Origin of the sequence: Peribacillus sp. YIM B13472, assembly GCF_042788005.1 — a bacterium.
GTDB classification, from domain to species: domain Bacteria; phylum Bacillota; class Bacilli; order Bacillales; family DSM-1321; genus Peribacillus; species Peribacillus simplex_E.
Genome location: NZ_JBHZPG010000008.1, coordinates 1 through 115343, shown reverse-complemented (window position 1 = coordinate 115343; position 115343 = coordinate 1). Strand labels below are relative to the sequence as shown.

General features: G+C 42.9%; 111 protein-coding genes, 1 riboswitch and 3 other annotated features (1 of these 115 running past the window's edge). Of the genes, 85 read left to right on the top strand and 26 right to left on the bottom strand.

The genetic code is table 11. The features are described 5' to 3' along the window. A protein-coding gene (locus ACFX4I_RS08980; RefSeq protein ID WP_377420110.1) for an aminopeptidase crosses the window boundary here: on the bottom strand, positions 1–978 show its 5' portion. 135 nt of this gene lie to the left of the window's left edge; the window shows 978 of its 1113 coding nt (coding positions 1–978); it begins with the start codon at positions 976–978; the stop codon falls past the left edge of the window. Between the two features lie 228 nt (positions 979–1206). Between ACFX4I_RS08980 and ACFX4I_RS08975 the strand changes: the two genes are divergently transcribed. The 5 genes from ACFX4I_RS08975 to ccpA all read left to right on the top strand — a co-directional run bounded on the left by ACFX4I_RS08975 (position 1207) and on the right by ccpA (position 5789). After that, positions 1207–1716, top strand: coding sequence for a DUF948 domain-containing protein (locus ACFX4I_RS08975; RefSeq protein ID WP_076364648.1), 510 nt, complete (start codon positions 1207–1209; stop codon positions 1714–1716). A 48-nt stretch (positions 1717–1764) separates the two neighbouring features. Next, complete coding sequence (locus tag ACFX4I_RS08970; protein WP_230304134.1) at positions 1765–2337, top strand: YtxH domain-containing protein; 573 nt, start codon at positions 1765–1767, stop codon at positions 2335–2337. 129 nt (positions 2338–2466) lie between these two features. Continuing rightward, positions 2467–2793 (top strand): bacillithiol system redox-active protein YtxJ, encoded by a 327-nt coding sequence (gene ytxJ / locus ACFX4I_RS08965; protein WP_214791005.1) that lies wholly within the window; start codon positions 2467–2469, stop codon positions 2791–2793. 531 nt (positions 2794–3324) lie between these two features. Then, complete coding sequence (locus tag ACFX4I_RS08960) at positions 3325–4401, top strand: bifunctional 3-deoxy-7-phosphoheptulonate synthase/chorismate mutase (RefSeq protein WP_230304135.1); 1077 nt, start codon at positions 3325–3327, stop codon at positions 4399–4401. 383 nt (positions 4402–4784) lie between these two features. After that, positions 4785–5789 carry a catabolite control protein A gene (ccpA, locus tag ACFX4I_RS08955; protein WP_214791003.1) on the top strand — a complete coding sequence of 335 codons (1005 nt, stop codon included), beginning with the start codon at positions 4785–4787 and terminating at the stop codon, positions 5787–5789. A gap of 84 nt (positions 5790–5873) precedes the next feature. Here the strand turns inward: ccpA and ACFX4I_RS08950 are convergent, their stop codons facing one another. From ACFX4I_RS08950 to ACFX4I_RS08940, 3 genes are read right to left on the bottom strand one after another with little or no spacing between them, the layout of a single operon-like run. Next, positions 5874–7055, bottom strand: coding sequence for an acetoin utilization protein AcuC (locus tag ACFX4I_RS08950; RefSeq protein ID WP_230304136.1), 1182 nt, complete (start codon positions 7053–7055; stop codon positions 5874–5876). Next, complete coding sequence (locus ACFX4I_RS08945; RefSeq protein WP_076364661.1) at positions 7048–7698, bottom strand: acetoin utilization AcuB family protein; 651 nt, start codon at positions 7696–7698, stop codon at positions 7048–7050. Before ACFX4I_RS08945 ends, ACFX4I_RS08950 begins: the two co-directional genes overlap by 8 nt. A gap of 26 nt (positions 7699–7724) precedes the next feature. Then, positions 7725–8357, bottom strand: coding sequence for a GNAT family N-acetyltransferase (locus tag ACFX4I_RS08940; protein WP_283932038.1), 633 nt, complete (start codon positions 8355–8357; stop codon positions 7725–7727). 344 nt (positions 8358–8701) lie between these two features. Here ACFX4I_RS08940 and acsA point away from each other — a divergent pair, with 344 nt between their 5' ends. After that, positions 8702–10420 (top strand): acetate--CoA ligase, encoded by a 1719-nt coding sequence (acsA, locus tag ACFX4I_RS08935; RefSeq protein WP_230304096.1) that lies wholly within the window; start codon positions 8702–8704, stop codon positions 10418–10420. A 133-nt stretch (positions 10421–10553) separates the two neighbouring features. Here acsA and ACFX4I_RS08930 read toward each other — a convergent pair whose 3' ends face one another. Then, positions 10554–13571, bottom strand: coding sequence for a transglycosylase domain-containing protein (locus ACFX4I_RS08930; RefSeq protein ID WP_377420105.1), 3018 nt, complete (start codon positions 13569–13571; stop codon positions 10554–10556). Between the two features lie 149 nt (positions 13572–13720). Beyond that, positions 13721–13937 (top strand) — a binding site (T-box leader). A 67-nt stretch (positions 13938–14004) separates the two neighbouring features. Between ACFX4I_RS08930 and tyrS the strand changes: the two genes are divergently transcribed. Further along, positions 14005–15261, top strand: a complete 1257-nt coding sequence (gene tyrS / locus ACFX4I_RS08925; protein ID WP_377392029.1) for a tyrosine--tRNA ligase — start codon at positions 14005–14007, stop codon at positions 15259–15261. Between the two features lie 98 nt (positions 15262–15359). Here the strand turns inward: tyrS and rpsD are convergent, their stop codons facing one another. Both rpsD and ACFX4I_RS08915 read right to left on the bottom strand, forming a co-directional pair. After that, the gene (gene rpsD / locus ACFX4I_RS08920) at positions 15360–15962 is read right to left on the bottom strand and encodes a 30S ribosomal protein S4 (RefSeq protein ID WP_063232686.1); all 603 of its coding nucleotides are present in this window, start codon (positions 15960–15962) and stop codon (positions 15360–15362) included. A 534-nt stretch (positions 15963–16496) separates the two neighbouring features. Continuing rightward, positions 16497–16976: a GAF domain-containing protein gene (locus tag ACFX4I_RS08915; protein WP_230301847.1), complete on the bottom strand. Its 480-nt coding sequence runs from the start codon at positions 16974–16976 to the stop codon at positions 16497–16499. Between the two features lie 154 nt (positions 16977–17130). On the opposite strand from ACFX4I_RS08915, the gene refZ reads away from it, so the two are divergent. Beyond that, positions 17131–17787 (top strand): forespore capture DNA-binding protein RefZ, encoded by a 657-nt coding sequence (refZ, locus tag ACFX4I_RS08910; protein ID WP_283932035.1) that lies wholly within the window; start codon positions 17131–17133, stop codon positions 17785–17787. Between the two features lies 1 nt (position 17788). On the opposite strand, the gene hisJ is transcribed toward refZ, so the two are convergent. Further along, the gene (hisJ, locus tag ACFX4I_RS08905; protein ID WP_377420103.1) at positions 17789–18592 is read right to left on the bottom strand and encodes a histidinol-phosphatase HisJ; all 804 of its coding nucleotides are present in this window, start codon (positions 18590–18592) and stop codon (positions 17789–17791) included. 166 nt (positions 18593–18758) lie between these two features. On the opposite strand from hisJ, the gene ezrA reads away from it, so the two are divergent. The 7 genes from ezrA (at position 18759) to rarD (ending at position 27812) form a co-directional block, all read left to right on the top strand. Continuing rightward, positions 18759–20453, top strand: a complete 1695-nt coding sequence (gene ezrA, locus ACFX4I_RS08900; protein ID WP_377420101.1) for a septation ring formation regulator EzrA — start codon at positions 18759–18761, stop codon at positions 20451–20453. 230 nt (positions 20454–20683) lie between these two features. Then, a complete protein-coding gene (locus ACFX4I_RS08895) occupies positions 20684–21832 on the top strand; it encodes a cysteine desulfurase family protein (protein ID WP_377420099.1) in 1149 nt (382 codons plus the stop codon). After that, the gene (gene thiI / locus ACFX4I_RS08890) at positions 21829–23040 is read left to right on the top strand and encodes a tRNA uracil 4-sulfurtransferase ThiI (protein ID WP_377420097.1); all 1212 of its coding nucleotides are present in this window, start codon (positions 21829–21831) and stop codon (positions 23038–23040) included. The genes ACFX4I_RS08895 and thiI overlap by 4 nt, the downstream gene beginning before the upstream one ends. A gap of 82 nt (positions 23041–23122) precedes the next feature. After that, on the top strand, positions 23123–23329 hold the full coding sequence (locus ACFX4I_RS08885; RefSeq protein WP_034309203.1) for an alpha/beta-type small acid-soluble spore protein: 207 nt from the start codon (positions 23123–23125) through the stop codon (positions 23327–23329). A 134-nt stretch (positions 23330–23463) separates the two neighbouring features. Continuing rightward, the gene (gene mbcS / locus ACFX4I_RS08880) at positions 23464–25047 is read left to right on the top strand and encodes an acyl-CoA synthetase MbcS (RefSeq protein ID WP_230301853.1); all 1584 of its coding nucleotides are present in this window, start codon (positions 23464–23466) and stop codon (positions 25045–25047) included. Between the two features lie 153 nt (positions 25048–25200). Beyond that, positions 25201–26802 (top strand): amidohydrolase, encoded by a 1602-nt coding sequence (locus ACFX4I_RS08875; RefSeq protein WP_377420095.1) that lies wholly within the window; start codon positions 25201–25203, stop codon positions 26800–26802. Positions 26803–26882: 80 nt separating this feature from the next. Then, on the top strand, positions 26883–27812 hold the full coding sequence (gene rarD, locus ACFX4I_RS08870; RefSeq protein WP_230301855.1) for an EamA family transporter RarD: 930 nt from the start codon (positions 26883–26885) through the stop codon (positions 27810–27812). 92 nt (positions 27813–27904) lie between these two features. Here the strand turns inward: rarD and ACFX4I_RS08865 are convergent, their stop codons facing one another. Beyond that, a complete protein-coding gene (locus ACFX4I_RS08865; RefSeq protein WP_230301856.1) occupies positions 27905–28732 on the bottom strand; it encodes a protein-glutamine gamma-glutamyltransferase in 828 nt (275 codons plus the stop codon). 56 nt (positions 28733–28788) lie between these two features. On the opposite strand from ACFX4I_RS08865, the gene ACFX4I_RS08860 reads away from it, so the two are divergent. From ACFX4I_RS08860 to ACFX4I_RS08835, 6 genes are all read left to right on the top strand, one after another. Further along, positions 28789–28965, top strand: a complete 177-nt coding sequence (locus ACFX4I_RS08860; RefSeq protein WP_377420093.1) for a hypothetical protein — start codon at positions 28789–28791, stop codon at positions 28963–28965. Between the two features lie 70 nt (positions 28966–29035). Further along, positions 29036–29145: riboswitch (TPP riboswitch) on the top strand. 153 nt (positions 29146–29298) lie between these two features. Continuing rightward, complete coding sequence (locus tag ACFX4I_RS08855) at positions 29299–30285, top strand: ABC transporter substrate-binding protein (protein WP_377420198.1); 987 nt, start codon at positions 29299–29301, stop codon at positions 30283–30285. A gap of 11 nt (positions 30286–30296) precedes the next feature. After that, on the top strand, positions 30297–30581 hold the full coding sequence (locus tag ACFX4I_RS08850) for a thiamine-binding protein (protein WP_034309193.1): 285 nt from the start codon (positions 30297–30299) through the stop codon (positions 30579–30581). After that, positions 30578–31360: an ABC transporter permease gene (locus tag ACFX4I_RS08845; protein WP_230301859.1), complete on the top strand. Its 783-nt coding sequence runs from the start codon at positions 30578–30580 to the stop codon at positions 31358–31360. The genes ACFX4I_RS08850 and ACFX4I_RS08845 overlap by 4 nt, the downstream gene beginning before the upstream one ends. Then, positions 31344–32087 (top strand): ABC transporter ATP-binding protein, encoded by a 744-nt coding sequence (locus ACFX4I_RS08840; RefSeq protein WP_230301860.1) that lies wholly within the window; start codon positions 31344–31346, stop codon positions 32085–32087. Before ACFX4I_RS08845 ends, ACFX4I_RS08840 begins: the two co-directional genes overlap by 17 nt. 15 nt (positions 32088–32102) lie before the next feature. Then, positions 32103–32873 (top strand): TatD family hydrolase, encoded by a 771-nt coding sequence (locus ACFX4I_RS08835; protein WP_230301861.1) that lies wholly within the window; start codon positions 32103–32105, stop codon positions 32871–32873. 35 nt (positions 32874–32908) lie between these two features. On the opposite strand, the gene ACFX4I_RS08830 is transcribed toward ACFX4I_RS08835, so the two are convergent. Then, entirely contained in the window at positions 32909–33709 is an 801-nt protein-coding gene (locus tag ACFX4I_RS08830; protein WP_230301894.1) for an NAD kinase, read from the bottom strand. A gap of 320 nt (positions 33710–34029) precedes the next feature. On the opposite strand from ACFX4I_RS08830, the gene ACFX4I_RS08825 reads away from it, so the two are divergent. The 6 genes from ACFX4I_RS08825 (at position 34030) to tpx (ending at position 38020) form a co-directional block, all read left to right on the top strand. Next, positions 34030–34188: a hypothetical protein gene (locus ACFX4I_RS08825; protein WP_377420090.1), complete on the top strand. Its 159-nt coding sequence runs from the start codon at positions 34030–34032 to the stop codon at positions 34186–34188. 338 nt (positions 34189–34526) lie between these two features. Beyond that, a complete protein-coding gene (gene sppA, locus ACFX4I_RS08820) occupies positions 34527–35528 on the top strand; it encodes a signal peptide peptidase SppA (protein WP_309518626.1) in 1002 nt (333 codons plus the stop codon). A gap of 12 nt (positions 35529–35540) precedes the next feature. Further along, the gene (locus ACFX4I_RS08815; RefSeq protein WP_228467486.1) at positions 35541–36080 is read left to right on the top strand and encodes an RDD family protein; all 540 of its coding nucleotides are present in this window, start codon (positions 35541–35543) and stop codon (positions 36078–36080) included. A 100-nt stretch (positions 36081–36180) separates the two neighbouring features. Then, positions 36181–36873: a DUF2953 domain-containing protein gene (locus ACFX4I_RS08810; protein ID WP_377420088.1), complete on the top strand. Its 693-nt coding sequence runs from the start codon at positions 36181–36183 to the stop codon at positions 36871–36873. 15 nt (positions 36874–36888) lie between these two features. After that, the gene (ytfJ, locus tag ACFX4I_RS08805; protein ID WP_230301865.1) at positions 36889–37347 is read left to right on the top strand and encodes a GerW family sporulation protein; all 459 of its coding nucleotides are present in this window, start codon (positions 36889–36891) and stop codon (positions 37345–37347) included. Positions 37348–37519: 172 nt separating this feature from the next. Continuing rightward, the gene (gene tpx / locus ACFX4I_RS08800; RefSeq protein ID WP_034309176.1) at positions 37520–38020 is read left to right on the top strand and encodes a thiol peroxidase; all 501 of its coding nucleotides are present in this window, start codon (positions 37520–37522) and stop codon (positions 38018–38020) included. A gap of 168 nt (positions 38021–38188) precedes the next feature. On the opposite strand, the gene ACFX4I_RS08795 is transcribed toward tpx, so the two are convergent. After that, positions 38189–38506 (bottom strand): hypothetical protein, encoded by a 318-nt coding sequence (locus tag ACFX4I_RS08795; protein WP_230301866.1) that lies wholly within the window; start codon positions 38504–38506, stop codon positions 38189–38191. Between the two features lie 354 nt (positions 38507–38860). Between ACFX4I_RS08795 and ACFX4I_RS08790 the strand changes: the two genes are divergently transcribed. From ACFX4I_RS08790 to ACFX4I_RS08775, 4 genes are all read left to right on the top strand, one after another. After that, on the top strand, positions 38861–39847 hold the full coding sequence (locus ACFX4I_RS08790) for a class I SAM-dependent methyltransferase (protein WP_309518629.1): 987 nt from the start codon (positions 38861–38863) through the stop codon (positions 39845–39847). 176 nt (positions 39848–40023) lie between these two features. Next, positions 40024–41229: an acetate kinase gene (locus ACFX4I_RS08785; RefSeq protein WP_377420085.1), complete on the top strand. Its 1206-nt coding sequence runs from the start codon at positions 40024–40026 to the stop codon at positions 41227–41229. A 210-nt stretch (positions 41230–41439) separates the two neighbouring features. Then, entirely contained in the window at positions 41440–42282 is an 843-nt protein-coding gene (locus tag ACFX4I_RS08780; protein ID WP_377420083.1) for an EcsC family protein, read from the top strand. Next, the gene (locus tag ACFX4I_RS08775) at positions 42279–42791 is read left to right on the top strand and encodes a MogA/MoaB family molybdenum cofactor biosynthesis protein (protein WP_230301870.1); all 513 of its coding nucleotides are present in this window, start codon (positions 42279–42281) and stop codon (positions 42789–42791) included. The genes ACFX4I_RS08780 and ACFX4I_RS08775 overlap by 4 nt, the downstream gene beginning before the upstream one ends. A 58-nt stretch (positions 42792–42849) precedes the next feature. Here the strand turns inward: ACFX4I_RS08775 and ACFX4I_RS08770 are convergent, their stop codons facing one another. Next, positions 42850–43164, bottom strand: coding sequence for a hypothetical protein (locus tag ACFX4I_RS08770; protein WP_230301871.1), 315 nt, complete (start codon positions 43162–43164; stop codon positions 42850–42852). A gap of 213 nt (positions 43165–43377) precedes the next feature. Between ACFX4I_RS08770 and ACFX4I_RS08765 the strand changes: the two genes are divergently transcribed. Beyond that, positions 43378–44583, top strand: a complete 1206-nt coding sequence (locus ACFX4I_RS08765; RefSeq protein WP_230301872.1) for an argininosuccinate synthase — start codon at positions 43378–43380, stop codon at positions 44581–44583. Continuing rightward, a complete protein-coding gene (argH, locus tag ACFX4I_RS08760; protein ID WP_230301873.1) occupies positions 44580–45959 on the top strand; it encodes an argininosuccinate lyase in 1380 nt (459 codons plus the stop codon). The genes ACFX4I_RS08765 and argH overlap by 4 nt, the downstream gene beginning before the upstream one ends. Positions 45960–46014: 55 nt before the next feature. Here argH and ACFX4I_RS08755 read toward each other — a convergent pair whose 3' ends face one another. Together ACFX4I_RS08755 and ACFX4I_RS08750 are read right to left on the bottom strand one after the other, a co-directional pair. Next, positions 46015–46449, bottom strand: coding sequence for a universal stress protein (locus tag ACFX4I_RS08755; protein WP_214791049.1), 435 nt, complete (start codon positions 46447–46449; stop codon positions 46015–46017). Between the two features lie 474 nt (positions 46450–46923). Beyond that, complete coding sequence (locus tag ACFX4I_RS08750) at positions 46924–48021, bottom strand: M24 family metallopeptidase (RefSeq protein ID WP_377420080.1); 1098 nt, start codon at positions 48019–48021, stop codon at positions 46924–46926. A gap of 119 nt (positions 48022–48140) precedes the next feature. Here ACFX4I_RS08750 and ACFX4I_RS08745 point away from each other — a divergent pair, with 119 nt between their 5' ends. From ACFX4I_RS08745 to ACFX4I_RS08735, 3 genes are all read left to right on the top strand, one after another. Next, complete coding sequence (locus ACFX4I_RS08745) at positions 48141–48821, top strand: metal-dependent hydrolase (protein ID WP_377420078.1); 681 nt, start codon at positions 48141–48143, stop codon at positions 48819–48821. Between the two features lie 142 nt (positions 48822–48963). After that, positions 48964–49188, top strand: coding sequence for a hypothetical protein (locus ACFX4I_RS08740; protein ID WP_230301877.1), 225 nt, complete (start codon positions 48964–48966; stop codon positions 49186–49188). Between the two features lie 71 nt (positions 49189–49259). Next, entirely contained in the window at positions 49260–50579 is a 1320-nt protein-coding gene (locus ACFX4I_RS08735; protein ID WP_137018167.1) for a DRTGG domain-containing protein, read from the top strand. Between the two features lie 27 nt (positions 50580–50606). On the opposite strand, the gene ACFX4I_RS08730 is transcribed toward ACFX4I_RS08735, so the two are convergent. Continuing rightward, entirely contained in the window at positions 50607–50909 is a 303-nt protein-coding gene (locus tag ACFX4I_RS08730; protein WP_076364735.1) for a YtpI family protein, read from the bottom strand. A 168-nt stretch (positions 50910–51077) separates the two neighbouring features. On the opposite strand from ACFX4I_RS08730, the gene ACFX4I_RS08725 reads away from it, so the two are divergent. Beyond that, complete coding sequence (locus tag ACFX4I_RS08725; RefSeq protein WP_377420076.1) at positions 51078–52016, top strand: DHH family phosphoesterase; 939 nt, start codon at positions 51078–51080, stop codon at positions 52014–52016. A 56-nt stretch (positions 52017–52072) separates the two neighbouring features. Here the strand turns inward: ACFX4I_RS08725 and ytrI are convergent, their stop codons facing one another. After that, the gene (gene ytrI / locus ACFX4I_RS08720) at positions 52073–52576 is read right to left on the bottom strand and encodes a sporulation membrane protein YtrI (RefSeq protein WP_377420074.1); all 504 of its coding nucleotides are present in this window, start codon (positions 52574–52576) and stop codon (positions 52073–52075) included. Next, positions 52573–52908, bottom strand: coding sequence for a sporulation membrane protein YtrH (gene ytrH, locus ACFX4I_RS08715; protein WP_098369973.1), 336 nt, complete (start codon positions 52906–52908; stop codon positions 52573–52575). Before ytrH ends, ytrI begins: the two co-directional genes overlap by 4 nt. A gap of 182 nt (positions 52909–53090) precedes the next feature. On the opposite strand from ytrH, the gene dnaE reads away from it, so the two are divergent. The 10 genes from dnaE (at position 53091) to aceA (ending at position 67250) form a co-directional block, all read left to right on the top strand. After that, a complete protein-coding gene (gene dnaE / locus ACFX4I_RS08710; RefSeq protein WP_377420072.1) occupies positions 53091–56450 on the top strand; it encodes a DNA polymerase III subunit alpha in 3360 nt (1119 codons plus the stop codon). A gap of 112 nt (positions 56451–56562) precedes the next feature. Next, positions 56563–57804: an NADP-dependent malic enzyme gene (gene ystJ / locus ACFX4I_RS08705; RefSeq protein WP_377420070.1), complete on the top strand. Its 1242-nt coding sequence runs from the start codon at positions 56563–56565 to the stop codon at positions 57802–57804. A gap of 5 nt (positions 57805–57809) precedes the next feature. Further along, the gene (locus ACFX4I_RS08700) at positions 57810–58439 is read left to right on the top strand and encodes a FadR/GntR family transcriptional regulator (protein WP_230301882.1); all 630 of its coding nucleotides are present in this window, start codon (positions 57810–57812) and stop codon (positions 58437–58439) included. Between the two features lie 90 nt (positions 58440–58529). Continuing rightward, positions 58530–59393: an acetyl-CoA carboxylase, carboxyltransferase subunit beta gene (gene accD / locus ACFX4I_RS08695; RefSeq protein WP_230301883.1), complete on the top strand. Its 864-nt coding sequence runs from the start codon at positions 58530–58532 to the stop codon at positions 59391–59393. After that, entirely contained in the window at positions 59390–60388 is a 999-nt protein-coding gene (gene accA, locus ACFX4I_RS08690) for an acetyl-CoA carboxylase carboxyl transferase subunit alpha (protein WP_377420068.1), read from the top strand. Before accD ends, accA begins: the two co-directional genes overlap by 4 nt. Before the next feature lie 279 nt (positions 60389–60667). Further along, the gene (pfkA, locus tag ACFX4I_RS08685; protein ID WP_377420066.1) at positions 60668–61627 is read left to right on the top strand and encodes a 6-phosphofructokinase; all 960 of its coding nucleotides are present in this window, start codon (positions 60668–60670) and stop codon (positions 61625–61627) included. 96 nt (positions 61628–61723) lie between these two features. Beyond that, positions 61724–63484, top strand: a complete 1761-nt coding sequence (gene pyk / locus ACFX4I_RS08680) for a pyruvate kinase (protein ID WP_377420064.1) — start codon at positions 61724–61726, stop codon at positions 63482–63484. Between the two features lie 81 nt (positions 63485–63565). Further along, positions 63566–63958 (top strand): FxsA family protein, encoded by a 393-nt coding sequence (locus ACFX4I_RS08675; protein ID WP_230301887.1) that lies wholly within the window; start codon positions 63566–63568, stop codon positions 63956–63958. Positions 63959–64335: 377 nt separating this feature from the next. Continuing rightward, positions 64336–65928, top strand: coding sequence for a malate synthase A (gene aceB / locus ACFX4I_RS08670; protein WP_377420062.1), 1593 nt, complete (start codon positions 64336–64338; stop codon positions 65926–65928). Positions 65929–65966: 38 nt separating this feature from the next. Continuing rightward, positions 65967–67250 carry an isocitrate lyase gene (gene aceA / locus ACFX4I_RS08665; protein ID WP_377420060.1) on the top strand — a complete coding sequence of 428 codons (1284 nt, stop codon included), beginning with the start codon at positions 65967–65969 and terminating at the stop codon, positions 67248–67250. 87 nt (positions 67251–67337) lie between these two features. On the opposite strand, the gene ytvI is transcribed toward aceA, so the two are convergent. Next, positions 67338–68462: a sporulation integral membrane protein YtvI gene (gene ytvI, locus ACFX4I_RS08660; protein ID WP_377420058.1), complete on the bottom strand. Its 1125-nt coding sequence runs from the start codon at positions 68460–68462 to the stop codon at positions 67338–67340. A gap of 193 nt (positions 68463–68655) precedes the next feature. On the opposite strand from ytvI, the gene ACFX4I_RS08655 reads away from it, so the two are divergent. From ACFX4I_RS08655 to ACFX4I_RS08530, 26 genes are all read left to right on the top strand, one after another. Beyond that, the gene (locus tag ACFX4I_RS08655) at positions 68656–69117 is read left to right on the top strand and encodes a DUF441 domain-containing protein (protein ID WP_034309113.1); all 462 of its coding nucleotides are present in this window, start codon (positions 68656–68658) and stop codon (positions 69115–69117) included. A 538-nt stretch (positions 69118–69655) separates the two neighbouring features. Continuing rightward, positions 69656–70771 carry a citrate synthase gene (gene citZ / locus ACFX4I_RS08650; protein WP_230301890.1) on the top strand — a complete coding sequence of 372 codons (1116 nt, stop codon included), beginning with the start codon at positions 69656–69658 and terminating at the stop codon, positions 70769–70771. Positions 70772–70866: 95 nt separating this feature from the next. After that, complete coding sequence (gene icd / locus ACFX4I_RS08645; protein ID WP_377420056.1) at positions 70867–72183, top strand: NADP-dependent isocitrate dehydrogenase; 1317 nt, start codon at positions 70867–70869, stop codon at positions 72181–72183. A 122-nt stretch (positions 72184–72305) separates the two neighbouring features. Beyond that, complete coding sequence (mdh, locus tag ACFX4I_RS08640) at positions 72306–73241, top strand: malate dehydrogenase (RefSeq protein WP_377420054.1); 936 nt, start codon at positions 72306–72308, stop codon at positions 73239–73241. A 240-nt stretch (positions 73242–73481) separates the two neighbouring features. Then, complete coding sequence (locus ACFX4I_RS08635) at positions 73482–74201, top strand: response regulator transcription factor (RefSeq protein ID WP_230301893.1); 720 nt, start codon at positions 73482–73484, stop codon at positions 74199–74201. After that, positions 74198–75976, top strand: a complete 1779-nt coding sequence (gene pnpS / locus ACFX4I_RS08630) for a two-component system histidine kinase PnpS (protein ID WP_283932029.1) — start codon at positions 74198–74200, stop codon at positions 75974–75976. Before ACFX4I_RS08635 ends, pnpS begins: the two co-directional genes overlap by 4 nt. Before the next feature lie 252 nt (positions 75977–76228). Beyond that, positions 76229–77263, top strand: coding sequence for an FtsH protease activity modulator HflK (gene hflK, locus ACFX4I_RS08625; RefSeq protein ID WP_230303456.1), 1035 nt, complete (start codon positions 76229–76231; stop codon positions 77261–77263). Continuing rightward, a complete protein-coding gene (hflC, locus tag ACFX4I_RS08620; RefSeq protein WP_230303443.1) occupies positions 77260–78192 on the top strand; it encodes a protease modulator HflC in 933 nt (310 codons plus the stop codon). The genes hflK and hflC overlap by 4 nt, the downstream gene beginning before the upstream one ends. Before the next feature lie 127 nt (positions 78193–78319). Beyond that, positions 78320–80944, top strand: a complete 2625-nt coding sequence (gene polA / locus ACFX4I_RS08615) for a DNA polymerase I (RefSeq protein ID WP_377420052.1) — start codon at positions 78320–78322, stop codon at positions 80942–80944. Positions 80945–80963: 19 nt separating this feature from the next. Beyond that, positions 80964–81794, top strand: a complete 831-nt coding sequence (gene mutM, locus ACFX4I_RS08610) for a DNA-formamidopyrimidine glycosylase (protein ID WP_377420050.1) — start codon at positions 80964–80966, stop codon at positions 81792–81794. 80 nt (positions 81795–81874) lie between these two features. After that, positions 81875–82507: a sporulation membrane protein YtaF gene (gene ytaF / locus ACFX4I_RS08605; protein ID WP_352919269.1), complete on the top strand. Its 633-nt coding sequence runs from the start codon at positions 81875–81877 to the stop codon at positions 82505–82507. A 23-nt stretch (positions 82508–82530) separates the two neighbouring features. After that, positions 82531–83130, top strand: a complete 600-nt coding sequence (coaE, locus tag ACFX4I_RS08600) for a dephospho-CoA kinase (RefSeq protein ID WP_098369993.1) — start codon at positions 82531–82533, stop codon at positions 83128–83130. A 160-nt stretch (positions 83131–83290) separates the two neighbouring features. After that, positions 83291–84328, top strand: coding sequence for a glyceraldehyde-3-phosphate dehydrogenase (locus ACFX4I_RS08595; RefSeq protein ID WP_377420048.1), 1038 nt, complete (start codon positions 83291–83293; stop codon positions 84326–84328). A gap of 360 nt (positions 84329–84688) precedes the next feature. Next, a complete protein-coding gene (speD, locus tag ACFX4I_RS08590; protein WP_034311443.1) occupies positions 84689–85069 on the top strand; it encodes an adenosylmethionine decarboxylase in 381 nt (126 codons plus the stop codon). Between the two features lie 269 nt (positions 85070–85338). After that, a complete protein-coding gene (nrdR, locus tag ACFX4I_RS08585) occupies positions 85339–85800 on the top strand; it encodes a transcriptional regulator NrdR (RefSeq protein ID WP_057911467.1) in 462 nt (153 codons plus the stop codon). A gap of 64 nt (positions 85801–85864) precedes the next feature. Further along, positions 85865–87277, top strand: a complete 1413-nt coding sequence (locus tag ACFX4I_RS08580; protein ID WP_377420046.1) for a replication initiation and membrane attachment family protein — start codon at positions 85865–85867, stop codon at positions 87275–87277. Then, positions 87264–88202, top strand: a complete 939-nt coding sequence (gene dnaI / locus ACFX4I_RS08575; RefSeq protein WP_230303450.1) for a primosomal protein DnaI — start codon at positions 87264–87266, stop codon at positions 88200–88202. Before ACFX4I_RS08580 ends, dnaI begins: the two co-directional genes overlap by 14 nt. 120 nt (positions 88203–88322) lie before the next feature. After that, the gene (gene ytxC, locus ACFX4I_RS08570; RefSeq protein WP_283932027.1) at positions 88323–89183 is read left to right on the top strand and encodes a sporulation protein YtxC; all 861 of its coding nucleotides are present in this window, start codon (positions 88323–88325) and stop codon (positions 89181–89183) included. A gap of 389 nt (positions 89184–89572) precedes the next feature. Further along, entirely contained in the window at positions 89573–91504 is a 1932-nt protein-coding gene (gene thrS / locus ACFX4I_RS08565; protein ID WP_377420044.1) for a threonine--tRNA ligase, read from the top strand. A gap of 104 nt (positions 91505–91608) precedes the next feature. Continuing rightward, the gene (locus ACFX4I_RS08560; RefSeq protein ID WP_377420042.1) at positions 91609–91779 is read left to right on the top strand and encodes a hypothetical protein; all 171 of its coding nucleotides are present in this window, start codon (positions 91609–91611) and stop codon (positions 91777–91779) included. A 53-nt stretch (positions 91780–91832) separates the two neighbouring features. Continuing rightward, the gene (locus ACFX4I_RS08555; RefSeq protein WP_377420040.1) at positions 91833–92390 is read left to right on the top strand and encodes a GNAT family N-acetyltransferase; all 558 of its coding nucleotides are present in this window, start codon (positions 91833–91835) and stop codon (positions 92388–92390) included. Between the two features lie 65 nt (positions 92391–92455). After that, positions 92456–92592: a sequence feature (ribosomal protein L20 leader region), on the top strand. 98 nt (positions 92593–92690) lie between these two features. After that, positions 92691–93191, top strand: a complete 501-nt coding sequence (gene infC, locus ACFX4I_RS08550) for a translation initiation factor IF-3 (RefSeq protein WP_214790899.1) — start codon at positions 92691–92693, stop codon at positions 93189–93191. A gap of 34 nt (positions 93192–93225) precedes the next feature. Next, complete coding sequence (gene rpmI, locus ACFX4I_RS08545) at positions 93226–93426, top strand: 50S ribosomal protein L35 (protein WP_034309070.1); 201 nt, start codon at positions 93226–93228, stop codon at positions 93424–93426. Positions 93427–93461: 35 nt separating this feature from the next. Then, positions 93462–93821, top strand: coding sequence for a 50S ribosomal protein L20 (gene rplT, locus ACFX4I_RS08540; RefSeq protein ID WP_034309067.1), 360 nt, complete (start codon positions 93462–93464; stop codon positions 93819–93821). Between the two features lie 68 nt (positions 93822–93889). Then, entirely contained in the window at positions 93890–94165 is a 276-nt protein-coding gene (locus ACFX4I_RS08535) for a DUF1294 domain-containing protein (RefSeq protein ID WP_076364796.1), read from the top strand. Positions 94166–94225: 60 nt separating this feature from the next. Then, on the top strand, positions 94226–94795 hold the full coding sequence (locus ACFX4I_RS08530) for a TVP38/TMEM64 family protein (protein WP_264639161.1): 570 nt from the start codon (positions 94226–94228) through the stop codon (positions 94793–94795). A 51-nt stretch (positions 94796–94846) separates the two neighbouring features. Here the strand turns inward: ACFX4I_RS08530 and ACFX4I_RS08525 are convergent, their stop codons facing one another. After that, on the bottom strand, positions 94847–95227 hold the full coding sequence (locus tag ACFX4I_RS08525) for a sigma-w pathway protein ysdB (protein ID WP_230303454.1): 381 nt from the start codon (positions 95225–95227) through the stop codon (positions 94847–94849). 109 nt (positions 95228–95336) lie between these two features. Here ACFX4I_RS08525 and ACFX4I_RS08520 point away from each other — a divergent pair, with 109 nt between their 5' ends. Both ACFX4I_RS08520 and ACFX4I_RS08515 read left to right on the top strand, forming a co-directional pair. Beyond that, on the top strand, positions 95337–95825 hold the full coding sequence (locus tag ACFX4I_RS08520) for a dUTP diphosphatase (RefSeq protein ID WP_377420038.1): 489 nt from the start codon (positions 95337–95339) through the stop codon (positions 95823–95825). A gap of 71 nt (positions 95826–95896) precedes the next feature. Next, positions 95897–96982 (top strand): M42 family metallopeptidase, encoded by a 1086-nt coding sequence (locus tag ACFX4I_RS08515; RefSeq protein WP_377420036.1) that lies wholly within the window; start codon positions 95897–95899, stop codon positions 96980–96982. Positions 96983–97042: 60 nt separating this feature from the next. Here ACFX4I_RS08515 and ACFX4I_RS08510 read toward each other — a convergent pair whose 3' ends face one another. The 4 genes from ACFX4I_RS08510 to ACFX4I_RS08495 form a co-directional block, all read right to left on the bottom strand. Further along, positions 97043–97747: a LutC/YkgG family protein gene (locus tag ACFX4I_RS08510; protein WP_230301769.1), complete on the bottom strand. Its 705-nt coding sequence runs from the start codon at positions 97745–97747 to the stop codon at positions 97043–97045. After that, entirely contained in the window at positions 97741–99171 is a 1431-nt protein-coding gene (locus ACFX4I_RS08505) for a LutB/LldF family L-lactate oxidation iron-sulfur protein (RefSeq protein WP_230301765.1), read from the bottom strand. The genes ACFX4I_RS08510 and ACFX4I_RS08505 overlap by 7 nt, the downstream gene beginning before the upstream one ends. Positions 99172–99194: 23 nt before the next feature. After that, positions 99195–99911: a (Fe-S)-binding protein gene (locus tag ACFX4I_RS08500; protein ID WP_283932025.1), complete on the bottom strand. Its 717-nt coding sequence runs from the start codon at positions 99909–99911 to the stop codon at positions 99195–99197. Positions 99912–100090: 179 nt separating this feature from the next. Continuing rightward, positions 100091–100822, bottom strand: a complete 732-nt coding sequence (locus ACFX4I_RS08495; protein ID WP_377420034.1) for a FadR/GntR family transcriptional regulator — start codon at positions 100820–100822, stop codon at positions 100091–100093. Positions 100823–101077: 255 nt separating this feature from the next. Here ACFX4I_RS08495 and ACFX4I_RS08490 point away from each other — a divergent pair, with 255 nt between their 5' ends. The 7 genes from ACFX4I_RS08490 (at position 101078) to ACFX4I_RS08460 (ending at position 109718) form a co-directional block, all read left to right on the top strand. After that, positions 101078–102766 (top strand): L-lactate permease, encoded by a 1689-nt coding sequence (locus ACFX4I_RS08490; RefSeq protein ID WP_309518641.1) that lies wholly within the window; start codon positions 101078–101080, stop codon positions 102764–102766. A 73-nt stretch (positions 102767–102839) separates the two neighbouring features. Beyond that, positions 102840–103952, top strand: coding sequence for a PucR family transcriptional regulator (locus tag ACFX4I_RS08485; protein WP_377420032.1), 1113 nt, complete (start codon positions 102840–102842; stop codon positions 103950–103952). 119 nt (positions 103953–104071) lie between these two features. After that, on the top strand, positions 104072–105484 hold the full coding sequence (gene glcD, locus ACFX4I_RS08480) for a glycolate oxidase subunit GlcD (RefSeq protein ID WP_377420030.1): 1413 nt from the start codon (positions 104072–104074) through the stop codon (positions 105482–105484). Continuing rightward, entirely contained in the window at positions 105481–106806 is a 1326-nt protein-coding gene (locus ACFX4I_RS08475; RefSeq protein ID WP_377420028.1) for a (Fe-S)-binding protein, read from the top strand. The genes glcD and ACFX4I_RS08475 overlap by 4 nt, the downstream gene beginning before the upstream one ends. A 235-nt stretch (positions 106807–107041) precedes the next feature. Next, positions 107042–107971 (top strand): YsnF/AvaK domain-containing protein, encoded by a 930-nt coding sequence (locus ACFX4I_RS08470; RefSeq protein WP_377420026.1) that lies wholly within the window; start codon positions 107042–107044, stop codon positions 107969–107971. Positions 107972–108139: 168 nt separating this feature from the next. After that, the gene (locus ACFX4I_RS08465) at positions 108140–108943 is read left to right on the top strand and encodes a YflT domain-containing protein (protein WP_230301758.1); all 804 of its coding nucleotides are present in this window, start codon (positions 108140–108142) and stop codon (positions 108941–108943) included. 391 nt (positions 108944–109334) lie between these two features. Beyond that, a complete protein-coding gene (locus ACFX4I_RS08460) occupies positions 109335–109718 on the top strand; it encodes a general stress protein (protein WP_230301757.1) in 384 nt (127 codons plus the stop codon). 16 nt (positions 109719–109734) lie between these two features. On the opposite strand, the gene sspI is transcribed toward ACFX4I_RS08460, so the two are convergent. Then, the gene (sspI, locus tag ACFX4I_RS08455) at positions 109735–109944 is read right to left on the bottom strand and encodes a small acid-soluble spore protein SspI (protein ID WP_076364828.1); all 210 of its coding nucleotides are present in this window, start codon (positions 109942–109944) and stop codon (positions 109735–109737) included. 122 nt (positions 109945–110066) lie between these two features. Here sspI and ACFX4I_RS08450 point away from each other — a divergent pair, with 122 nt between their 5' ends. The 3 genes from ACFX4I_RS08450 to pheT all read left to right on the top strand — a co-directional run bounded on the left by ACFX4I_RS08450 (position 110067) and on the right by pheT (position 114653). Continuing rightward, positions 110067–110825, top strand: coding sequence for a TrmH family RNA methyltransferase (locus tag ACFX4I_RS08450; RefSeq protein ID WP_377420024.1), 759 nt, complete (start codon positions 110067–110069; stop codon positions 110823–110825). A gap of 44 nt (positions 110826–110869) precedes the next feature. Then, positions 110870–111111 (top strand) — a binding site (T-box leader). 58 nt (positions 111112–111169) lie between these two features. Then, positions 111170–112210, top strand: coding sequence for a phenylalanine--tRNA ligase subunit alpha (pheS, locus tag ACFX4I_RS08445; protein WP_377420022.1), 1041 nt, complete (start codon positions 111170–111172; stop codon positions 112208–112210). A 28-nt stretch (positions 112211–112238) separates the two neighbouring features. After that, positions 112239–114653 (top strand): phenylalanine--tRNA ligase subunit beta, encoded by a 2415-nt coding sequence (gene pheT, locus ACFX4I_RS08440; protein WP_230301755.1) that lies wholly within the window; start codon positions 112239–112241, stop codon positions 114651–114653. Here the strand turns inward: pheT and ACFX4I_RS08435 are convergent. Then, positions 114619–114873 carry a hypothetical protein gene (locus tag ACFX4I_RS08435; RefSeq protein WP_377420020.1) on the bottom strand — a complete coding sequence of 85 codons (255 nt, stop codon included), beginning with the start codon at positions 114871–114873 and terminating at the stop codon, positions 114619–114621. The genes pheT and ACFX4I_RS08435 overlap by 35 nt on opposite strands. 179 nt (positions 114874–115052) lie before the next feature. Continuing rightward, positions 115053–115262 (bottom strand): hypothetical protein, encoded by a 210-nt coding sequence (locus ACFX4I_RS08430; RefSeq protein ID WP_377420018.1) that lies wholly within the window; start codon positions 115260–115262, stop codon positions 115053–115055. Positions 115263–115343: the final 81 nt, after the last annotated feature.

Below are 115343 nucleotides of genomic sequence, written 5' to 3'. Positions count from 1 at the left end.
AATGTCTGAATGGTTTCCGTTAAAGGCATCATCATAGCATTGACCGGGAGTGAAATGAAAACTTCCATCAATTTTTTCATCAAAGAGGATATCTTGCATCGGGTGTAGAATATAAGGATTTACACCAATTGCAAATTCACCGACATATCGTGCGCCTTCATCAGTATCAAAAATTTTGTTGATGCGTTCCGTATCATTGGCAACCGCTTCAACGATTTTTCCATCCTTGAATGTCAACTTCACGTTTTCAAAAGTAAAACCCTGATAAGGGGACGGAGTATTATACGAAATCACTCCATTGATGGAATCTTTAACCGGAGCCGTATATACTTCACCGTCAGGAATGTTCAGCTCACCCGCACATTTGATGGCTTTAATGTCTTTGATGGAGAAGGTTAGGTCCGTACCGGGCCCAGTTAAGCGGACCTTATCCGTTTTATCCATCAATTCAACAAGATTGTCCATGGCTTTGCTCATTTTGCCATAGTCAAGGTTGCAGACTTCGAAATAAAAGTCTTCGAATGCTTCTGTGCTCATTTTGGCTAATTGGGCCATTGAATTTGTCGGGTAGCGAAGTACGACCCATTTTGTTTTTGGCACGCGGATATTTCTATGTACTTTACCGACTGTCTGTCCATGAATCGCCATCTTCTCTGAAGGGACATCGGATTGTTCATTGATATTATCCCCGGCACGAAGCCCGATATAAGCGTCCATCTGTTTCATTACGTTTGATTCAAACTCACCCATCAACTTGTACTGTTCTTCTTTGGCACCCATCAGCAAGGCACGATCCACTTGGTGATCCTTTAAAAGGACGAATGGGTAACCACCTGCTGCATAGGCTTCATTCACAAGTGCGTTAACAAGCTCACGCTGCAATCCGAAGTTTTCGATCAAGATTCTTTCACCTTTTTGAAGCTTCACGGAATAATTGATTAAGTTTTTGGCCAATGTACCAATTCTGGGATCTTTCATAAAAAATACCTCCATTGTTAAAATCGACTTATCTTTTCTATCATACCCGATTTCCTGCCATAAGTGTCACCCATGAATTTCACGGAGGAACTGGATGCAGACAACAATATTTCCAGATTAGGGTTTGATAGGGTATATTGAAAAAATAAATAAGTTTATAATAATAGGGAAGGGGTAATTAATATCTAACAGCAATTAAATAAGTCGATTTTTTTCGGAGGTGTTCCAATGGAGATTATTTTATACGTAAGTGCTGCTGTTGCAGCGATAGCTTTTTTGGTACTTGTTATTTTCCTAACAAAGGTACTGACATCACTTCAAACTACCCTGGACAGTGTGGCCCGGACGCTGACAGGACTAGAGAGCCAAATGCAGGGCATCACGCTCGAAACTACTCAGTTATTACATAAAACGAATACGTTGGCTGAAGATTTGCAGCAAAAGTCGGAAAACCTGAACACGGTGGTGGATGCCGTGAAGGATGTTGGCACATCCATCTCTAGCTTCAATTCTTCCATCCAAAAGGTTTCCCATAAAGTGCAGGCAGAGATTGATAATAATCAAGAACGAATCTCACAAATTGTACAATGGAGCAATGTAGCCATGGAAATCAGGGACAAGTGGAAGGCAAGAAGCAAACAGGCTGCCCCGACCCCAACCGAAAGGGCGGAGTTAGAAAGGGAAGCGCTTGAAACAGATAACCTGCCTAAAAAAAGGTTTTTACGTTCTAGATCTTAAAATCTAGTTAAATAAAAAATGAACTGAAAATTGAAAGGGGAATGTATTATGACTCAAAAAGAATTTGCGGCAAAGGACTATCAGAAATCTTATGAGGACGAACGCGACTCGATCAATTCGAAGGACTTTATGATTGGCGCCTTGATCGGCGGGATGATCGGAGCGGCTACAGCTTTGTTCATGGCCCCGAAAACAGGCAAGGAATTAAGGAATGACTTCAATGAACAAGCTAAAAACATTTCAGAGAAAACAGAAAGATTAAGACAAACGGCAATGGAAAAAGGAACAGTCCTTGCTGATACTGCAAAAGAAAAAACAAGCTCCGTCACGGAAATCGTTTCCAATAAATCTTCAAATATCGTCAATAAAGTGAAAAGCCTAAAAACGGGAAAAGAAAACGGGGACGCGGCTGATGATACAACGAATTCCAGCAATAAGGATATAGATGTAACCGGAACTTCCGATTCTCCTATCGTATCCGTCGAAACGAACTTTGCTAACGGCAATGACTCGGAAAATAATCCTGCAGATCCTACAAGCGGAAACAAGAATGCGGCAAAATTAAAACTTGATGAAGCGAAAAAGGCATTTGATGAAACAGAGAATAATCTAAAGAAATAAACTCCTTGGATTCCTTTAATGGGGATGAATAGGCATAAAGGGAAGAAGAATAAGGCGATGAAGTGCTTTGATGGCTTCATCGCCTTTTTGATGGTAAAATTTATATGGATAAGGAAAGGAGACTGTTTTATGGTCATGAGCAAAATCGAAACAGAAGAACAATTCAATGAGCTTCTAAAAGAGGATACATTCCTGCTTTTCAAGCATAGTGTAACATGCCCGGTCAGTGCTGAAGCATTTGAACAATATGAGAGGTACATCTTGGAGAACGAACAACTTAAAACGGCCTATTTAGCCGTTCAGGAAGCTCGACCACTATCCAATTATGTGGCAGAAACATTTGATGTCAAACATCAATCACCTCAGGCCATCCTGTTTAAAAGTGGAAAACCTGCCTGGAATGAATCTCATTGGCGGATTACATATGATTCATTGAGCAAGGCCATTACTGAATGAATGAATGAAGGCCGGATCCCTTTAGTAAGGGGTCCGGCCTTTTATTATTCCATCTGGTAGCCATGGGAATTATAGACGGTCTCCAGGGGAAACCTTTTCTTTAAAGGCCCTTCCTGTTCATTTAGCTTCAGGCGTTCTGGATGGCTCCAGGGCAAGTGGCAGCGATTTAATCATGGAGTCCAATGCTCTAGAGATAAAATTTCAATTAAATTATAGCTTTCTTGTTCTATTTCCAATATAATTCCTACAATGGATTGTTCCAATATTCAGTCTAAATCGTTTTTCTTGCATGTATAACACCTGATTTTATGTATTTATAACTTTAATGCTTAAAAGCGTTTAATTATTAAAGAAAAATATAGTGACATTTATGGGTACTTCATTTATAATTGATTTAATCATACATGAAATATTCTAAATTTTTCATTGATAAAACAATCGGGGTGGATGTTCGAGGATCCAGAAGGGATTTTTTTAGTTTGAGTCCGCTGAACCGATTTCTATTTTAAAAAACGAAGGGATGGATTTGTAATGAGCAACAAAGAGCTTGATGGACTTCGTAATCAACTGGATGATGTGAACCTTCAGTTATTACATCTTATTAATCAACGTGCTGAACTTGTACAGGAAATTGGTCGCGTTAAAGAAAAACAAGGTGTAAACCGTTACGATCCGGTCCGTGAAAGAACGATGCTGGATCTTATCGAAGCCAATAATCAAGGACCGCTTGATCTTGGTTCGATTAAACATATTTTCAAAGAAATCTTTAAATTGGGCTTGGAGCTGCAAAAAGATGATCAGAAGAAAACGCTTCTTGTATCAAGAAAACAAAAGGCTGAAGACACTATCATCGACATTAAGGGTGAATTGGTAGGTAACGGGATCCCTAGCTTCGTTTTCGGACCATGTGCCGTTGAATCTTATGAACAAACAGCTGCGGTGGCGGAAGTCATTAAAGCTAAAGGTCTGAAATTGATGCGCGGCGGTGCATTTAAGCCACGTACATCTCCATATGACTTCCAAGGGCTTGGTTTGGAAGGTTTACAAATACTTAAACGTGTTGCTGATGAATACGGCTTGGCTGTCATCAGTGAAATCGTGAGTGCCAACGATATTGAAGCTGCGATCGATCATATCGATGTCATCCAAATCGGGGCGCGCAACATGCAAAACTTCGACTTGCTAAAAGCTGCAGGTGCTGTAAATAAACCAGTTCTTTTAAAACGTGGACTGGCTGCAACGATTGAAGAGTTCATTCATGCAGCGGAATACATCATGTCACAGGGCAATGGCAACATCATCCTTTGTGAACGCGGTATCCGTACTTACGAAAAAGCAACAAGGAATACACTTGATATCTCTGCTGTACCGATTTTAAAACAAGAAACTCATTTACCGGTCATGGTTGATGTAACGCATTCAACTGGACGTCGTGATCTCCTGCTTCCTACGGCTAAAGCGGCACTTGCTATCGGTGCTGACGGTGTTATGGCTGAAGTGCATCCAGATCCTTCCGTTGCTTTATCTGATTCTGCCCAGCAAATGGACTTCAAACAATTTGATGAATTCTACAATGAAATTAAACGTTTGAACTGGGTAACTGTATAAGCTAAGAAAGCCTTTAAATGATCTACTTACGGCCCTTACCAACTTGGCAAGGGCTTTTTTTAATGGTAAAATACTAGTTTTTGCAGAAAAAGCTTCGAAATAAGCACTATTGGATTGCAGGAAAGATTCGACTATCGTATGATAAATAACAAGAATGAGAACTGTTCGGAAGATTGAGTCATACATAAAGTGATATCTATGTGAATTTTATACTTGAATAGGGTATTGAATATTTGACTGAGAAGAGAGTAGGACTGCATTTTTTGTTAGGCAGATCGTTCCTAAAATAATCTTCCTTATAGAGAATAACGCATAAAAGATTTTTTTTTCGAAATAATTCGGGTCTTTTATGGGGAAAATGAAAGAAATGGAGGAATGGATGAATGAATAATATAACCATTTATGATGTGGCGCGTGAGGCGAATGTTTCCATGGCCACCGTTTCCCGAGTAGTTAACGGGAATCCAAATGTAAAGCCTGCAACAAGGAAGAAAGTTTCCGATGTGATTGAGAAGTTAGGGTACCGTCCCAATGCAGTGGCAAGGGGACTTGCCTCAAAGAAAACGACTACAGTCGGGGTCATCATCCCGGATATCTCGAGCATCTTTTTTGCCGAATTGGCACGGGGCATAGAAGATATAGCCACAATGTATAAATACAATATCATTCTTAGCAGTTCTGATGAGAATATAGATAAGGAATTCCATTTGCTGAATACGATGCTTGGAAAACAAGTGGATGGTATCGTGTTCATGGGCGGCAACATCTCTGATGAACATGTCAAAGAGTTTAAGAATTCACCGGTTCCAATCGTTCTGGCAGGTTCGGTGGATGAAAGCGGGCAAGTTCCATCGGTTAATATTGATTATGAGGCGGCGGCATTCGACGCAGTGACATTCTTTGCTGAAAAAGGCCACAAGCATATCGCTTTTGTAAGCGGAAACCCTTCCGCGCTGATTAATGAAATGAAATTGGCTGGTTATAAACGAGGATTGAAAGAAGCTGGTCTTTCATTTGATGAAAGTTATATTGTTGAAGGTGATTATACATATGATTCAGGAATTGAATCTTTTGAAAAGTACTTGGAAGTTGAAGACAGACCGACGGCATTCATCGCCGGTGCTGATGAAATGGCACTTGGAATTGTCCATGCCGCACAGGACAAAGGGTATAATGTGCCGGAAGACTTTGAAGTGATCAGCTTCGATAATACGAGATTGACATTGATGGTGCGTCCGCAAATCACGACGATCGTTCAACCTTTATATGACATTGGTGCGGTTGCGATGAGGCTTCTTACAAAGTTGATGAATAAAGAACAAGTGGAGGAAGGTCTTGAAAAAGTGATCCTTCCGCATCGGATTGAAAACCGTCAATCAACGAAATGAACTTGTTTGGAGAGTGTCCCGGAGGGCACTCTCTTTTTGTTTCCCAACCCGAACAAAAAAGATCGTTTTTCAACGATCCTTTGGTTAACTTTGTTCATTGCTTTTCGAAGTTTGCTTGGAAGACCTGATGGGATAAAGGACCTTTTCAAGCGTCAGGGCATTCTTCTCGGTAATTTCAGGCTTCCTCGGAATGGGTTCGTATATATCCTCCATATCATCCCATTCATTCGGCAGGGTGACGGGGGACTCAGGCTGCCAGCAATCGAGCCATTCCTTTGATAGGGGACCTGATATATCATTGTTCGTCATTTCAAGCCAGACCCTCGCCCAAGCCCTCGGGACGACGCGCCATATATCATATCCGCCGCCGCCTACTGCAATCCACCGTCCTTCGCAAAACTTATGGGCCATTTCGTGGGCCAACTTTGGTATTTCCCTATAAATCTTCATGGTGGCAGATAAATGGGTGAGCGGATCGTAATAATGGGAATCGGCCCCGTTTTGCGTTAATATGACATCCGGTTTGAAGAATTCAATGACCTCCTTAAAGGAAGCCCTATAGCATTCGAGCCAGGATTCATCTTCAGTGAACGCATCGACCGGGATGTTGAATGAATAGCCGTAGCCTTTTCCCTGGCCCCGCTCGTTAATATTGCCGGTGCCGGGAAATAAGTAGCGCCCCGTTTCATGAATGGATAGGGTGCATACATCCGGATCATCATAAAATGACCATTGGACTCCGTCACCATGATGTGCATCGGTATCGACATACAAGACACGTGCCCCATATTTTTTTTGCAGGTATTTAATCGCGACCGAACTATCATTGTAAATGCAAAAGCCCGAGGCTTTTCCGCGGAAACCGTGATGCAGGCCCCCGCCAAGATTAAGTGCGTGCAGGGACTGACCGGTCATGACGGCATCCACAGCCGTCAAGGTACCGCCTACAAGCAAGGCACTCGCTTCGTGCATCTTGGGGAAGATAGGGGTGTCCTCTGTTCCTAGCCCATAATTTACTGCCTTTTCAGGGGGGAGCTTTCCCTGGCCTGCTAATTTGACAGCGTTTACATAGTGGTGATCATGGATCAATTCCAATTCTTCATCGGTAGCCATTCTTGGCTTGATAATTTGATCATCATTGATGGCATGGTGTTTTTTTAATAAATCAAGCGTGAGTTTAAGCCGTTTTTGATTGAATGGATGTTCATCGTTGAATTTATAGGTAAGGAGTTCATCCGAATAGACGAAAAGGGATGTATCATTCATGTGAAATCCCCGGTAGACTAGGCCATAAAACGGTATAGCCTTCTTTCTTCAAATCCTCCACCACCATAAATGGATTCATCGTCTGTACACGAATTACAAGAATTTTATAATCGGTTCCATTTTTTTCAGGATAAACAAGGGTGCTCAGGATATTCGAATTGCGCCTTTTGAAAATATGGGCAATATCATGAAGGGAACCTGCCTTATCCGGGATTCTGATTTCGATTTGGGAACCGGGCTGATTGACTCCAGTCAACTCAACGTATGAATGAAGTAAATCGGAACCGGTTATGATGCCCACTAACTTCCTTCCCTTTACGATTGGAAGGCAGCTGATATTGTTATCACAGAAAACAGCCCCGATTTCTTCCACGAAATCCAGCGGGTGCCCCGTGATTATTTCTGTTTTCATGATGCTTGATAATGGTTTTTGTAAATCATTTTTGTATTCTGCGGTACGGAATATAGAAGGGGCAGCATCCCGAATATCACGGTCGCTGACTAATCCCACAAGTTGATAGCTGTCATCGACAATGGGTATATGGCGAATTCGCTTCTCCTTGATGATCATGACAGCGCTATGGATTGTATCCGTTGGAGTGAGGGTGATAATATCCTCATTCATTATTGTTTCTACAATCATTTTCCTTCCTCCTCTTACTCGCCTCTTTAATACATAAACCGATTCATAAAACGCAATTGGTCGAACTTCTGGATGGATTCCGGCGGGACTCTTTTGCCAATACGGGCCATCAGGCAGTTGGCCGGGTGGGAACTGATTTCAGGATCATCTGTTGCAAAGTAGACCAAGCCACCCGCACTCATCATTTTTTCCATGACCTTGCGATAGTCCCAAATATTCAGACCTGTCCCTTTCAAATCCCAATGCCAATAGTATTCAGTGGTGATGATGATGAAGTCCTCAACCGAATCGTCTTCCATGGAAAGGCGGATTAGGTTCTTCCCGACGGAGGCACCCCGGTATTTAGGGATGACCTCGATTGCACCAAGCTCAATCAAGTTCTCCATCTTAATTTCCGACCAGCGCTCCAAGGGATCGGGATATAAGTAAGTTACATAACCCACGATCGTTTCATTTTCACGGGCGATAAAGATCCTGCCCTCAGGTAAGTCTGCAATCTCTATTAACGCTTTATGCTGCAAAGCAGGAGGGCGAAAGGCGACCAAGTCTTCATGAAACTCATAAGCGGACATTTTTTCGCCGTTCAACGGCCCTTCGATGATGAGCGTCCCGCTTAATGTCTGCAGTTCCTTAGTATAAAAGGTCTTATTATATTCCATTCTTTCACCACCCTTGTTATGTTGTAATCTTACACTCTAGCATTCTGGAGTATAAGAAGCGTTGCTTTTAAAAACTGACCGAATGGAAAGCTTAAATAAATTATACATAAAAACAAGGGGTATAATTTAGAAAGTTCAACACATATATGAATCTTTTGTTACAGTGCTTCTTCTTTCCCAGCCATCAACATGAATTCACCTTAAATATAACATACTTGTAATTTTCCAAATTCAGCAAGATGATTTTCCCTAATATGGAAGTGCTTAATATTTTAAAAATTGAGAAAATTGTCTTCATATACTATAATAAAAATATAGAGCCGAATAAAGGGGGAGTTTGTCGTATGAATGTGAAAGCGTTGCCAGTAGTGGAAGGTAATTTTAATTTAAAGAATTATGATGAAAAATACAAGAAGTTTGACTGGTCCGAGACGGAAAAGGAATTCTCCTGGTCTGAAACCGGTAAAGTGAATCTTGCACATGAAGCAATTGACCGCCATGCCGAAACATACAAAAAGAATAAAGTAGCCCTTTATTACAAAGACGATAAAAGAAATGAAAAGTATACATTCAAGGAAATGAAAGATTATACGAATCAAGCGGCCAATGTGTTCAAGAACATTGCCAATGTTGAAAAAGGTGATCGTGTTTTCATCTTCATGCCTCGCTCCCCGGAGCTTTATTTTGCATTGTTGGGTGCGATTAAAACGGGAGCGGTCGTAGGGCCGTTGTTCGAAGCCTTCATGGAAGGCGCAATAAGGGATCGTCTTGAAGATAGTGAGGCAAGTGTGATTGTGACGACACCTGAACTTTTGCCGCGCGTCCCAGTGGATGAGCTGCCCCATTTAAAGCATATTTTCTTGGTGGGGGAACATATAAAAGAAGAAGGAAAGTACCATCACTTCAATAAAAAATTAAAAGAAGCAGACAAAAAATTCGAAATTGAATGGGTGGATCGGAATGACGGTCTGATTCTTCACTATACCTCCGGTTCCACAGGCAAACCAAAAGGAGTGCTTCACGTTCATAATGCGATGATCCAGCATTATCAAACGGCAAGATGGGTCCTTGATTTGCAGGATGAGGACGTGTATTGGTGCACAGCGGACCCTGGATGGGTGACAGGGACGTCTTACGGGATCTTTGGACCTTGGTTGACAGGGACCTCGAATGTCATTGTAGGCGGGCGGTTCAAGCCTGAATCCTGGTACAAGACCTTGGAAGACTTTGGTGTCACGGTATGGTATAGTGCCCCGACGGCCTTCAGGATGCTGATGGGCGCAGGTGACGAAATCGTTAAGCGGTTCGATTTAAGCACTCTCCGCCATATTTTAAGTGTCGGTGAACCGTTGAACCCGGAAGTGGTGCGCTGGGGAATGAAGGTATTCAATCATCGTATCCATGATACATGGTGGATGACGGAGACCGGAGCTCAGGTCATCTGCAATTATCCTTGCTTGGAAATCAAACCGGGTTCGATGGGTAAACCGATTCCTGGTGTGCAAGCGGCAATAGTGGATGATCAAGGCAACGAGCTTCCGCCGCATAGAATGGGGAACCTTGCCATCAAGAAAGGCTGGCCTTCGATGATGAAGACCGTCTGGAAGAATGAAGCGAAATATGAATCTTACTTTATGCCAGGTGATTGGTATGTGTCCGGTGATTCCGCATATATGGATGAAGATGGTTATTTCTGGTTCCAAGGCCGTGTTGATGATGTCATCATGACGGCAGGGGAGAGAGTCGGACCTTTCGAAGTGGAAAGCAAGTTGGTCGAGCATCCAGCCGTAGCTGAAGCGGGGGTCATCGGTAAGCCGGATCCGGTTCGGGGGGAAATTATCAAAGCGTTTATCGCCCTTCGTGACGGATACGATGCAAACGATGAGTTGATAGAGGAAATTCGTACATTTGTAAAGCATGGTCTAGCAGCACATGCGGCACCTCGTGAAATTGAATTCAGGGATAAACTTCCTAAAACAAGAAGCGGTAAAATCATGCGCCGTGTCCTGAAAGCTTGGGAACTTGATTTGCCAACTGGTGACTTATCATCGATGGAGGATTGAGAAACTGAGTCATGATGATTATTGAGAAGGAAAAAGGCATCCATTGTCACTTTAATGGATGCCTTTTTTCGAGATTATAAGAAAACAGGCTGTCGGGTTACCCCGACAGCCTGTTTTAGTTCAAAAAAGAGTGTCATTCTTCCTCTTCTTCAGCTTTATCCGTGTCTTGCTCTTTATCATTGACAGTGTCTTGCTCTTTATCATTGACTGTGTCTTGATCTTTGTCGGTCTCTTGATTTTCTTTATCAGTATTTTCTTTGTTTTGACCTTTGTCTTGAGCTGGCTCTTTATTTTTATCTATATCCGTTTCTTTTTCTGTTTCTTTATCTGCTTCTTTATCTGTTTCATTGTCTGAACCGTTCTCTTCTTTTGTGTCTGGTTTTTTATCTTCGCTAGCTATTTTATCTTTTCCGCGATCATCTTTATTTTTTGAGGAATCTTCTTTTGAACCAGTCTTCTTAGCGCCGCTTTCAACACGTTTAGAAGGGGCTGATTCTTTACCGACTATGTCTACGGCCGTTACATAATAGGAACCGCCTGAGCCGACTTTGTAAACAAGACTCCCACCAGCATTGATGCTCGCCACTTTTTTGCCGTCCTTATAGACACGATAACCGACGACATCTCCTTCATGATGCAGGCCCCATGTAATCTTATCGTTACTGATCGTTATGGATAGGGGATCTGGTGCTTTGCCATTATCATTCAACTTCGCTTTCGCCCCGACGACATTTCCTGATTTTCCGCCTCCAGGAATCACGGATCCCGGGTCATCGACATATTTCAGTCCGATATCTGCAAAGGAATCGGGATTCAACATGAACCCGCCGCTTGTGAATTCGCCAGGCGTTTGCGGAAGGGCTGCGTAGCGTTTGCTGCCGACTGATACATATTGTCCATCTATGAAACTATCATCCGCCTTTGATGGAGCATATTTGGCGATGAATAAATCTGATTTTACAAGACCTGCCTTTTGGCATGCACTTGAAGGCAGCAGTCCTGAAACGCCACAGAAGGAGCGGCTGACAATTCCGCCCGGCATTTCAAATCGCTTATCGGGGTCGATGAGTTTAGGATCGACTTTGTATGCGGCATTGATCAGATCTGCCCAATAATACATATTACGTTTATTATATTCCAGACCATTATAGGTCCCTTGCAAGGATTTCGGTGTGTCATATCCGAGCCATGTACCGAATGATACATTCGGGTTGGTTGCGACGAACCAAGCGTCCCAATAGTTTTGGGAAGTTCCGGTCTTACCTGCCCAATCACTTGAGAAAGCAAGGCGGTTCCTGACCGAAGCGGCCGTCCCGCTGTTTACGACATCACGCATCATATCAAGCGTTAAGTAAGCAGCTTGCGGAGAGAATACTTCCACTGGTTTCGCTTTATGCTCATAGATGACCTTGCCATCTTTCGATACGATTTTATCGATCATATAAGCATCGACGAATTCCCCTGAATTGGCAAATGTGCCAAATGCATTGACGTTCTCTTCAACGGTTACACCTTTTGACATAGCTCCCAGTGACATGGCTGCATTAGAGTAATCTTCTTTCGTCACTGTGGTGAAGCCCATTTTTTCCAAATAGGAAGCTGGACCTTGGTTGATTATTTTCATGTAAAAGAGCGCTGCCGGGATATTATAGGAATTCTTCAGTGCCTCACGGGCTGTCGTTACTCCCGTATAGCTTCCGCCGCCATAGTTTCCTGGACGCCACATTTTTCCTGCTGGAATGGATATGGGTACGTTGGCCGATACGCTTCCAGGTGAGATCTTTCCTAACTCGATTCCCGGGCCATATACGAGCAGCGGCTTCATCGTTGATCCGTTCGATCGCAGTGATGCGGTTGCATGGTTCGTCTGTTCCCGCTTGAAATCACGGCCACCTACGAAACTGATGATTTTTCCTGTTTTATTTTCGATTAGAATGGCCCCGGCTTCAACGGGCTCACCCGCTTTATCGTATCCGTAATTCGGATAGTTTTTCGTTACTTCCTGCATTTTGTCATAAATCTTTTTATTGACTGTCGTATAAATCTGATAGCCGTTTTGACGCAGCTTACGATCAGCAAGTGCTACATATTGTTCTTTTAAATCATCATTCTCTAAATCTTTCTCTTCATATCCATCGTCTTTTGCGAGACTGACAGATAGGATTTCAATGGAGCGTTTTTCAATTTCATAGGTGAGCCATGGATATTTCTCGGATGGCATCTCCGTTTTACCGATAAAGTCTTTTGTTATGTCGTATGTTCTTGCTTTATCATATTCTTCTTTTGTTATGTATCCGTTACTATACATCCGCTTTAAAACGGTTTTCATCCGGTTGATGCCGGGTTCTTGATTTTCTTTCAGTTTTCCTTGCTGAGTATATGGTGTATAACCGAAAGGGCTTTGCGGCAATCCAGCAATAAAAGCGGATTGGGGCAGAGTCAGATCTTTGGCCTCCACGCCAAAAATACCTTCAGCAGCCGACTCGACTCCAGCGATGTTCCGACCGGAAGAATTTCGACCCAACGTGGAGACGTTTAGGTAGGTTTCCAAAATCTCTTCCTTTTCAAAGAACTTTTCGACCCGGAGCGCAAGAAGGATTTCTTTTGCTTTCCGGTCAAATGATACTTCGTTGGTGAGGACCTGGTTTTTAATGAGCTGCTGTGTTAAGGTGCTTCCTCCCGATTGGACGCTTGCATTCGAAAATTCCTGGTAAACGGCACGCAGGATGGCTTTCGGGACAACTCCGTCATGCTCATAAAAATATTCATCCTCTGTAGCGATGACTGCATTTTTAAGATACTCGGAAACTTTATCGATGGACACTTCCTCACGCTCAAGGTCACTCTTAAGCTTGCCCAAGTATACGTCATCAGCAAAGTATACTTCAGAGGTCTCTTCATAATTGTAAATGTCTTTTTTTAAATCTTCTTTTGTGCGTACCGGTTCATCTTTGACGAGGGCAGCGAAATAGCCGGCTCCGACGCCGCCGGCGAATGAGAATCCTAGAACCCCGACAATAATGAGGATCAGCGTTAAATTCCAAATGACTTGGTATGTAACCCGCGCGTTCTTATGTGTTTTTTCATTTTGAAAAAAATGGGTCAACTGCTTCCATAATGCTTGAAATCTATCTTTTTGATTACTATTCATCGTATCATACCCCCTGAAATCACATATATTATAGCATATAACAGGTAGGGGAAAGGGCATCTTTCTTATTTTTCTAGAATCTGTAAGGGTGATGTTGACAAGGATTCTTATGTATGATAAAAGTTTATTAACAATAATAAAATGATTAAATGATCGCGATGATAGGACCCAGTAGTCAGACTATCCCTGTTTCAGAGAGCCGGTGGTTAGTGGAAATCGGTACAAATGGTATGATGAATTACTTCCTTGAGCATTTGCTGTGAAATGATTAGTAGCAGGAAACGGTTGACGGCCGTTATTCGTCTTGAGCGGAGGGCATATTATGTCCTCAAGTTGGGTGGTACCGCGAATTCATTCGTCCCTTCATATTTTATGAAGGGGCGTTTTTGTGTGCTTTTTGCGGTTTTTTTCTAAGATGGAGGAGGAATATTTAATGGAATTGCTTAAAGACCTCGAGTGGAGAGGGATTATTTATCAACAAACGGATGAAGAGGGTTTTAAGGACCTTTTAGAAAAAGAGAAAATTTCTTTATACTGTGGTGTCGATCCAACTGCGGATAGTATGCACATCGGACATCTATTGCCATTCTTGACATTGCGCCGTTTCCAGCAGCACGGTCATCGTCCACTTGTGCTAGTAGGCGGTGCGACAGGACTTATTGGTGATCCAAGCGGTAAAAAAGAGGAACGCCAGCTGCAAACGCTGGAAAAAGTGCTTTATAATGCAGACTGCATAAAAGGGCAGCTATCCCACATCTTTGAATTCGACGGTGAAAATGGTGCGGTCATGGTCAATAACTATGACTGGATAGGTAAAATCGATATGGTTACGTTCCTGCGTGATTACGGGAAATACATCGGCATTAACTACATGCTGGCAAAAGATACCGTTGCTTCCCGCTTGGATACGGGAATTTCCTTTACTGAATTTGCGTACACGATTTTACAAGGAATTGATTTCGGTCATTTATACAGCAATTACGACTGTAAATTACAAATTGGCGGCAGTGATCAATGGGGCAACATTACGACCGGTCTTGAAATGATCAGGAAATCCAATGATGAGAATGCTAAAGCATTCGGTATGACGATCCCGCTCGTAACGAAAGCGGATGGAACGAAATTCGGTAAAACGGAAGGCGGAGCGATTTGGCTTGACCCAGAAAAGACGACTCCGTATGAATTTTACCAATTCTGGATCAATACAGCCGATGCTGATGTTGTGAAATACCTGAAATTCTTCACATTCCTATCTCGTGAGGCGATTGAAGAGTTAGAGCAATCCGTACAGTCCGAACCGCATTTACGTAAAGCGCAAAAAGCTTTAGGGGAAGAAATGACCCGTTTGATTCATGGTCAGGAAGCTCTTGACCAAGCAATCAAAATCTCTGCCGCCCTATTCAGCGGTGAGGTGAAGAATTTAAGTGCAGCGGAAATCAAATTGGGCTTTAAAGATGTCCCTAGCTTTGAACGTGAAAGCAAGGAAGATATCGGTTTGGTCGATTTAATCGTTGAAGCGAAAATTTCGCCATCAAAGCGTCAAGCCCGTGAAGATATTCAGAATGGGGCAATCTCCATAAATGGGGAGAAAGTGACGGATCTGCAATATGTAGTGACGGAAGCAGCCAAGATTGAAGGGGAGTTCATTCTCGTTCGTCGTGGCAAGAAGAAATACACATTAGTGAAATGATTGTTCAAGGCCCGGCTGAATCCCAGCCGGGCTTTGTCATGCAAGGGTGTTTAGGTGCAAAAAAAACCCCCATCCAAGGATGGGGGTTTTTGAAGTTATTAACGAGAGTAGAACTCAACGATAAGAGCTTCGTTAATTTCAGCAGGCAATTCAGAACGTTCTGGTAAACGAGTGAAAGTACCTTCTAATTTCTCAGCATCGAAAGTAAGGAAATCAGGAACGAAGTTAGTTGCTTCAACTGATTCTTTGATGATTGAGAAGTTACGTGATTTTTCACGAACTGCGATAGTTTGTCCAAGAGACACTTTGTAAGATGGAATGTCTACGCGGCTTCCGTCTACAGTGATGTGACCGTGGTTAACAAGTTGACGTGCTTGACGACGTGTACGAGCTAAACCAAGACGGTAAACTAGGTTGTCAAGACGTGATTCAAGAAGAATCATGAAGTTTTCACCATGAACACCTTTAAGTTTGCCAGCGCGGTCGAACATTGAACGGAATTGACGTTCAGTGATTCCGTACATGTGACGAAGTTTTTGTTTCTCTTGCAGTTGCATTCCGTATTCAGAAATTTTTCTGCGTTGGTTAGGACCATGTTGTCCTGGAGCATAAGGGCGTTTTTCTAATTCTTTACCAGTACCTGTTAGGGAAATTCCTAAACGACGGGATAGTTTCCAGCTTGGGCCAGTATAACGAGCCATAGGATGACTCCTCCTTTAAATGTTTTTATTTTGGTAAAATAAAAACCGTGTGAATGTACGATCATGACCATTTTGTTTTCATGTACCTTCGCCCTAGCAGCAGAGAGTTACGAGATACACCTCTGTATTGAGGAACAAAATGAGAACATAAAGGCTGTCACATAGGCTGCAATATTTTACACAAGGAGTATTGTATAATATTCTGCTCAATGAGTCAAGGCCAGTTGTGATTTATTAAGGAATAGATAAAGAGAAGCACAGCAGGAAAATTCAATATATTAAAAAAATGCAATTTATAGAGAGGTTTTTTCCATTGTAAGCGTTATGAGATAATGAATCCAAAAATCATGGATGGTTTGAGACATTTCCTGGTGCCTATGTCATGGGGTGATTCAATCCTGTTTCTTTGCTGAAAATGTCAAAAGGGTCGATGAGGGGTTTTATATTGCGGAAATTCAGGAAAGGACAGGGTGCATGTACAACGGGTCCTGTAATGGAAAAGGGAGCAGGCAAGGTTTGCCGCTCCCTTTTATTTTATAGATGATTGGAAAGGATTTCAGCGAATTTCTCCAGTCCTTGCTGATCCATTTCGTCAAAACGGTCCGTTATCGGGCTGTCGATATCGAGGACACCGAGCAATTTGCCGTCCTTCATGAGCGGTATGACAATTTCAGATCTTGATGCCGCATCGCAGGCGATATGTCCAGGGAATTGATGGACATCCTCTACGCGCAGGGTTTTTTCAGTTGCAGCTGAAGTCCCGCATACGCCCTTGCCCATTGGAATGCGGACACAGGCTGGAAGACCTTGAAAGGGTCCTAGAATTAATTGGCCTTCTTCATATAAATAAAAGCCTACCCAGTTAATCTCATCGAGAAACAGATTAAGTAAAGCTGCCGCATTGCTTAAATTGGCTATCCGGTTCGTTTCATCTTCGATTAAGGCAAGTAGTTGTTTTTGGACCAGTTCATAGTTTTTTTCTTTTTTTCCTTGATACATTTCGACATTAAACAAAAGCGTTCACCTGTCTTCCGCATATTTTTACAGCACTATCTAATCATGATGCTTTATTGTTGGGAAATTGTCGAGAACTTACTAAAGGATTCAGGCTCTTTCGTGAAGAAGTAGTTCACAAGACTTGTCTCAAAGAAAGCGAGGGATTGCCTGAATGAATCGCCAGACGCCAACGAAACAAGCCATTGTGGAAGCTGCATTGCATTTATTTCATTTAAAAGGCTATCATGCTACATCCATACGGGATATTGCGAATAAAGCGAAAGTGAACGCTGCAAATATTGCCTACTATTTCAAGAATAAGCAGGGGTTGCTGGAATTCTGTTTCATTTCCTATTTAGAAGAGTATATCCTGGTCCTTGAGAAGAACATGACATTGCTCGAACTTAAAGGCCCGCAGCATTGCTTGATGAATCTTGTAAAGGATATTCTCGCTTTCCAGAGGGAAAACTTCCTTGCTGCACGGTTCATATATGGGGAATCTTCACTCGATTCCAATTTAAACCGCGAAATTCATTCGACTTATTTTACTAAGGAAAAGTCTTATTTTCAATATATTTTGGAACAAGGAATCAAGAGCAGGAGTTTCCAGCAGGTCTCCGTTCCCATGTATATGCTGCAGTTGAAGGGATTATTGACGGCCCCTGTCCTGCATACCCATTATGCGATGGAGGTGCTTCATGTCTTCCCGCAGGAAGCCTATTACACGAATATTTATGCCAATGAAGTCGGACGTTTTCTGCAAGATACCCTTTTCATTGCCGAAGACTTACAGCCACTGTTAGCCGGCCGGCCTGAAGTGTATATATGATTTACCCATTAAACCCTGCAATCAGTGCCTGATGGCCCTGACCCAAATCTTTAGCCTGATGGGCATCGGAACCGTAAATAAGCGGAATGCCGAGATCTAAAGCACGTTTTGCAAATCGTTCAGGAGGATAGGGTTCACCGCATAGCGGCTTTACAAGCCCGGCTCCATTATAATCTAGTTCATACCCTTGATCCTTGATCATGTCGAGAACCTTGTAAACCCGCTCGTCAAAACTTGAGGCCGGCGGATATCGATGCTGGAATTTATGGACAAGCGTAATGTGCCCGATCCGTTTTGGTTTATATATGCCTAAATCAGCTTCTATTGATTTTTCCAGTGTATCGTAATACTTGGTATAAACCGATTCCACTGAACCTAGTTCATTGGCAATCTCACCAAACCCATTTTCGCTGAAATCGATGCAATGCCAACTGTTTTGGTGCCTGATGAAGTGGACGGAAAGTATACTATCATCAAGGAATTCTCCGATTTCATCGAGGAATTCTTTTGTTTCTTTTTCATACCCCTCTATAAAGTCAACCTCCAGGCCTGTTTTGATCAGGATTTTGTCTTTATAGCGTTCTTTCAGTACGCGGAGCTCTTGAAAGTAATCCAGGAGCAGGGCAGCGTCCATGCCGCTGTCTTTTTCAGGCGTAGGATCTTGAAAATCTCGTGGCAATGGAGCATGTTCCGTAAATGTGATTTCCTTTAAACCTAGCTCGATTCCCCGCGTAATATATTCATCGAATTTATCCGTAGAGCCGTGAGGGCAAAACGGAGTGTGCACATGACCGTCAGCTTTCATGGTCCTTCCCTCCCAAAAAACAGGTATTTGTAGCAATTTTCTACAAAAAAATCATTTTTCTCGTCAAAAATTATTGCTAACATGGTATCATAAAAGCATTAAATTTAACATTTTTAAAATTGATATAAACGAGCAAGACTGTAAGGACTAGAACAGGGGGCTTACCATGGATTACATAATTGGGGTAATTGTATTAATTTTGATTTTCATCATTTGGGGTTATTTTTTCAAAAAGAGATATTTTAAAGAAATCGATCGACTGGAATCCTGGAAAATAAGCATCACGCACCGCCCCGTGCTGGAAGAGCTTTCTAAAGTCAAACAATTGAACATGACAGGTGAAACAGAGGAAATGTTCGAAAACTGGCGCATTGAATGGGACGCCATCATTACGGATCATATGCCCGAAGTCGAAGAGCTTTTATTCGATGCCGAGGAATTCGTCGATAAATACCGTTTCAGCCGTTCAAAAGAGGTACAGCGCAAAATTACAGTCAAGCTGAATGAAATCGAGGAAATGATCAAAAAGATCTTATACGAACTGAATGAACTTGTAGGCAGTGAGGAAAAGAATCGATTGGAAATTGAGGATATCAAAGAATCCTACCGTCAATTGAAGAAATCCTTGCTTGCACACAGGCATAATTATGGGAAAGCGGCTGATAAGCTGGAAAATTCCTTGGATGAAGTAGTGCAGATCCTTCAGAAGTATGAAGAAGAGACCGTGAACGGCAATTATTTGAATGCGAGGGAGCTTGTTCTATCCATTAAGGAAAAATTGGCGGTTCTGTCAGTTAAAATGGAAATGCTCCCCAAATTATTGGTAGATAGCCAATCAGAGCTGCATTCCCAGCTTCATGAATTGAAGGATGGTTATGAGGAGATGTCAGAACAAGGGTATCTGTTGAGCCATATTCAATTCGAGCAGGAAATATCACGGCTTGAGGAGGAACTGGAACTATATAAAACACAATTGGAAAATGCCGAAACGGAAGCCGTGGAAAAGGGCATTAAAGATATGCGTGAAAGCATTGAGGTGCTTTATGACCTTTTGGAAAAAGAAGTACTTTCAAAACAGTATATCTTGAAAAATGATGAAGTTCTCAGGAAAACGATAAGTGACCTAGAATATGAAAACGATAAACTTAAAGTTGAAACCATACATGTTCAACACACATATCATCTGACGGAAAATGAGCTCGATGCACAACGGAAAATGGAAAAGCAGATTGCCCAGATTTCGAAACGCCATCAATTGCTCGTCTTGAAAATGGAGGATAATGTGATGGCAAGCTCCCTTATCAGCGAAGAGATGCAGGGGCTTGCTGTACAGTTGAAGGAATTACAGGAAAATCAGAAAGACTTTACCGTTAAATTACAGGCTTTACGAAAAGATGAAATGGATGCCAGGGATTCACTGGCCGAATTGAAACGTAAAATGGTCGATACTGGACGCTTAATTGCAAAAAGCAATATTCCAGGTCTTCCAGAAGAGTATAAAGTGGTGCTTCAGGACGCTAAAGAATGCATGGATGACGTTCAGGGGAAACTTGATGAAAAGCCGCTTGAGATGGCCGCTGTTTATATTTATTTGGAAAAAGCGGTTCAACAGGTGAATAGGGTCCATGAAAAAGCCAATGAATTGATCGAACATATGTATTTGGCCGAAAAGGTGATCCAATTCGGAAATCGTTATCGAAGCAGTCACGATATGGTTGCCGAGAGCCTTAGGGAGGCCGAGGCCAAATTCCGAAGCTACGAATATCAAGCCGCATTGGAAACGGCAGCCACGGCCATAGAAAAGGTCGACCCGGGCAGTTTACAAAAAATCGGGGCGAACATAGAAGAAGTCCTTTCCTGAAAACCCGCCATGGCGGGTTTTTTCTTTTATCGGCCCCTGAATAGACTAGGCGGGAAGTTAAATCATTCTGCGGGACTAAAAAGAAGCAGATCTCCTATCATTCAGTGAACCAGTGTTTTACATTCTCTTTCAAATTCAATTATGTTAATATTAGAAGTTGCAACAGCAACAATGGAACTTATATTTAGTAGAGTGACCATCATAGATACAAAAACATGGAAGGTGAACCCATGATTTATTTTGATAATAGTGCAACAACAAAACCATATCCCGAAGTAATCGAATCATTCATGAAGGTTACTTCGGACTATTTCGGGAACCCCTCCTCGCTTCATGGACTTGGGGTGCAATCCGAAAAACTGCTTTCCGCTGCAAGAAAGCAGATTGCTGAATTATTAAAGGTGAAGAGTTCGGAAATATATTTCACTTCCGGGGGGACGGAAGGAAATAATCTTGCCATCAAAGGGGCCGCCCACTCTCAGGGAAATCGCGGCAAACACATAATCACGACAGCGATTGAACATCCTTCTGTAGAAGATGCATGCAAATCATTGACGAAAATGGACTATGAGATCACATATCTTCCCGTTAACGAATTTGGGCAAATTGATGTAACGGATCTTAAGGAAGCATTGAGGGAAGATACCATTTTGGTTTCCATCATGCATGTTAATAATGAAGTTGGCTCGGTACAGCCGATTGCTGAAATTGGCAAATTGTTAAAACAATACCCAAACGTTCTCTTTCATGTCGATAATGTGCAGGGTACAGGCAAAGTTTCGTTATCATTGCGCGAAGCCAATGTGGATTTATGTACAATTTCCGGCCACAAGGTTCACGGCTTGAAGGGGACGGGCATCCTTTATGTTCGTGAAGGCGTTCGGGTCGATCCGCTTTTCCATGGTGGCAATCAAGAAACGAAAATCAGGAGCGGCACCGAAAATGTTGCGGGAATCGTCGCCCTATCGAAGGCTTTGCGTATTAGTATGCACAATCAATTGCTGTATCATGATAAGCTGCAGCAAATCAAAACATATTTATATAAAGGCTTGAAGGAAATGGACGGGGTACTGGTTAACAGTCCTGAAGAGGGTGCGCCCCATATTATGAATTTTTCCGTTCCGGGGCTTAAATCCGAGGTATTGCTGCATGCACTTGAATCGGAAGGAATATATGTTTCGACGACCAGTGCCTGTTCTTCGAAAAAAAGGACGGTAAGCAAAACGGTGGATGCGATGTTCCATAATTCAGCCCGTTCCGAAAGCGTCATCCGAATCAGTACTACCTATGGCAATGAAATGGAAGAAGCAAAGCAAGTTCTGGCGGCGATACAGAAAATAGTCGCTAATTTAGAAAAAATAATGAGGGTTGCAAAATGAAATTTGATCATATAATTATCCGTTATGGAGAAATCTCCACGAAAAAAAGAAACCGTAAAGGCTTTGTGGACAAAATGAAGGCACATATCCGCTGGAGTTTAAAAGATATAGAAGGCGTAGTGCTTACTGCCAAACGGGAGCGGATGTACGTTCTCCTGAACGGTGCGGACCATAAGCCTGTCATTGAGCGGTTGAAAGGCATTTTTGGAATTCAGTCATTAAGCCCTGCAATAAAAATAGAGCGTGATCTTGAAGTGATGAAAACGGCAGCATTGTATTATCTTAATCATACTCTTGAAGAGGTCAACACGTTCAAAATCACGACAAAACGCGCGGATAAGGATTTTCCATATAATACCGATGAAATTAACAGGGCGATCGGCGGGCATTTACTTCGAAATACAGAAGATTTAAAAGTGGATGTAAAGAACCCTGATTTGAACCTGCTAGTCGAAGTGAGACGCGAAGCCGTGTATTTGACAGGTGAAATCATCCAGGGGGCAGGCGGTCTTCCATTCGGCTCAAGCGGGAAGGCGATGCTGATGCTTTCAGGCGGGATTGATAGCCCTGTTGCGGGATTCCTTTCGATGAAACGGGGATTGGACGTGGAAGCGATCCATTTTTACAGCCCTCCGTTCACAAGCGAACGTTCACGTCAAAAGGTCATTGATTTGGCAGGCAAGCTTGCAGAAATAAATGGAAGCATGAAAGTGCATATCGTTCCATTTACGGAAATCCAATTATTGATTCAAAAACAAATCCCGGAAAACTACTCAATGACTACAACCCGTCGTTTAATGATGCGGGTCGCCGATCGAATCCGTGAAAAAGAAGAAGCCATGGCACTGGTTACCGGTGAAAGCCTTGGACAGGTTGCGAGCCAGACGATGAGCAGCATGTTTGCCATCAATGAGGTGACGAATACACCGATACTGCGTCCGCTGATTACCATGGATAAGACAGAAATCATCAAAATTGCAAGAGAGCTTGATACTTTTGAAATATCCAATCTGCCGTACGAGGATTGCTGTACGGTCTTTACGCCGGCAAGCCCGAAAACGAAACCGAAACGTGAAAAAGTCAATTACTATGAAAGCTTCGTCGACTTTGAATCCTTGATTGAAAAAGCGGTCACCGAAACAGAAATATTAACGGTTAAACCTGGTCAGACTTTCGAAAATGAAGAAGCGATGGAAGACTTATTTTAATATCCTGTAATTACCAATAAAATTGTGCGAATGAAGCCATGTGTTTTAACACACTCTATAATCACAAGGAGGTGAAAAACACATGGCAAACAACAACAGCTCAAACGAATTATTGGTACCTGGAGTGGAACAAGCTCTACAACAAATGAAATATGAAATCGCTACAGAATTCGGCGTACAACTTGGTGCCGACACAACATCTCGCGCTAACGGTTCAGTTGGTGGAGAAATCACAAAACGCCTTGTTCAAATGGCTGAACAACAATTAGGCGGAGGATTCAACAGATAATTTAATAAATATGGCTACAGAGAGCGGGTTCTAACACCCGCTCTCTTTATTATTTGTAAAAATAAATAGAAATATTAGAGAAGTATCTTGTATAATGAGTAGGTACTAAGAGTTCATAATTGGAGGGGAAAAATATGAAGCGTGAAGACTTATTGGCTCCGGAACATTACAACTTAGTGAGTGAAATGGAACGTTTTGCAAAAGATCCAGAAAAAGTTGCCGTCCTCTGGGAGAACGAAACCGGAGACAAAAAACAACTTACATATGAGAATTTATTAAAGAGTGCAAATAAAATCGGAAATGCCTTCAAGAAAAAAGGACTCGGTAAAGGTGATACGGTCCTTATCATAATCCCTCGCTTGGTGGAAGCCTATCAAGTGTATTTAGCCGCATTGAAAATTGGCATGATTGTCATACCTTGTTCCGAAATGCTTCGTGCGAAGGACTTGCAGTATCGAGTCAACCATGGTGATGTCAAAGGAATCATCAGTTATCATGAATATACTCATGAATTGAATGAAATAGAAGGGGCGGAAAGCCTCCTGAAATTTTCAATCGGAAAACGAATCGAAAATTGGCTGGATTTGAATGGGCTTGCCGATGAGGAATCAGATCAGCTGACTATGGCCGACACGAAGAGTGAGGATATGGCGTTCTTGTCGTATACTTCCGGAACGACAGGAAATCCAAAAGGGGTCGTCCATACACATGGATGGGCTTATGCCCATTTGAAAACGTCTGCAGCAAACTGGCTTGGCATCAGCGAAACGGATGTGGTTTGGGCAACTGCAGGCCCAGGGTGGCAAAAGTGGATCTGGAGTCCTTTCCTGGCGGTTCTAGGAACGGGAGCGACCGGTCTTGCCTATCATGGGAAGTTCGAGGCGAAAAAGTATCTTCAGCTGCTTCAGGACTACAAAGTGAATGCATTATGCTGCACACCGACCGAGTACCGATTGATGGCAAAGGTGGATAACCTTGATGACTATAATTTATCCCATCTACATAGTGCTGTATCAGCGGGAGAGCCTTTAAATCAAAAAGTGTTCGAGGTCTTTAAAAACCATTTCCATATTGAAGTGCGTGATGGATATGGACAGACCGAAAATACCCTGTTGGTAGGTGTAACGAAAGGCATGGAAATTAAATTGGGCTCCATGGGCAAACCGACTCCGGGCAACCATGTGGAAATCATTGATGATTCCGGTAAACCCTGTTCTCCTGGCATAGTGGGGGATATTGCCGTACATGTAGATACACCTGCTCTCTTTAAAGAATATTTTAAAGATCCCGAACGGACATCGCAGCAATTCCGTGGGGACTATTATATCACCGGCGACCAAGCGAAAAAGGATGAAGATGGTTATTTCTGGTTTGAGGGTCGTTCTGATGATATCATCATCAGCTCGGGATATACGATTGGACCGTTTGAAGTGGAAGATGCACTCGTTAAGCATCCATTTGTTAAAGAGTGTGCCGTTATAGCAAGCCCTGATGAAATAAGGGGAAATGTGGTCAAGGCATATGTAGTCTTGATGGAGGATATCGATCCGAACAGCCAAGGCTTGATCCAGACGCTCCAATCGCACGTGAAAGAATTGACTGCCCCATATAAATATCCAAGGAAAATCGAATTTTTAGAAGAGCTGCCCAAAACGACATCAGGTAAAATCAAACGGGTGGATTTACGGAAAAGGGAGGAAGCACTCCTTAACAATTGATTGAAAGCATTACCGTCAGCCCCCACGGCTGGCTTTTTTTTTATTAACAGGTGCTTGGATAAAAGCATAAATATGGGAATTCATGATATGAGATGGTACACTTACTGCATATCTGCACAGTAACAATCATTTAATAAGGAGTGTAAAGCCGGAATGGGAACGTTATGGTTCAATGGGTCGATTTATACGATGATTAAAGAAAACGATCAAGTGGAGGCAGTCTTCACTGAAAAGGGGGTAATTGTTGATACCGGCAGCCTGGACTATTTGAAAAATGAATATGCCGGCAATATTTCCAGGGAAATCGACTTAAATGGACAAACGATGCTGCCGGGATTAGTGGATAGTCACCTTCATTTGGTCGGGCATGGTGAAAGGCTGCTTCGTTTAGACCTCTCTTTGATGGATAGCAGGGAGTCCATCATGAAATCCTTGAAGGAAAAGTGCTCAAAAACCCCGGCTGGAAAGTGGATTGTTGCCGAAGGGTGGAATGAAAATGAATGGCCGAGTCCTGAATTGATATTACGGAATGAGCTTGACGCGATATCGACAGAACATCCCATCGTATTGAAAAGGATCTGCCGTCATGCCTTGGTGGTCAATTCCCGTGCCCTTTTGGAAGCGGATATTAAAGAAGATATAAAAGAGCCTTCAGGCGGGGTGATCTGCCGTTATCCTGACGGACGTTTAAATGGGTTATTTAAAGAAAGTCAGGCGCAGAACCTTATTTTAGACAGCCTTCCCGGCATTGATCAAGAGTATATCGAAAACGCGCTCACAGAGGCCATAGAAGACGCATATAAGCTAGGTTTGACTGGCGGACATACTGAGGACCTCCATTATTACAATGGCTTCATGCCGACATATCAGGCGTTTAAATCGGTAATCGAGGACCGGGAAATGGCCTTTCGCGCCAATTTGCTCGTCCATCACGAAGCGTTTGAAGAAATGCTGGCAGCAGGCGGCGGCTATCAGAAAGGTACGCGATATATCAAATTCGACAGCATGAAGATATTTACGGACGGCTCCTTGGGCGGACGCACAGCCCTGTTGAGCGAGCCTTATGTAGATCAAAAGGATACGAATGGAGTCGCGATATTCACTGAAAACGAGCTTCAGGAATGGGTGAAAAAAGCAAGGGATGCCGGAATGCCGATTGCTGTCCATGCGATTGGCGATCTCGCTTTTGAATACGTCTTGAATGCAATAGAAGCCCTCCCCCCGAAAAAGGGGCAGAGGGACCGGCTCATCCATGCGCAGATTGTCCGGCCGGATCTGTTGGAGCGAGCGGCAAAGCTGCCGGTGATCTTTGATATCCAACCGGGTTTCGTCCCGTCCGATTTTCCGTGGGTGGAAGAAAAGGTTCCAGCCGATCTATTGGAATCATCCTATGCCTGGAAAACCTATTTGAAGTTGGGCATCATTTGTGCGGGAGGGTCGGATGCACCCATTGAACCATTAAATCCAATTTTGGGCATTCATGCAGCTGTCACAAGGATGAAAATCAACAGTGAGGACCGGACTGTATATGGCTTGGGCGAAAGGCTTTCCGTATACGAGGCATTCTCACTATATACAAAAGGGAGTGCTGCAGCAATCGGCCAGGAAAAACGTCGCGGTGTGATCATTGAAGGGTACGATGCCGATTTTACCGTGTTTAATCTGGATGTTTTTGCTGTTGCGCCGGATGATCTCCTTAAAGCTGAGGCGGTCATGACGGTCATCGATGACAAAATCATGTATGATAAAAAATAACAGTTGCAAAAAAAGAAATGGAAATACAAAATTGTTAGATGGAATTAGATAAAGGAATGTAAATGGAAAGAAGGCTTGTTATGAAAGTGGATGAACAAAAAGAAGGGGCGATCTATGCAGCCCTTTCTTACATGATGTGGGGAGTCGTGCCGATTTACTGGAAGTTCCTTCAGGGAGTCGGTGCAACAGAAATTTTAGCTCAGAGGGTATTATGGTCTTTCGTGTTCATGCTGGTTTTATTGATGTTCATGAAAAAATGGCAAGCGTTTCTTGTTTATGTCAAAAACATAATGGGAAATCCCAAACTCTTTACGGCATTACTAACGGCCTCACTGCTTGTTACAGCTAATTGGGGAGTGTTCATCTGGGCCGTTAACTCAGGACGGATCCTCGACACGAGCCTTGGATATTATATCAATCCGCTAGTCAGTGTACTATTGGGAGTGATAGTCTTAAAAGAAAAATTGAGCAGGGCCCAAATCATTTCATTCCTGCTTGCAGGAATCGGAGTCTTGATCCTTGGCATTCATTTCGGCACGATCCCGTGGATCTCTCTTGTGTTGGCCATGACGTTCGGATTATACGGTCTGGCAAAAAAAATGATCAAGGCCGAATCCGCGATCGGGCTGACGCTCGAAACGATGATGGTAACGCCTCTTGCCCTGGGTTACCTGATATACTTGATGAACCAATCAGAAATGCAATTCTTTACAGAGGGAAGCACAAGCCTGCTGTTGGTGGGCGGCGGGATTGTCACGGCATTGCCTCTTTTATATTTTGCCAAAGGGGCGGAGAAGATCCCGTTATCGATGCTTGGCATTTTTCAGTATATCGCTCCGACCTTATCTTTATTGATCGGTGTATTCGTCTATCATGAAAGTTTTACTAAAGCACATCTTTTAGCCTTTTTGTTCATATGGTCAGCCTTGGCTGTTTATACATTATCCATAACGAAATGGGGTCAGGCAAGTGCCCGCAGGTTCAAAGGCAAAGGGAATATTGGTGCGTGAATAACAAAAAATGCTTGGGAGATTTCTCCCCAAGCATTTTTTTATGCCGGTATTTAATGAAACAGTTTTACGGCATAGGGGAAATGCCAGGGTCATGAAAGGAAAATATTCGAACCTATTTCAGAAACAATACAATTGGAAAGGCTGACAGGACTGTGATCGGGCTTTGCGCGGGGGATATTTAGTTGGAATTGACTATAGAAGGAACTATCCAGGAAAATGATATGAGTTGTCAGGAATGCTGATATGGTGGCGAACGGCTTTCTATTGCTATTTAATTCAGCGATGATTCCCTGTGAACTGGTAATCCCGATCCCGTGGCCATAAAAGAGGTTATTTCCTAATAATATGGCATTTTCACCTTGCCATTCAGGAGTTGCCTCGTCGTGATCAGGGTTTTTGAAGTAAACACAATCACCTGGTAAATAATCCCTTCCTTGGTGAATATCGAGAGCCATATTTTGTGGAGGGTGCCAGTCATATAAAACTAGTTTTGAAAAAAGGTTGTCGAAATTCCTAGGGCCGATTAAATCCAAAATGGCCTTTAAAAAAGTGACGACCATCGCTGTCCCGCATTCGAAAGCATAAAGCCTTCCATTTATGAAAATGTCAACGAGTGCAGCATGAGGGAGAATCCCTGGCTGAAGGGTAAAGGTACCACCCTTTGAAAGGCGCCAATATTGTTTATTGGATTCCGATTCCTCAAGTGTGGAAAATTCGGCATCACTTTTATCCAACGCAATAGCTGCCGCAATGACTCGGTTCCTCAGTTGTATCTCGAAATTAAACTCTCCAAAGTTCCGGTATTCAAAAACGGTAGAATCTTCCGCCAGCAATTGGATAATTTCAAGCGATTTAGCAGATGTTATTCCTGGTTGGATTTGACTGACATCTAACCATTTGTGATTAATCTTTATCATGATCATATCCACCTTTTGCTTATGAAATTAATGGTTTATAAAACCGGGAAACAAAAATGTCTACATGTAATGCTCATTATATGAATGCCAGCAAGGAATTGACTATTTGGAACAGGTCAGCCACCGTTGCAGCCGCGAATGATTGGAATGAAAAGAGGCAGAATTTTGTTGCTTTCATTCCAAAAGATGTTTTGCTAGATATCCTAGAGTGCAAGGAATACCTTTCCAATTAGCGAGAAGAAGCAAATTAGTATTCCTTTTTCACCATGAATTGATATAATGAGAGAGAAAAGTTCATATGTTCGAGAAATGTAGGGGGGCCAGTACTGCTGGCTGAGATTGCATCCTTTAGATGCTGACTCTTTGAACCTGATCTGGATGATGCCAGCGGAGGGAACATATTATTACTGATTTTTTGTTTTGTATGTTAACGCCCGAATTCATCTTCGGGCGTTTTTTGCTTTTTTTATCCAGTATTTGAATAGACCCTGGAGCCCCATTATGGTTCCGGCATATGGATCTTATATGATGTGTAGGAGGATAATGACTTGAATAAATTCTTACCAATGTTAACTTCGTTGTTCCTTTTGGCTGGATGCGGAGCAGGCGGAACTAATGAAAAAGAAGAAGCATCTAAAAATGAAGGAAATGAAAAATTAAAAAAGGTATCGGTCGTGCTCGATTGGACACCGAATACAAACCATACAGGATTGTATGTAGCCAAGGAAAAAGGTTATTTTAAAGAACAAGGTCTTGATGTGGAAATCATCATGCCAGGTGAAGCTGGAGCTGATAAGCTTGTCGCTTCGGGGAAATCTGAATTTGGCGTGAGTTACCAGGAGGGCGTAACGCAAGCCCGCGTGCAGGGCGTGCCGATTGTTTCGGTAGCTGCCGTCATCCAGCATAATACCTCGGGATTCGCTTCCCCTGAGGCAAAGAACATTAAAACTCCCAAGGATTTTGAAGGGAAAACGTATGGTGGCTGGGGGTCCCCGGTTGAAAAGGCCATTATTGATTCACTCATGAAAAAAGAAAATGCGGATGTAAATAAAGTGGATATAGTCAATACAGGAGACACGGATTTTTTCACTTCGGTTAAAAGGGATATAGATTTTGCCTGGATCTATTATGGATGGACAGGCATTGAGGCGGAGTTGCGAAATGAAAAGCTTAATATGGTTTACTTAACCGAATACTCTGATAAGCTTGATTACTATACGCCTGTTTTGACAACAAATGAAAAGATGATAAAAGAAGATCCCGAGACTGTTAAAGCATTCGTTCATGCAGCATCGAAAGGGTACCAGTTTGCGATTAAGAATCCTGACGATGCAGCAGACATGTTAATTAAGTCTGCACCGGATCTTGATGCAAAACTAGTGAAGAAAAGCCAGGAGTGGCTTGCAGACAAGTATCAGGATGATGCTCCGCGATGGGGTGAACAAAAGCTTGAAATTTGGAAGAATTACAGTGATTGGATGACTGAAAATAAGCTTCTTGAAGGTGATTTCGATCCTGAAAAGGCATTTACCAATGAATTTTTACCAAAATAGGAGGAAATACAATGGCCAACTCATTAATTAGTATACAGATTATTCCTAAAGGGGAAAATGTCATTCCTATGGTCGACGAAGCAATCAAGATCATTGAAGAATCAGGTGTCAAGTATGAGGTTCACCCGCTTGAAACGACAATGGAGGGTGAGCTTTCCGAACTTTTTGCCGTGATAGAAAAAATGAATGTAAGAATGATTGAAATAGGATCGCCGAATGTCATTTCCCAAGTGAAAATATTATATCAGCCAAGCGGGATTACGATGGATACGTTAACGGAGAAATATCGGGCATGATCAAAAGGGGAATTTGGAAGAAGGGGGCTCCCTTCTTTCTTTTATTATTGTTGCTGATAGTATGGGAGTCAGTGACAGTCTTATTGAAAGTCGAAGAATGGCTGCTTCCCGCTCCATCGTCCATTTTCATTGAAGGAATTGAGTCGTCCCGCAATCTTTACGGACACCTTATATCCACAACCGAGCTTGCGTTGTCGGGTTTTTTTATTGGTAGCTGCATCGGCTTATTGATCGCGGCAATTTTACACCTATTTCCCGGTGTGAAGGACGCGGTTTATCCTCTGCTCATACTATCACAAAATATACCCATCATTGTTTTGGCGCCGCTCTTGGTGATCTGGTTTGGCTTTGGCATGCTGCCTAAGTTAATAGTGATTTCGCTTGTATGTTTTTTTCCGGTTGCGGTTGCATCATTGGACGGTTTTCGCCAGACACCATACGAACTTAAGCATTATTTCAAGATGATGGGAGCGGGAAAAAATCAGTTATTTTGGAAGCTGGAACTTCCTCACTCGATTCCGTTCATTTTCTCCGGCCTGAAAATTTCTGCCACCTATAGTGTAATGGGTGCAGTTATTTCGGAATGGCTTGGGGCAAAATCGGGGATTGGTGTTTATATGACTCTCGCTTCCTCTGCGTTCAGGACAGATCGGGTGTTTGTTGCCATTTTCATCATCATGGGAATGAGCCTGATCTTTTTTGGAATCATCACCTTCCTGGAGAAATATTTAGTTTCTTGGAAGAGAAAGGAGGGTGAAAAGGATGAAGCTGGAAATTAAAGACGTCTCCTATTCTTTCGATGGTAAACAGAATATATTGGAGGATATGAATTTCCATGTGGATGATGGGGAATTTGTCACGATCCTTGGGCCATCGGGCAGCGGTAAAAGTACATTGTTCCACTTGATCGGCGGCATTTTGAAGCCGGATCATGGCATCATTTCACTGGATGGTAAAAAGATAAATGGCTTAAAGGGCCATATCAGCTATATGCCTCAGCAGCCTTCCCTTTTACCTTGGAGGACGGTATTGGAAAATGTTTTGCTTGGAAGTGAACTTGCTGGGATCAGAGATAAAGAAAAGGCAAAAGCCCTTTTGATGAAGGCCGGATTAGAAGAGTACGAGAAAGCATATCCGCATGAATTATCTGGAGGCATGAAGCAAAGGGCCGCATTCATCCGGAGTATCTTAAGTCAACAGGACTTGATGTGCCTGGACGAACCCTTTTCTGCCTTGGATGAACTGACAAGATTGCAAATGCAAAAATGGCTGTTGTCGGTTTGGGAAGAAAATCGGAGGTCGGTGCTATTTGTTACGCATAGCATAGATGAAGCGGTTTTCCTTTCAGATAGAATTTATGTGTTATCAGCAAAACCGGCTGCTGTCATTAAAGAAGTGGAAATTCCATTTCCAAGGCCAAGAAATGAAGAACAGCTTCTTAGTGATGAGTTTTTTCATTTGAAGAGAGACTTATATGCAGCACTGAAGCCAACTATTTCTACTTAAGGGAGGCGATTAAACTTGAGGATCATCGACAGTCATATCCATTTGGACCGGTATGATGTTGTTAAGCGGAAGCAGATTCTGACTGACATGGAAAAGGTTCATATGGAATCCTTGCTGACTGTATCCATGAATTTGGCTTCTTCTATTAAAAATTATCAGCTCTCACTGAAGGATTCACGAATAAAGCCTGCCTTTGGTTTTCATCCAGAGCAGCCCCTCCCAAGTGATGAAGAAGTGAACGAACTTTTGAACTGGATGCGGGAACATCGTCAAGATATGGTTGCCATAGGTGAGGTTGGGCTTCCCTATTACTTAAGACAGGAAAATCCCGATATTGATAACTCAGCATATATAGAGTTACTGGAGAGGTTCCTGATCTTAGCTAAAGAGGTTGAAAAGCCGGTTATCCTTCATGCCGTACATGACGATGCACCCATCGTTTGCGACCTTTTGGATAAGCATCAAATCACAAAGGCACACTTTCATTGGTTTAAAGGCGATATCCGGACAGTCGAAAGAATGGCCGAAAAGGGCTATCGCATTTCGATTACACCTGATGTTTGTTATGAGAGGGAAATACAGGAATTAGTTTCGGCATACCCACTTAAGCTGATGATGATTGAAACGGATGGACCATGGCCGTTTGAAGGGGTTTTCAATGGGAAATGGACCCATCCCGGCATGATGCATGACAGTGTGCGTCAGATTGCTTCGATTAAAGGATCGACGATTGAGGATGTCTATGAAATCCTTTATCAAAATACGAAAGATTTTTATCATATATAAAGGTACCGGTTACCATGCCCGGTACCTTTTTTAGTTCAAAGAAAGGTCCTTTTAACCTTTTCCCAAAAGGAATTGTCTTTTAGCTTAACGGTCTTGATGACTTTACCGCTTAACCGCACCTTTACCTTTTCGACATGATTGATGCTTAGTGCTTCATTGTCCATTCCGATGATCGGATAGCTTGGTCCGTTTTCTTCAAGGTGGACGGTCAACGTCTTATCACCGCTTAAAATAAATGAAGAACCTAGGGTCCGATAGGTATTATTATTGACGGAAGCAAGCTCGCTCACTTGAAAGCAAGGGAGGAGGGGATCGACAACGGCCCCATTGATCGATTTATTATAGGCGGTGCTTCCAGTCGGAGTCGCAATGATGATTCCGTCCCCGCGAAAAGTTTCAAAATGGAGTTGATCAATGAAAATATCCATGATGAACGTTTTGGTGATGGAAGACCGGATACTGAGTTCATTAAGGGCATAAAAGGAGGGCTGATCGTCCAATTGGATAGCGATGGTTGGATATTTACGCACCTCGATTTGCTCATTTGTCAAGGCATCGATCATCTTATCACTGTCTTCCAAGTGGAAATCGCAATACATATTCAAGTTACCTGTGGTGGAAATGCCCGCATATAAACAGTCATCCCTGAATCCGGTTTTACGGGCTGCCTGCAGGAATGTGCCGTCATCACCGATGCTTACGATGATGTTTGCTTTCGTGAAATCCTGGATGACTTCATACGAATGTTGCTTCGCCAAGTCTGACAAGTATTCTACCTTGCTAATCATCTCTGCATTCGGTGCATGGAAAAAATAAATATTCCTTCGAGTGTTCATCATGTTCCCCCCTAGTATGTATGGTGATGAAAGGGCTTTCTTTTCTTTCGAGAAGGGAAAGCCGCCAGTACAAAATGCAGCTGCATATTTCGTACACTTTTATATGACATAGTTTATCATGGAATGAAGCATTTTTGTTATTCGTTTGGGGAAGCAGTATCGAAGAAAGAATGACTAACTGGATAGCGAAGCAGTTCCTTTTAGGAAGTGAAAAGCGAATAATTAATTATCAATAAGGGCTTTTTCAATCCCTGCCATACAAAGGGTATTTGACCAAATGGTGAATAGGCTTCGGGTATATAAGAAAGTAGGTTATGTGTATGAAAGTGCATATCATTGCCCCGTATGAATCAATGATTCCAATAATTAAAGCGTGCGTGCCTCTTTATCCAGATTTAGAAATTGGGTATTCCAAAGGAGACTTGGAGAAGGGTGTGGAACTTGCGAAATTGGATAGGAAAACGGAGCGGATGCTATAATCAGCGGGGGAGGAACGGCGAAGTTAAGCAATAAATATAGAAGCTGCCGGGAATCCCGGCAGCTTTTTAGTTTGGCTGATTTTCTGTTTAAAGAATGTACTGCTCCGGCTCAAAATTTGAAACTTGAGAAAAAATTTTTATTTGCATGTATATCATCATCCCTCCTTTGTATAAATAGGGAAGAAAGGTATAGGCTAATTGTGCAAAATGCACCAATGCATTTCCAATTAGAGGATTATTTGCTACAATTTTATATGTCTTAGTTTATCATGGAATGAAACATTTTCATTATTAGTTCGTATGGTAAGAAGGATACATATATTTAAGGGGGAAAACAGATGAATGGAAAGCGTTGGGCGGCACTTGGAATCGCAGCCGTTTTATTTTTTGTCTCTATTGCTGTTGGGGCGGCTACGACTCTATTTACAGCGGATACGGAAAATATCATTGATGAATTATTTGCTTCCGAAAGTGCATTTTACGAGGAAGTCATAGAAGGTGATGATTACTCAAATATTATTGCCGTATTTGATGTAGAAGGCACGATTCAAGATACAGGTGAAGCCTCATTACTTAGTTCAGCAACATATAATCACCGTGCCTTCATGGATAAGCTGAAGATGGCAGAGGAAAATGATGATATCAAAGGAATCATCCTTCGGGTGAATTCTCCAGGCGGCGGTGTCGTCGAAAGTGCAGAGATTTATGACAAGATCCTTGATATCAAGAAAGTGAAAAAACCTGTCTATGTTTCCATGGGGTCAATGGCGGCCTCCGGCGGATATTATATATCTGCACCAGCCGATAAGATATACGCCAGCCCAGAAACGATGACGGGTTCACTTGGCGTCATCATGCATGGGTATAATTACGAGAAGCTGGCCAAGAAGTATGGTGTCGAGTTCGAAACCATCAAAAGCGGACCACACAAGGATATTATGAGCCCGACCCGGGAAATGACTGGGGAAGAACGTGAAATCCTGCAAAATATGATTAATAATTCTTATGATCAATTTGTAAAAGTCATTGCAGACGGACGCGGTATGACAGAGAAGGAAGTAAGGGAAATTGCCGATGGCCGCATTTATGATGGGCGTCAGGCTAAAGAAAACCATCTAATCGATGATTTCGGCCATTTGGATGATGTAATTGCCGCAATGAAAACGGATATCGGTGAAAAGGATGCTCAAGTTATCCGTTATACAGATGAGGCAGGTTTCGGTTCATTATTCAGTATGGGTGCGCAAAAAATGTTGGGAAATGATGTGGAAACGGCGGTCTTGACAAAAATCCTTTCCTCTTCAAATTCTCCACGCTTAATGTATTTGTATGCGGAATAGGGGGGCTGAAGGATGACGGAACGAAATGAAAACAATGAACAAATCGCTTCATCCAATCTAATGGCAGATCAAGAGGTTCCCGTTCAGCAGGAATTTACACCAGCCAGTAAGACCGTGGATGATGACGGAGTCAAGAAAGTGCATTTTGCTGGTTTTTGGATGAGGTTTTGGGCCTATTTAGCCGATCTATTGGTTATCGGAAGTTTGAACCGGATTTTGATTCATCCGATCTTCAAGTTTTATGAAGGGACAGATGATCTCTGGTTTTCCGCAGAGGGCTTCTTAACGGGGGTCGTATTCTTCTTATACTTTGTTTTGATGACCAAATTCTTGAACCAAACCCTTGGCAAGATGATTTTTGGACTGAAAGTCGTGGCATTGAAGGAAGAGAAAAAAACCATTTCATGGGGTACGATATTGTTCAGGGAGCTGATTGGCCGCTATATTTCAAAAGTCACTTGGATTGGCTATCTCTTGGCAGGCCTTTTACCGAAGAAACAGGCATTGCATGATGTATTTGCAGATACGGGCGTTGTGTTGATCAGAAGATGATTTCTTCCATTGATAAATCTGTAAGAGCGGGATTTTCGCTTTTGCAGGTTTATTTTTTTTTGCATATGCCGATAATGATAGGCTGAAGGGGTGTGGGGGCATGAAGTGGCTATTGTTGATTATAGGTATCCTCATTTTGGTGCTGCTGATTGTTGTTTTCACTAAAGTAAGAGTGTACATCGACTACAAACGTATCCAAACGAATGACCAAATACATATTAAATTATCAGCTTGGTATGGGCTTTTTCACTATACATTCAAGGTTCCGGTCATCAAAATGGATGATAACTCTGCAGCTATAGTAGTAAAGGAAGAGCAAGAAATGAACGGAAAAACCGAAAAGGAAGAAAAGAAAAAAATCACAGTCGAAGATTTGCGTGACGGATTCGCAGACAGTCTGGAGATGCTTCAGCATATAATCGGATTTCATAGGATCGTCCGTCAATTCACAGGGAAAGTCCAAGTCAAAAAATTCACCTGGCATAGTATGGTCGGTACTAAAAACGCTGCACACACCGGTGTTTTAACTGGAGCATGCTGGGCACTTAAAGGTTCAATCATCGGGTTGCTGACAACCTATTTCAACTTCCGGATCATGCCCTCCTATTCCATTACACCCGACTTTCAGAGATGGCAGGCAAACACGTCGCTTTCCTGCATATTACAATTTAGAATCGGGCATGCTATGGTGACTGGAATAAAACTGCTTCGTTATAGGGAAGGCGGAAAGCCGCATTTCAAGTCGAGGAAATTAGCGAAGCTATCAGGTGATTCCAATAAACAATCGTTCTAGAGTGGAGGAATTTAAATGTCAGATCATCCGATCCAAGGTTTAATGAAAGAAGCTATGGAAAATCTGAAAGAAATGGTCGATGTGAACACGATCATCGGGGATCCGGTGGAGACTCCGGATGGAAGTGTCATTTTAACCGTATCCAAAGTGGGATTTGGTTTTGCAGCCGGTGGCAGCGAATTTATGATGGATGGGAACCATCAAGGACAGCAAGGTGGTTCCAAGCAGCCTTTTGGCGGCGGTAGCGGCGGTGGGGTTTCCATAACACCAATTGCCTTTTTGATTGTCGGTTCCCATGGGGTGAAAATGATTCATCTGGATGAAGGGACGCATCTTCTCGAAAAAATGATGGATTTAGCTCCTCAAGTCGTCGATAAAATTCAGTCCATGCTATCCAAGAAAGACAGTAATCAAGGCGGCAGTCAACCAGCTGTAAAGAGATACCAAGAACCTAAACAGGATATAGATTTCTAACTGTGACTCGGCACCCGCCGAGTTTTCTTTTTGCTGCAGTCTGCATCAACATAAAAAGCATGGATGTCATGTGCATGCACCATTCACATTTCCCAATTCAATTAATTGCAAAATTCCGGTAAAACAAATATGATTATGCTTGTACATATAGCAGAAAAGGGAGGAATTATTAATGGCTTCAGTTACATTTAAAAACAACCCGATCACTTTAGTGGGACAAGAACTAAAAGTTGGGGACAAAGCACCAGATTTTACAGTATTGGCTAATGACCTTTCACCGGTTACATTAAGCGACTCCAAAGGTTCTGTCCGCATTATCAGCGTGGTTCCATCCGTGGATACAGGTGTATGTGATGCACAGACACGTAAATTCAATGAAGAAGCGGCAAAGTTGGATAATGTGAAAGTACTGACGATCAGTAACGATCTTCCTTTCGCGCAAAAACGCTGGTGTGCTGCCAGCGGCTTGGACAATGTTCAAGTTCTTTCCGATCACCGTGACCTTTCATTCGGTGAAGCATATGGTGTCGTCATGCAGGAACTTCGTCTATTGGCCCGCTCTGTATTCGTAGTGAACAGCTCTGATGAAATCACATATGTAGAATATGTGAGTGAAGGTACCAACCATCCAAATTACGAAGGTGCAATCGAAGCGGCTAAAGCGGCAAAATAAGATGCAATCCTAAGAAACCGGGCGCTATGTGCCCGGTTTCTTGTTTAGCTTTATTTAACGGATGTCTTGCCTGATTTTCAATGGAGCTGTGTATAGTTAAACTTTGAGTGTCGACCAATAAAGTACGTTTCTAATACATTGTTTTTATCATTAATATGCTTGATTTAGTTATGGCTCCAAACTCGGGCCATTCAGTGGTAAAACAATTTTGCCAGACCACTCTTGACCATTAGGTGTACCAACTTTTATGTCAATTTCATTAGGCCACGACGGCATTTGTCTTTGATGAGGTCCTGGAAAAAACCCCGCTTGTTGCCCTGCTCGATATCCATCCCTATACCCTTGTCGATACCCTTGTCGATATCCTTGTCTAAACCCTTGTTGAAACCCTTGTTGTTGCCTGTTAAATTCATCTGTTGACTGTGTATCATGTTGCTGATTTATCGGATTAACCTGCCCATGATAGTATTGATATTGATTATCCATAATAATCACCACCTCATGTATGGTATTCTGTTTGGGCATTCATTGAGCCTTTCCAATTAATAAAAAATACAGGGCAACAACCCTGTATTTCTTTTTTGTAGACAAAAGGGCTTCGGAAAACGTAACTATGCGCGTGCCTAAGTGGAAATCAGCGTCCAAATTTTACACCCTGTGTTTAATTTACCTTTTAATTGCTCGTGGTTGAAATTGCGCGCGCGAGATTCCATATATGTAACTTTCAAATCGGAAAACAGTATGTTAAACAAACGAAGAATGATAAGCAGGACGTACGGCTTGTATCTCTTTCTTCTTACCTTTAAAATAGGGACAGAAGCAAACAGGAGGAATTAATAAGTGAAGTCTACCCCAGTTGAACAATTATTTTATGAATTTGATGAAACAGCCCAAATATTGCAAAGTGAACTATCATGTACGTATCTGGACGCCCTTGGTGAAACGGGCGAGAATTTCTTCCAAGGGAAAGTCCTGCAGGAGGAAATCAGTGAAGTATCGAAGAAAAGATTAGTGAAGCATTATGCAGATTTTTCACCAGAGAAATATGAGAAGGAAGCAATCCGTAAAGCGTATCAGCTTGCTATTTTAAAAGGCATGCAGCAGAGCGTTCAGCCGAATCATCATATGACCCCTGATGCAGTCGGCATGTTCGTCAGCTATTTAGTCGGTAAATTCACCAAGGATCAAAAAGAGATAGTCATGCTCGACCCAGCCATTGGAACGGGGAATTTACTATTTGCGATCTTGAATCAACTTACTGATAAAAACATCGCTTCATATGGTGTCGAGATTGATGAAACCTTGATCAGGCTTGCATATGCAGGTGCCAACCTGCAAGAACACCCGCTGGAATTTTTCAACCAGGACAGCTTGGAGCCGCTTTTTATCGATCCTTCAGATGTTGTGGTCAGTGATTTGCCGATAGGTTATTACCCGAATGATGTGCTTGCAGCTGAGTATGAATTGAAGGCCGATAAGGGACATTCGTATGCACATCATTTGTTTATTGAACAAGGTGTTAAACACGCGAAGGATGGCGGACACCTATTCTTCATTGTCCCGAATAACCTGTTCGTCTCAGAGGAAGCTCCGAAACTCAATGATTTCCTGAAGAAGCATACACATATCCAAGGGATGGTGCAACTGCCGCTTTCCATGTTTAAGAGTGAAGCGGCTGCGAAAAGCATCCTGATCCTCCAAAAGAAAAAAGAGGGTATCGAAGCACCGAAGAAGGCATTGCTCGTACAACTTCCGAAGTTGTCGGATTTCGAAGCGACCAGGTCTGTCATGCAACAGATGGACGATTGGTTTAAAGAGGAAAAATAGTCAATGAAAGCTGATGCCGCAGGCATTGGCTTTCTTTTTTTTGAAAGAGTGATTATTTGCAATTTTTCATTATTATTTGGTTGAATCCGCTTGCCATGCTAAGATTGTACAATACACTGCACGTTTCGTTGAGATGTACATTGGACGAACTAGCTTAGAGTAAAGGAGCAGGATGGATGTCAAAAATCATGGCTATTAATGCGGGCAGCTCTTCATTGAAGTTTCAGCTTTTTGAGATGCCAAGTGAAAAAGTAATGACAAAAGGTCTTGTAGAAAGAATCGGCTTGAAAAATTCCGCATTTACCTTAAGTGTCGAAGGCGAAAAGGTTTCTGAAACGATGGATATACCCAATCATGAAATAGCTGTAGGGCTTTTATTAAAAAAGCTGATTGACCATCGCATCATTGACTCCTTTGAAGAGATAGATGGCGTAGGGCATCGGGTGGTGCATGGCGGTGAGATATTCACGGATTCGGTTTTGATTACGGAGGACGTAATAGAGGAAATCGAAAAGCTTTCCGAATTGGCGCCCCTACATAATCCCGCCAATATCACCGGGATCAAAGCCTTCAGGCGAATACTGGATGATGTGCCAGCGGTTGCGGTATTCGACACTGCCTTCCATCAAACGATGGCGGCAGGTTCCTATTTGTACAGCTTACCTCTTGAATATTATGAAAAATACGGAATAAGGAAGTATGGGTTTCATGGCACTTCACATAAATATGTATCGCAGCGGGCTGCCGAAATGATTGGCCGCCCAATTGAACAGCTTCGGTTGATATCGTGCCATTTAGGGAATGGTGCAAGCATTACGGCCATAAAGGGCGGCAAATCAATTGATACATCAATGGGATTTACACCATTGGCCGGTGTTACTATGGGAACGCGTTCAGGGAACATCGACCCTGCACTGATTCCTTATATCATGGAGAAGACGGGAAAAACAGCAGATGAAGTGCTGGATGTCCTGAATAAGAAAAGCGGCATTCTGGCCCTTTCCGGATTTTCCAGCGACCTGCGCGATATTCAAGTTGAAGCGGATAAAGGCAATGAGCGGGCTGAACTCGCACTTAACGTGTTCGCAGACCGGATTCACAAGTACATAGGCTCCTATTCAGCTAAAATGGGAGGTGTGGACGGCATCATTTTTACAGCGGGCATCGGTGAAAACAGTCAAACCATTAGGGGGCGAATCTTGGAGGGGCTTGAATTCATGGGGGTATATTGGGATAAGGATCTCAATCGCACCTCGGGTAAGGAAGTGTTCATCAATGCACCCTATTCCCCTGTGAAAGTCATGGTCATCCCCACTAATGAAGAAATCATGATTGTCAGGGATACCATGAAAATAGCTTTGAGCGAAACTTGGAAAACATGACTTCCTGTTTTATAATGACCCCCTTATCTCTCTGGTAAGGGGACTTTCCCATGAAATTTCATCCTCAAAATCCCCCTTCTCATGGATTTTATCTCCATGCAAACCCATCCTCTTGAACACTGGATTCCCATCATCTATTCTTTGAAAACCTTTTCTCTATGTTATACTTAAGGGAGAATCCACCAATTCTGTACTTAGGAGGCTTGATGCATGGAATTCACGAACCGGGAAATGAAACTTTGGAATGAAATTAGTGAATGGCAGGAAAAACTTTATCAATATGAGCCAACGGATCTGGCTGCATTGTATGATAAGTGGTTGGAGCAGGGGTTTGCCCTGCTTCCGGAAAACGTCCAACAACAGTTTTTTGACAAGCTTGATACTTGGCTTTTTCATTTGCATGCCATGGTTCAGAGCTCACAAGTTCAAATAGATGCAAGAGAGCGTATTTTAGCATCTGCGCGCGTGTTTAATGAAGAAATCGAAACGTTGAGTGATTTGAATCACTTATCGATCGATCAGTTGAATTACATAGCCAATCAGCATATCGCTAAGCATCGCTTATATTCATTTGCACAAGGCGGGATGAGCGGATCAGGTGGCCTGCTTCTGCTAGGGAGCGATATTCCGGCCATGACGGTCATCAATGTCAGGATCGTACAGCTGATTGCGATGTCTTATGGTGTTGAGGTGAATACACCGTTTGAAATGATGCTGGCCCTTAAGGTATTCAATGCAGGAGCGATGCCAAAGAGGCTCCAAGGAATAGCTTGGGAAGAATTGATTCGCGAGGTCCAGACCGCAGAAGATGATTATTTTTATTTAGGAATCGAAGAACTGACAAACCCTACCTGGATGGAACAGCCGCTGAAGCAGCTGTTGAAAGGATTGTCCATTACTGTTTTCCGAAAAAAACTGGTTCGGGGCATACCGTTCATCAGCATGGCCATAGGGGCTGGATCCAATTATCAAATGACCCGGAGTGTCAGTGAATTTGCCCAGAAGTTCTATCAATTCCGTTATTTACTGAAGAAGAAGGCTGATGAAGAATGAGTGTCAAGAATCATAAAAAAGCCATCACGGAGGCAGTTCGCTGCATGGTGATAACCGTCAGCGATACGCGAAATGAAGAAACGGATAAAAGCGGAGCACTGATGATGGAATTGCTGAAGTCGAACGGGCATGAAGTGACGGATTATGTAATCGTTAAAGATGAGCGGAAAGCGATTCAGGATGCGGTCACTTCCGGCTGCCAAAGCAGCACGGTCGATGTCATATTAACAAATGGAGGCACTGGCATCGCCAATAGGGATGTGACGATCGAGGCGGTCAAAGAGTTGATGACCAAGGAAATTCCCGGTTTTGGCGAGATTTTTCGAATGCTCAGCTATCAAGAGGATATCGGGTCTGCCGCCATTCTATCCAGGGCGATTGCAGGAGTCGTGAACAACAAAGCGGTTTTTTCCACCCCAGGCTCTTCAGGGGCGGTTAGGCTTGCGATGAATAAATTGATTCTCCCGGAATTGGGACATGTCGTTGGTGAACTTCGCAAGGATTTATAAGAGGGATGCAAAAAAAGCCACAGTTTTAAACTGTGGCTTTTTTTGCATGGAATAGGCCTTAATTATGCATCTTTTCAGTCACGCCTTGATTCGCACGATACCATAGCCATAAATCATTGATGATGGAAGCAAGTTCCGCAATTTCGGAATTGAGCTGGCATGATTTGGTGAAATTACTCTCATCGGAGAGCCGAAGCTGCTTTCGGTTAATGGTGGATTCCAGTTCCTTGATGCGGTCCGGGATGCTTCCCCGGATATTCTCCCAAAGTACGAGTAATTGCTGTTGCTCGCCTTTTGTATATTCATCCCACTCCAGATTCAAATCGGGAATTGAGATGCCAAGCCGTTCATCATAGAGAAATAGTTCTTTCATATGCCCTCCGCTTTTCGATTTATCATACTCCTAGTTTACTATATTCACGCGGAAGCATACAATGTGTAAATTCCTTGAAAATATTAGCGGATTATTTAGCAAAATCTTTAAAATACCCCTTGTATTCCTTTAATAAAGATGATAAAGTACTAATCATAGATTGAATAAAAATAACAAACGATGAATTTTTATTCACACGAAAGGACGATGGAAATGAAAAATCAAAAAGTTGTTTTAGCATATTCCGGAGGTTTGGATACTTCCGTTGCAATTAAATGGTTACAAGATCAAGGGTACGAAGTTGTGGCATGCTGTTTGGATGTCGGTGAAGGGAAAGATTTGGACTTCATTAAAGAAAAAGCGATCACTGTCGGTGCGGTAAGTTCCTATGTCATTGATGCGAAGGACGAATTCGCTGATGAATTCGCATTGACGGCTCTTCAGGCACATACTTTGTATGAAGGCAAATATCCATTGGTATCAGCTTTATCACGTCCGCTGATCGCGAAGAAATTAGTGGAAGTGGCTGAAGCGGAAAACGCGGTAGCCGTTGCGCACGGTTGTACGGGAAAAGGAAATGACCAAGTGCGTTTCGAAGTATCCATCTCTGCCTTGAACCCTAATTTGCAAGTTCTTGCACCTGTTCGTGACTGGAAATGGTCTCGTGAAGAGGAGATTGAATATGCAGCGAAAAATGGCATTCCCGTTCCGATTGGCATGGCGAGTCCATTCTCGATTGATCAAAACCTTTGGGGAAGAAGTAACGAATGTGGAATCCTGGAAGATCCATGGGCAGCTCCGCCGGAAGAGGCATATGATTTGACTGCAAGCCTTGAAAGTACGCCAGATACAGCTGATATCATTGAAATTGGTTTTGAACAAGGTGTGCCGGTTACATTGAATGATAAAAACTATAAATTGGCTGACCTGATCGTCGAGTTGAATAAAATTGCCGGCAAGCACGGAGTTGGACGTATCGATCACGTTGAAAATAGATTAGTAGGAATCAAATCACGTGAAGTCTATGAAGCTCCTGGTGCAATGACATTGATAGCTGCACACAAAGAACTTGAAGATATCACGCTTGTAAAAGAATTGGCTCACTTTAAACCGGTGATCGAGAAGAAAATGACTGAATTGATTTATGAAGGGCTTTGGTTCTCTCCGCTTCAAAAAGCTTTGGCTGCATTCCTGAAAGAAACACAAGTGAATGTAACGGGTACGGTCCGTGTGAAACTATTCAAAGGTCATGCGATTGTTGAAGGAAGAAAATCCGAGTACTCCCTATATGACGAAAAATTGGCTACTTATACAAAAGCGGACGAATTCGATCATGATGCAGCAGTTGGATTCATTAAGTTATGGGGACTTCCAACGAAAGTGAACAGCATGGTCGCTAACAAGAAGGTGACAGTGTGAGCAGCAAGCTTTGGGGAGGAAGATTCACGAAATCTGCCGAAGAATGGGTAGATGAGTTTGGAGCTTCCATTTCCTTTGACCAGGAACTTGTCCTTGAAGATATTCAAGGCAGTTTAGCTCATGTAACCATGTTAAAGAAATGCAGCATTTTACCTGAAGAAGATGCGGATCAGATCATTGCGGGTCTGAAAACTTTACAGGAAAAAGCTGAGAAGGGTGAATTGACTTTTAAGGTTGAGATGGAAGATATCCATCTTAACCTGGAAAGTATGCTTATAAGCGAAATCGGTCCAGTTGGCGGAAAGCTTCATACAGGAAGAAGCCGTAATGACCAAGTTGCAACCGACCTTCATCTTTATATGCGTAACCAAACGAAAGTGATTCTGGAACTCATCAATGATTTGCAAATGGCGATTTTGGGACAATCCAAGAAAAATGTGGAAACACTAATTCCCGGTTATACACATTTGCAGCGTGCACAGCCCATTTCATTTGCCCACCACTTAATGGCTTATTTTTGGATGCTTGAGCGTGATAAGCAGCGCTTCACCGAGAGTTTCAAAAGGATCAATATTTCTCCATTGGGTGCCGGGGCATTAGCTGGGACGACTTTCCCGATTGACCGTGCCTTCAGTGCCGAGTTATTGGGGTTTGAGGGAATTTACGAAAACAGCCTTGATGCGGTGAGTGATCGTGATTTCGCCATTGAATTCATGAGCAACAGTGCGACAATGATGATGCATTTATCCCGTTTCAGCGAAGAAATCATTCTCTGGTCAAGCCAGGAATTCCAATTCATTGAATTGGATGATGCGTTTTCCACTGGAAGCAGCATCATGCCGCAAAAGAAAAACCCTGATATGGCGGAATTGATCCGTGGTAAAACAGGACGGGTTTATGGGAACTTAACGGGGTTATTGACTGTTTTGAAAGGACTGCCGCTTGCTTACAACAAAGATATGCAAGAAGATAAAGAAGGCGTTTTTGATACGGTTAAGACCATTGTTGGTTCACTTAAAATATTTGCAGGCATGATTTCAACGATGAAAGTGAAAACGGATGTAATGGAAAAAGCAACAAAAAATGACTTCTCGAATGCGACGGAATTAGCTGATTACCTAGCTTCAAAGGGTATGCCTTTCCGTAAAGCGCACGAAGTGGTCGGGAAGCTTGTGTTGTTCTGTGTCCAGAATGGCTGCTATTTAGTGGACCTAAGCATGGAACAATTCCAGGAAGCTTCCGAGTTGTTTGAACAGGATATTTATGATGCATTAAATCCTTATGAGGCAGTTAAACGCCGTAACAGTGCGGGCGGTACTGGTTTTGCCCAAGTCTTGCTGGCGATTGAAAAAGCGGAAAAACTGGTAAGTGAATAACAGGAAAAAGCTCGTTCACCAATTTGGCGAACGAGCTTTTTATCATTTTCTTTTATCAATTCGTACGGACGACCATTACATCACAGTTTGAATGGCGAACGATGCCTTCCGACACGCTGCCGATGAGGAAACGTTCGACTGCATTTAGGCCTGTTGCACCGCAAACAATTAAATCGATCGAATGCTTTTTCGCTAAATCCCTTGGGATTTGAACTTTAGGAGAACCATATGCAACTTCTGTTTGGACCTTTGCAATCCCGGATGCAATGGCTTCCGTTTTATACTTGTCCAATAGCTCATTGGCAAAGGTTTCAGAGTGATCACGGATAGTCATATCATAAGCTTCGACTGTAGGGAAATTCCTTGTATCCACGATATGTGTGAGCACAAGGGTAGCGTCACTGAGTTTTGCTAAATAGATTGCCTTTTTTAAGGCCCACTCTGCTTCTTCCGAACCGTCCACTGCTACAAGAATATTTTTATAATCTATACTATTCAAGTGAATCTCCTCCTTCTATTATATTCCTATTATACTATGATTTACCTAATTGATCTGATTTCAATTGTAACAAATTAGCGAATGTTTTAGCCAATGATCTGGAAATCGCAAAATGAAAAGATGATTCTAACCTTATTATGTGATGTGAAAAATATAAATGAAATATATCAAAGCATGAAAAAGCACGTATAAATATTATGCATAGTTTAATATTCTTGAGATCAGCATAATAAAAGGATTGATTTATAACCATTTCAAGCCTTGGCTTTTCTCTTCTATTATAGTGTGGTTATGTCAGGGGTAAATGAATATGAATCAAGGTTCACCACTGAAAGATGGTTAAATGATGATGAAGGAAGAGTTTATCTGGTGCGGACCGATTAGCTGATATGTTGAATAAATACCCCCGTCTTAAATGAAGGCGGGGGTATCCGGGTTTCGATTTATTAAATGGTTAACACATCATTACTTTATGATTTGCAGGCTCTTCGGGAATTTGGTCAAAACTTCACAGCCGGTATCGGTGATCAGTAGATCATCTTCAATCCTGACGCCCGCAACATTTGGAACATATATGCCAGGTTCGATGGTATAAACCATTCCGGATTGAAGTTCGAGGGAATTCGTTTCAGTCAAGGATGGATACTCATGGACGCTGATCCCAAGTCCGTGACCGAGCCTGTGCGGGAAGAATTCACCGTATCCTTTATTCCTGATGATGTTTCTGGCAGTCAAGTCTATCTCGGAACAGGATACACCAGGTTTACTGGCTGCAACGGCCGCTTCTTGTGCTTTAAGTACAGTTTCATATATGTCTGCCTGTTTATCATTGATATCTCCGTAAGCAACCGTTCTAGTGATGTCAGAGCAGTACCCTTCATGAACGACTCCCAGGTCAAAGAGGACAAGGTCGCCGCGCTGAACCTTTGTATTCCCAGGTGTGCCGTGTGGGGAAGCGCCATTTTTACCAGTCAGGACCATGGTGGAGAAAGACATTTGGCTGACTCCGGCCTTTTTCAATTCGAATTCTATCGCTGCAAGGATTTCCATTTCCGTTTTACCTTCATGAATTTCGCTGACACCCACTTCGATCGCAAAGTCGGCAAGTCGGCATGCTTCACGGATTTTGACCATTTCCTCTTCCGATTTGATCATTCGCATCCTCTGAAGTTTTTCTTCTGCGGAAACGAGCTTTGGCGCTCCGAAGTGTTGTTGGACCTTTTCATAACGTTCTACATTCATATGCTCTTTTTCAATGGCCATTTTATTAATGGATAACCCGCGGCTCTCCACTGCTTGCTTAACTTTTTCCCATGGATTTTCAATGTCGGTGTAACCAATGATATCTCCAGCCCATCCAGCCTGTTTAGCATCCGGAACTTCCATCTGCGGGCAGACAAGGAATGGGTCGGCATTTGCAAAAATGGCAAGTGCTAGCAGTCTTTCATGAGGATCACTATAAAAACCGCTCAAATAGAAGATGCTCTCTGTAGATGTAAGTAAAGCGGCTTCAGCCTCGTTGGCCTGTAGCCAATTTTGTAGTTCTGTCAAACGTTCATTCATGACGATACCTCCATTAATAAGATATAATTACCTTAGCAATATTTAAAAGTATAGTAAATGGGAAAGGCCTAAGAAAGCTACATAAAATAATTAGTGGGTATGGGAAGGGAGCATCAAAAATGAAAGTATCTTTTCATGGACATGCAGTTGTAAAAGTCGAAACGAATGGTAAAACGATTTTAATCGATCCATTCATTACTGGAAACGAATTGACGGATTTGAAGGTGGAAGATGTGAAACCGGATGTGATCATCTTAACACATGGCCATAATGACCACGTCGGTGATACGGTTGAATTGGCCAAAAGGCATGATGCACTTGTCATCGGCATTGCAGAGATTGCCGACTACCTGGGTGCTCAAGGGGTCAGGACCCACGGGATGAGCATCGGCGGAGCCTTCGAGTTCGATTTTGGAAAAGTGAAACTGACGCCAGCTTTCCATGGAACGGGATTCAATAACGGAGAGGGGCAAATCATTTATTTAGGGATGCCTGCTGGCGTATTGCTTATGATAGAAGGGAAAACGATCTATCATGCAGGGGATACAGCGGTATTTTCCGATATGAAACTAATCGGGGAGAGACATCCGATTGACTTGGCATTCTTGCCAATCGGCGACAATTTCACAATGGGCCCAGAAGATGCAGCACTTGCTGCGAAATTCCTTCAAGCCAAACAAGTCGTGCCGATTCATTACAATACTTTCCCTGTCATCAAACAGGATCCTGACAAATTCATCGACTTGCTTGAAGAGGGAAATGGACTGATCATGGAAGCCGGGGATGAAATAGAATTTTAATAGGAGCGGGGGCCTGCAGGGGCTTCCGTTTTTTTGTGTAACGTGCGGGCATAGCCGACCGAATTGACTGATCTCCCTGCATCCAAGTCTTTTTTCCTTTCACAGGCATAAAATGAATAGATGAAAAAAAAGGGGGGATTGGATGAAACAGAGATTATTGCTGTGTTTGCTTTTATGCGGTGTGATGCTGTATTATGCCGTGCCGCGTTTGTCGTTGGAAAGTGGCGGTCTGGAGAGTCTGTTTGCTGGAACCTGGCTGTTGTTTGCATTGTTGGCGGTAGCTGGAAACTTGACGGGCATACTATATTCTCCTAAGAAACAAAAGGTAAAACGCAAGCAGGAATACAAAAGGTTGCGCCAATACTAGTAGTTGTTTGATAAACTAGGCTCTTTGACCTTATAATGGAGAATAGGAATACCGTGAAAAGGGTGAAGCGCTTGGCTACAAAGCATGAACAAATATTAAAACATATCGATGGGCTCCCTGTTGGCGAAAAGATTTCCGTCCGTCAAATTGCGAAAGCATTGAATGTTAGTGAAGGTACGGCATACCGGGCAATTAAAGAGGCGGAAAACCAGGGCTACGTGAGCTCGATTGAGCGGGTAGGCACGATCCGTATTGAGAAAAAGAAAAAAGAGAATATTGAAAAGCTCACTTTCGCAGAAGTAGTCAATATTGTTGACGGACAAGTTCTTGGTGGGAAAACGGGACTTCATAAGACATTAAATAAATTCGTCATCGGGGCGATGAAGCTGGATGCCATGATGAGATATACAGGGGCAGGAAACCTGCTGATCGTCGGGAACCGTACACAGGCCCACGAGCACGCGTTAAAAGCAGGTGCAGCGGTGCTGATCACCGGGGGATTCGATACGGAAGAGCCCGTTAAAAGGTTAGCCGATGAATTGGAGATGCCAGTCATCTCAACGAGTTACGATACGTTTACCGTCGCAACGATGATCAATCGGGCAATCTATGACCAATTGATCAAAAAGGAAATCTTGCTGGTGGAGGATATTTTGACACCCGTACAGGAAACGACCTTTTTGACTGTGGGTGACCGGGTTCAGACTTGGCATGAACTGAATCAGGAATCCGGGCATAGCCGTTTCCCTGTTGTCGATGACAATATGAAGGTCCAAGGAATGGTCACATCAAAAGATATTATCGGGCAGGAAGAGCTTACGCTCATTGATAAGGTGATGACGAAAAACCCGATGACCGTAGGCGATAAAATGAGTGTGGCATCTTCTGCACATATGATGGTTTGGGAAGGGATTGAGTTAATCCCGGTCGTGAATGACAGTCATATCCTGAAGGGAATCGTGAGCAGGCAGGATGTGCTGAAGGCACTGCAAATGAGTCAAAGGCAGCCACAGGTCGGCGAAACGATCGACGATACGATCACAAGCCAGCTTGTGATGACTTCGAATCGTGGCAAGGGCGAGGAAGTGTATAACTATGGCGTCACACCGCAGATGACCAATTACCTTGGGACCATTTCAAGCGGTGTGTTCACGACATTGGTCACCGACTCAGCAAACCGTGCACTTCGAAGCTATAAGCGCGGTGACTTGGTCGTGGAAAACATGACGATCTACTTCATCAAGCCAGTCCAGATCGACAGTACGCTTGAAATCCATCCGCGTGTCCTTGATGTAGGACGTAAATTCGGAAAAGTGGATGTCGAGGTGTTTAACCAAGGCAAACTTGTCGGCAAGGCGATGTTGACTTGCCAATTGCTGGACCGATCATGAAAAATAAAAAGGATAATCGAAATCCGATTATCCTTTTTGGTTTGCAGCTTCTTCGATTGCATGCGGCAAATAAAATTTATACATTTTATAGCCGCCCCAAACACTGAATAGGCCAACGAAGATGAAAACGGCAGCAATGATATAGGTGATGGTCGTGTGGAACAGAAAAAGCTGATTGATTCCGAATAGTGCGACAAACGCACCAAGGGCGATGGAAGACTTCCCAGAAATCCACTTTTTCTCCATCGGCATCCTGGTTCGGACCGATTTGATTTTATAAAACAGATAGACCCCTAGTGAAAGAACGATCAAGGTGACAAGAATAGGCATCGTTTGAAATTCCCCCAATTTAACATATGTACCTTTTTATTGTAGCGGGAAATGAAAGAGAATGCCACAGTAAACAAGATGAGTCTTCCTATTTCCCCAATTTTTTGATTAAATGAAATATATCATCTTTATAAAGCTCGATAATACATATGTTAAGGGGAGATCTATATGAAAGCTGAAATATTAGCAGATATAAAGCGTTATGATACTATCATTCTCCATCGTCATGTCCGTCCAGATCCGGACGCTTATGGTTCACAGGGGGGATTGGCGGAAATCCTGAAAGCATCTTTCCCCGAAAAGCGAATTTTTACGGTCGGGAAAGAAGAAGCGTCATTGAATTACTTAAGAAGGCTCGATGTGATTTCGGATGAAACATATCAAGGTGCTCTGGTCATCGTTTGTGATACCGCAAATACGGACCGGATTTGTGATGCAAGGTACACGACGGGTGATAAACTGATTAAGATCGATCATCATCCTAATGAAGATCCATATGGGGATATGCGTTGGGTCGATACATCGGCAAGTTCAACAAGTGAAATGATTTATGAGTTTTACCAGTTCGGTAAAGAACATGGCTTGAAGATGAGTGATGAAGCGGCACGCCTTCTATATGCAGGCATTGTTGGCGATACAGGTCGTTTCCTATTCCAGAATACGACTGAAAAGACATTTGCCTATGCCAGTGAATTGATTAACTATTCGTTCTCCCGCCCGCAGTTATACCAGGAGATGTATGACGTCGAGGAAAGCATAGTACGGTTGAATGGCTATGTGCTGCAGCATTTTGAAATCCTTCCATATGGCACAGGGAAAATGATCATCACAAAAGATATACTTGAACAATTCCAGGCTTCTACATCTGAGGCATCTCAGCTCGTTTCCTCGCTTGGCTCGATTAAAAATGTTAAGTCATGGGTCTTTTTCATTGAAGAAGATAAAGAAATCAGAGTCCGTTTCCGTTCTAAAGGACCGATCATCAATACGATTGCCCGTAAATATAACGGAGGAGGCCACCCGCTTGCAGCAGGGGCTTCGATTCATTCTTGGGATGAAGTGGATAATATCCTTGCCGACATGGAAGAGTTGAATAAATCGGAATGAAAAAAACTTAAAGACCAAATCGTATATGATTTGGTCTTTAAATTTAGTGGATATTATTAAGAAGTAGTCCTTTTTAGTTTGATTTCAATATTCATTTTCGTATAGAACATGATCTCGACGACTTCAAGTCGATAGCGCTTTTTATTGATGGTCACGATCTTATTTTCGATGGATTTTTTCAAAAGCACCTTTCCGTCATAGACACTGGCGACATCTTTGGCAAGAAGAGAGGAAAGGTCGTCCTCGATCACATCCTCGGCTTCTGCAATACTCAGCCGATCCAGACTGTATTTTTCATTCGTTATGGTTACTTCCACTTCCTGAATCGTCAATATCTCCTCGTTTTTCTGGTTCAATTTTTTATAATCCTGTTCCCAAATTGCGATTTTCCCGTTTAAATCCTTGATCACTTCTTTTTGTTCGTGAAGGGTCCGGATCTGCTGCTCCTGCTGGACACCATGCATATAAAAGAAAATCACCCAACTGATCAATCCGCCAAGTGCGGCTCCGGCAAAGAAGCGCTGCCAGGTGGGAGACCGGTGATAGGGAGGAATCCTCATGATGAAATATGCTCCTGCGTGAACCAGTTTATGATCAGTGCTCCTGTCTGTGCTCCGCCAAGTGCAGATAGAATCAATAGGACCTGCTTGACTATATCCTTCGTTTCCCCGTGGAAAATACCGCGTTCGAAATTATAGACCATATCAAAAGTACCCCCGATTGCAGCAACAATCGCCCAAATACGAAGGCTGTCCGACAGTCGGAATACAGTCGTCATCGGGGCTTGTCCAGTAAAAAAAGCGGCGAGGCCCCCGATTATCGAGCCGCCAAGCAATACGCCAAGCGATATGAAAAAGCTGTTGATGAAGGCTGGAACAAAGGCTTCATTCATGTATCATCATCCTTTTTAGCTTGATATTCTTCTATTCTATTTATATGGGACGTGCAGAGGTATTATGATAGTCGCCGGAAATCAGGAAGTTAAATTGCATTGGTAATGAGAACATATTTTCTTTTTTTGAAATAAACACTATAATGAAAAGAAACATGCCTTACAAAGGTGGGAGAAAAAACGTGTATACTCATCTCCATATTCAGAGCGGATACAGCCTGCTGACAAGTACGGTGAAGATCACTGAACTTGTGGCCAAAGCGAAAGCGGATGGCTGTACAAGTCTTGCCTTAACCGATCGAAATGTTATGTACGGTTCGGTCTATTTTTATAAAGAATGCAAGAGACAGGGTATAAAGCCGATCATCGGCATACTTGCGGATGTCCTTGATGAACGGGATTCGCCACATGGACTTCTTTTATTGGCAAAAAGTCTACAAGGATATCAAAACCTGCTAAAAATAAGCAGTGCCATAAAAACGAAATCCCCGTCAGGCATTCCAATGAATTGGCTTAAAGCCTATTCCCGGGGCTTGATAGCAATCACTCCGGGTGCGGAGGGGCAAATAGAAACGCTGTTGAGAGAAGAAAATCCTGAGGAGGCCAAACAGGCAGCGGGGCGATTTCTGCAAATTTTTGGTCAGGATAACTTTTATGTATCCATACAGAGACTTTCGATCGCGAATGAGGAAAAAGGTAACAAAGCCATAAGTCAGTTGGCGAGAGATTTAGAGATAAAGATTGTCGCGACGAATCCAGTCTATTATTTGAACGAAAGCGATGCACTCGCTCAAGAAGTCCTATTGGCAATTGGAAATGGCGACAAGCTGGCGGATGAGACGCATACGGTTCTTGAATCCAATCAATTTTATTTGAAAAGCCGGTCCCAGATGGCAGAACTATTCCATGACAGACCGGATGCACTCGAAAATACAATACATATTGCCGCGCAATGCAATCTGGAAATTCCATTTCACCGTTCACTGCTTCCTAAGTACCCTACTGAAGATGGAGTCACGGCCGAGGAAATGCTCGAAGCCATCTGTTTCCAAGGGCTGAAGAAAAGATTGCCGGAGCCATCCATTCAATATGAAGAGCGCCTGCGATATGAATTGGATATCATCACCAAAATGAAATTCAGCGATTACTTTTTGATCGTTTGGGATTTCATGAAATTCGCTAAGGACCATCAAATCCTGACTGGTCCTGGAAGAGGGTCTGCCGCCGGATCGATGGTCGCTTATGTGCTGTCGATAACGGATGTCGATCCAATCGAACATTCCTTGCTGTTCGAGCGTTTCCTGAATCCGGAACGTGTCTCGATGCCGGATATCGACATTGACTTTCCGGATAACCGCCGTGAAGAAGTGATTGCCTATGTCGCGAAGAAGTACGGGGAACTTCATGTAGCACAAATCATTACATTCGGAACATTGGCTGCCAAGGCTGCGTTAAGGGACACAGGCCGTGTTTTCGGCTTGAATTCAAAGGAACAGGAAGCGGTATCGAAAATGATTCCAGGCCGCCTGGGCATCACGCTTCCCGAGGCTTTCAAGGAATCGAAAAGGCTCAGGGAATTCGTTAATGAGAGTGACCTGAATCAAAAACTTTTTCAAACCGCTTTATTGCTTGAAGGGCTGCCACGCCACGCTTCGACACATGCCGCCGGCGTCGTCATCAGCGATCAGGCACTGACCGAGCATATTCCGATTCAGGGAGGGCATGAAGGCATCCATCTGACTCAATATCCAATGGACCTTCTCGAAGAACTGGGACTTCTTAAAATGGATTTTCTTGGACTCCGCAATTTAACGCTCATCGATAATATTTTGAATAACATCAAAAAGGGAACGGGGAAAAAGCTCGACTTGTCCCATATCCCAATGGATGACCCAGAGACGCTAGCCCTTTTAGGGAGAGGCGAAACAACCGGAGTGTTTCAATTTGAATCGGATGGCATCCGAAAGGTTTTGATCAAGCTGAAACCGAACCGATTCGAGGATATCGTCGCGGTCAATGCCCTATATCGTCCAGGTCCGATGGAAAATATACCGCTGTTCATCGAGCGAAAACATGGTCTGGCTCCGATTGATTACCTGCACGAGGATTTGAAGGATATTCTCGAGCCTACATACGGGGTCATCGTTTATCAAGAACAAATCATGCAAATCGCCTCCCGCTTAGCCGGGTTTTCATTAGGGGAGGCTGACCTGCTCCGTCGTGCCGTTTCGAAGAAGAAGAAGGATGTTCTGGATCAAGAGCGGCAGCATTTCGTGAACGGTTCATTGAATCAAGGATACTCCGAAAAAACGGCAGATGAGATTTATTCCTTGATTGTCCGCTTCGCTAACTATGGATTCAACCGAAGCCATGCGGTGGCGTATAGTTTCATCGCTTATCAGCTGGGTTACTTGAAAACCCACCATCCGGAATATTTCATGGCAGCACTCCTGACATCGGTCGTCGGGAATGATGAAAAGATTTCGCAATATATCCGTGAAGCCAAAAAGAAAGGGATAATGGTTCTGCCTCCCTCGATTAACCGGAGCGGTTACCCGTTTTTACCGGAAAAGGAAGGGATCCGTTATAGCCTTGGAGCCATAAAAGGGATAGGCGGTACGGTCCTAAAAGAAATCTTTGCTGCAAGGAGGCAGAAGAAGTTCGCTGATTTATTCGATTTCTGTTTGCGCGTTTCGGGAAAAATCGTAAATAGAAAAGTGTTGGAGGCGCTTGTTCATTCAGGTGCATTTGATGAATTCGGTGAAGACCGGGCAACATTGTTGGCGAGCTTGGACGTAGCGATCAATCATACGGAATTGGTCAATCCGGATGATGACCTATTCGATATGTTTTCGGATGGCGAGTTTTCACTCAAACCGAAATACAACCGGGTCGAGCCTATCCCTATCGAGCACAAACTCTCATTGGAAAAAAGCGCATTGGGGCTTTATCTATCGAATCATCCGGTGACAAGCTACAGAGAACTTTTTCAGCACTTCGGCTGTTTGACCATAGATGAAGCCACCAATAAAAAGGAATCAAAAGTCTTGCTTGGCGCATACATTACGTCGGTTAAAACCATAAGGACAAAAAAGGGCGATGTGATGGCTTTCTTGAGCGTTAGTGATGAAGAGGGGGATATTGAAGCGGTCGTTTTTCCAAATGTTTATAAAAATCACTCTGCCGACTTGAATCACGGACAACTCGTTATGCTGCAAGGAACATTGGAAGAGCGGGATGGAAAAACACAGCTCCTGATCAGGAACGTATACCCGCTTGAAAAAGTGAAGCAGATGAAAGAGGAAAAAAACGGAACGATATTCCTGAAAATTGAGCCTGGCAAGCAAACGAAGGATACACTGCAAAAAATAAAAAAAATTTTAATGCAGCATAGCGGTGAAACAAAGGTCATGCTTTTTTACGAGAGGGAAAACCGCTATGTACAGCTATCTTATTGGGATTGGGTCAATCCTACAGATAGACTGATGCAGGCATTATTTGACTTGGTTGGAAAAGGGAATGTGGTTTACAAGAAAGAATAACTGTTTTACAACTTTAATAGTTATGTTATATTGAAAACAGGCCGCTGTGGTCTGACCACTAGATTTCAGCATATAAGATATTGGATACCCAATTTGGTTTAGGAGTGAAACTATGACATTAAGAGAAGAAGCATTACATATGCATCGCTTGAATCAAGGAAAATTAGAAACAGTTTCGAAAGTACCGGTAAGGAATGCAGTTGATTTAAGCCTGGCTTATTCTCCTGGTGTCGCAGAACCGTGTAAAGATATTTACGATAAGCCGGAAACCGTTTATGACTATACAATGAAGGGGAATACTGTTGCTGTTATTTCTGATGGAACGGCTGTATTGGGACTTGGAAACATCGGTCCGGAGGCTGCCATGCCGGTTATGGAAGGTAAAGCCGTTCTATTTAAAAGTTTCGCTGGAGTGGACGCTTTCCCAATCTGTTTAAAAACGACGGATGTGGACAAAATTGTAGAGACCGTTAAATTACTCGAACCGACTTTCGGTGGGGTGAACTTAGAGGACATAGCCGCACCAAATTGTTTTGAAATTGAAGAACGACTCAAGAAAGAAATGAATATTCCTGTTTTTCATGATGATCAGCACGGTACAGCCATTGTTACTGTTGCCGGTCTTGTGAACGCGTTACGACTAGTGAATAAATCAATGTCAGAAATTAAAGTGGTAGCGAATGGAGCAGGCGCTGCGGGCATTGCCATCATTAAATTGCTTTATAGCTATGGAGTTCGTGACATCATCATGTGTGATACGAAGGGTGCCATTTATGAGGGCCGTTCGACAGGTATGAATGATACAAAAGAACAAGTGGCGAAAGTGACCAATCGAAATAAGGTTTCAGGACCTTTGGAAACTGTCATTCAAAACGCTGATGTATTTATAGGTGTTTCTGCTGCAGGTGCATTGACCAAAGAAATGGTTTCTTCAATGAACCGGGATGCGATCATTTTCGCGATGGCTAATCCAGATCCGGAAATCATGCCGGAAGATGCAAAAGCGGCAGGTGCCAAGGTTGTTGGAACAGGCCGTTCGGATTTCCCTAATCAGGTCAATAACGTCCTTGCTTTCCCAGGGATTTTCCGTGGTGCCTTAGATGTACGTGCGACTCATATCAATGAAAAAATGAAGGTTGCTGCAGTACAAGCCATTGCCGGTTTAATACAGGAACATGAGTTAAACGAAGACTACGTCATCCCTGCTCCATTTGATGAGAGGGTAGCACCTGCCGTCGCGGCTGCTGTAGCCAAGGCAGCGATGGAAACGGGAGTAGCTAGAATTAATGTAGATCCAGAGGAAATTAAAGAAAAAACAAGGAAATTAGCGATCATTGGAAAAAGTGAGGATTAATTAATTTGGCAGGTCGTACTTCTTCATCCAAAATTTATCTCGATGTCGTTGAGAGCCTACGTACCATGATTGAAGCGGACAGCCTCCTGCCGGGAGATAAAATCCCATCAGAACGGGAGTTATCGGATCGTTTTAATGTTGGCCGTTCCTCTGTCCGTGAAGCATTGCGTGCCTTAGAACTATTAGGGTTAATAGAAACAAGGCGTGGTGAAGGGACGTTTATCAGGGATTTCCAGGAGCATAAGCTAGTCGAGCTTCTGGGAACCTTTTTTTTGCAAGATAAAAAAGTACAAGAAGATTTGTCTGAGACGAAAAGGCTGATTGAAATTGACTGTTTGCGAATCGTCGCCTTTTTCGCTAAGGCTGAGGATATCAAAAGATTAATGGTCTGGGTCAAAGCGGATGAGTTTCATGATGATGATTTCTTCTTAAGAATTGCCATTTTGAATCGCAATCGATTGCTGGAAAGAATTTGGCGCATTGTCAACAGCTATGCTAGAACATCAGAGATGGTACAGGGTAATGTGAAAAAAGAAGATTATCTGGCACTTCTTACATATTTGCTCGAACGTGATGAAGAAAAAGCCATCGAAACTTATCTTATTAGAATTAGAAAGATGTCGAAGGACGAGTGACACCTTTTTACATGATACTAATTTTATTTCTGATATAGTGTGTACCAAGTATCATAAAATAGATAATTGGTGGTAAAGGGAGGATTAAGCTTGCTTAAAGAGCTATTTGCGAAGTCTAAGAAGAAATATGCAACGGTTCCTATAGATCGGGAGAAACAAGATGTACCGGAAGGAATCATGACAAAGTGCACCGGCTGTAAAAAAATCATGTATACAAAAGAATTGGTGAAAAACAAGAAAGTCTGTCTGCATTGCGGGTACCATCATCCGATGTCTTCCCATGAGCGCATCGAATTTTTATTCGACGCAGGCACTTTTAATGAATTTGATAAAGAAATGATTTCAGTTAACCCGCTTGACTTTCCGGATTACCTAGAAAAATTGGAAAAAGATAGAAAGAAAGCCAAGATTAATGAGGCGGTTGTCACAGGAGTGGGAAGCATCAATGGGCACCAAGTTTCAACGGCGATCATGGATTCGAATTTCCGGATGGGAAGCATGGGATCCGTTGTTGGGGAAAAAATTACCCGTGCCATTGAACGTGCAGGTGAATTGAAGATACCGTTCATCATATTTACGGCATCAGGCGGCGCCCGGATGCAGGAGGGTGTTTTAAGCTTGATGCAGATGGCGAAGACAAGTGCGGCACTCAAGATATTCAGCAATGAAGGCGGGCTGATCATATCAATGATGACCCATCCTACCACAGGCGGGGTTTCGGCAAGTTTCGCGTCACTTGGCGATATTAATCTAGCCGAACCTGGAGCCCTCATTGGTTTTGCGGGACGAAGAATCATTGAACAGACGATCCATGAAGAGCTTCCTGAAGATTTCCAAACGGCTGAATTCTTGATGAAGCACGGCCAATTGGATGCGGTCGTCAAACGTACGGAAATGAAGGAAACCTTGACGACGATCCTTAAAATCCATGCCCCGGGCGGTGAATGGTTATGATTTACGAATTAGAGTTCGAGCGTCCCATTACGGACCTTAGAAATAAAATTAAAGAGCTAAAGACCATTTCGAAAGACGCTGATGTAGACCTTACAGCTGAAATCGAAACATTGGAAATGCGGCTGGAGAAGCTGGAAGTGGATATTTATAACCATCTTAAACCGTGGGATCGTGTTCAGATTGCCCGGCATCCAGCCCGTCCGACGACGCTTGATTACATTCCGCTATTATTCAATGACTTCATCGAGTTTCATGGTGATCGTTATTATGGGGATGATGAAGCGATTGTCGCTGGAATCGCAGAATTTGATGGACTTGCCGTGACTGTCATCGGTCATCAGCGAGGTAAGGATACGAAGGAAAACATCCGTCGTAACTTTGGCATGCCCCATCCTGAAGGCTATCGGAAAGCTTTACGTCTGATGAAACAGGCGGAAAAATTCAACCGTCCGATTATTTGTTTCATTGATACGAAGGGAGCTTTCCCTGGTAAAGCTGCTGAAGAGCGCGGGCAAAGTGAAGCCATTGCGAAAAACCTTTTCGAAATGGCAGGGCTGAAGGTGCCGGTCATCTGTATTGTCATCGGTGAAGGCGGAAGCGGCGGTGCATTGGCACTTGGCGTCGGGGACCGAATTTTCATGCTTGAGAACTCAACATATTCGGTAATTTCCCCTGAAGGGGCTGCAGCCTTGCTGTGGAAGGATGCCTCTCAGGCTAAGAGAGCTGCGGAATCGATGAAAATCACGGCTCCCGATTTAAACCGCTTAGGAGTCATCGATGAGATCATTCCTGAAGTGAGGGGCGGCGCCCATCGGGATTCAAATTTACAGGCAGAAGCCATCAAGGATATCCTGAAACGTTCATTCAATGAACTTCTGCCATTGAATAGTGATGATCTTATCAACAAGCGTTATATGAAATTCAAGAAAATCGGTGAATATGAATTTGCAAAACAACCTGAGGGAGAACCTAAGGAAGTTGAACAGCATTCATAAACACATTTACAAAAGGGAAAACGTGCTGCCTGGGGCAACACGTTTTTTCATCCTTTCATGGGCGCATATGTATTCATAACAGAAACGTGTAAAGAATATGGTTTGTGTGTAGAATGTAAACTTTTACGCCATTTTACTTCAATTTCTGATGAGAATCGGTTAGGCTTATAACATCAAGTGAGTATAAGTGAAACAGTTACTGCTTATTGAAGCTTGAAAAAGGGTACAATGATATAACGAGGCTAAAAATTGATTAAGTGCTGTAGAGAGGTGACATTTATGAAAAGAATAGGTGTATTGACAAGTGGAGGAGATTCTCCTGGCATGAATGCGGCAGTCCGAGCGGTTGTCCGGAAAGCAATTTTTCATGAAATTGAGGTCTTCGGAATTTATCATGGCTATCAGGGACTGATAAATGGAAATATAAAGAAGCTTGAACTTGGGTCGGTCGGGGATATCATTCATCGAGGCGGCACGATGTTACATACGGCTCGCTGTCCGGAATTTAAGACGGAGGAAGGCCAGCTGAAAGCGATTGAACAATTGAATAAACTTGGTATCGAGGGCATTGTCATCATTGGTGGCGATGGTTCATACCGCGGAGCGAAAGCTTTAACGGAAAGGGGCTTCCCTTGTATCGGAGTTCCTGGAACGATTGATAATGACATACCGGGTACGGACTTCACGATTGGTTTCGATACGGCCCTTAATACAGTCATCGATGCTATCGATAAAATTCGGGATACGGCCACTTCTCATGAAAGGACTTATGTGATTGAAGTGATGGGAAGAGATGCCGGCGATATTGCGCTTTGGGCTGGATTGGCTGGCGGAGCTGAAACGATTCTTTGTCCTGAATATGAATATGATATAGAAGATCTGATTGGGAAGTTGAACCGCGGACATGACCGTGGGAAAAAGCACAGTATCATCATTGTAGCTGAAGGTGTTGGAAGTGCCGTTGATATCTCCAGGAAAATTGAGGAAAAGGCAGGGTTTGAAACCCGTGTAACGGTCCTTGGCCATGTCCAGCGCGGAGGATCTCCTTCGGCAAATGACCGTGTATTGGCAAGCCGGCTTGGAGCAAAAGCCGTTGAATTGCTTCTTGAAGGAAAAGGAGGCAGGGCTGTCGGGATAGAACAAAATCAACTCGTTGATTATGATATCATCGAAGCTCTTGCTAAACCGCATACAATTGATAAGAAAATGTATGAATTATCTGCTGAGCTATCCATTTAATCATTATTGATCGATAGGAATGTTTAAAGAAGACATAAAACACTGCGCCCCTGTCTTCAAAACAGGCGGCAGTTTTCCTTAAAGGAGGATGACAATATGCGTAAAACCAAGATTGTTTGTACGATTGGCCCCGCAAGTGAAAGTATAGAAAAGCTGGTTCAATTAATAGAGGCGGGGATGAATGTAGCACGGCTTAACTTTTCTCATGGAAATCATGAAGAACATGCCGCTAGAATACGCAATATTAGAGAAGCGAGCGAAAAAGCGGGTAAACAGGTTGCCATCCTGTTGGATACAAAAGGACCTGAAATACGGACAAATAATATGGAAAATGATTCCATAGAGCTTGTAGCCGGCAATGAAATCAATATTTCCATGAATGAAGTCCTGGGAACAACTGAAAAATTCTCCATCACCTATGAAGGGCTTCTGCATGATGTCCACCCAGGATCTAAAATCCTTTTGGATGATGGATTGATTGGGCTTGAAGTGTTGAAGATAGATCAGGTAAGGAAAGAAATCCATACCAAGATCTTGAATAGCGGTACACTTAAGAACAAAAAAGGCGTGAATGTTCCTGGAGTTTCGGTTAACCTGCCTGGCATAACGGAAAAAGATGAACAGGATATCCTTTTTGGAATCGAACAGGGTATCGACTTCATTGCTGCCTCATTTGTACGCAGGGCTTCTGATGTGCTTGAAATAAGTGAATTATTGCAGCAAAATGGAGCGGAACATATTCAAATCATCCCTAAGATCGAAAATCAAGAGGGCGTAGACCGTCTTGATGAAATCTTGGAAGTTTCAGATGGCTTGATGGTAGCGCGCGGAGACTTGGGAGTGGAAATTCCCGCAGAAGAAGTGCCATTAGTCCAAAAACAAATGATCAAAAAATGTAATAATGCTGGGAAACCAGTCATAACGGCTACACAGATGCTTGATTCGATGCAGCGTAATCCAAGGCCGACTCGTGCAGAAGCAAGTGACGTGGCCAATGCCATATTTGATGGAACGGATGCAATCATGCTTTCTGGTGAAACAGCTGCCGGGACCTATCCTGTCGAAGCGGTGCAAACGATGCATAACATTGCTTCACGTGCTGAAACTGCCCTGGATTATCGGGATATATTATCAGTCAGAAGCAAAGTGAACCGCCATAATGTCACTGATGCGATTGGTCAATCCGTTGCCCATACCGCGCTTAATCTTAATGCCGGGGCAATCATCACCCCTACAGAAAGCGGTCATACGGCAAGGATGATTTCCAAATACCGCCCTAAAGCACCGATCATTGCGGTTACATCCAATGATCACGTTTCAAGACGGCTTGCATTGGCTTGGGGAGTCTATCCGCAGATTGGTCCAAAAGCTACGACTACAGATGAAATGCTTCAAACTGCAATAGATGAAAGCTTGCATTCTGGCTTAGTTTCCCATGGGGATTTAGTCGTCATTACAGCCGGTGTGCCTGTAGGTGAAACAGGTACGACTAACTTGATGAAAATTCATGTGTTGGGAGAGGTTCTTTTGAAGGCTCAAGGAATCGGCAGGAAATCAGCGAAAGGTGAAGTGGTTATAGCTAAGAATGCCAAGGAAGCTTTGGAAAAAGTGACGGAAGGCTCTGTATTGGTTACGATCGGTTCTGACCGTGAAATGATGCCGGCGATTGAAAAGTGTGCGGCATTGATTACGGAAGAAGGCGGTTTGACAAGCCATGCAGCTGTTGTAGGAGTTACATTGGGCATACCGGTCATCGTTGGGGCGGAGGACGCGACCAAGGTTTTCAAGGATGGTCAAAGAATAACAGTGGATGCAGGTCGCGGAGTCATTTACGATGGACATGCCAACGTTTTATAAAACGAAATTTTGGCTGATTCCGTGCCGATGAGGTAAGATGGATGTACCGCACCAGAAATGGGCTGTGCAGGAGGAATGTAGATGAAATATTTTTTAATGTTTATCATTGCGATGCCGGTCGTTGAAATTATTGTCCTTTTGCTGTCAGGCAACCTGATTGGTTTTTGGCCAACGCTGTTCCTGATCGTAGCCACAGGTTTGATTGGAGCCTATTTGGCTAAACGGCAAGGGATGGAAACGTGGAAAAAGGCACAGGAACAGATTCGTTACGGAATGATGCCAGGAAATGAAATCATTGATGGAATCTGTATCTTTATCGGAGCTGCACTGTTGCTGTCCCCTGGGCTCATCTCGGATATCCTGGGATTGATCCTTGTGTTTCCGCCAACCCGGAATCTCCTCAAACCGATTGTTATCCGGTTTATCATGAACAGGATGAATAAAGGGAAAGTTACCATCATTCAGCATAAATAATATAAGGCTGTCTAAAGGCTCAAGCTTTTAGGCAGCCTTTTTTGGTCTGGAAAAAAGGTCAACAAAAGCATCCAAGTTTTTTATAGGGTGCTTTTTTGATTAACAAATGGGAGTTTCATTGTTAATCGGATTTTGCCTGTTTCACCATTAAATGATGAATTCCACGAGAATGAAAAAGTGTATGATAACAGGATTTTTAAAGATTAACCTTTCGGAAACATTGGTAAATCAGGCTTCTTCATGCCAAAAAATCTTTTTTTTAGATTTTTTAGAAAAAACTGGTGACAAATTTATACAACGTGTTATATAATACAAACAGGAAATAAAACAACTGTATTATAACATAAAAGAGGTTGGAAAGGATGTGGAGAGGCAACATGATTACGGAAGCAAAAGGCTTACAAATTACAGGCAACATTAAGCCAGGATATGAACAAATACTTACAACGGAAGCTCTTCAATTCATCGAAAGAATTGAACGGCATTTCAGTGGAAGAAGGGCAGAACTTCTAGAACGGCGGAAAAGCGTTCAGGAAGAACTGAATCAAGGTAAGCTTCCTGATTTCCTTGAAGAAACGAAGCGTATTCGCGAAAGTGATTGGACGATTGCGCCCCTCCCGAATGATTTGCAGGACCGCAGGGTTGAAATCACTGGACCTGTTGATCGCAAAATGATCATTAATGCCATGAACTCAGGTGCCAATGTATTCATGGCGGACTTTGAAGATGCCAATTCACCCACTTGGGAGAATTGCATTGATGGCCAATTGAATCTGCGGGATGCAATCCGCGGAACCATTTCATTTAAAAATCCAAATGGAAAAGTGTATGAATTAAATGAAAGAACAGCTGTCCTAAAGGTAAGGCCACGCGGCTGGCATTTGGAGGAAAAACATGTCCTTTTGGATGGACAGCCTATATCAGCCAGCATTTTTGATTTTGGACTGTACTTTTACCATAACGCAAAAGCGTTGGTCGAAAAACAAAGCGGTCCATACTTTTACTTACCAAAAATGGAAAGCCATCTCGAAGCAAGATTATGGAATGACATATTCGTATATGCACAGAATGATTTGAGAATTTCGCAAGGAACCATCAAGGCAACGGTCTTGATAGAAACGATTCTTGCTGCATTCGAAATGGACGAAATTCTGTACGAGCTGAAAGAACATTCGGCAGGCCTGAACTGTGGCCGCTGGGATTATATCTTTAGTTTCCTGAAAAAATTCCGTCACTCGGATGATGTCATCTTCCCAGACCGGCAGCAGGTCACGATGACCGTCCCGAACATGAGGGCGTATTCCTTACTGGCAATCAAAACATGTCACACTCGAAATGCTCCTGCTATCGGCGGGATGGCGGCGCAAATTCCTGTTAAAAATGACCCGGTTAAGAACGATGAGGCTTTTGCAAAAGTAAAGGCAGATAAAGAACGCGAAGCAAGAGACGGTCATGATGGAACATGGGTTGCCCATCCAGGTATGGTAAGCACGGCAAAAGAGGTTTTTGACCTGCTCGTCCCAAAACCGAATCAAATTTTCCGAAAAAGGGAAGATGTCCATGTAACAGCTCAAGAGTTGCTGGCTGTACCGGAGGGAACGATCACAGAGGCAGGATTAAGGACGAATATTAACGTAGGCATCCAATATATCGCCTCCTGGTTAAGCGGCAGAGGTGCGGCACCCATCAATAACTTAATGGAAGATGCTGCAACCGCAGAAATTTCAAGGGCTCAAGTCTGGCAATGGATCCGTCATCCAAAAGGCATTCTCGAAGATGGCAGGAAAATAACCGAGGAATTATTCCATCAAATCAAAGAAGAAGAATTGGCGGTCATTAAATCGGAAGTAGGGGAAGAAACTTTCAAATCAGGAAAGTTTGAAGAGTCTACTGAACTATTTGAACAATTGATTGAAGCGGATGACTTTGCAGATTTCTTAACGAATGCGGCATACGAAAAATTATCTTAATATTCAAAATATAATTGGTGAATTAGGAGGAAATAATGATGAAGAATGAGAGAGCGCAAAAATTACAACAAAGCTGGGAAAATGACTCACGGTGGACTGGTATTAAACGTCCTTATACGGCCGAAGAAGTTATTAAACTAAGAGGGTCCATCGATATTGAACAAACATTGGCACGCCGTGGTTCTGAAAAACTATGGAATCTATTGAATACGGAGGATTTCATCAATGCATTAGGAGCATTGACTGGCAACCAAGCCATGCAGCAGGTGAAAGCTGGTTTAAAAGCAATCTACTTAAGCGGCTGGCAAGTGGCGGCAGATGCTAACATCGCAGGGCAAATGTACCCTGACCAAAGTTTATATCCAGCCAACTCCGTGCCGCAAGTAGTTAAACGCATTAATCAGACACTTCAGCGTGCAGACCAAATCAGCTTTGCTGAAGGAAAAGATGATATCGATTGGTTCGCTCCAATCGTGGCGGATGCTGAAGCAGGCTTTGGCGGTTCCCTTAACGTCTTCGAATTAATGAAAGGCATGATCGAAGCTGGAGCGGCAGGAGTTCATTTTGAAGACCAGCTTTCTTCCGAGAAAAAATGCGGTCACCTGGGCGGTAAAGTCCTTCTTCCAACCCAAACGGCAGTACGTAATTTAGTTTCCGCCCGATTGGCAGCCGACGTAATGGGTACACCGACTATCTTGATTGCCCGTACGGATGCTGATGCTGCAGATTTGATCACCGATGATATCGATCCGGTCGATGCACCATTCATCACTGGTGAAAGGACTCCAGAAGGATTCTACCGCACGAATGCAGGTCTTGACCAAGCAATTGCAAGAGGCCTTGCTTATGCGCCGTATGCCGACCTTATCTGGTGTGAGACTTCTGAACCTAATCTAGCGGATGCTCGCCGCTTTGCCGAAGCGATCCATGCAGAGTTCCCGGGCAAACTGCTAGCTTACAATTGTTCCCCATCATTTAACTGGAAAGCGAAATTAAGTGATGAAGAGATTGCAAATTATCAGGTGGAATTGGGTAAATTGGGTTATAAATTCCAATTCGTTACACTTGCAGGATTCCATTCATTGAATCATAGCATGTTCAACCTTGCTCTTGGTTATAAAGACCGCGGCATGGCTGCATACTCAGAACTTCAACAAGCGGAGTTCGCTAGTGAGCCCGACGGCTATACAGCAACACGTCATCAGCGTGAAGTGGGAACTGGTTACTTTGATGAAGTGGCACAAGTCGTTTCTGGTGGAACATCATCCACAACCGCGCTTGCAGGTTCTACTGAAACAGAACAATTCGAGACGTCAAAATAATTTTAGCTTAAAACCAAAAATCCGCCTTGTACCCGAGGCGGATTTTTAAATGGAAATGGGTGAATCCTAATAGATGTCTGAAATATCTTAAGTCGTTTTTTTCGTATCCCCGATGATGAAGGTCCATATGGCCTTGAAGACATTGGCACGCTGAAGTGTATTGAATATGACAAGTACGACAGGTCCTGCAATCAGACCTAGGAAACCGATCAATTTGAAGCCGATGAACAAGGCGATGAGAGTGGCAAGCGGATCCAAACCAATACTGGAAGAAAGTACTTTTGGCTCTATTAACTGACGCTGGACAACGACGATTATGTAAAGAACGGACAAACCGATTGCAAGACTTGTATTCCCGGCGATGAATTCAAAGATGATCCAAGGAATGAAAATCGTACCTGTCCCTAAATAGGGGATGATATCGACCAGTCCGCATATCAGGGCAATGGTAATTGAATAATTCACCCCCAAAATGAGAAATCCGATTAAAATCGTGACAGTCGTCAATGAAACAAGAGTGAATTGTGCACGGATAAATCCGAACAAAGCCCGTTTTAAGTCCCTGAATAAACGCTTGGCACCCGCAAAAATCTTATCAGGCAACACTTTTCCGCTCATGCGGCTAAAGGTATCCCAATCTTTGCTGATGAAGAAAGTGCCCAGCAGGGTAAAAAGGAGTGCTGTTGCCGTAGTTGGAAACCATCCGATGATTGTGGGGATGTTCTTCAAGAAAGCTTGAATGAAGCCGCTTACTCCGGTAGTGATGGATTCACCGATATTTTGGATATTCTTGAGGACTGTGTCCTGCTGTTCGGTATCCAAATTATTGAACATGGCAGCTATTTGATTATATAAAGGGATGACGGTGGACGCGATGTATGTTTCTATATAATCCACGATGGTTTCAATATGTTTCGGGATGACTCCGGCAAGGTAATTGGTCCCTGAAATGATCTCGGTGACCAGTAAGGTGATAAGACCCGCAAATAAAAGGAAAATGAGTAAAAGGGAAACGAATACAGCCACCCCCCGTGGCAGCCTTCCTTTCCTTTCGAAAAAAGTGACCAGGGGATTCATCAAGAAAGCGATTATCATGGCAATGATGAATGGATATGTATATTTAGATAAATAAAACAAGGCAATTCCGCCTAAAATTATCCCTCCGATGACCAGTAAAGAGCGAATGAAACGATACATATATACCGGATTCAAGTCATATCCTCCTTCATTCATAAAGTTTGTATTATAATTGTAACGATGATGGAAAAGAAAGGAAAGATTCTTTCATCTTTCGGCTTAACTTTTTTCCGCAGATGCATCGTTCCATAAATCATTTTTCTCCCAGGAAACAGGGGAGTTTGTTATGTTAAAATAACAAAAACAGAAGGAAGAAGGTGAAGGGAGAATGATCAACGGTCCTGTCGTATTTTTAATTCTGCTTGCTGCAATCGGTTGGTTTGGGAAAAACACCTCACTGATCATGGCTGCGGGTTTTCTTTTAAGCATGAAACTGATTGGCCTTGACGCTAAAGTGTTCCCATACCTGGAAGCGAAAGGAATCAACCTGGGCGTTACAATCATTACGATTTCGGTACTCATACCCATAGCAAACGGGGCGATAGGTTTCAAGGAACTCGGAGACGCAATAAAATCTCCTTATGCCTGGATTGCGCTTGCATCTGGAATAGCGGTTGCGCTCATAGCGAAAAATGGGATTACGCTCCTATCGCATGATCCGCACATTACCACGGCTCTTGTTTTTGGGACGATTCTTGCTGTCGCATTATTCAAAGGTGTGGCTGTCGGTCCGTTAATCGGGGCGGGAATTGCTTATTTATGCATGCAGATCTTCAATTTTTTTAAATGAAGCGAGTGGCCAAGGGGAGAAAAGCCCGTCAGTCCTGGGGATGATAAATTTTCTATTTAATGTCTCATTTATTCTGCTTTGAGACAAATTTTCAAAAAATCGTTTTGAATCGCATAAAAAAAAGCAAGAGAATATGTAGCTAATTTTTCTAATAAAATAATAATTTTTTCACATTTTAAGTGCTTTTCATTCCCAAAAAAGTGTTTATTGTTTATAATAATGTTGTAACTGCTCTGATTTATTAAAATTGGGATTCAGAATATCATTGATATTTTTGAGGAATCCTAAAAAAAGATGTAGTTATTGAGCAAGCGCTCACTAGGAATAGCTACAAGCATTATTTTTAGAATTTCGTTTAAAAGATTATCGTACATTTTACTATTGTTGGGGTCATATTCTGTGAACGCTTCCAATACAAGATGTATGTCTTCTGCTAAAAAATAGATGGTTGTTTACAATAGCTAATTTCTTGGAAGCGCTATATTTATACGCTAATAGCAGGGCATAGGGGAATATTTAGGAAAAGGAGAGATTTAGTATGACAGCAACAAAAGGTCTTGAAGGTGTGGTAGCAACAACTTCATCAGTAAGCTCCATTATCGATGACACATTAACGTATGTAGGTTATGACATCGATGATTTGGCTTCTAACGCAACATTCGAGGAAGTAATCTATCTTTTATGGCACGGAGCTCTTCCGAACAAAAGCCAATTAGAAGAATTAACTCAACAGCTTGCTGAAAATGCTGAAATTCCAGCTGAAGTGGTTAATCACTTCAAAACATACCCAATCGATAAAGTACATCCAATGGGAGCTCTTCGCACTGCAGTATCTCTTCTGGGTCTTTATGATGAAGAAGCAGATGTAATGAGTGAAGATGCTAACTATCGTAAAGCAATCCGCATCCAAGCAAAAATCCCTACATTGGTAACAACTTTCGCTCGCACCCGTCAAGGGAAAGAAGCTGTTGCTCCACGTACAGATTTAAGCTTTGCTGCTAACTTCTTATATATGTTAAGCGGTAACGAACCTACGGCAATCGAAGAAGAAGCATTCAACAAAGCATTGGTTCTTCATGCTGACCATGAATTAAACGCTTCTACATTCACTGCACGCGTTTGTGTGGCTACATTATCTGATATCTATTCTGGCGTAACTTCTGCCATTGGCGCTTTAAAAGGCCCTCTTCATGGCGGAGCTAACGAACAAGTCATGAAAATGCTTACAGATATTGGTTCAGTTGAAAACGTTGAGCCATATATCAACGAAAAATTAGCCAATAAAGAAAAAATCATGGGCTTTGGCCACCGTGTATACCGTAAAGGTGATCCTCGTGCTAAACACCTTAAAGAAATGTCACGAAAACTGACTGAACTTACTGGACAACCGCAATATTATGATATGTCCATCAAAATTCATGAAATCGTAACCGGTCAAAAAAATCTTCCGCCGAACGTGGATTTCTATTCCGCTTCCGTATACCACAGTTTAGGTATCGAGCATGACCTATTTACACCAATCTTTGCTGTAAGCCGTGCTTCAGGCTGGATCGCTCATATCCTTGAGCAATATTCAAACAACCGCCTTATCCGTCCGCGTGCAGAGTATGTTGGACCAGGTATGCAAAAATACGTACCGATTGAAAAACGCTAATTAAAAGTTTTTTCGAAAAATCATTTTTTATTTCATCGAATTTGTAGTAAATTAATAGATGTGAGTAAAAAAGGTTAGTGGTTCTGCTTCATTAAATGGCAGGCCATCTAACCTTTGAATTTGAATCGGAGGTAAGAGACATGACACAAAGCCAAAAAATCACAGTTACTAACGGTGCTCTTAACGTACCAAACAATCCAATCGTTCCTTATATTGAGGGAGACGGAATCGGTCCTGATATCTGGGCTGCAGCATCCCGCGTTTTAGACGCAGCAGTTGAAAAAGCTTACAATGGCGAAAAGAAAATCGAATGGAAAGAGGTTTTAGCTGGACAAAAAGCATTTGACCAAACGGGCGAATGGCTTCCACAAGAAACTCTTGATGTCATTAACGAATATCTAATCGCTATTAAAGGACCTCTTACAACTCCAATCGGTGGCGGTATCCGCTCATTGAACGTTGCATTGCGTCAAGTATTGGACTTATTCGTATGTCTTCGTCCAGTACGTTACTTTGAAGGTGTACCTTCACCAGTTAAACGTCCAGAAGACACTGACATGGTAATCTTCCGTGAAAACACTGAAGACATCTATGCTGGTATCGAATATGCAAAAGGTTCTGACGAAGCTAAGAAATTAATCGAATTCCTTCAAAATGAATTCGGTGTTCAAAACATTCGTTTCCCTGAAACTTCAGGTATCGGAATTAAACCGATTTCCGAAGAAGGTACGAAACGTCTTGTTCGCTCTGCACTTAACTATGCGATCAAAGAAGGCCGTAAGTCATTAACGCTTGTTCATAAAGGTAACATCATGAAATTCACTGAAGGTGCATTCAAAACTTGGGGTTATGAAGTTGCAGAACAAGAATTCGCCGATAAAGTGTTCACATGGAACCAATATGACAAAATTAAAGATGCTGAAGGCACTGAAGCTGCTAACAAAGCACAATCTGCTGCTGAAGCTGAAGGCAAAATCATCGTTAAAGATTCGATTGCTGATATCTTCTTACAACAAATCCTGACTCGTCCTAAAGAGTTTGATGTTGTTGCAACAATGAACTTGAACGGAGATTACATTTCTGATGCATTAGCTGCACAAGTTGGCGGAATCGGTATCGCTCCAGGAGCAAACATCAACTACGAAACTGGACATGCCATCTTCGAAGCAACTCACGGAACAGCTCCTAAGTATGCTGGTCTTGATAAAGTTAACCCATCTTCAGTTCTTCTTTCGGGCGTTCTTTTACTTGAGCACCTTGGCTGGAACGAAGCTGCAGACAGCATCACTAAATCAGTTGAACAAACAATCGCTTCTAAAGTTGTTACATACGACTTTGCCCGCCTAATGGATGGTGCAACGGAAGTTAAATGTTCTGAGTTCGCAGACGAGCTTATCAAAAACCTTAAATAATTCATTACATGCTTTCTGGAAAAGTGCCTGAACGGGCTGCTTTTCCAGGAGGCTTATATATATTTTCATGAGGATGTTAAAAGTATTCCAAAAGTATTTATATATTTTAAGGAGGAAATAACATGTCTAAACGTAAAAAAATCACAGTTGTAGGTGCTGGATTCACTGGTGCTACAGCAGCATTCCTAGCCGCTCAAAAAGAACTTGGCGATATCGTTTTAGTTGATATCCCGCAAGCTGAAAACCCTACTAAAGGTAAAGCCCTTGATATGGCGGAAGCAGGACCTGTCCTAGGTTTCGATGCTAACATCATCGGTACATCCGACTATGAAGAAACAGCTGATTCCGACGTAGTGATCATCACTGCCGGAATTGCCCGTAAACCAGGCATGAGCCGTGACGACTTAGTTCAGACTAACCAAAAAGTTATGAAATCAGTAACTAAAGAAGTCGTTAAATATTCCCCTAACACAACCATCATCGTTTTGACTAATCCTGTAGATGCAATGACTTACACTGTTTACAAAGAATCAGGTTTCCCTAAAGAACGCGTTATCGGACAATCAGGTGTCCTTGATACAGCTCGTTTCCGTACTTTCGTAGCTCAAGAATTAAACTTATCGGTTAAAGATGTAACTGGTTTCGTACTTGGCGGACACGGAGATGATATGGTTCCATTGGTACGTTACTCTTATGCAGGCGGAATTCCTTTGGAAACATTGATCCCTCAAGATCGTTTAGAAGCAATCGTGGCTCGTACCCGAACTGGCGGCGGAGAAATCGTCAACCTTCTTGGAAACGGAAGCGCTTATTATGCACCAGCTGCATCTCTAGTGGAAATGGCTGAAGCGATCCTTAAAGACCAACGTCGCGTTCTTCCGTCCATCGCTTATCTTGAAGGTGAATACGGATTTGAAGGTATCTACCTTGGAGTGCCGACTGTACTTGGTGCAAACGGTATTGAACAAATCATCGAACTTGAATTGACTGAAGGCGAAAAAGCGGCACTTTCAAAATCAGTTGAATCAGTTAAAGCAGTAATGCAAGTCCTTCAATAAGTGATCATGATCAGACTGTTCGGATATAGGAAGAAAAGGCCATGGTCTTTTTCCGAATCCGGGCAGTTTTTTTATCCGCTTCAAAAGTCCGCTGGAACTTATAATATCCCTGCTGAAGATAAGGAATAACTTCTTTCCGTTTTTTTATGTGTAAATTTCATATAATATTCTTTATAATGGAATTGGATGAGTAGACCAAGAAATTGGTCTTTTGGGTAATACATAATTCAGGAGGATCTAATGTCAAAGAAAATTCTCGTAGTGGATGATGAACAATCAATAGTTACCTTACTTCAGTACAATTTAGAACAAGCAGGCTATTCGGTAATCACAGCTTTGGATGGAGAACAAGGGCTGGAGGCTGCCGTGGATATACGCCCCGATTTAGTGGTATTGGATTTGATGCTGCCTAAAATGGACGGGCTTGAAGTATGTAAGCAGCTTCGCCAGCAAAAAATCAATATACCGATCTTGATGCTGACAGCTAAGGACGATGAATTTGACAAGGTGCTCGGACTTGAACTAGGGGCGGATGATTACTTGACAAAGCCATTCAGTCCTAGGGAGGTAGTGGCCCGGATTAAAGCCATTTTAAGAAGATCCCAGTTACAATCGAACGGCAGTGAGTCAGGTCAGGATCAAGAAGATGGCCTCTTGAAATTAGGGGAATTGAAAGTGTTCCCGGAACGATACGAAGCATTCTTTGATGAACAGCAATTAGAATTGACTCCAAAGGAATTTGAATTACTTTTATACTTGGCGAAGAATAAAGGAAGAGTGCTGACCAGGGATCAACTGCTCAGTGCGGTATGGAATTATGATTTCGCGGGAGACTCACGAATCGTCGATGTCCATATTAGCCATCTTCGTGAAAAAATAGAAAAAGATACAAAAAAACCTCTATATATTAAAACGATAAGGGGCTTGGGGTATAAGCTTGAGGAGCCTAAAAAAGAATGACGACCTATCGTAAAAAGCTCTTATATACCCTCATCACATTGGTGATGGTCGTCCTGATGGCCGTGGGCTTTTTATTAGGACACTTGTTCAAAAGCTATTATATTAAAACGTTCAATGACCGTATACAGAACGAAACATTTTTCATTTCTACATATATTCAGGAGCATGGCGGGATCGAGTCCTTTTTGGAAAAAGGGAAGACGGCAAAACTGACACCCCTTTTAGATTCGAATTTAACCATTCTCTCCACGAATGGGGAAATATTATACGATTCGACATCGTCCAATGAAATATTTAAAGACCATGCCAATGTCCTTCGTAAAATAACTTTGGAAAAAGGGCTTAAGCATGGGGAAGGGTATGAGGTGGTCGAAGGCGAATCGGACCTCCATTATTATTGGAAGACGGTTGAAAAGGATGGAGAGATTGAAGGCTTTGTCGTTCATAGCAATGAAATAGAGGCCATCAATCAAGTGAATAAACAAATGTGGAAAATATTGATCATTTGTTTAGGGGTTGCCTTGATCATCATTCTCATGCTTGCGAGCAAAATCACTTCATATTATACGCGTCCGATCGAGGAGGCGACGATGGCGGCCATTGAACTGGCAAAAGGGAATTATGGAACCCGGACATTCGGGCGGCATTCCGATGAAACGGGAATGCTGACAACTTCCTTGAACATATTGGCGAGGAATCTTCAGGAAACAGAGATAGCGAGGGAAATGAATCAGGATCGTTTGGAAACACTTGTTGAAAACATCGGTAGTGGTGTCTTGCTGATAGACAGTAAAGGGTATACCACATTAATCAACCGGGAATTCAAGAAAAGCTTCCGTGTGGACTCAGCTACGTTTTTGTTTCAGGAATATTATTCGGTCATTAAAGATCAGGAAGTCATAGCCATCATCGAAGAAATCTTTCGAACGGAAAAAACGATTAAACGACAGGTGAAGATACCTCTTGCCATAGAACGTAAGCATTTTGAGATTTACGGGGCTCCCATTATCGGGAATCATGATGAATGGAAGGGGATCCTCCTCATTTTCCATGATATCACCGAATTGAAAAGGCTCGAGCAGATGCGGAAGGATTTCGTGGCTAATGTGTCCCATGAATTGAGAACCCCGATCACTTCTATTAAAGGCTTTTCTGAAACATTGTTAGATGGCGCCTTAAAAGATGAAAAGACCTTAAAGCACTTTTTATCGATTATCCTGAAAGAAAGTGATCGGCTGCAAGAACTAATCCAGGAGCTTCTGAATTTATCCAAAATGGAGCAACAGGAATTTGTTTTAAACGCAGGGGTCGTGGATATTACGAAAGTGCTTGGCGAAATACAAGAGATGCTCATAGGCAAGCTGAAAGAAAAAGAAGTATCCCTTGAAATTAAAACATCACCGGAACCAGTATTCATTGAAGGGGAATCTGACAGGATCAAACAGGTTTTCATCAATTTGATTACGAACGCATTGACCTATACACCAAATGGCGGCAGGGTCACCGTTGATATCATTGAAAATGAACAGACGGTCGATATTGCAGTTCAAGACAGCGGGATCGGCATCGAAGAAAAAGAACTGCCGAGGATCTTTGAACGGTTTTACCGGATCGATAAGGCGAGGAGCCGCGATTCAGGAGGAACGGGCATTGGACTGGCAATCGTCAAGCATATAATAGAAGTCCATAAAGGTAAAATCAATGTGGAAAGCACACCTGGAACCGGGACGACTTTTACAGTCACTTTAAATAAAAGCTTAAAAGGAAAAATGTAGCGGGTTTCTTATTTACATGTCCTTTACAATTCCTTAAAACGGACTTCACAATGCAGGGGTACAATGGTTGTACAACCCCTCATCCAAGGAGTTAAACATTGACAGAGACATAGTCTCTGTCTTTTAATTTTGGCTATATTCCCCGGGAACCATTCCTCTATCCTATTTTCCTAGGAAAATATTTGATTTTTATGAAACTTTAGGCCCTTCCTTGCGTAAATAAGATATAACCGCAAAGAAGGGGTGATACATATCGTTAGCTTAAAAAGGATATATACGATCACAGGACTTGTCTTTCTTATTTTAATTTTAGGTGTAGTTGCGATATCGACCTGGTACACGGTTGATGAATCCGATCAAGCTGTCATAATGACGTTTGGTAAAGTGGAGCAGACGATAACGGAACCAGGACTTCACTTTAAACTGCCTTGGCCCGTTCAATCGGTCGAGAAATTATCCAAAGAAACATTCAGTCTTAAATTTGGATATAAGGAAGAGGATGGAGAGGTGAAGGATTACCCGAGTGAGACCAAAATGATTACGGGTGATGAAAATATTGTGCTGGCCGACCTAGTGGTCCAGTGGAAAATCACCGACCCTCCAAAATATCTATACAATGCAGATGATCCAGAAAAAATATTATACGATACGACTTCAGCTGCATTACGGAGCATTATCGGCAGCACGAAAATCGATGATGCCCTTACATCCGGTAAAGCGCAAATCGAAGCGGATGTACGCGATTTATTATCACAGCTAATGGATAAATATGATGTCGGGATTTCCATATCTGCGGTTAAACTCCAGGACGTGGAGTTACCTAATGAAGAAGTGCGGAAAGCATTTACCAATGTAACGGATGCCCGGGAAACGGCGAATACGAAAATCAACGAAGCGGATAAATATGAAAATAAGCGTATGAATGAAGCGGAAGGGGAAAAAGATGCCCTCATTTCACAGGCTAACGGGGATAAAGCTGCCCGTACGGAAGCTGCCCGCGGGGATGTAGCGGTCTTTGAAAAATTACTCAGTGAGTATAAGGGTAATAAGGGGATTACGAAGGACCGCCTTATTATTGAAACCATTGAGGAAGTATTGCCGAATGCAGAGATTTATATTATGAATGATGATGGAAACACAATGAAGTACTTGCCGCTTCGCTCGCTTGAAAAGGAGGAAACGAAAAAAACTCCTGCCCCTGATGAAGCCGCTATACCTGAAGAAGAAACGAAAAAAGGGAATGCATCGGAAGAAAAAGCGACAGGGGAAGGGGGCACTAAACAATGAGCGGAAAAATAATAGATTTCTCTGAGTTGAAAAAAGGGGATTTTCATTGGAGGGGCTATGTGAGAATCGGCATTTTCCTGATTATTTTCATCGCGTTGCTGCTAATCATCCTCACCAATGTCTATATCGTCAAAGAGGGCGAATACAAAGTCGTCCGCCAATTCGGTGAGGTGGTAAGGATCGATAAGACCCCGGGATTGAAGGCGAAGGTGCCATTCATACAGAGTATCATGACCTTGCCGAAGTATCAGATGACTTCTGATGTTTCCGAAGCGGAAATCAATACGAAAGATAAAAAGCGGATGCTGATCGATAACTATGCAGTTTGGAGAATAGAAGATCCGAAGAAATTGATTACAAATGCAAGGACACTTGAGAATGCCGAAACGAAAATGGAAGAGTTCATCTATTCGGCAGTTCGTTCAGAGCTGGGCCAGCTGAATTATGATGAGATCATCAATGATGAGAAGTCATCCAGGGGAAGTTTAAACGACCGCATAACCGAAAAAGTCAACGAACTGCTGCAAAAGGACAGTTATGGAATCAGCTTGACGGATGTCCGGATAAAGCGGACTGACTTGCCCTCCGAAAACGAAGCATCGGTCTTCAAAAGGATGATTTCCGAGCGGGAATCGAAAGCGCAAGAATACCTATCCAAAGGTGATGCGAAGAAAAACCGTATCATTGCGGATACTGATCGGAAAGTGAAAGAATTGCTCTCTACTGCAGAGGCTGATGCAGAAGTGATCAGGGCTGAAGGAGAAGGGGAAGCAGCGAAAATCTATAATAAGTCGTTTTCCAAAGACCCCGAATTCTATAAACTATACCGGACTCTTGAATCCTACAAAAAAACGATTGGTGATCAAACGGTCATCGTTCTGCCTTCGGATTCCCCTTATGCCAGCTTGTTAATGGGAAATACTAAATAACCTTGATGCCGTCATTTTTCTTTCCGCTTCTACTCATGGTAGAATAGAGAAAGAAAATGAACGGCTTTTTGCGTTTTTATATAGAAGCTATAACTACATAAACATGTATGACTGGAGGAAGACGGATTTGGATAAAAAGTTAGTACTCATAGATGGAAACAGCATTGCATACCGTGCGTTTTTTGCGCTTCCGCTCTTGAATAATGATAAGGGGGTCCATACGAATTCCGTGTACGGATTCACCATGATGCTCAACCGCATTCTTGAAGAAGAAAAGCCAACGCACATACTTGTGGCATTCGATGCGGGTAAAACGACATTCAGACATGCATCATTTAAAGAATATAAGGGCGGGCGCCAAAAAACGCCGCCAGAATTATCGGAGCAATTCCCTTTCATTCGCGAGCTGCTTGATTGTTTTCAAATAAAAAGATATGAACTGGAGAACTACGAAGCCGATGATATTATCGGTACGCTGTCTTTACAAGCGGAAAAAGATGGTTTTGAAGTGAAGGTCATTTCCGGTGATAAGGATTTAACACAATTATCCTCCCCTAGTACGACGGTTTCCATCACGAAAAAGGGGATTACTGAAATTGAGGAATACACTCCAAAGCATATACATGAAAAATACGGTCTATCCCCTTTGCAGATCATTGATTTAAAAGGGTTGATGGGAGATGCTTCCGACAATATTCCCGGTATTCCGGGTGTTGGTGAAAAGACTGCCCTTAAATTATTGCATCAATTTGAAACGGTTGAAAACCTTCTGAAGTCGATTGATGAGGTAAGCGGACAAAAATTGAAAGAGAAAATAGAAGAACATAGAGACCTGGCCCTATTGAGCAAAGAGCTGGCTACGATAACGAGGGAAGCGCCGCTTGAAGTTTCCGTAAACGAGACCGAGTACACTGGCATGGATCAGGATCGAGTCATCTCATTCTATAAGGAGCTTGGCTTTTCGACTTTGCTCGATAAATTGGATGTAACGGAAAGTGCACCGCTTGAACAGGAGAAGATAGAGGTGCACACGGCCGAAATGACAGAAGCGATGTTTGCAGATGAAAGTGCCTTATATATTGAGATTTTAGAAGATAATTATCATCGTGCCGATATAATGGGGATCGCCATCAGTAATGAACAAGGTGATTTTTACTTCAATGGGGATGATGCTCTGAGTTCCGGGGCATTTAAATCCTGGGCAGAGGATGAAACAAAAAAGAAAACGGTTTTCGATGCGAAGCGTACGGTTGTGGCACTGCGTCATCGAGGAGTCGAAATAAAGGGCATCGATTTTGATGTGTTTTTGGCATCCTATATCCTGAATCCCGCAGAGTCAGTGGACGAAGTGGCAGAAATCACGAAAACTCAAGGTACGATCCGTCTTGAAACAGATGATGTTTTTTATGGAAAAGGTGCAAAACGCAAAATACCTGAGGAAGCGGAATTGAGGGAGCATATCGCCAGAAAATCGAAGGCGATCCTTTCTCTGAAAGAACCGATGATTGATAAGCTGCAAGAGTTCGAGCAACTTCACCTATTTACGGAACTGGAGCTGCCACTGGCGATCATCCTGGCCAATATGGAATGGCAGGGAATCAAGGTGGATATAGGCCGATTGAAAAACATGGGACAGGAATTAGCCATTCGCTTAAGAAACATCGAAGCCCGAATTTTTGAATTGGCTGGAGAGGCGTTCAATATCAATTCACCTAAACAGCTCGGGGCCATCCTGTTTGAAAAGTTGGAGCTTCCAGTCATGAAGAAAACCAAAACAGGTTATTCGACTTCAGCCGATGTGCTGGAAAAACTGGAGAGCAAGCATGATATCGTTAAGGAGATATTGCTGTATCGCCAGCTTGGTAAGTTGCAATCCACATATATTGAAGGGTTGCTTAAAGTGGTCAATGGCAAAACGGACAAGGTGCACACCCGGTTCAACCAAGCATTGACCCAGACCGGCCGGTTAAGTTCTACAGATCCCAATCTGCAGAATATCCCGATCAGACTGGAAGAAGGCAGGAAAATCAGGCAGGCATTCATTCCTTCCGAAAAGGATTGGATCATTTTTGCTGCCGACTACTCCCAGATCGAATTACGCGTCCTGGCGCATATCGCCAATGACAGCGGATTGGTGGAAGCATTCCAGGCCGGGATGGACATCCATACAAGGACAGCTATGGATGTATTTCATGTACCGGCAGAGCAAGTCACGTCGAACATGAGGCGCCATGCCAAAGCGGTCAACTTCGGAATCGTTTATGGTATAAGTGACTACGGGCTATCGCAAAGTCTTGGGATTACGAGAAAAGAAGCCGGAGAGTTCATCGAGAAGTATTTAAGAAGCTTTCCTGGTGTTCAGGAATATATGGAAGAAAGCATACATGAGGCCCGTCAAAAAGGATATAGCACGACTCTGATGCAAAGAAGGCGCTATATACCTGAGATAACAAGCAGGAATTTCAACATCAGGAGCTTTGCCGAACGGACAGCGATGAACACGCCGATTCAAGGCAGTGCCGCGGATATCATCAAGCTAGCCATGATAAACATGAATAAGCGCCTGAAACGGGAAGGTCTTAAAACGAGAATGCTTCTTCAGGTGCATGATGAATTGATTTTTGAAACTCCTCCTGAGGAACTCGAAATCCTAAAAGTGATCGTTCCGGAGGAAATGGAAAATGCCATTGAATTGAACGTGCCCCTTAAAGTGGATTATGCTTTCGGGCCAACATGGTTTGATGCCAAATAATAAAAGATAGGTGATTGCAATGCCAGAACTTCCAGAAGTGGAAACAGTCAGAAGAACGTTAGAGCAGCTCGTGCTCGGAAAAGAGATCAAGGAAGTATCAGTCTTCTGGCCAAAGATCATAAAAGCGCCTGAACCTGTCGAACAGTTTCAGGATGCTTTAAGGGGACAGACAATTTCTGGAATAGGCCGTCGGGGCAAGTTCCTCATTTTCACCTTGGATGATTATTCGTTGGTTTCGCATTTAAGAATGGAAGGGAAATACGGCGTGCATCCAAAAGAAGAGCCGTATGATAAGCATACCCATGTGATCTTCACTTTCACGGATGGCAGTGAACTTAGGTACAGGGATGTCCGGAAATTCGGAACGATGCATCTATTTGCCAAAGGGGAAGAACTTGAGCGGCTGCCACTGTTGCATTTAGGGCCTGAACCGTTGTCTGAAGATTTTACTGTCGAGGGGCTAAGTAGCAAGTTGGCAAGAACCAACAGAAAAATCAAGCCCGTTCTCCTTGATCAAACGGTTGTCGTCGGGATTGGGAATATATATGTAGACGAGTCGTTATTCCGTTCCGGTATCCATCCGGAGAGAATCGCTTCTTCACTCTCTTTGCAGGAAATCAAAACGTTGCATGCAGAAATCATTGCGACATTAGGTGAAGCTGTGGAAAAAGGCGGGAGTACGATTCGTTCATACATTAATTCCCAAGGGCAAATCGGCATGTTTCAGTTGGAACTTAATGTTTATGGACGAAAAGGCGAGAACTGCAAAACATGCGGCACGCCACTTGAAAAACTGGTTGTTGCAGGTCGCGGCACACATATTTGCCCGTCATGCCAGAAGCTAAAATAGGTAATGTTTTTTTCAAACACATCGGATGGGCTCCATCCATATACTAGGGTAGCAACGAGTAGGGAAGGAGTATTATTCCGATGTGGCTACAAATTATTTTTCTGGCTTTTGCAGTTAGTATTGACGGATTTGGCGTAGGTTTGACATTCGGTATGCGGAAGATGAAAATCCCCTTAAGGTCAATAGCGGTCATCTCATTTTGTTCTGCATTGAGTTTAGGTATTGCGATGGTCATCGGACAATTCATCAGTCAGCTCATATCGATCGGGGCGGCTGAAAAAACGGGTGGCATCATCCTCATTTTTCTTGGTGCCTGGATGGTATACCAGTATTTTAAGCCTGAAAAAGATTTGAAAGACGATAGATATCATGAGAAGATCATCTTTAATTTTGAAATTAAATCACTTGGGGTAGTCATTAATATTTTACAAAAACCATTGAATGCCGATTTTGATAAATCAGGTACGATTACAGGCGTTGAAGCGCTTGTTCTGGGGTTTGCACTTTCGCTGGATGCGTTCGGGGCCGGAGTTGGAGCGGCTATGATCGGCATTTCACCGATTATCCTCGCAGGGTGCATCGCTGTTATGAGTTCAATTTTCATTTGGAGCGGAATTCAAAGCGGGAAATTACTATCAAATAATAAAGTTGTCCAGCATTTGACCTTTCTTCCAGGTGTACTATTGATTATCATCGGTATATTCAAGTTATGATACATGGTTAAAAGGGGGAGCTTATGGGACAAATCATTGGAATCACCGGAGGCATCGCCAGTGGGAAAAGCACCGTCAGCCTTTATTTACAGGAACTCGGATTCACGATTGTCGATGCAGATCTGGCTTCCCGTGCCGTCGTTGAGCCGGGGGAGGAAGCCTATCATCAAGTTGTGAAGGCATTTGGTGAAGATATCTTATTGCCGGATGGGAATATAGATCGCGTAAAGCTCGGGTCGATCATATTTAATGATCAGGAAAAGAGATTGCTATTGAATGGCATCGTGCATCCTGCCGTCAGGAATTGGATGCGCCTTAAAACGGAAGAGGCACTATCATCAGGGGAAGAAACGGTGTTCATGGATATTCCGCTCCTATTCGAAAGTAAGCTGACATTCATGGTGGAAAAGACGCTTTTGATCTATGTAGATGAGCAAGTTCAATTGCAGCGATTAATGAACAGGAATGGTCTTTCGGAGACGGAGGCACTTGCCAGGATCAATTCGCAAATGCCCTTGGCCGATAAAAAGGCTTTAGCGGATGCCGTCATCGACAATAATGGGGACATTAATGAAACGAAGAGGCAAGTGAAGTCCATACTTAGTGAATGGCATGTCATATAAATATGATAAAAAGAAGAAACCGTCCGGTTTCTTCTTTTTGTGTTGAAAAAATAAGTACAATCCGCATTTTTATTAGCACAATTCCTTCGAATTATGTTATACTAATTACATAGTGAAAGGTAATAAGTATAACACTAATATTTTCTGGAGGGTCCGAACAATGAATTCAAGAATAGCGATTAACGGGTTTGGGAGAATTGGAAGAATGGTTTTCCGAAAGGCCATATTAGATGAGAGTTTGGACATTGTTGCCATTAATGCAAGCTATCCAGCTGAAACTTTAGCACACTTACTAAAATATGATACGATACATGGTAAATTCGACGGTATCATTATAGCGGAAGATGATTCACTAGTAGTGAATGGCCGCCGAGTAAAACTAATAAATAACCGCGATCCAAAGCTATTGCCTTGGAAAGAGATGAACATAGATATTGTAATTGAAGCCACGGGCAAATTCAATGATCGTTCTAAAGCGGCTCTTCATTTAGATGCAGGAGCAAAAAGAGTTATTTTATCAGCGCCGGGTAAAAATGAAGACGTTACCATTGTAATGGGTGTAAATCAGGAAGTGCTGGAAATCGACAAGCATTTCGTCATATCCAATGCATCTTGTACAACTAACTGTCTTGGACCGGTTGCAAAAGTGCTTGATGAAAAATTCGGCATAAACAACGGTTTAATGACAACGATCCATTCTTATACAAATGATCAAAATAATATCGATAACCCGCACAAAGACTTAAGACGTGCCCGTGCCGCTGCGGAAAGCATAATTCCTACGACTACAGGAGCTGCAAAAGCCATCTCACTAGTGTTGCCGCAATTAAAAGGCAAGCTTCATGGAATGGCGATCCGCGTACCGACACCTAACGTATCTCTAGTCGACCTTGTTGTGGACTTAAACCGTGATGTCACGATTGATGAAGTGAACCAAGCCTTCATCGATGCTTCAGAAAATGAACTCAAAGGAATTATGGAATTCACGATGGAACCTTTAGTTTCCAGTGATTTCAAAACGAATCCTCACTCTGCAATCATCGATGGTTTGACGACGATGATGATTGGGGACAGAAAAGTGAAAGTCCTTGCATGGTATGATAATGAGTGGGGTTACTCCAACCGGGTAGTGGACCTTGTGAAATTGGTGGGATCCGAGTTGAAAAAAGCTTCCGAAGTCGAACTATCAGTAAAATAAATAATGAAAAAATCGAGCCTGCTAAAATTTTTTAGCGGGCTATTTTTAATGCAGTGATCCATCAATTCCTGGCTGCTTTAAGGCGCTTAATAAACCCGGAAAACAGAATTTTCCCCACATTGGAACCTTCGCTATATCCCTATTACATATAAAGTTTATCTTTCCAAAATTTCAATTTGGAGTTGCAAAAAAAATTCAAAGCATATATACTATGAATCGTGAACTTCTTCAAAAGCGGTTTGCATGATGGCTACTTAAAGGGTTAGGACCTCTTTGGACTAACTTTCCCCCGTGGTAGTTATCAGAACTTATTTTTAAATCATGGTAAGGGGGAAGCTTAAAATGGAAACAGCTTACACTATGGAAACAATGGGTAGACATGTCATTTCTGAACTTTGGGGTTGTGACTTTGAAAAACTGAACAATATCGATTTAATTGAAAAGATTTTTGTTGATGCTGCTTTGAAATCAGGTGCAGAGGTACGAGAAGTTGCCTTTCACAAATTTGCTCCACAAGGGGTCAGCGGGGTTGTCATCATTTCTGAATCACACTTAACGATTCACAGTTTTCCAGAACACGGCTATGCGAGCATCGATGTCTATACATGCGGTAACTTGGATCCGAATATTGCGGCAGATTATATTGCAGAAGCTTTGAATGCGCAAACACGTGAAAACATAGAATTACCACGTGGATTAGGTCCTGTACAAATGAAAAAAGCCAATATAAGTGCCCTATAAAAAACACGTATACACAGAGATGCCATGGGTGCATCTCTTTTTTAATGCAATGAATTGGCAGCCTGCTTCACTTTATAGCTAAGGATTGCCTTGTAGCACAAAGACCTTGCCAAAGGTGCTCCAAGGGCAGAACAAAAGTGCCTGCTGCTGGAAGTTACACTTTTTACTTGTACTGGCCGTTCCTTTTAATATAAGATTAAGATAGAGAAGTAAATCCTTGGGGAACATTTAGATAGGGGAGTCCTACATAAAATACGGAGCTGATAATGATGAAATGCCCATCATGTCAATATAATGGAACAAGAGTGCTCGATTCCAGGCCAGTCGATGAAAGTAAATCGATTCGACGACGCCGTGAATGTGAGGCATGTGGTTTTCGATTCACGACATTTGAAAAGGTGGAGGAAACACCGCTTATTGTAGTGAAAAAGGGCGGGACACGGGAAGAGTTCAGTCGTGATAAAATCCTGCGTGGCTTAATCAGGGCTTGCGAAAAACGCCCGGTTCCCTTGAAGGAACTAGAGCAAATTACCAGTTATGTAGAAAAAGAACTGCGCAACCAGGGCATATCGGAAGTGAAAAGCGACAATGTCGGCGAAATGGTAATGGACAAGCTGGCGGAAGTCGATGAGGTTGCCTATGTAAGGTTCGCATCCGTCTATCGACAATTTAAAGATATCAATGTCTTTATCGATGAATTGAAAGATTTAATAAATAAAGAAAGAAAGTAGAGCTGAAGATTCACTTTGGCTCTTTTTTCACTACATCTTTTGAAAGGTTTGAATGGAGATGTCAATGCATTGGCAAGAATTGCTCCCGGCGGATTCATATTTGGTCTCATCTGCGGGGCTGCTTCATGATTATGATCGGAAAATACTGACCCGACTATATCAACCTCTTATTGGACCTATCTGCATTAGCCTATATATGACGTTATGGAGTGAGCTGGAGGAAAACAGGCTATGGTCGGAAACCTCCTCACATTATCAATTAATGAATACCATCGGCCTTAAGTTAGGTGATATTTACGAAGCACGCCTTTTACTTGAAGGAATTGGTCTGTTGAATGTATATAAGAAAACGAAAAATGAAACGAAGGAATTCATCTATGAGTTAAACCCGCCGCTTTCCCCCCAGCAGTTTTTCACGGATGGAATGCTGAATATTTACTTGTACAAAAAAATCGGCAAAGCGCAATTCAACCGGTTAAAGAGATTCTTTTGTGATGATCATATCTTAACCGATCAATATGAAGGTGTGACTAAATCTTTTGCGGATGTATTCTCATCAGATCATTTGGACTCTTTATATGTAACGGATGAAGCGAAAAACGAATGGAAACCGATGCCTGAACAGCAATTCATCGATCGGACGGAAGGCGTCGAGCCATCGGGGTTTGACGACTTATTTGATTTTGACCTTTTATTGGCCGGGATGAAATCCTCGATCGTACCGAAAAAGGCCTTTACTCCGAAAATAAAAAGTACGATTGCCAAGCTTGCTTTTTTATATGGCATTGATCCGCTGGAAATGCAAAAACTAGTAATGGATGCCGTTTCATTGGATGATGAGATCGATGAGGAAGTGCTCAGAAAGGCGGCAAGGGACTGGTATCAGATCGAACGGCAGGCAGATATGCCTTCACTAGTCAATCGGGTGCAGCCGATTCGTGAACGGACACAAAAAGAAGAACCGAAAACACAGGAACAAGAGTTAATCCGTCATTTGGAGACGATTTCCCCAAGGGAGCGGCTGATGCAATTGTCTGGCGGTGCAGAGCCATCAAGCGGTGATTTGAAAGTGGTTGAGGGCGTGATGATCAATCAAAAGCTGAATCCGGGTGTCGTCAATGTCTTGATTGAATACGTCATGCTGAAAACGGATATGAAGTTCACCAAGGGTTATGTGGAAAAGCTGGCAGGCCATTGGGCACGGCTGAAAGTCTCTACGGTCGTCGAGGCGATGGAACTAGCTAAAAATGAACATAGGAAATATCAGGAATGGGCTCAAGGAAGCAGGAATGCTGCGAAGGGCAGCCGGAAAAAGGCGATACGGGAAGAAGTGGTTCCGGAGTGGCTTGAGAAAAAAGAAGAAGCACAGCAGGAGCAGAATGCAGATCAGCCTGAATTGAATGCCCAGAAACGCGAGCTTCAGGAGAAATGGAAGCAGTGGAAAGCAGGAGGTGAAATGAACGATGGAAAAGATTAATAGATCCCTTAATAAATTGGCCAATACAAACCAATTTCAACAGCGTTATGAAAAGCTAAAACAGGAGATTTTTGAAGACGAACAAGTTCGGTTATTTTTGAATGCCAACAGTTCGACGGTCACGAAGGAAATGATTGATAAAAACTTGGGGAAGCTTTATGAGTTCACTTCACAAAGCAATAAATGTGATAAATGTCCAAGCTTGAATGGCTGCATCAATATGATGCAAGGGTATTATCCCAAATTGGTGGTTCAAGGGAAGGCGCTGAACCTGAATTATGAAATCTGCCCGCGGAAATTGGCAGAGGATGAAAAGCGGAAACGGGAAAAATTGATCCGCAGCCTATATGTACCGAAGGATATTTTAAAGGCGACCATTGAGGACTTTACCCAAACGGATAATGAAAACAAACGCTTGGGTGTTTTAAGTAAGGCGATGTCGTTCATTATGGAATATGAGCCAGGTAAAATGCAAAAAGGCTTATTTATTTATGGGAAATTCGGTGTTGGGAAAACGTACTTATTAGGTGCGATTGCCAATGAACTTGCAGAAAGGCAAATTTCCTCCCTTATTGTCTATGTCCCTGACTACTTGCGGGAACTTAAGGGATCGATAGGTGATAATACGGTCAATGAAAAAATTGAGATGGTGAAAACGGCACCTGTCCTCATGCTGGATGATATTGGAGCGGAGTCCATGACGAGCTGGGGACGCGATGAGGTTTTTGGTCCGATTTTGCAATTTAGGATGCTGGAAAACCTGCCGACGTTTTTCACTTCGAATTTTGACCTGAATGGCCTGGAGAACCACCTAACCTTTTCACAGCGTGGTGAGAAAGAAGAAGTGAAGGCGGCCAGGATAATGGAAAGAATTCAATATTTAGCGGAGCCGGTCAAGCTGGATGGCGTGAATCGGAGAAGATGAAGGAAAGTGGTCTCTTAATGGAGGTCACTTTTTTCTTTTACAAGGCCCATCCTACTTCTAAACACGTCCCCATCCCCATATACATGAACAAAGAGGCAAGGGGGAAGGGGGGATGTCGTAGTGCAAATTTCGTTTCAAAACGATTCAGAGGCAATGAAATTACTGAATTTCGTTTCTGTCCATCCACTGGGGGCAGAATTTCAAGCATACATTCGATTTCTTCCGCAACAAGGCATGCACGTGGATATGACGAAGTCTTCAGGTGATAAATGGCTAATTCTGCTTCGTGATGCATTTCATTCTTTTTTATTGGAAGAAAAGACGCTTCCTGTTCTGGAGCAAATAATAGTCGGTAAATTTTTTTATAGGGAGCGGGAAGAAATTGAAGCCATCATTGAAATTGCATCATCGATCATCGAGGTGGAAAGAGCCAGGAATCAAGATGAAGCATTCAGTACGGAGAAACGATTGATTGAGGAAGGACTTCAAAGCATCTTGGCTGGAAAGGTATCTTTTTCATTCGATTCTTTTACGACCTTCCGTTTAAAATCATTTCAGCACACTTTGGAAAAGTATGTCGTTAAGGCCATTGATGAATACAAGCTGGAACAGGACTATCAAAATTTCATTGCCACTCTCCGTGATTGCCTTCATGGGCAGGAGTCGAAATTAAGAAAGCTGCACCTGGTCAACCGGGATGGTTTTCATTTCTATGATCAGAAATTCAGTAAACTCGACCGGCCAAAGATCAATAGTATGATCGACAGGAGGCTTCTTGCCAAAAGTTCACTTTTTCTCGATACAGTGATACTTGCCCCGCTTTTATCGATTGCTCCCGAAAACTTGTGCATCTATACCGATGACAAGGAAGAGGGGCTCATCCAGACCATTTCAAGGATTTTCGAAGAACGGGCGACCATCTTGCCACTTTCTTCATTTTCAATGCATTTGAATGATCTTTCGTGGAAAAAAGAAAATTAACCTTGATTTTCACCGTATAACAAATTATAATTTCCTACATACTATTAAAAAACTAAAAGTTATGATGAGGACAAGGGTATTCTAGTCGCCGATTATCAGAGAGGGGAGCCAACAGGCTGTAAGCTTCCTATTCGCATGGAACACTTACCACCTTTAAACTTCGGCTCGGAAAGCAGGCATTCTGCGAATATGAGCTGACGGGAAGCTGCCGTTACCAAGTTACAAGTGCCATTTTGCCGTGAAAAGCAGGATGGAACGAGGGTGGAACCGCGGGTTAATGATATTTATTACTAAGCTCGTCCCTGTTTTATACAGGGGCGGGCTTTTTTGTGTTGTAATGGAATCAAAAACCTGTAATTTGTTCGAACAATAAGAAGGAGTGAAACTGAATGTCAGAATTACTGAAAATATCTTTTCCTGACGGAGCGGTTAAGGAGTTTGCTAAAGGCACAACAACTGAAGACATCGCTGCATCCATCAGTCCTGGTTTAAAGAAAAAATCCATTGCCGGAAAATTCAATGGTGAATTATATGATTTGAAACGTCCGATTGAACAAGATGGTACAATCGAAATCGTCACACAGGACGCAGCGGATGCTCTTGAAGTATTGCGTCACAGTACAGCACACTTGATGGCACAAGCGATCAAACGTTTGTACAAAAACGCTAAATTCGGCGTAGGTCCGGTCATCGAGGGCGGCTTTTACTATGATATGGATCTGGAGGAATCATTGACTCCCGAAGACCTTCCATTGATTGAAAAAGAAATGAAGAAAATCGTCAACGAAAACTTGGAAATTTCCCGTATCGAAGTGAGCCGTGATGAAGCGATTTCCCGTTTTAAAGAAATCGGCGACGAGTATAAATTGGAGTTGATCGATGCGATTCCTGCCGATCAGCAGGTAACGCTTTATGAGCAGGGTGAATTCTTTGACCTTTGTCGTGGAATTCATGTTCCATCAACGGGGAAAATCAAAGAGTTCAAGCTATTGAGCATTGCCGGAGCATACTGGAGAGGCGATAGCAAAAACAAAATGCTTCAACGCATTTACGGTACGGCTTTCTATAAAAAAGAAGATTTAGCCGAACACCTGCGTTTCCTTGAAGAAGCCAAGGAACGTGACCATCGTAAAATCGGCAAAGAATTAAACTTGTTCATGAGCTCACAGAAAGTGGGGCAAGGGTTGCCGATGTGGTTGCCAAAAGGCGCGACCATCCGTCGGACAATCGAAAGATATATCGTGGACAAGGAAGAACGTTTGGGTTATGACCATGTCTACACACCTGTAATGGGAAGCGTGGACCTTTATAAAACATCTGGACACTGGGATCATTACCAGGACGGCATGTTCCCTGTCATGGAGATGGAAAACGAACAGCTTGTCCTGCGTCCGATGAACTGTCCGCATCACATGATGGTCTATAAAAACAGCATCCACAGCTACCGCGAACTGCCAATTCGGATTGCCGAGCTAGGCTTGATGCACCGCTATGAAATGTCAGGTGCCCTTTCAGGCCTTCAGCGTGTACGTGGAATGACATTGAATGATGCGCACATTTTCGTCCGTCCCGACCAAATCAAAGAAGAGTTCAAGCGCGTTGTGAACCTGGTTCTGGAAGTATATAAAGATTTCGATATCAAGGATTATTCATTCCGACTGTCTTATCGCGATCCTCAGGATACGGAAAAATACTTCGATGATGATGACATGTGGGAAAAAGCACAAAGCATGTTAAAAGGCGCCATGGATGAACTTGGCCTGGATTACTTTGAAGCGGAAGGTGAAGCGGCATTCTACGGTCCTAAGCTTGATGTTCAGGTGCGTACTGCCTTAGGGAAAGATGAAACGCTTTCCACTGTTCAGCTTGATTTCTTGCTTCCTGAACGTTTTGATCTTAATTACGTCGGTGAGGACGGCAAACAGCACCGTCCGGTTGTTATCCACCGCGGCGTCGTTTCCACAATGGAACGTTTTGTCGCTTACTTGATCGAAGAATACAAGGGGGCATTCCCGACTTGGCTTGCACCTATCCAAGCACAAGTGATCCCGGTCTCACCTGAAGTGCACTTGGATTATGCGAAAGAAGTACAGGAAAAACTTAAAGCGCAAGGCATTCGTGTCGACCTGGATACACGTGACGAGAAAATCGGTTACAAAATCCGTGAAGCGCAAATGCAAAAAATTCCGTACATGCTGGTTGTTGGAGACAATGAAGTCAAAGAAGGCAGCGTGAATGTACGTAAATACGGTGAACAAAAATCCGAAACGATCGCTTTTGAAGATTTCGTTTCAGCGATTAAGGCGGAAGTAAGCCGTTAAAAGCAAAAAGAGGGGCACATAGTTGTGTCCTTCTTTTTAATTAAGGCATGATAAAATGAAAACATCATGTGAAAATATGTACAGCAATGAAAAGGAGGGTCAGCATGAAAAAGAAATTTTCTTATCTATTCGGACCGACATTCCTTGTCATCATCATCTTATTGTTATTGGATGATTATCGACAATATGCCATTGTCCCGGTCCTGCTTTTTTGGATAGCCCTATTTTCCTGGGACACCATTGAGAAAAAGAAAAAGGCGAAAGAAAACTCTTAGCATTTGATCGCTTCGATCAGTATGGACTGTAACCAAAGGGGGAGTGGGGATAAATGGAGATTAGAAAGGCTTCAAGGAAAGACGCGGGTAACCTGGCTGCTCTGTTCAATCATGTTGAAGATTCCGGGTATATGCTGTTCAACCCTGGGGAAAGGAAAGCGACAGGGAAACAAATGGAAAAGCAAATGGAGCAAATCGAAAAAAATCCCCTTTCCGTTTTCCTCGTTGCTGCTAGCGGCCATGAGTTGAAAGGTTATTTAATCTTATTGGGCAATCAAATGGGCCGAACGAGGCATTCAGCCAAAATCGTCATCGGCATCAATGAACAGGACAGAGGAAAAGGCATCGGTACGAGGCTATTTCAAAAAATGGAGGAGCATGCACGGACAAACGAAATACGGCGCCTGGAATTGTCCGTGATCGCAAACAACGCCCCTGCGCTTTCCTTATATCGAAAGATGGGTTTTGAAAAGGAAGGAATAAAGCGGGAATCACTGTTTTTTGATGGAAAGTATCATGATGAATATTTTTTGTCCAAATTACTTTTAAAAAACGTATTGTCAAATAACAGAATGTCTGATAATATTAATTTTGTTGTGAAAAACGAATAAAATTTAGCATTTGACAAGTCATCAGTGTTTATGATATATTTCTAAAGTGAATTGAATACGTGTTTGATGAAAAGAAGAAGCACCCGCTTCTCACCTGGTTGACGCAAACAATGCAGTTAACAGGTCATGATTTGATTATTTGGATCTTTCTGAATGAGTCTATCAGTGTGGGTGCAACATGCATCCACACTTTTTTATTATGATTATATCCTGTAAGCGAGTTGTGAGCGTGACCGAATTTATTCAAATATTCGTATTCGCCAATATCTTTGGAGGTGGCTAACTATTAGTAAAGACGCGATGGTAAACGAGGGCATCCGAGCCCGTGAAGTTCGTCTTATTGACCAAAACGGAGAACAACTTGGAATTAAAACGAAATTCGAAGCAATGGAAATTGCCGCTCGTGTAAATCTTGATCTAGTTTTAGTTGCTGCAAATGCAAAGCCTCCGGTAGCCCGGATCATGGACTACGGAAAACACCGCTTCGAGCAGCAAAAGAAAGACAAGGAAGCACGTAAAAATCAAAAAGTCATCAGTCTGAAAGAGGTTCGTTTGAGCCCGACGATTGAAGAACATGATTTCAATACGAAGCTTCGCAACGGTATTAAATTCCTTGAAAAAGGCGATAAAGTAAAAGCTTCTATCCGATTCAAAGGACGTGCCATTACGCATAAGGAAATTGGTCAACGTGTACTCGTTCGTTTTTCTGAAGCATGTAAAGAAGTGGCTACAATCGAGCAACACCCAAAAATGGACGGGCGCAGCATGTTCATTATCTTAGCACCGAAAAACGAAAAGTAATTGTAAAGTAATTTGTAATGAGGAGGAATACCTTATGCCTAAAATGAAAACTCACCGCGGATCTGCTAAACGTTTCAAAAAGACTGGATCCGGCAAACTTAAGCGTTCTAACGCTTACACAAGCCATTTATTTGCTAACAAATCTACTAAGCAAAAGCGTAAGCTTCGCAAAGCTAGCCTTGTAAGCAAAGGTGACTTCAAACGTATTCGTCATATGCTAGACAACATTAAATAAGTTCGATTTATCGAGTTAAATAGGAGGGAAATAACATGCCACGTGTAAAAGGCGGTACTGTTACTCGCAAACGTCGTAAAAAGGTAATAAAATTAGCTAAAGGTTACTATGGCGCGAAACATATTCTTTTCAAAGTAGCTAACCAACAAGTAATGAAGTCAGGAAACTATGCTTTCCGTGACCGTCGTCAAAAGAAACGTGATTTCCGCAAACTTTGGATCACTCGTATCAACGCTGCAGCACGCATCAACGGTCTTTCTTACAGCCGTTTAATGCATGGTCTAAAGCTTGCTGGTATCGAAGTGAACCGCAAAATGCTTGCTGATCTTGCTGTTGCTGACGAACAAGCTTTTGCTCAATTAGCAACTGCTGCTAAACAACAATTAGACAAATAAGTCTGACTGATACAGCCACTCTCTTTTCAAGAGGGTGGCTTTTTACATATTTAAAGGAGGGAATGGGAATGCAAGGAGTATGGTTCATTGCTGCTTATATGATCATCACGAACATCATCGGATTTGCCTTAATGGGAATCGACAAAAGGAAAGCGCGTAATGGGGAGTACCGGATCAGCGAAAGGACACTTTGGTTTTGGGCGGTCATAGGCGGAGGGACTGGGTCCTTTTTGGGGATGAAGCAATTCCGCCATAAGACGAAGCATGCCGCTTTTAAGTGGGGCCTGCCCATATTGATGATTCTTCAGATAGCCTTATTGATCAAGATATTCATTCAATTGTAATATGTAGCACGTATAATGTATATGCTTGTAGAAGCAGCAAAGAGTAGCTGGAGGGAGAGCATGAATGATAAACTGACACTTGTGATGAGCTACGTTCAATCTGGAAGCGTGTTTGCACCGTTGATTTTTATCACTTTTCATTTATTAAGGCAATTTTTATTCATTCCCGTCATTGTGGTTTGCATGTCTGGCGGAGTATTATTCGGGGCAGCTTTTGGAACCATCTATTCGGTAATCGGTTTGACGTTGTCCAGTATGGCCTTTTATTTCGTGATAGGTAAATTTCCGAAAACAAAGGATAGGCTGCTGCGGCTTAAGAATAAGCTGTTTGGAAATCGAAAGCTAAATAGCCGGCAAATTGCAGTACTGAGGCTTATACCATTCATACACTTTTACTTACTGTCGCTTTGCTTATTGGAATCCAATAAAGGGCTGAAAAATTATTTTTATCTATCCTTCTTGACCAATCTTCCTGTAGCATTCGTATACACGGTTTTTGGCCACTATATTGCAGATTTCAGTCCAACGCTGATCGTCATCATTTTATTATCCTTAACCTTATTGATATATTTATTGAGAGAGAAGCAGACGGTCGTCCCTTGGAAGGAATTTTTTCGTTCAGATGATTAATGAAGAGCCTTGAGTCCATTTTTCTCAAGGCTCTTCATTACGTTTGATTTTTCATTTTTGTAAAAATTCCTTAACCGGGCTCTTCCAATCAATAACGGCATCCGGATATTGTTTTTTAATGGCTGCCTCGATTTTTAAGAAGTCATTTCGCTTCAAGCCTTTCAGTCCGGCCATTTTTTTAGGCCATATGAAGATGGAGATGACCTCGAAGGAGCGTTCCGTCGTCCCTAAATACTTTTCCCCTTCAAACATCACCCCGTTGTACGTCAATAAAAAATTCTTTCGTATATTGGCTGTATCATCGAGCAGAAAGAACTTTTTCTGTTCATGTGCCAGTTCTAATTTTCTTTTCGGATTAAATAGGTATTTGATGACTGTATATATTAAGAAAATGATGAGAGCCAAAAGAATGAACCGCATGATCAATACCATGGTTCTACCTCCTTAAACAGAGTGATTCCCTTCATTTACGTATGGGTTTTTAATAAGTTTCATTTATTTGATATAATTTAGGGGAAGTCGATAGAAAGAAGTGATGAAAATGAACATAGGTAAATTAATGGAAATGCAAGCAGCTTTGGATGAGCATATACAATCAAAGCATGATTTGGGTGCTGAGGATTTAGTGGAACGGAAGATACTTGCTCTTTTAGTGGAGCTTGGAGAGCTTGCCAATGAAACAAGATGTTTTAAATTCTGGAGTCTTAAAGGCCCCTCTGATAAAGAAACGATTTTGGCTGAATACGTGGATGGCATTCATTTCATTTTGTCACTCGGGATCGAACGGGGATTTGTACCGGAAGTTCCACCCGCCCTCAAGATGGATCAGGAGGATTTGACGGTCCAATTTACTACTATTTACGGCCATATAAGTGAATTTCGCACACAGTTGACAGAGTCATCTTTCCAAAAGGTTTTTGCTGCGTATTTACATTTAGGGGAGTTGCTGGGATTTTCATCTGTGGATGTGGAAAAAGCATATGTAAGCAAAAATGAAGTGAATTACGAAAGGCAAAAGCAAGGCTACTGATTGCTGATTGTTTATGCAATCGATTATCTGTATAATTATTCTTGTAATGTAAGTTATAGGGAGGTATAGGCATGGCTCAATTGGATGAAACGTTAAGGATGCTTGCTGACTTAACGGATGCTAAAGGCATCGCAGGAAATGAAAGTGAAGTAAGAAAAGTGATGACCGAATACATAACACCGTTTGCGGATGAAATATCGACAGATGGCCTGGGAAGTTTGATTGCCAAGAAAACGGGTGATGAAAACGGACCGAAAATCGTCGTTACCGGGCATATGGACGAAGTCGGTTTCATGATCACCCAAATTGATGATAAAGGATTTTTGCGTTTTCAGCCGGTAGGAGGTTGGTGGTCACAGGTAATGCTGGCCCAGCGCGTGACGATCGTTACAAGTAAAGGTGATATAACTGGCATTATAGGTTCCAAGCCGCCGCATATCCTGTCAGCGGAGGCGCGGAAGAAGCCGATTGATATTAAGGATATGTTTATTGATATCGGTGCATCCAGCAAAGAAGAGGTTAAGGAATGGGGCGTCAAGCCAGGGGATATGGTTGTGCCATATTTTGAATTCACGGTCATGAATAATGAAAAGATGCTGCTCGCCAAAGCCTGGGACAATCGAATTGGCTGTGCAATCGCCATTGATGTGCTTAAACAGCTGAAAGACAGCGACCATCCTAATGTAGTTTATGGAATTGGCGCTGTGCAAGAAGAGGTCGGCCTGCGTGGATCCAAAACATCCACATTCAAAATTCAGCCGGATATCGGTTTTGCCGTCGATGTTGGCATTGCTGGTGATACACCGGGGGTTTCCGAAAAAGAAGCGATGAGTAAAATGGGGGAAGGCCCGCAAATCGTCATCTATGATTCATCGATGGTGGCACATAAGGGATTACGCGATTTCGTCACCGACACGGCTGATGAAATGGATATTCCTTATCAATATGAATCGATTCCAGGCGGTGGGACGGATGCCGGCTCCATCCATTTAACGGCAAATGGTGTTCCCGCACTGGCAATCACGATTGCCACACGCTACATTCATTCACACGCAGCGATGCTCCACCGGGATGATTATGAGAATGCAGTTAAGCTCATTGTCGAAGTGATCAAACGCCTCGATCGTGAAGCGGTTGATCGGATCATTTACGAGTAATATAGAAAGTTAAAAATGGAGAGGCCTAATCAGGTCCTCTCCATTTTCTTTTCCTTATTTCTACTTATCTTCGACGATTATATAGACCGCTTTGATGGGACCATGGACGCCGACGACAAGGTCCATTTCGATATCAGCCGAATTGCTCGGCCCTGTTATGAAGTTGATGCAGGAAGGAACGACTTCGCCCCGGGTAACTTTTGAACGGATGGCCGCTGCAGCCTGTGTCATTCGCGGAACGATGGTGCTTTTTGGAATGATGGAAACATGGCAGGAAGGAAGGAAGCTGATGGAACGGCCATGGTCCTTGTCGCTGAACAAGACGACGGTCGCTGATTCTGCTAGTGTCATCTCACTGAATGTGATTCCGATGTTAGCACTTTCTGCTTTTTCGATATTATCTTTCCCGGCTTGGTGATCCCATATATGGACATCTTTTTCCTTTAAGATACCCTCCAATCCATAGTCGGAAAATCGATCGTCCTTAGGGATGATCAAGGGTCCGTTTCCAAGTTCCTCGATCACCTGTTTTAAACAATGCATCACTTGCTTGGAGTCGGTAACGTGAAACTGAGTATGCACCCTTTTACATTGCTCCTCCAATTCCGCGACAAGATCATTTGGTGTCGCATGTTTCAAAACTTCTTTTTGGGGGGCGTGCTTCCATTCCGGAACGGAGATGCCTTCCGTAATAGGAGCCCTTCCCAGGTTTTTGGCTATATTGTTTAAAAATGTCCCTTCATTATGGATGGTTCCATTCATGATGGTTTCCCTCCTTTTTCCCGATTTTTGAACCAGTCCCGAAAGCTCTCTTTCCCTGGAGCAGGGAACTCGCGGCTTTCTGTCCAAGTTTTGAGTGGTCCCGGTCCTTTCGAGATGATATCCCCCGTTTTAAAAGGAGACATCGCGGATGGGGCCATTTTGGAGCCGAACTTATAAAGCATAGGCGAGGCCGCACCGATTCCGAAGGCTTTCATGGCCATCTTTTCTGAAAATGGCGCCATTTTTTCCTTTTCAACGATGACCTCACGATGCTTCCTCAGTAAGTCATGGAGAGGAATCTTAACCGGACAGGCATCTGTACAGGCTGCACAAAGAGTGGAGGCATATGGCAGCTCCTTGAAATCATCATACCCTCCGAGTAAGGGTGAAAGTACAGCACCGATTGGTCCCGGATATATTGAACCATATGAATGACCGCCAACCTGGCGATAAACCGGGCAGACATTTATACAGGCAGCGCATCGAATGCATTGAAGAACGGATTGAAACTCAGTTCCTAAAATGGAGGAGCGTCCATTATCTACGATCACAAGGTGAAATTCCTCGGGCCCGTCTGCATCGCCTTCATCACGCGGTCCGGTAAGTGAGGTGATGTAACTGGTCAACCTTTGGCCGACAGCACTTCTTGTCAATAAGCTGACAAGGACTTCGAATTCATCGAATGTAGGCACAAGCCGTTCCATTCCCATCACGGTGATTTGCGTTTTTGGGAGGGCAGTGACCAAATCGGCATTTCCTTCATTCGTCACCAAACCGATCGAGCCCGTTTCCGCAATAGCAAAATTACAGCCGGTAATGCCCACATCGGCGCTTAAGAAATCTTTCCGCAGAATGCCCCGCACATGGGCGGTAAGCTCTTCCGGTTTTTCGGTTTGCGTATAGGCAAGCTTTTCTTTAAAAACATCCCTAATCTGCTCCTTATTTTTATGGAGAGCAGGTGCGACGATATGGGAAGGGGGATCATGATCATCCACTTGTAAAATGTATTCACCAAGATCCGTTTCAACGACATCGAGGCCAACTGCTTCAAGAGTTGCATTCAAATTGATCTCTTCCGTGACCATCGATTTGGATTTCACGACCTTTTTGGCATTCTTTTTTACAATGACATCTTTAATGTAGCCGCTTGCTTCTTCAGCGGTTTCAGCGAAGAAGACATGACCGCCCCTTTTCGAAACGTTTTCTGCAAGCTGGTGCAAATAGAAATCAAGGTTACTAAGCACATGCTGCCGGATTTCTTCCCCAAGGGAACGCCAATCCTCCCAGCTTCCCAATTCATCAACGGCAGTCAGTCGCCGTCCGTGTAATCGTTCTTGGGCACTCGATACGGCCAATCGCATAAAATCATTATGTATTCCTTCATCCACCCGGTCTTTAAACTTGGCAGAGCTGGTTTTCATAGCCATTAGTTTTTCCCTCCTCGCTTTTTTTAAATACTATTCAGGACTTCCGCAATATGAAGCACTTTCACCGGTTGTCCCTTCCTTTGGATCCGTCCGCCGATATTAATCAAACATCCTGCATCCCCGCCGATTAAAAAATCGGCGCCGGTAGCTTCAACATTGCAGACTTTCTCCTCGACCATTTGCCCGGAAATGTCCCCCATCTTAACTGAGAAAGTCCCTCCGAACCCGCAGCAGTTTTGGGCATCCGGAAGCGGTGTCATTTCCAGCCCCCTGACATGGCTTAACAAAATGGCAGGTGCTTCCTTCACCTTAAGCAGCCGTGTCATATGGCATGAAGTATGGTAAGTGGCCTTTCCCTTAAGGGTCGCCCCGACATCGGTCACTTTTAAGACATCCACGATGAATTGGGTCAATTCATATGTTTTAGCCGCTAATGATTCCGCCCTCTTTTCCCATTCGGCATCGCCTTTGAAAAGGACCGGATATTCTTTGAACATCGCTGCGCAGGAACCGGAAGGGGTTACGATGTATTCAGCATCCGCGAACGTTTTAATCATCTTTTTCATGGCTTCCTTCGATTCCTTCGTATACCCGCTATTATAGGCGGGCTGTCCGCAGCATATCTGGGACTCCGGGAAATCGATCTCACAGCCTAATCTCTCGAGTAGCTCCACTGTCGCTTTGCCGACATTGGATTGAAACAAATCCACTAAACATGTTGCAAAGAGAGTAACTTTCAATTTGAACTCCTCCTTTTTCAAATAGGTTAACAGGTCATCTGATGACTAGAAAATGGAAAAAGGAAATGGTTAAGAGAATATACCAATTTCCAAGATTTTTTAAATGAAGTAATCGTTTTCAAAATAATATATCAATTTAATCCTTTTTTGTATAGAGTATTTTTGAAATTTAAGGAGAGTCATCTATGTTTTTGCTGATTTTTTTGGATGACCCGGTCCAGTGATTCCTCGACGCTTTGAAGGTGAAAAAGCATGGCACTGCGCGCTCCGTCTTCATCCTGTGCCACGATTGCATCATGAATCCGGACATGCTGCTGGTAAAGCTGCTTAAGTGTCATCTCTTCGGAATAAAGCGCTATCCGGCGGATATCACCCATCTTTTCCGTCATTAATTCTGAAACGTGGTTCATCAATGTAATCAGCAGTTCATTTTGTGATGCATTTGCCACTGCAACATGGAAGGCGATATCCGCTTTATCACTGAGTTCTTCATCGTCGGATACCTTTTCCATATTAAAAAGACTTTCCTTGAGTTCGATAAGGTTTTCTTCCGTTCTCATCTTCGCTGCCACTTCTGCCGTACCGGACTCAAGTATTTTCCGGACTTCCAGTAAATGCTTGATATTGTCTTGATCCATCAAAAGGGCGGCAGACAAAGGATGGTTCATGATGGTGGGGTCGAAGGTTTTGACGAATGTTCCTTCACCTTGTTTTATTTCAATAAGACCCATTGAACTCAATGCACTTAATGCTTCGCGGATGGCCGGGCGCCCGACTTGAAAATTTTCCGCAAGCTGCTGAATGGAATCCAATTGTTCACCTGGTTTCAGGCTGCCTGACCGAATCATTTCATAAAGTTCATCGCTGACTTCTTCATAAATTTTTTTCGGCTTTATTTTTTTATATACCAAGTAGTAGCACCTCTATTTTCTATGAGTTTCTCTGGTTAATATTATATAACACAAATGATCTTTGACACTTCCAGAAGGTTAAAAAATCAACAAAAAATAAAAAAAAATCTTGATTTTATATTTTTAATCATTTAATTTTAATGAGTACTCATCAAGTCATCTGATGACTTAGAATTTTCGGATATGTAAGGGGTTTCAATTAGCGGTTGATTTCTGAATTTTTTAAAAAAATTATAGAAAATGGAGTCGAAATGAATGACATGGACACAAAACTTTACGCCGATCACCGATAATTTAGTTTTATCATCTCTTGCCGCACTCATTCCAATTCTTTACTTCTTCTGGGCACTTACCATCCAACGTATGAAAGGTTACATTGCAGGTATAACCACGTTGCTTGTAGCTCTTGCAGTGGCTGTATTGATATATGGAATGCCTGCAGGAAAAGCAGTGATGTCTGCTTCACAAGGAGCCGTATATGGGCTGCTCCCAATTGGATGGATAATCATCACTTCCGTATTTTTGTACAAAATGACTGTTAAAAGCGGACAATTCAATATCATTCGTTCTTCGGTGCTTTCGCTTACCGAAGACCGCCGCCTCCAGGCATTATTGGTGGCATTTTCTTTCGGGGCCTTTTTAGAAGGTGCCGCGGGATTTGGGGCACCGGTTGCCATTTCAGCCGCGCTTTTGGTCGGTCTTGGATTTAACCCGCTATATGCTGCCGGGATTTGTTTGATCGCGAATACCGCTCCTGTAGCATTCGGGGCGGTTGGAATACCGATCATCGCCATGGAAGGCCCCACTGGCATAGCCGCCATGGAGATTTCAAAAATGGTCGGCCGCCAATTGCCATTCCTTTCGGCTTTCATTCCGCTATATCTCATTTTAATAATGACTGGGTGGAAAAGGTCGCTTGAAGTCTTGCCGGCAATATTGGTTTCCGGATTTTCCTTTGCCATCACACAGTACTTAAGTTCAAATTTTCTTGGGCCAGAATTACCGGACATCCTTTCAGCGTTAGTGTCACTATTTGCATTGGCGGTTTTCCTTAAATTCTGGAAACCTAAAACGATCTTTCGCTTTGCATCCGAGGAAACGGCAGCAGCTGTCGAACCTTTATATACTGCAGAAGCGGAAACAAAATACACGAAATGGCAGATATTCCATGCTTGGTCGCCATTCCTTCTGTTGACGCTTTTCATAACAATATGGGGGATGAACCCAATAAAGCCGGCACTCTCCGGACATTATGAAGGCAACAATGTGTTGCTTGGCGGAATCAATGAAATCGGGAAACTATTAACCTTCCAAATCGAAGTCCCAGGTCTGCATAATGCGATAATCGGAAGCGATGGATTGCCGATTGCGGCTTTCTATAAATTAGAACTGCTCGGAGCGGCCGGGACTGCGATTTTACTGGCTGCCATCGTAACGAAGTTCATCGCACACATATCTGCAAAAGACGTTTATAGCACCTTTGTTGAAGCGATGAAAGAGTTGGCAAAACCAATCTTGATGATTTCTGCCGTGGTGGCTTTTGCCTATGTAACGAATGCTTCAGGCATGTCGACAACATTAGGGATGACCCTTGCAAAATCGGGTGATTTATTTCCGTTCTTCGCACCGGTTCTCGGCTGGCTGGGTGTGTTCATTACCGGCTCGGATACATCAGCCAACCTCTTATTTGGCAGTCTGCAGAAAGTGACCGCTCTTAAAGTGGGGATGGAGCCGGTCTTGGCACTTGGGGCGAACTCTTCCGGAGGCGTCACCGGAAAGATGATTTCCCCCCAATCGATAGCGATTGCATGTGCTGCCGTTGGATTGGCGGGCAGGGAATCGGAATTATTGAGATTCACACTCAAACATAGTTTGTTTTTATTGCTGCTTGTTTGTGTGATTACCTTCTTGCAAAATGGCGTCCTTTCCTGGATGATTCCATAAGTAGAATGAGGCTCCCCTTTCATAGGGGAGCCTCGAAATATTTTCAAGTCCATTCAAAAGAGGAGGACATATTATGCAATTGACAGCTGTGGCAGGAAAATTGGTTCATGAGGTTCGGAAGCTGATTGATGAGGAAATCATCATTATTGATCATGCTGGCACGATTATCGCCAGCACCGATAACAGCCGTATTGGATCTTATCATGAAGGAGCTATCCACGCTTTCAACAATCGTGAGAAATTGATCATCAATAAACAGGATGAACGAAGTTGGAAAGGAGTGAAGGCAGGTATAAATCTACCTGTTTTCTTCAACCAGGAAGCAGTTTGTGTCATTGGAATTACAGGCGACCCCAAACATGTTTCCCCCTATGCGGAACTTTTAAAAAAGATGACGGAGATGTTCATTCAGGAAAGCTATCATATCGAACAAGCAGAATCCCAATCACGTCTGATGGAATTCTTTGTATTTGAATGGCATCAGCTGCAGACGTTCAATGAGCTTTTCCTTCAGAAGGCCAAGTTGCTTGGGGTCGATGTTCATGCAGACCGGATCATCACCCTTGGTGAATTTAAGACTGAGGAAATCATTGAACCTCATGTGTGGAGAACGCTTCAGATATACATAAGACAGCAGCATCCCAATGACATCGCAGTCCGTTGGGGGAGGAACCAATTCGTCATTCTTTCTATAGCCGATTTCATCGGTTCAAAAATCCAGCAATTAAAGAAATTAAGTAAACTGCAAAAAAAGCTGGAAGAGAGTTCGGGTTATAAAGTGTGTGCAGGAGTTAGTTCGCGTGCACCAGGATCCGCTTTCAGGTCAGCGTTTTTTAAAGCGGAACGTTCCTTGAAAATCGCGTTTCATTCATCGGGGATTATATTTGACGAGGACTTGAAGATTGAGGTCCTGCTTGATGAGGTTACCGCTGAAACAAGACAGGAATATTTAACCCGGACGATTCAGGAGTTGCTTCCTAATGAGGAGTTGCTTAAAACCCTTTCCATGTATTTTGCATGTGATCTTTCTTTAAAGGAGACCGCCGCAGCGTTGCATATCCATATCAATACCCTCCATTACAGGCTCAAGCGCATAGAAGATTTGACCCGACTGAATCCCAGGAAGCTAGCCGATTTAGTCACTATGTATCTAGCATTAAGTGTATTGGATAAACATACAAATTAATTCTATGGAAAGCTCTAAATTCTATATGTTCATACATAGATGGTTGAGTGTTTTCTTTCTTATACTTACAACATATAAAAAAATCTCGAATTTCCTATGTTTAAATGAGGAGGATGTACATGTTAACAAAGCAGGTTAAGCAGCTTCTTCTTACCATCGTTGGTCAGGAGAATTACGATGACTCGAAAGTGGAATGTCTAGTCTATTCATATGATGCAACGCCAGGGTTTCAAGCGATGCCGGATGCTGTCATTAAACCGGGCTGCACAGCGGAAGTCGCAGCCATCGTCAAAGTTTGCAACGAATACAATGTTCCGATCGTTCCACGCGGGTCTGGGACGAATTTAAGCGGAGGCACTTGTCCGACAGAGGGGGGGCTTGTCCTTTTATTCAATCGAATGAATTCATTACTTGAAATAGATGAGGAGAACTTAACGGCGACCGTACAGCCTGGGCTCATTACATTGGACTTGATTTCAGCAGTTGAAGAGAAGGGATTGTTTTATCCGCCGGATCCCAGTTCGATGAAAATCTCCACTATTGGCGGAAACATTAATGAGAACTCTGGTGGACTGCGAGGATTAAAGTACGGAGTCACCCGTGATTATGTCATCGGGCTAGAAGTGGTTCTTCCGAATGGGGACATCATTCGAACAGGGGGCAAGCTTGCCAAAGATGTAGCCGGATATGATTTAACGAAACTTTTTGTCGGCTCAGAAGGGACCTTGGGCATCGTTACGGAAGCGACCTTAAAGCTGATCCCAATGCCGGAAACGACAAAGACGATGCTTGCCTTATATCAAGATCTGGATGCCGCAGCCCAGTCAGTGGCCAAGATCATTTCAAATAAAATCATTCCTGTTACATTGGAATTTCTGGATCGGCCGACGTTGATCGTGGTTGAGGACTTCGCGAAGATCGGTTTGCCCACCAATGTGGAAGCCGTCCTGCTGATTGAACAGGATGGTCCGCCTGAAGTGGTGGAACGAGATATGAAAAGGATGGCCGATATCTGTCTAGAGGAAAAGGCGGTTTCCGTGGAAATTGCCGAATCGGAATCTGACGCTGTCGCCTTGAAAACCGCAAGACGGACAGCCCTCTCTGCACTGGCACGCCTCAAGCCGACGACCATTTTGGAAGATGCCACCGTTCCGCGGTCGGAAATTGCCAAAATGGTTAAAGCGATTAATGAGATCGCTGTCAAGCATAATGTGGACATTTGCACTTTCGGCCATGCTGGGGATGGGAACCTGCATCCAACGTGCATTACCGACGCTCGTGATCATGAAGAAATGGAGAGAGTGGAGCTCGCTTTTGCCGATATTTTTGCTGCGGCTATCGACCTTGGCGGTACGATTACCGGTGAACATGGTGTAGGGGCGATGAAGGCCCCTTATCTTGAATGGAAGCTGAAGAAAGAAGGGATTGATGCCATGAGAGCGATTAAACAAGCTTTCGATCCCAATAACATCATGAATCCCGGCAAAGTATTTGCCAAGGAAACCAGGAAAAGGGTGGTGGTTTCTTCATGACGACAGATCAGGAAAGGGAAACCATTGCCTTGCAATTCGCTGAAAAAATGAATGAAGATGAATTATTGAATTGTATGCGCTGCGGCTTTTGCTTACCCCACTGCCCGACATACATGGAATCGGGGCTGAAGGAATCCCATTCACCAAGGGGCCGGATCGCACTTATGAAAGCGGTGGCGGATGGTGTGATTGAGCCCGATGAGGATGTAGAACGTTCATTGAGTCTTTGCCTCGGCTGCAGGGCTTGTGAACCTGTGTGTCCTTCAGGTGTGAAATATGGACATCTTCTTGAAGAAGCAAGAGATATCATCCATCAGAATAAAAAGCACAGTTACCCTGTAAAAACGATCCGCAAGGCCGTTTTTAGTGGATTATTCCCGCACCAGGAGCGAATGCAGGCCATGACGAGTTTGCTTGGCTTCTATCAGAGATCAGGTCTGCAATACATGGCCCGAAAAACGGGAGTCCTCAACATGCTTCCCAATAATTTGGCAACCATGGAAAAGGTGCTGCCGAAAGTCCCAAAAAAATCAGAAATGAAAAATAGGCCAACCGGGCTGCCTGCAATCGGAACGCAGTTCAAAAAGGTGGCTTTCTTTTCCGGCTGCTTGATGGATACGATGTTTTTGGAAACGAACAAGGCCACGCTAAAGCTTCTTCAGCTGGCCGGATGTGATATCGTGATTCCAAAATCCCAGGCATGTTGCGGGGCGCTGCATGGGCACAGTGGTGAAAAAGCAGGTGCAAAGCAACTGGCCAAGCGTAATATAGAAGCTTTTGAAGCGGAGGAAGTTGATTATATCATTACGAATGCCGGCGGCTGTGGAGCTTTTCTCATAGATTATGACCATTTGCTCCAAGGCGAACCGGAATGGCATGACCGTGCAATCGCATTTAAAAATAAGTTGAAGGACATCAGCGAGATTCTTGTTGATTTGCGTTTTCAGGAAAAGGTTCGCTTGAAACTGCCGGCTCAATCGGTAACGTATCAGGATTCCTGCCATTTACGGAATGTGATGAACACCTCCTTGGCTCCGCGAATTCTCCTTCAATCGATAGAAGGGATCGACTTCAGGGAAATGAAGGATGCCGATCGATGCTGCGGCTCCGCTGGGATTTATAATATTGTTGAATCAGAGATGTCCATGAATATTCTCGACTCCAAAATGGAACACACGAAATCTACACAGGCAGATATTGTTGTCACGGCAAACCCTGGCTGTCTGTTGCAAATGCAATTGGGGATCGAGAGGGAAAAGTTGGGGGAATGTACGAAAGCGGTGCATATAGCGGACCTGCTATTAAAGGCTGTGGCATTATAATAGAAGAAAAGAAAAAATGAAATAGCATTATTTGGTTAAACATTACATTTTTATAAATGGGGAAACCCTTGAAAAGTCTGGATTTCAATTGAAAAAACGTTCTGTGCGGAGAACAATTTGTAAATGATATAACATAAATGAAATATTGATTCCTCGTTTACTTAGGTTCATAGCGGGTAGAGTTTATACATAGCATCCACTAAACGAAACAACAAAACCTAAGGAGGAATGTAAAATGAATAAAACAGTATATGGAGTATATGAATCAAATGCAGAAGTGATCCAGGCAATAAATGCACTTAAGGCAAAGGGCTTTGAAGGGGACGATATCACGGTCGTCGCAGACAAGGAAGAAACATTGGATTTCACGAATACTCAACGCGAAACGGATGTTCATACAATGACGAATGTCCCTAACGACGAATCATTTATGGACAAGGTGGCACGTTTCTTCATGCCGGATGATACGGCCGACCTTTCAACAAGATTGGCGAATGCAGGCCTTTCGAATAGTGATGCGGCCGAACATGTCTTTGATGTAGAAAATGGAAAAGTCCTGGTTCTGGTAGAAGAAGGTGAAGGCCATCTTGGAACGGCAAGAGATAAATTCACGACCCGAAATATGGAGGCTGCCGCTACACGGCTTGATACAAATTCCACCAACCAACTATATAATGGCACTGAAAAAACCGATGCATTAAATAAAGAAGATGTTTATGGAGTCAACGGACAAGGCCGTGAATTGCCAGAGGATGAAAGGACGCTTAAACTTCGGGAAGAACAGCTGAACATTGACAAAGAAAGAGTTCAGACAGGAGAAGTCGTCATTAACAAAGAAGTCAATGAACAGCATAAAACGATTAATGTCCCTGTTGAACACGAAGAAGTGACAGTCGAGCATAGATCAGTTTCAGGACGTGAATCGGATCTGGAAACAGGAAGCATTGAAGATGGGGAAACATTACGGATCCCCGTTGTTGAAGAAAAATTGGAAGTTTCGAAAAAACCGGTCGTCACAGATGAAATTGTCATCAAGAAACATGCTGTACAAGAAACGGAACAAGTTCAGGATACTCTTAAAAAGGAAGATATCCAGCTTGATAGTACAGATGAATCGATCGTAAATGAGAAAAAGGCAACTGAACGTAGAACCGACCGCTTCTAATGGTGAAGGGAAAAGCCTGCAGTTTTTAAAACTGCAGGCTTCTTTTGGGTTTAAAGACTGATTAAAGGTACGAGCCTAGGGAAGGCAAACCTTTTTGTTTAATTGGCACCCATCAGGGTATAAATACACATAAGAAGAAATATCGGAATAATAGGAGGAGGAAGATGCATGGGAAAAACATTATATGGTGTTTTTAATACGGAAAGAGAAATAATCCAGGCTATTCAATCCCTCAAGGAAAAGGGGGTCCATGAAGGAGAAATAACGGTAATGGCTGATAAGAAAGAAGATTTGGATTTCGTCAATCAAAACCGTGATCCGGATGTCGACGTCGTTACTAACTCAAACGAGGATTCCTTCATTGATAAGATGAAACACTTTTTCCTGAATGAGGGTTCTGAAGATATAAGGAACCAACTAGGTGAGTTAGGGCTTGCCGATAGTGAAGCCACCGCTTATATAAATGAAGTGGAGGCTGGAAAATTCCTGATTCTTTTAGATGAATCGGAAACCGTATCAGTACGGGAGAGCATAACTTCCAATCGCATGGAGGATACGGACGAACCTGCAGAGAATCCGCTTAAAACAGGGGTGGTGAACAATCCGGATCCGAACCTTTTTCCTGAAACAACAGCAAATGCCTATCAAACAGGGGAAGTGGAAGCGCAGCCAGGAAGAAGCGAAGAACTTCATGGGAATTCTGCGAACATCTTTGAAAATGAAGAGATGGATACGAAGCGAGCTCAAGAAAGGGAAATCTGGGGGAACTCCACAGAAAAATTCAAGAAGAAAAAACCAGGGAATTATGAAGGAACACTAGCAAGCGACCATCATGCAGACCCGTTTTCTGCCGATACTGATAAAGCCCTTGATGCTCAAGGATCACTGGATCGGACCGTGGGCCCGAATGAGCAAGAGGAAGGCTTGCAGGATGAATACATCAAAAATCGAATCAATACCGACAATCTGTAATATGTAAAATAACTGCCTCCACAAGGCTGTTCAGACTGCAGGCAAACTAGATGAAAATCGAGTTTGTCTGCAGTTTCTTTATGGCTTGTAAAATTTGGACGTTGACTTTCATTCCAGGCACTCGCTTTCCCGCGGGGTCAATTATACATGAGGAGTTGAAGATTTTGCTTTGGTTCAGTTGGTTCGTTTGATGAAGGATATATTTTCCGAACCCTTTTTATCTGCTAACTGAACCAGGCTGTTATTTTTTAAAAAAACCTTTAGGCAAAGGGTTCCCTTGTTCATTAGTCAGGAATTCTCAATATACTATTTGCTTGTTTATTGTTAAAGCTGCAAGGTATAATGACAAAGGTATTTTATTTTAAGTAGAGTAACAAGGAGGGGGAGAAACATGGAAAAAAACGTATATGGTGTTTTTGACTCTAATCCGGAACTACTTGCTGCAATTCAAGACTTAAAAGCTAAAGGCGTATCTGGCACCCAAATGACAGTAGCAGCTAATATAAAAAATTATGTGCAGCTTGGAAATGAACATACGGATATCCTGATCATCGCCAATCAGGATAAGGAGGACACTCTTTTTTTAAGAATCTTCCACTACTTCACAGATGAAGGATCTGGAGATTTACGCAGCTTTTTCACGAAATACGGCTACTCTTATGATGAGACAAAAGCGATGCTTGAAGAAGTGAGCGCAAATAAATTCATCTTGCTGCTTGATGAAGAAGTTTCCATTGAAGAACTGAAGGCTTGCGTAGCGAAATCAAAAAAATAACAGCCTCTGAAGGCTGTTATTTTTTTAATCCTGATTCGAGGGCAGTGATCATTTCCTGTTTTTCCTGCTCAGATGAATTTTGCCAAATGACCTCGAATAATACTCCCAATCCAGGAAGCATTTTTTCCTCGCCATTTTGTATGGCATCGACAATCGTGTCTTCCAGCTGCTCTTGCGAATTTCCAGATACATTTTGGATGATCGCATTACGTAAGTTTAAATTCATAATTATTCCTCCTCTAACACATAATGACTGACATTAATAGCATTTCACAAACTCGCATGCAATATGTATGTGAATTGCGTTATAATAGGAAAATCAGTGTGAAGTTAAAGGAGCGTTTACCCTTGAAATATATCGAATCCGTAAAAAACCCGCAAGTTAAGCAATGGAAAAAACTTTTGACGAAAAAAGAACGAGATAAAACAGGTAAATATTTAGTCGAGGGTTTTCACCTAGTTGAAGAAGCCTTAAAAGAAGAAATCGTCTTGGAAGTGATCATCAATGAAGAAACTGAAATGCCTGCCCATTTTAAGGTGGAAGGCACAGAACTCATTTATGTGAAAAATGATATTATGAAGGCGATTTGTGATACTGAAGCCCCGCAGGGAATTGCTGCGGTTTGTGAACAGAAATCAACGAGCATGTCATCCATCAATCCGGATAAACTATTGTTGATCGATGCCGTACAAGATCCGGGGAATATTGGAACGATGATAAGGACAGCGGATGCAGCTGGAATCGATGCGGTCATTCTTGGCGAAGGGTGTGCTGATTTGTATAATCCCAAAGTGGTCCGTTCGACGCAAGGGAGCCTCTTTCATATGCCTGTCATTAAAGGGAACCTTTTCGAAATCATCGATGAGCTGAAGGAAAGAGGCACACCGGTATATGGCACGGCATTAGAAGGCGCATCGCCATTTGAGGAAGTGGAAAAGTCTTCCCGATTTGCCCTGCTGGTCGGTAATGAAGGCCAAGGAGTATCGAAGGAATTACTGGAGAAAACGACTAAAAACCTTTATATTCCCATATACGGAAAAAGCGAATCATTGAATGTGGGGATCGCTGCCGGGATTTTAATGTACTATTTACGAAAATCGATTTGAAACGGCCGAAGAATTATAATATAATAAAACAGAATTTTATAATGAAAACAACGATGACAAAGAGTAGTAGCTTAAGTTAACCATATCCAGGGAAAAAATGCCTTGACTGAAAGCATTTTTATGGCACTGCTTAAGGGAATTCACCTTTCGAGTTGGCATTGGGAAGACGTGATGTCCTAAAAATGTTCCGGTGAAGAGCCGTTATTTTTAATGAAGTGAGTGCAGAAGTTTTTTTGTTCGTGCACTAATAAGGGTGGTACCGCGATACATAAACCTCGTCCCTTTAGGGATTGGGGTTTTTTTGTGTTCATTTTTACAAAAGGAAAATAAAGGAGGAAGACATGATGCAGGAACGTTTACTAGAACTGCAGGAAGAAGCGTTGCAAAAAGTTGCCGCCGCTTCCGAATTAAAAGAACTGAATGAAGTCCGAGTTGCTTATTTAGGGAAAAAAGGGCCAATCACTGAGGTATTGCGCGGCATGGGTAAATTATCTGCCGAAGAACGCCCGAAAATCGGGGCACTGGCAAATGAAGTAAGGGAAGCGATCGCAACAAAGATCGAGGAGAAACAAAAAGCACTTGAAACTGCGGCGGTGAATGCAAAGCTAGCAACTGAAACGATTGACGTCACACTTCCTGGACGTCCGGTTAACAAGGGGAATCTACACCCATTAACACGTGTCGTGGAAGAAATCGAAGACTTATTCATCGGTATGGGTTATACCGTTGCGGAAGGTCCTGAAGTCGAAAGCGACTACTACAACTTCGAGGCACTTAACTTGCCAAAAAGCCATCCGGCACGTGATATGCAGGATTCCTTCTACATAACGGATGAAATCCTGATGCGTACGCACACTTCACCTGTTCAAGCCAGAACGATGGAAAAACATAAAGGTCAAGGACCTGTTAAAATCATTTGCCCAGGAAAAGTATATCGCCGTGATAACGATGATGCAACACACTCCCATCAATTCCAGCAAATTGAGGGCTTGGTCATCGATGAGAACATCAGCATGAGCGACCTGAAAGGAACGCTGGACGTATTTGCGAAAAAAGTATTCGGGCAAGACCGTGAAATCCGTCTTCGTCCAAGTTTCTTCCCATTTACGGAGCCTTCCGTCGAAGTGGATATTTCTTGTAAAATCTGTGGTGGTAAAGGCTGCAGCGTATGTAAACAAACAGGCTGGATCGAAGTGCTTGGCGGCGGGATCGTTCATCCGAACGTCCTTGAAATGGCTGGCTTTGATTCCAAGAAATACTCTGGATTCGCATTTGGAATCGGCGTGGAACGGATTGCCATGTTGAAGTACGGTGTGGATGATATCCGTCATTTCTATACGAATGATGTTCGATTCTTAAAACAATTCAACCATCACGAAGCATAAATTTTTATTTTAAAAAGGAGGACCTACCATGTTTGTGTCATATAAATGGTTACAAGATTATGTTGACCTTTCAGGCATCAATGCGACGGAGCTAGCTGACAAAATCACGAAAAGCGGCATTGAGGTTGAAGGGGTGGAAAAGAAAAGTGAAGGGCTAAAAGGGGTCGTCATCGGGCATGTCATTGAACGTGAACAGCATCCAAATGCGGATAAATTGAATAAATGCCAAGTTGATATCGGTGCCGAAAATCCCGTTCAGATCATCTGTGGAGCACCGAATGTCGATAAAGGCCAAAAAGTCGCAGTCGCTACTGTTGGCGCAGTCCTTCCAGGTAATTTCAAAATCAAGAAAGCGAAACTTCGTGGAGAGGAATCGCACGGGATGATTTGCTCGCTTCAGGAATTGGGCTTCGAATCCAAGCTCGTTTCCAAGGATTATGCTACAGGTATCTTCGTCTTCCCTAATGATGTGGAAGTAGGGAAAGATGCATTGGAGGAACTTGGTTTAAGTGATGAAGTGCTGGAACTTGGGCTGACTCCAAACCGTTCCGACGCATTGAGCATGCTTGGTGTTGCATACGAAGTGGGAGCCATTCTAGGCCGGGAAGTGAAATGGCCGGTTGTCGAGAAAGAAGAGGCGGCTGAAAAAGCAACTGATTATATCAATGTCAAAGTTGAAGCGAAAGAAGATAACCCGATATACATTGCTAAAATCATCAAGGATGTCAAGGTCGGACCCTCACCGCTTTGGATGCAGACTAGGTTGATGTCTGCAGGTATCCGACCTCATAATAACGTGGTGGATATCACCAACTACATTTTACTTGAATACGGCCAACCGCTCCATGCCTTTGATTATGACCGCTTTGGTTCAAAGGAAATCGTCATCCGCAGAGCGAAGGATGCTGAAAAAATCGTAACATTGGATGAAGCGGAACGCACTTTGACACCTGACCATTTAGTGATTACAAATGGCAGCGAGCCTGTAGCGATAGCTGGTGTGATGGGCGGAGCGGATTCCGAAGTAAAAAATGATACGACGAACATCATCATTGAAAGTGCATATTTTGCAGGTACAGTAGTTCGTAAAGCTTCAAAGGACCATGGATTACGAAGTGAAGCTAGTGCCCGCTTTGAAAAAGGTGTCGATCCGGCACGTGTACGTGAAGCTGGAGAACGTGCTGCACAATTGATTGCACAATATGCAGGCGGAACAGTCTTACAAGGAGCAGCAGAAGTTGATGAATTGACAATGGAACCTGCGGTCATTAGCATCACTCTTGAAAAAATCAACACACTTCTTGGAACAAGCATGAGCGTATCAGTTGTGGAATCGATCTTCAAACGTCTGCAATTTGGCGTTGAACTTGACAATGAAACATTCACAATCACAGTTCCGACGCGCCGTGGTGATATTACGATTGAAGCTGATTTAGTCGAAGAGGCTGCACGTTTATATGGATATGATAACATTCCCGCTACACTGCCGATCGGTGCTGCTACCCCAGGCCAATTGACTGATTATCAAATTAAACGGCGGAAAGCACGCCGTACACTTGAAGGCGCAGGCCTTTATCAAGCGGTGACCTATTCACTGACAAGCCAGGAAAAAGCGTCCCAATTCGCATTGGAAGCAAGAGAATCCATTCGATTAGCAATGCCAATGAGTGAAGAAAGAAGCCAGCTGCGTTTAAGCATCGTGCCTCAATTGCTGGAAGTCGTGAAATATAACAATGCCCGCCAAATTGATTCCCTGGCACTGTATGAAATCGGTTCGGTATTCTTTAAGCGTGACGAACAAGAACTGCCTGAAGAAAAAGAACATATTGCTGGAGCAATCACAGGCCTATGGGAGTCACATCTATGGCAAGGTGAAAAGAAACCAGTGGATTTCTTTGTAGCCAAAGGCGTGATCGAAGCATTATTCGACACACTTGGATTAGCTGATCAAATCAGTTATCGCCAAGCGGAAATCAACGACATGCATCCAGGACGGACAGCGGAAGTGCTATTGAATGGTGAAGTGATTGGCTTTATTGGCCAAGTGCACCCAACTGCCCAAAAAGACTTGGATATTAAAGAAACATACATTTTCGAACTTTCCTTAAAAGCATTGGCCGAAGCCGAAGTCGCGCCGATTGCGTACCAAACCATTCCGCGCTATCCATCAACCACACGCGATATCGCGCTCGTTGTGGATCAAGCTACGAAAGCCGGGGACATTCAGGATATTATTGAAGAAGCCGGTGGCAAACTGCTGAAAGAAGTAAGCATCTTCGACCTATACGAAGGTGAAAGAATGGAGGAAGGCAAGAAATCCATTGCCTACTCACTGAAATACTTCGACCCGGAACGTACTCTAACGGACGAGGACATTACAAAAGCACATGATAAAGTTCTTGAAGCCGTTAAAGAAAAAGCTGGCGCAGAACTAAGAGGATAAAACCAAAAAGGCAGCTCCCTGAAACAGGGGGAGCTGTCTTTTTTTTGATTTTACGAGTAAACGGAGTAAACTCACGAGTAAATAGCGTGAATTCACGAGTAAATGGGGCAAACTCACGAGTAAATAGCATGAATTCACGAGTAAATGTAGCAAACTCACGAGAAAATCGTAAATTTACGAGTAAATAGTGTGAATTCACGAGAAAACGGCGCAAACTCACGAGAAAATCGTAAATTTACGAGTAAATAGCATGAATTCACGAGAAAACGGTGCAAACTCACGAGAAAATCGTAAATTTACGAGTAAATAGCATGAATTCACGAGTAAATGGAGCAAACTCACGAGAAAATCGTAAATTTACGAGTAAATAGTGTGAATTCACGAGAAAACGGCGCAAACTCACGAGAAAATCGTAAATTTACGAGTAAATAGCATGAATTCACGAGTAAATGGGGCAAACTCACGAGTAAATAGCATGAATTCACGAGTAAATGTAGCAAACTCACGAGAAAATCGTAAATTTACGAGTAAATAGTGTGAATTCACGAGAAAACGGAGTAAATTCACGAGAAAACGGAGTAAATTCACGAGTAAACGGTGCAAACTCACGAGTAAATCGTAAATTTACGAGTAAATAGCATGAATTCACGAGAAAACGGTGCAAACTCACGAGAAAATCGTAAATTTACG

Bases quoted from the DNA above. Each gene is read 5' to 3' on its own strand.
- refZ (WP_283932035.1), top strand. From the start codon at position 17,131: ATGAATCGCCAGACGCCAACGAAACAAGCCATTGTGGAAGCTGCATTG.
- ACFX4I_RS08465 (WP_230301758.1), top strand. From the start codon at position 108,140: ATGGGAAAAACATTATATGGTGTTTTTAATACGGAAAGAGAAATAATC.
- ACFX4I_RS08845 (WP_230301859.1), top strand. From the start codon at position 30,578: ATGATCAAAAGGGGAATTTGGAAGAAGGGGGCTCCCTTCTTTCTTTTA.
- infC (WP_214790899.1), top strand. From the start codon at position 92,691: ATGGTAAACGAGGGCATCCGAGCCCGTGAAGTTCGTCTTATTGACCAA.
- pheT (WP_230301755.1), top strand. From the start codon at position 112,239: ATGTTTGTGTCATATAAATGGTTACAAGATTATGTTGACCTTTCAGGC.
- ACFX4I_RS08475 (WP_377420028.1), top strand. From the start codon at position 105,481: ATGACGACAGATCAGGAAAGGGAAACCATTGCCTTGCAATTCGCTGAA.
- hflC (WP_230303443.1), top strand. From the start codon at position 77,260: ATGAGCGGAAAAATAATAGATTTCTCTGAGTTGAAAAAAGGGGATTTT.
- ACFX4I_RS08745 (WP_377420078.1), top strand. From the start codon at position 48,141: ATGAAAGTATCTTTTCATGGACATGCAGTTGTAAAAGTCGAAACGAAT.
- ACFX4I_RS08515 (WP_377420036.1), top strand. From the start codon at position 95,897: ATGGCTCAATTGGATGAAACGTTAAGGATGCTTGCTGACTTAACGGAT.
- mutM (WP_377420050.1), top strand. From the start codon at position 80,964: ATGCCAGAACTTCCAGAAGTGGAAACAGTCAGAAGAACGTTAGAGCAG.
- dnaI (WP_230303450.1), top strand. From the start codon at position 87,264: ATGGAAAAGATTAATAGATCCCTTAATAAATTGGCCAATACAAACCAA.
- ACFX4I_RS08740 (WP_230301877.1), top strand. From the start codon at position 48,964: ATGAAACAGAGATTATTGCTGTGTTTGCTTTTATGCGGTGTGATGCTG.
- ACFX4I_RS08470 (WP_377420026.1), top strand. From the start codon at position 107,042: ATGAATAAAACAGTATATGGAGTATATGAATCAAATGCAGAAGTGATC.
- ACFX4I_RS08970 (WP_230304134.1), top strand. From the start codon at position 1,765: ATGACTCAAAAAGAATTTGCGGCAAAGGACTATCAGAAATCTTATGAG.
- ACFX4I_RS08830 (WP_230301894.1), bottom strand. From the start codon at position 33,709: ATGAACACTCGAAGGAATATTTATTTTTTCCATGCACCGAATGCAGAG.
- ytaF (WP_352919269.1), top strand. From the start codon at position 81,875: ATGTGGCTACAAATTATTTTTCTGGCTTTTGCAGTTAGTATTGACGGA.
- ACFX4I_RS08860 (WP_377420093.1), top strand. From the start codon at position 28,789: ATGTCTACATGTAATGCTCATTATATGAATGCCAGCAAGGAATTGACT.
- ACFX4I_RS08945 (WP_076364661.1), bottom strand. From the start codon at position 7,698: ATGATTGTAGAAACAATAATGAATGAGGATATTATCACCCTCACTCCA.
- ytxJ (WP_214791005.1), top strand. From the start codon at position 2,467: ATGGTCATGAGCAAAATCGAAACAGAAGAACAATTCAATGAGCTTCTA.
- ACFX4I_RS08840 (WP_230301860.1), top strand. From the start codon at position 31,344: ATGAAGCTGGAAATTAAAGACGTCTCCTATTCTTTCGATGGTAAACAG.
- ACFX4I_RS08875 (WP_377420095.1), top strand. From the start codon at position 25,201: ATGGGAACGTTATGGTTCAATGGGTCGATTTATACGATGATTAAAGAA.
- ACFX4I_RS08460 (WP_230301757.1), top strand. From the start codon at position 109,335: ATGGAAAAAAACGTATATGGTGTTTTTGACTCTAATCCGGAACTACTT.
- nrdR (WP_057911467.1), top strand. From the start codon at position 85,339: ATGAAATGCCCATCATGTCAATATAATGGAACAAGAGTGCTCGATTCC.
- ACFX4I_RS08580 (WP_377420046.1), top strand. From the start codon at position 85,865: ATGCATTGGCAAGAATTGCTCCCGGCGGATTCATATTTGGTCTCATCT.
- ACFX4I_RS08795 (WP_230301866.1), bottom strand. From the start codon at position 38,506: ATGGATAATCAATATCAATACTATCATGGGCAGGTTAATCCGATAAAT.
- acsA (WP_230304096.1), top strand. From the start codon at position 8,702: ATGAATGTGAAAGCGTTGCCAGTAGTGGAAGGTAATTTTAATTTAAAG.
- ccpA (WP_214791003.1), top strand. From the start codon at position 4,785: ATGAATAATATAACCATTTATGATGTGGCGCGTGAGGCGAATGTTTCC.
- pnpS (WP_283932029.1), top strand. From the start codon at position 74,198: ATGACGACCTATCGTAAAAAGCTCTTATATACCCTCATCACATTGGTG.
- ytrH (WP_098369973.1), bottom strand. From the start codon at position 52,908: ATGAATGAAGCCTTTGTTCCAGCCTTCATCAACAGCTTTTTCATATCG.
- rplT (WP_034309067.1), top strand. From the start codon at position 93,462: ATGCCACGTGTAAAAGGCGGTACTGTTACTCGCAAACGTCGTAAAAAG.
- ytfJ (WP_230301865.1), top strand. From the start codon at position 36,889: ATGTCAGATCATCCGATCCAAGGTTTAATGAAAGAAGCTATGGAAAAT.
- ACFX4I_RS08765 (WP_230301872.1), top strand. From the start codon at position 43,378: ATGAAAAATCAAAAAGTTGTTTTAGCATATTCCGGAGGTTTGGATACT.
- ACFX4I_RS08635 (WP_230301893.1), top strand. From the start codon at position 73,482: ATGTCAAAGAAAATTCTCGTAGTGGATGATGAACAATCAATAGTTACC.
- ACFX4I_RS08520 (WP_377420038.1), top strand. From the start codon at position 95,337: ATGAACATAGGTAAATTAATGGAAATGCAAGCAGCTTTGGATGAGCAT.
- tyrS (WP_377392029.1), top strand. From the start codon at position 14,005: ATGGAATTGCTTAAAGACCTCGAGTGGAGAGGGATTATTTATCAACAA.
- pfkA (WP_377420066.1), top strand. From the start codon at position 60,668: ATGAAAAGAATAGGTGTATTGACAAGTGGAGGAGATTCTCCTGGCATG.
- thiI (WP_377420097.1), top strand. From the start codon at position 21,829: ATGAAATTTGATCATATAATTATCCGTTATGGAGAAATCTCCACGAAA.
- rarD (WP_230301855.1), top strand. From the start codon at position 26,883: ATGAAAGTGGATGAACAAAAAGAAGGGGCGATCTATGCAGCCCTTTCT.
- sspI (WP_076364828.1), bottom strand. From the start codon at position 109,944: ATGAATTTAAACTTACGTAATGCGATCATCCAAAATGTATCTGGAAAT.
- ACFX4I_RS08930 (WP_377420105.1), bottom strand. From the start codon at position 13,571: ATGAATAGTAATCAAAAAGATAGATTTCAAGCATTATGGAAGCAGTTG.
- ACFX4I_RS08865 (WP_230301856.1), bottom strand. From the start codon at position 28,732: ATGATAAAGATTAATCACAAATGGTTAGATGTCAGTCAAATCCAACCA.
- speD (WP_034311443.1), top strand. From the start codon at position 84,689: ATGGAAACAATGGGTAGACATGTCATTTCTGAACTTTGGGGTTGTGAC.
- mdh (WP_377420054.1), top strand. From the start codon at position 72,306: ATGTCTAAACGTAAAAAAATCACAGTTGTAGGTGCTGGATTCACTGGT.
- citZ (WP_230301890.1), top strand. From the start codon at position 69,656: ATGACAGCAACAAAAGGTCTTGAAGGTGTGGTAGCAACAACTTCATCA.
- ACFX4I_RS08485 (WP_377420032.1), top strand. From the start codon at position 102,840: ATGCAATTGACAGCTGTGGCAGGAAAATTGGTTCATGAGGTTCGGAAG.
- ACFX4I_RS08530 (WP_264639161.1), top strand. From the start codon at position 94,226: ATGAATGATAAACTGACACTTGTGATGAGCTACGTTCAATCTGGAAGC.
- icd (WP_377420056.1), top strand. From the start codon at position 70,867: ATGGCAGGCCATCTAACCTTTGAATTTGAATCGGAGGTAAGAGACATG.
- sppA (WP_309518626.1), top strand. From the start codon at position 34,527: ATGAATGGAAAGCGTTGGGCGGCACTTGGAATCGCAGCCGTTTTATTT.
- hisJ (WP_377420103.1), bottom strand. From the start codon at position 18,592: ATGAAAGCTGACGGTCATGTGCACACTCCGTTTTGCCCTCACGGCTCT.
- ACFX4I_RS08950 (WP_230304136.1), bottom strand. From the start codon at position 7,055: ATGAATGATACATCCCTTTTCGTCTATTCGGATGAACTCCTTACCTAT.
- tpx (WP_034309176.1), top strand. From the start codon at position 37,520: ATGGCTTCAGTTACATTTAAAAACAACCCGATCACTTTAGTGGGACAA.
- ACFX4I_RS08810 (WP_377420088.1), top strand. From the start codon at position 36,181: ATGAAGTGGCTATTGTTGATTATAGGTATCCTCATTTTGGTGCTGCTG.
- ACFX4I_RS08960 (WP_230304135.1), top strand. From the start codon at position 3,325: ATGAGCAACAAAGAGCTTGATGGACTTCGTAATCAACTGGATGATGTG.
- ACFX4I_RS08595 (WP_377420048.1), top strand. From the start codon at position 83,291: ATGAATTCAAGAATAGCGATTAACGGGTTTGGGAGAATTGGAAGAATG.
- ACFX4I_RS08785 (WP_377420085.1), top strand. From the start codon at position 40,024: ATGTCAAAAATCATGGCTATTAATGCGGGCAGCTCTTCATTGAAGTTT.
- ACFX4I_RS08895 (WP_377420099.1), top strand. From the start codon at position 20,684: ATGATTTATTTTGATAATAGTGCAACAACAAAACCATATCCCGAAGTA.
- ACFX4I_RS08850 (WP_034309193.1), top strand. From the start codon at position 30,297: ATGGCCAACTCATTAATTAGTATACAGATTATTCCTAAAGGGGAAAAT.
- ACFX4I_RS08535 (WP_076364796.1), top strand. From the start codon at position 93,890: ATGCAAGGAGTATGGTTCATTGCTGCTTATATGATCATCACGAACATC.
- ACFX4I_RS08730 (WP_076364735.1), bottom strand. From the start codon at position 50,909: ATGCCTATTCTTGTCACCTTGATCGTTCTTTCACTAGGGGTCTATCTG.
- coaE (WP_098369993.1), top strand. From the start codon at position 82,531: ATGGGACAAATCATTGGAATCACCGGAGGCATCGCCAGTGGGAAAAGC.
- glcD (WP_377420030.1), top strand. From the start codon at position 104,072: ATGTTAACAAAGCAGGTTAAGCAGCTTCTTCTTACCATCGTTGGTCAG.
- ACFX4I_RS08855 (WP_377420198.1), top strand. From the start codon at position 29,299: ATGTTAACTTCGTTGTTCCTTTTGGCTGGATGCGGAGCAGGCGGAACT.
- ACFX4I_RS08770 (WP_230301871.1), bottom strand. From the start codon at position 43,164: ATGAAAGAACTATTTCTCTATGATGAACGGCTTGGCATCTCAATTCCC.
- ACFX4I_RS08490 (WP_309518641.1), top strand. From the start codon at position 101,078: ATGACATGGACACAAAACTTTACGCCGATCACCGATAATTTAGTTTTA.
- ACFX4I_RS08655 (WP_034309113.1), top strand. From the start codon at position 68,656: ATGATCAACGGTCCTGTCGTATTTTTAATTCTGCTTGCTGCAATCGGT.
- ezrA (WP_377420101.1), top strand. From the start codon at position 18,759: ATGGATTACATAATTGGGGTAATTGTATTAATTTTGATTTTCATCATT.
- ACFX4I_RS08885 (WP_034309203.1), top strand. From the start codon at position 23,123: ATGGCAAACAACAACAGCTCAAACGAATTATTGGTACCTGGAGTGGAA.
- pheS (WP_377420022.1), top strand. From the start codon at position 111,170: ATGCAGGAACGTTTACTAGAACTGCAGGAAGAAGCGTTGCAAAAAGTT.
- ACFX4I_RS08525 (WP_230303454.1), bottom strand. From the start codon at position 95,227: ATGGTATTGATCATGCGGTTCATTCTTTTGGCTCTCATCATTTTCTTA.
- ACFX4I_RS08675 (WP_230301887.1), top strand. From the start codon at position 63,566: ATGAAATATTTTTTAATGTTTATCATTGCGATGCCGGTCGTTGAAATT.
- pyk (WP_377420064.1), top strand. From the start codon at position 61,724: ATGCGTAAAACCAAGATTGTTTGTACGATTGGCCCCGCAAGTGAAAGT.
- ACFX4I_RS08750 (WP_377420080.1), bottom strand. From the start codon at position 48,021: ATGAATGAACGTTTGACAGAACTACAAAATTGGCTACAGGCCAACGAG.
- ACFX4I_RS08975 (WP_076364648.1), top strand. From the start codon at position 1,207: ATGGAGATTATTTTATACGTAAGTGCTGCTGTTGCAGCGATAGCTTTT.
- mbcS (WP_230301853.1), top strand. From the start codon at position 23,464: ATGAAGCGTGAAGACTTATTGGCTCCGGAACATTACAACTTAGTGAGT.
- ACFX4I_RS08725 (WP_377420076.1), top strand. From the start codon at position 51,078: ATGAAAGCTGAAATATTAGCAGATATAAAGCGTTATGATACTATCATT.
- ytrI (WP_377420074.1), bottom strand. From the start codon at position 52,576: ATGAGGATTCCTCCCTATCACCGGTCTCCCACCTGGCAGCGCTTCTTT.
- thrS (WP_377420044.1), top strand. From the start codon at position 89,573: ATGTCAGAATTACTGAAAATATCTTTTCCTGACGGAGCGGTTAAGGAG.
- aceA (WP_377420060.1), top strand. From the start codon at position 65,967: ATGAAGAATGAGAGAGCGCAAAAATTACAACAAAGCTGGGAAAATGAC.
- rpmI (WP_034309070.1), top strand. From the start codon at position 93,226: ATGCCTAAAATGAAAACTCACCGCGGATCTGCTAAACGTTTCAAAAAG.
- ACFX4I_RS08560 (WP_377420042.1), top strand. From the start codon at position 91,609: ATGAAAAAGAAATTTTCTTATCTATTCGGACCGACATTCCTTGTCATC.
- rpsD (WP_063232686.1), bottom strand. From the start codon at position 15,962: ATGGCTCGTTATACTGGCCCAAGCTGGAAACTATCCCGTCGTTTAGGA.
- ACFX4I_RS08940 (WP_283932038.1), bottom strand. From the start codon at position 8,357: ATGGAATATAATAAGACCTTTTATACTAAGGAACTGCAGACATTAAGC.
- ystJ (WP_377420070.1), top strand. From the start codon at position 56,563: ATGACATTAAGAGAAGAAGCATTACATATGCATCGCTTGAATCAAGGA.
- ACFX4I_RS08505 (WP_230301765.1), bottom strand. From the start codon at position 99,171: ATGGCTATGAAAACCAGCTCTGCCAAGTTTAAAGACCGGGTGGATGAA.
- ACFX4I_RS08825 (WP_377420090.1), top strand. From the start codon at position 34,030: ATGAAAGTGCATATCATTGCCCCGTATGAATCAATGATTCCAATAATT.
- ACFX4I_RS08780 (WP_377420083.1), top strand. From the start codon at position 41,440: ATGGAATTCACGAACCGGGAAATGAAACTTTGGAATGAAATTAGTGAA.
- accA (WP_377420068.1), top strand. From the start codon at position 59,390: ATGATTTACGAATTAGAGTTCGAGCGTCCCATTACGGACCTTAGAAAT.
- ACFX4I_RS08815 (WP_228467486.1), top strand. From the start codon at position 35,541: ATGACGGAACGAAATGAAAACAATGAACAAATCGCTTCATCCAATCTA.
- ACFX4I_RS08555 (WP_377420040.1), top strand. From the start codon at position 91,833: ATGGAGATTAGAAAGGCTTCAAGGAAAGACGCGGGTAACCTGGCTGCT.
- aceB (WP_377420062.1), top strand. From the start codon at position 64,336: ATGATTACGGAAGCAAAAGGCTTACAAATTACAGGCAACATTAAGCCA.
- ACFX4I_RS08775 (WP_230301870.1), top strand. From the start codon at position 42,279: ATGAGTGTCAAGAATCATAAAAAAGCCATCACGGAGGCAGTTCGCTGC.